The sequence below is a fragment of the Treponema sp. C6A8 genome (assembly GCF_000619925.1).
Classification (GTDB): Bacteria; Spirochaetota; Spirochaetia; order Treponematales; family Treponemataceae; genus Treponema_D.
Genome location: NZ_JHVB01000001.1, coordinates 519,043 through 634,385 on the forward strand (window position 1 = coordinate 519,043; position 115,343 = coordinate 634,385).

The following is a 115,343-nucleotide window of genomic DNA, read 5'->3' on the forward strand; positions in this document are numbered from 1 at the left end:
TCAGCAATACCAAAATCAGGGCAAAAATCATAAGGACACCAGGAATTGAACCGATAAAAGCAAAGAATCCTGTAGTCTGGAATGGGAAAATGATTTTTTCATAAATCAGATGATTTTCACCATAAAAAGTAAAGGTTCCGAATACAAATAAATCACGCAAAAGGAAGAACAAAAGCCCGATTAAACAGAAAAGTACAATATGAGTTCCGTTTGATTTCAATCTCTGCAAAAGGCTGAGTTCATCATTTTTTGAAAGAATATGAATCATAAAAAGAGAAAGCGGCGGAAGATAAAAAAGAATGCTCATAACAAGGGCCACTTCTGTTTGAAAGACAACAAAAATCTGACGGTAAATGATTGTAAAGGAAATCAAAAACATAAGAAGCAGCATAGTCTTTGTTTCTTTTATTTTTAAGAAACTTGTCAATGAATTAAACAAAGTTCCTGTAATTGTAAGCAAAAAAAGCTCCATACAGATTGTAAAGCCAAATACAAATCGTCCAGGAGTCGGAATAATTATAGAAAGAAAAGAAAGCAAATATAAATAGTTTGAATATTTTTTCATCACACTAACCTTTTACTTTTGTTTACCGCTTTTTAAGATATCAACAATCCTGTTTTTCCAATAATCAATCCTGAGGCTGTTATTAAAGTTCTTTATCTGCGCAGAAAAACGTCCGTGCAAACTTGAAATACCAACAAATTCAACATCATAATCTGAAGAAACAAGAAAAACTGCCGGAGTCGGGCCGTAAAATGTCTGAACGCGAAGAATAACAGCCTTATAAAGCTCGCCGTTTTTGCGGTTACGGGCTTCATAGCAGGCAAAATTCATTGAAAAAGGATTATCAATACGAACTGTATTTTCAAGAGTCCAGCTGTTAGGTTCATGCTCTTCAAGTACAGTTTCAACAAGCCCTCTGAGATTTATCTGCCAGGATTTTCTTGAAATTACAACAGAAAAAATTGTAAGAAAAAAGAAAACTGCAAAAAAGGCAGTAAGAATACCATATTTTATAAAAAAATCTTTATAAAACTTTTCGTCGTTCATAATTTCCTCTTCTATTTCCTACAATGAAAATATATTTATCTTCAATTTTTTTTCTACACGGGCATCTTCAATTGAACGCAAAAGAAGATTGAAGATATTGCAAATCAAAATTATATAGGCAGTTCCAATCGGCGAAGTACCAGCGCCGTTAACCAAAAATGCAATAATTCCCGCTAATATTCCAAAAAGTAACTTGGCATTTTTGGTGATAGGCACAGTTCCCGGATATTGGAACATAAAAGCAACAGCAAAGAGAGTTCCGCTGGAAAGAAGGGCCAGAATTACGTCACCTGTATTAAAAATGCCGCCGTAAACTACAGGTCCAAAGAGACGAACCAGAACTGCATAAACAAACATAAATAGCGCCGGAATAATTTCCATCATGTTGTTATCACAGAAGATAACGATTGTGGCAATAATATTTAAAAGATTAAATCTGAATGCCGGAATGGAAGAGTTTGTATCCCAGAGAAGAGAAATCAGGCCTTCAGGAACTGTTACCCTGAAAGGATACAGAATATATGTGTTCAAAAAGTTTGTAATTGAACTGTCAAAGCCATATACAGGGAAAGCCCCCTGAGTAATCAGGGAAACTGAAGGATTTTTTGAAATGATTAAATCCTGGGTAATCAAAAACTCCGGGAAATAATGCTTTCCGACAAACCAGGCAATTACGATTGCAAGAGCCGAAGGTGTAAGCCAGTTATTGCTGTGGCGGACAAAAATCTTATAAAGCAAAAGCAGAATCAAAGAGCACAAAAAGGCTGTAAAAAGCGGATAAGTTGAAGGAAGAAAAAATCCAATCAGAATGCTTTGAATAATAACTTCCGTATTTTTATAAAAGGCTTCTTTTGTAAGAATGTAATAGATTACAGATGCCAAAAGTCCGCCTGCAAAGGTAAAAGAAATTACCAGAACAGAGCCATAACTTTTTGTAAGTATCAGGGCAATAACCTGAATTATAAGCAGAATAGAATACTTATAAGTCATTGTTGTCATTGAGTTACAAAGATAGAAAAAGGGATTCAGTTCACTTGCCAGTTTATTCTTTTTACTTAAATCAAACATTGTAATCATCCCTCAGCATATTGATAATTTGTGTAAGCGGCAGGCGCGAAGGACAAGCCATATTACAGGTTCCGCAGTCCACGCACTTCGCAACCAGAGTTTTCAAAAGTTCTTCTACATCCTGGTTTTTACCGTTATTTTCAAGGCTATAAATATTAAAGTTTGTAACGTGATTGTAAATTACGTCAGGAAAAACATTCTGCTTGCAGACTGCCCTGCAGTTTCCGCAGTTAATACAGTCGTAAATCTTAGAATCACAAGTATTTTTTCCTGATACAATCGAAATTGATTTTACGTAACGGGTAATAGGCATATCAAGAGAAGCCGCATTTGAACCGCGGAGCCGTCCGTTAATAATAATCATTTTAGGAGTTTTTATCATTCCACCAATCTGAGAAATAATATCGCGGATTGTAGTTCCAATTTTAATGTTCAAAAAACATGAAGATTTCAGGCAGTTTCCAGAAACGTGAACAAGTCTGTTTATTGAAGGAATCTTCTTAGCAACACATTTATAAACTTCATACAAGGTTGATGCATCAATAAACAAATCCTTTTTAGTAAGAACTATGTCCGTATTTTTATTTGTCTTATTTCTCTTGGAAGCTTTTCCAGCCTTTACATTTTTATTAAAGGCATCAATAATTTTTGCCTCAAGACCAGCCGGATATTCATTTGAGTTTACATCCAGAAAATCAGTTGTTTCTGTCATCCATGGGTCAAAAAGAGTTTTTGGAGTAAGCTTTGAATTATAAATAAAAACAATATTGTTTCTTCCAAGCGCCTTTAAAAGATAGCCGCAGGCCTTCATCATTCTTTCAAAATAAAACTTGGTAAGAAGTCTGTCTGTGATGCAAGAAGGATCATCATCAAAAAGTCTTATAACAAGAGTCTGGCCGGAAAAATTATTAATCTGATTTCCCAGATTTACAGGCTTTTTTACATTAAAAGTATTGATGATTCCGCTGTCAAAAATATGTTCCTGAATTTCCTGAGCTGAAAGAGTATCAATAGGGCGTGAAGGAATCTGTCTTCCCAAAAAATCAAAACTGCCCTGAAGGCGAATTTTCACAGCCTTTTCTGTCTTTCCGTTAGGACACTGGCATTCTACAATTTCCTCTACAACACCAGGAATTGAAGCATGAACGCTAATTTTGCCAGGCTTATCAGAAGCCGCAATAATCTGTCCTTCTGTTACAAGCTCCCCAGTCCTTACAAGAGGATTACAAGAGGTATTATATTCCTGAGATAATGGAATTGTAACGTGGTGCGGCAAAAACGCATTTTGAGAACATGTATAATTTTTTAATTCATCAGCTTTTTCTGCAAAAAGTATCATTTGCCCCTTCCCCTGCTGTCTTTTTTAATAATACTGGAAATATAAATAAATAGTAATATAAAAAAGCAAATTAAAATCATTATTATGCTTAAGGTACTCATTGAATATGAATTAAGCGAAACATAACCGAAGGTTGAATCCTTTCCTTCGCTTTTGAGGATTCGCTCAACAGAGTTTCCGTAGAGATTGTCTATCTGATTATAGGAATTATTACAGAATGCCTCATCAAAAACAAAACTCTTAGTTTTTACTTCAATTTTCTGGTCAGATTCTTCGTAATAAGGAAATTCAATTTTTTGCGAAAGCTTAATGTCAGAAGAATCATTGCCCCCCGAAGAATTAAGGGAAACATAAGGAGAAGTCTGAATCTTCCAGTTCCACTTGTAATAGCCGTCAAACTGAGGAAGCTCAGAACTTAAAGCCCCGCTTTTTCCAGGCAGAGTAATCTTAGAGAGATGAGAGCCAGCAGAAGTTCTTGTTGTAACAAGGCTCACCATAAGGAACATAAAAACCGCAAGCACAGAAACCGGCAGAATCAAAAATGCCTTGTTAGAAAAATAATCAATTCTTTTGGCAGGAAGAATAAAAAGACTTTGAAAGTGAAGCTTGCTTATCCTGTATCTTTCAATTTCACTGTAAATGCAGAGAGCCGAAAAAACTCCGCCCACAAAGAAAAAGAAAAGCACCACAGTTAAAAGCGAAGAACAGATGATATTCAAAAGCACAACAGCCAGAAGCACAAGGAAAATCCTGCTCTGGCGGACAAGTTCAAAAACGCCCTGACGTTTCCACAAATTCGACATTACAAAAAAGAAAAGAAGCACAATGATTAAAGATGCCGCCACAGGGTAAAAAGGATTGCAGAGAGCAAAGCAAACCGAATACACAGCGCCGACAGCATAAACCACCTTATTCTTAGCAAAGCCCAGCAAAATGCCAGAGAAAACAAGCACAAAAAGAGGAATTAAAAATGGGTAGCTGGCATTTGAATCAATCCCAGAACTGATTTTCTGCTGATTTAAGGCCGCCACCGTTTTTTCAAGCTGAGCCTTATAAGATGAAGGAACATAATAAAGCTTATAGTTCTGAGATTTATCAAAAAAGAAAGCCTGCCGCTTGGTAAGATAAGAGTCCTTTGCAGAAAGACGCAGAAGCGAAGCTTCCGGAGAGTTTTCTTTTAAGACAAGAGGTACATACTGATTTGTGTAGCAGGCATATTTTTCAACCCCGTTTTCAGAAAGGGTCTTTTGTACGCTTTCTTCAGGAGCCCCCGCCGCAACATAAAGCACACTGTATTTTTTCCACAAACGGCCCTGAGGAACAGAGCGGAAGGTAAAAACCACAAGCAGAGAAAGAATAGAAGCTATGGTGTAAACAATTTTCAAACTTGTTTTCATTTTTAAATTACAGTCTGCTTTTAATCAAGAATTGAAAAAGCAAGTCCCACAAAGAATCCAAGAATACAGCCGCAGATTACTTCCATTGGAGTATGGCCAAGTACTTCCTTAAGCTGCGCATAAGATGCAATATATTTTTTATTCTGAAGTTCCCTTCCAAGTTCATTGATTTTCTTTGCCTGATTTCCGCTGGAACGTCTTACACCAAAAGCATCGCGGATAACGACAAAAAAGAACATCAATGAAAAAACAAAAATATCAGACTGAATGCCGTGGCGAACGCCGATTGAAACACAAAGCGAAGTAACAAGAGCCGAATGGCTTGAAGGCATGCCTCCAGTCTTCCAGATAAGGTTTTCAAAAAGGTTCAGGAGAGAGTTAATTCTTCCATAAATAAGATTAATTCCAGTTTTTATAAACTGGGCGATAAGCCAGCTGAAAATGCAGGAAAGAAAAACGGGATTATTAACAAAGCCAATTATCTGATCTATAAGAGCAGGAAGAGCAGTTGCGCCCTCTCCGGCAGTAAAATTCTGATTCATAAGATGTTATATTTTAACACGACATAGCAAAATTTACTACTGTATTTTTAGAAAAGTTGTTATTATGCTCTTATGGATTTTAAGACTTTTACGGCAGCAAAAAATGACGACGGCCGCAGGCTGGACAAAATCATCAGGATTTTTGCGCCAGAGCTTTCACTTTCGGAAGTCTATAAATATATTCGAAAAGGCCTCATCAAAATAAACGGGAAAAAGGCAAAAAATGACTCCCGCGTTATGGAAAATGACCTCATCCAGATTGCAGGCTTTATCTTAAATTCCAGTGAAACAGAAAAAGATGAAGGCGCCGCAAGCGGCGCGTCGCACAAGGCCCCGGCCCGCTTAAGAGTAATATTTGAAAACCAGCATCTTCTAATTATTGACAAAGCTTATGATGTCAGCGTCCACGGAAACGACAATTCCCTGGAAAAAGAAGTCAGCCAATATTACAAGAGCACGCGTCATGATGCTTCCCTTTCCTTCCGTCCGGGCCCCCTTCACAGGCTGGACAGAAAAACCACCGGCCTCCTCTGCTTTTCCATGAGCCTGCAGGGGGCAAGATGGTTTTCTGAAAACATTCAGACCCACGCAGTTCAGAAAAAATACGCCGCCCTGCTGGAAGGAAATCTAAGTCAAACAGAAAGCTGGTCTGATAAGCTTGAAAAAGAAGACGGCAACGATAAAGCCTTCCACACAGTAAAGGCGTCAGAAGAAGGAAAAATCGCCCTTACAACAGTAACCCCAATCGCCCACGGTGTTTTTAATAATAGAGAGGTTACATTAGCCGTAATGGACATTAAAACCGGGCGAACCCACCAGATCCGCTCGCAATCAGCCCTGCACGGACATCCGCTTTTGGGAGACACAGCCTACGGCGGAATGAAAATAAATAATGCGGAGAGAGATTTTTATTTACAAGCCTTCAGCCTAACCTTCCCCGAAAATCCAGTCGGGCTTTGTGAAGAAATAAAAATTCCACTATCCGAATCTTTTATATCAATTTTAAAACGATGTAACATCAATAACTTTGAGATTTAATTACTTTTGAAAATCAAAAATTGGAGTTATAATAAATTGATGGCTGATTTGATTAAAAATATTGCACAAAAATTTAAGCCTGTAATGGTATATGCTCTTGTTGGTGAAAGCGGAACGGGAAAAAGCTACCGCTCAAAAGGCCTTATGGAGCAGTACGGAATCAGAGCCATTATTGATGACGGCCTTTTAATCCAGGATGATAAAATTATTGCAGGCCGTTCTGCAAAAAGAGAAAAAACCTACATGGGCGCTGTCCGGGTTGCCCTTTTTGATGACAAGGAACACCGCGATTCAGTTGCAAAAATTCTTCGCAAAACTCACATTAAAAAAATTCTTCTGATTGGAACTTCAGAAAAGATGGTAACAAAAATTGCCATGCGCCTTCAGCTTCCTCAGCCTCAGAAAATCATTCATATTGAAGATATTTCCAGCGCAGAAGATATTGAAAAGGCACAGAAATCCCGCCATGTAGAGGGAAAACACGTTATTCCTGTTCCTTCCATTGAAGTAAAGCAGAAATACCCTACAATTTTTTCTAATTCCCTGCACGACTTGATTGGAAAAAGCAGTTTCCTTTTCAAAAATAAAAAGAACAAAGTCACAAAAATGATTGAAAAATCAATCGTTCAGCCGGAATTTTCTAAAAAAGGCCGCATTGAAATTTCAGAGGCTGCCCTTACCCAGATGACCATGCACTGCGTAAGCGAATGTTCTCCAGATGTAAAGGTAAAGAAAATCTCTGTAAAAAAAGATAACCGGGGCTACAAGCTTATTGTTACGATTGACGTTCCTTTCGGAACTCAGCTTACAGGCAAGGTTCACAAGCTTCAGCAGTATATTATCGATAAAATTGAATCATTTACGGGCATTCTTATTGAAGACGTAAACATCATCATCGATAAGATTTCCATGGAAAACCGGGAAAGCAAGCCAAAAACTTCAAATGATTTTGGAGTAAAGCTCAAGGCTCCTAAAAAATAATGCCGGCATAAAAACCGGCACTTTCTTACTTCTTAGGCTTTTTCTTACCCTTTGATTTTGTTTTAGGCTTTTCAGCAGCATTCTTTTCTTTGTCTTTCTTTTTAGGCTTATCTTTAGGACGCTCTTTTTCAGTCAGTTTGATTGTAACACCCTGAGCCTGCAGGGCGGCTTTAACGGCATATTCAAGTTCGCGGCGGACAGGATTCATAGGAAGTACAAAATTGCGGCACTCTGTCCAGGTTTTTGCATAAAGCTCACTGACAGAAGATTTTCCTTCCACCTCGCCGTTCCAGTCTGTAAGGCTTGCAACAAAATCCTGAATCATAAAGACCATTTTTTTGCCAAGGCGGGCATCGCTTTCAAGCTGATTAAGCTGATCCAGCATTTTGATGCTCTGCATGTATTTTCGCTCAAAAGCCCGGCTTTCATAAATAAGAGCAGTTGCCGAAGGCTGAAGATACATGTAAAGATCGCACTTTAAAGCTTCCGCAATAATTTCCGACGCATGAGAATTGTTCAAAATCTTGAGCATTTCCTCAGTAAGGCGTGACGGAGAAACCTGAGACAAAAGCGCTGAAGAAGCTATGATTTTACGACGCAGGCTTCGAGACATTTTTGCGTGGGTTGTTGCAGAATATTTAATTGCGCGAAGCATTCGCACTGGATCTTCTATAAAAATCTTATCAACCGGAATAACAGGACGAAGGACGTGCTTTTTGATATCCTTCATGCCGCCCACATAATCGATTACCTGTTCCTGAACCGGGTCATAGTAAAGTGCATTCAAAGTAAAGTCGCGGCGCTGTACATCTTCTTCAATTGTTCCAAAAGCATTACCGACAGAACCGTCGCAGATTGAACGGAAAGTACTTACTTCAAAGATTTTTTCACCAAATACAACGTGAACAAGACGGAAACGACGTCCGATTATGCGAGAATTTCTGAATATTTTCTTTATTTTTGATGGGGTCGCGTCCGTAACAATATCAAAATCTTTTGGTTTGTTACCAATTATCAAATCTCTGACGGCGCCGCCGACAATATAGGCGGTATAGTCTGCATCTCGCAGACGATTGATAATCTGAAGGGCGTCAGGATCGATATTGGCATGTGGTATAAGATGTTCTGATTTTGTGTAAACAACGGCTTTTTTTACAAGCTTCCCATTCTTATCAGTACCATAACGATATAACACGATGTGACTATATTATTTGAAAATGGTGTAAATTTCAATATAGCTCCCGGTAGCGCTTATTATGCTAATTTACTAATCCACTCAATCACATCTTTCTCAACGATGTCCTTGTCGTTCTCGTTGAAGATTTCGTGGCGGTCACCTTCGTAGGACTTGATTGAAAGATTTTTTACGCCGTTGGTCTTGTAAATATTGTAAAGCTTTTTGATAGTAGCGCCGTATGAACCAACAGGGTCTTCTGAACCGTAGATGAAGAAAATCGGAAGGTCATTTGAAATCTTCTTCATATTTGCAGGCTTGTGAATCTGCTTAAGGCCGTGAGTCATATCGTAGAAGAAGGAAGTAGTAAGAGGGATTCCGCACCATTTATCATCAGAATACATCTGAATATTCATCTCATTAGCAGAAAGCCAGTCAAATTCAGTTTTTTTATTCGAAATACGTTTGTTATATGAACCAAAAGAAGCATTTGAAAGGGCTTTTACGATTGAATCTCCGCCGCAAAGAGCTTTTACAATGGCAGTCATAAAACAACCACCGGTAACAAGAGCGCCCATAGGGCCTGCAGTTCCGCAGAGAATACAGCCGTCAATCAAAGTGCTGTATTTTTCGATAAAGCCCTGAGAAATAAATGAACCAAAAGAATGTCCAAGAAGAAATACTTTTTTTCCGGTAAATTCAGCTTTATCAGCTTCAATCATTTCATGCAAATCTTCTACAACGCGGTTAAAACCGTCTTTATCAGCAAGCTTTCCAAACTTACCCTTGCCTTTTTTTTCTGCATTTTCTGCAGTTCGGCCGTGACCGCGCATATCATAAGCTACAAGAGCAAAACCGCTTTCACAAAGAACAGAACCAAGTCTGTCGTATCTTAAAGAATGCTCAGCAAGTCCGTGATGAAGCTGAACAACTCCCTTTATATTTTCTGCCTCGTCTGGAATCCATTTTGTAACCCAAAGTTCACATCCGTCGCTCATCGATTTAAAATCGCTCTTAGTAGTCATACTTTCTCCAAAATGTTAAATTAAGATATGAATATTATAACAGATAAAATGGTTTTTGGTGGAAAAACTTTAACAAAAATCGACGGAAAAGCTGTCTTTATTCCATATACAATGCCGGGCGAAAGTCTGGAAATCAAAATCACAGAAGAAAAAAGAGATTATAATAACGCAGAAATTGTAAATATCATTAAGCCAAGCGAGCACCGTGTAAAGCCAGCCTGCCCTTATTACGAAAAATGCGGCGGCTGCAATATGATGCACATTGAACCAGGCTACCAGCGGGAACTTCGCAAGCAGATGCTGGCAGATATTTTCATGCAGAACGGCATCGATATTTCGGATAAAATCCAGATTGTTTACGACCGCGACACAAATTACCGCTGCCGTTTCCAGCTCAATGACGGCGGCCTCAGCCAGAAAAACGCAAACGTTATCATTCCGGTTGAAGAATGCATTTGCGCAGAGGCTCCGGTAAACGAATGGCTCAAAGAGACACCGGCAGCCCAAAGAGGCAAAGGCCGCTCTCACCTATTCGGCAGCTCTTTTATGATATCTAACGGCCAGAACAGTGGAAAACTGATAGTTGCTGACGAAGCTGATGACAGTAAGAAAAGCGGAATCGTGGTAAAAGGATCTTCAAAAAAGAAACTTAAGCTTAAAGAAAATAAATATTTCAGCGGAACAATGCTTTCTCCTCAGAATACGGTAACAGTCTGCATCGGCGGCAAAAACCTTAGCTTTGATGTCCGCGGCTTTTTCCAGTCAAACCTATTTGTTTTTGAAAAAGTTGTAAAATTGATTTGCGACACGCTCGGACAGGGAGAACGCGTACTTGATATGTATTCGGGCTGCGGCTCAATTTCAGCCTTTCTTGCAGACAAGTTCAGCCAGGTAGTGTTGGTTGAGCACAACCGCGATGCTCTTGTTTTTGCAGAACAGAATATGGCTGGCAAGAGCCACGTAAGCTACGGCCTCAGCGGCGCAAACTGGGTAAAAAACTGCGCTTCTACCTGCGGCGAATTTGATGCCTGCGTAATTGACCCGCCTCGCTCCGGCATGGAAAAAGAAGTCTGCGATTATCTTTGCAAAAGCGGAATTCCTCAAATCAGAAGCCTTTCCTGCGACCCGGCAACTCACGCCCGCGACTGCGCAAAACTTATTGCAGCCGGCTACTCTCTTGAGCAGATTTACCTTCTGGATTTTTATCCTAACACAAGTCACATAGAAAGCCTTGCTGTATTTGTAAAATGAAAAAACTCACCCTGCTGCTAGTTTTTCTGCTTTCCTCATTTCTTGCTTTTTCCCAGGGTGCGGCTACTTCTGAAGAACCCGCCATGCTCTGGCAGACAGTACTTTCCGGAAAAGTGCTGTCTGAACCTGCAAAATTTTCTTACGGCTTTTGCGTGATTACGGACGCAAGAAAAATCGACTGCCTCAATTACGAAGGAAAAAAGCTCTGGGAAAAGGATATTGAGCATCCAAGAGAATGCCAGATTTTCCCCCTCGATTATGAATTTCTTCTTCTTTCAGACAATTCAAAAAACACCGTAAGCCTTATCAATCCAAGCGGGCTAAAACTTTGGGAAGCTGAAATCACTTTTAAGCCAGAAAAGGCAGAAAGCGGTGATGACGGAAGGATTTTTGTTTATAACGAAAACCAGATTGCCTGCTACGGTATAAACGGAATTAAAAAATGGCAGAAATCTTCAGATACAAACCCAGCCCTTCTCAAGCTCAATCCTTTTGGAAATCTAAGCGGAGAAACTCGTGAAAAAACTGACTCAAATTCATCTTATCAGAATGAAGAAATTATAAGAAAGCATTTCCGCGATTATGCCTACGCCTTCTTTTATGACAAAAAACACGCCCTCATCTGTAAAAACAACTGGACTCTGGAATATTATTATTTTAATGAAGAGCAGAATGTAAGCGGCATTTCTTCCAAAAAAGCAAAAAGCGGTCCTAAATCTGCAAAGAGCCAGACTGCAGCCTTATACAATCTGAAGGACATAAATACTGATATAAGAAAGAATAAGCAGGTTACCAGCGAGGAACGCATGGAAGCTTTAAGGGCCGGAAACTACGCAGACCAGGAAATTCTTTTTTCTTCTGAACTGATGAATATTCTTGACGCCTACTCCGCAGACATAAATATTTCCCAGTTCGGCACCCAGATTGAATATTCGATTTACGAAGCAAACACTAAGGAATTTGGAATTATTTTGAGCCAGATTCCCCTGCTGGCAAGTTCAGACTACACAATTAAAATTGCCGACATTGTCGCCCACACAAAAAATACGGCAGTTCTGAAAAACGCCCTTAGGGAGTTCGGAAACTGCGCCTACGATCCTGACTATCTTGTTTTAACTGCAATTCAAAACCGGGCAAAAAACTTAAACAAGCGCAATGAAGATATAATCGTTTCCTTCTGCGACGCCGTCTACGAAATTTGCCGCTTCATGGGAAAAAACGCTTATAATACAAAAGGAAAGCAGATTCTTGCAGACTTTGTCTACGCATCAAATCCGGACCGGGTAAAAGCCTACGCCAGAAAAACCTTCGAGAAAATCAAAAATCTTCAGATGTAGAATTTTATTTACGGATATTTTTTTTGGTAGTAAAATTATTTAAATGGCATCGGGGCTAAAAAAAAGCAAATTCTTGCAAATAATTTTACTTTCGCTTTCAGTCGTAATATTTGCCTTTTCTATGATTGCATACAGATTATCTCTTACGCGAATTATGAAGAGTTTAACCTGGACTTCACTAGAAGAGACAACAAGTCTTTACACAGCCTTATTTGATTTAAAAATCCAGGAAAACTTTGACCTTCTTGAAGCCATCGCAGAAGGTTTTTCTTACATAGACACCACAAACGATAAGGCAACAACAGCCTTAATCCAGCATTTTTCCAATAAAACCGACTTTTCTACCCTTTATTTTGCAGATGAAGACGGCGAAACCTTTGGAAACGAGGGACAGAGTTTTGGAATTGTATCAAAAACCGATTATTTCAGACGCACGATGTTTTCCGGCACGAGAACAATTTCCAAAACCATTGAGTCAGATTCAAGACGGGTTCCTTCGTTTATTCTTTCCGTTCCGGTAATTAAGGATGAAAAAGTCTGCGGAATGGTCTGCGGAATATTGAATCTTTTGAAGCTGAACAATACACTTTCCGCCCATTTTCAGAATTCAAAGGGCTTTTACATGATTGTAGAAAGTAACGGCCACATCATCTTTACCAATGCTGAAAACAAAACTCAGTTCGGAAACAATTTCAATATCTTCTTAATTAAAAATAAATCATGTTCGGAATCCGAATTCATCAAATATTCCGAGGATTTAAGAAATCAAAGACATGGGCTGATGGAATACTATTCTCATAATGCAAGACGCTTCTGTTCCTATACGCCGCTAAATATGAACAACTGGTATCTCCTTACCATAGTTAAGACAGATGCCATCGATGCAAGAATTGCCCTTACCAAAAAGATTTCAACGACTCTTTCCTGCATCATGTCGGTTCTGCTTATTCTTTCTATCGTTCTCATATTTCTTGCAGAACGAAAAACTGCAATCGTTAAGACAAAGAACGAAGGCCTGACAAAGATTTATGACAGCAGTAAGTCTGTGGTTCTTGATATCAACCTTGTTGAAAAAAACATTTCCTACAGCGGAGATACTAATTTTGTTTTCGGACAAAACATTCAGCAGACAAATTATCAGGCTTTTGCCGAATTTACAAAAAACATTCATAAGGATGATAAGCACGTTATAAAAGAGCTGAAAAAAGCTGCATTTGAAAATTTTACCGAATACACAGCAGAATTCCGCCTTATGTGCTCCGATGGCGAATACAACTGGTTCAGGGTAAAAAATCTTCCGATTTTTGATGAAGATCATAAGCCTGTAAGAAGCCTTGCCTCCTTTACAAACGTAAATAAGCAGATGCTGAAAGAACAGGAACTCATGCACAAGGCTGAATACGATTCCCTTTCAGGACTTTTAAATAAGGGAAGTTTTGAAAATAAAGTAAGCGCTCATATTTCAAAAAATACAGAACAGACCTGCGCCCTTTTGATTATTGACCTGGACAATTTTAAGATGATTAATGATACCCTGGGTCATTCCATGGGGGATGCAGCAATCAGTGATACGGCAAAAAAGATTTCCCTGATTTTTTCAATTCAAGACTATCTTGGAAGAATCGGTGGCGATGAATTCTCGGCCTTTGTAATTTTTGATAAAAACATGCCGCTTAGCGAATGTATCATGCACTTAAACGAAAAGGTTTCTGACCTCTGCGAAATTCTGAACGAAATGTACTTTAATGAAGATAAATATGTAGAGATTTCTGCAAGTATCGGAATTTCTATATATCCGGAACACGGAACAAGTTACGAAGAACTTTTTGACCGCGCCGATAATGCCCTTTACAACGTAAAAAAAGGCGGCAAGAACAATTTTATAATTTGGAACAGCGATTTACAGCAGGGCTCAGAATCATCTTATTCAAGCCACAAGGGACTGGAAGAACTAATCTAGTCTGTGTAAGCGGGCCAGTCAGAGCCCGCTACCTTCTAATCGTCCGTAAGCTTTTTCCACTCTTTTCCGTCATATTCAAAAATCGAAGCCTGACAGTTTTTCTGTAAGCCTTTTCCCCAGAAGTGAGCCTTATCGTTTCCTTCAAGATAGCACATAATTCCTTTATTTAAGGCACCGTGGGCAACAATCATAACCCTGTTAAACTTCTGCCAGTCTTTTTCCAGAACCGACTGAATAAAATCTTTTGTACGAGCGCAAAGTTCTTCTATAGTTTCGCCTTTTGCAGGAGGAGTATATTTTTCAGGCTCTGTAAAGAAATAGTGAAATGGACTTTCAGGACAGTTCCAGTCTGCATAGTAAGCGCCTTCCATTTCGCCAAAGGAAAGCTCTCTAAGGCGTTTATCCCGGATAACAGGAATATTTTTATGGCCGCGGATAAGACAGGCTGTTTCATATGCACGGATTAAGGGAGATGAATAAATAACATCAAAATCAATATCATCAAGTTTTTTTCCAAGCTGACCGGCAGCTTCCCGCCCTGCTTCATTAAGTTCTATATCAGTATTTCCCTGAAGTTTTCCGGCAGCATTCCACACTGTTAAGCCATGCCGAATTAAGTACAATTCCATAAAAAACACTATATCAAGTTTTGATAAAAAAATCCTTATTTATAGAAGAAATAATTTTACAGATAAATTTTTCTCACCTATAATATACTTATTAATAAAGTTGCCATATTAAGCATACACAGGAGAATTACTATGACAAACTTTTTTACCAAGAGCATCAGCCGCCAGCTTTCAATTTCAATTGGTACTGTACTTCTTGTACTCCTAACCTTATGTGCAGTCTGTATCAGGCGGGCTGTAGATAATTCACTTCAACAGGTTTCAACAAAATACCTTGACATGACGGCAAGCCGCTACGGTGAAAGTACTGAAAAAATTCTTTCAAATGAATTCAGTATTGCAAAAACCCTTCAGGCTTCAATTGAAGGCTTTGAAGATATTCCTAAAAACAACCGCCGCGATTATATTAACAATCTTTTAAAACATACACTTGAACTTAATCCAGGTCTTGTAGACGCCTATTGTGTCTTTAAGGAAAATGCACTCGACGGTCGTGATGCCGAATTTACAAATTATGACGACACTTACGATGAAACAGGCCGCCTTATTCCATACTGGACTAACGACGGAAAGGAAATTGCCTGCTGTGCCCTTACAGATTATGAAGGAAGCTTCTGGTATGAAGAGCCTATGAAGGCTAACCGGGGCATTCTTATTGAACCAAACCTTTATGAAGTAGGCGGAAAAGAAATATGGGTTTGCGGTGTTGCCTTCCCAATTCACAACAAAAATAATCAGATTGTGGGAATGCTGGGCGTTGATATGTCGCTTGATGCCCTTTCTGCCCTTTTAAAAGATGCACAGATTTTCCAGTCTGGCTACCTTTCCCTTACTTCTCACACAGGAACTATCGCCGTTACTAAAGACGAAAGTCTTGAAGGCCAGCCTAACCCTGACTACACAGACAGTAAAACAGCTTCTATGTTTACACAGGCGGCAACAAATTTTACCCCCTTCGGCTATCCTGCAAAAGATAACGGAGTCAGCGTAATTAAAGTTTACAAACCTCTTACAGTAGAAGGCGCTAAGGAAGTCTGGTACCTTGGAGTAACAGTTCCTGACAATGAGGTTGGAGCTGCAGCTGCAAGAATCCGCGCTATAGTAATGATTATTTTTGCCTTCACCCTGATTATTGTAATCGGCCTTGCCTATCTGATTATCCGCCGCGTTGTAAAGGAAATGAACAAGGGTGTTGCCGCAATGAAAAACATTGCCCAGGGCGACGGTGACCTTACAGTCCGCATGAATGTAAAGAACCAGAATGAACTTGGCCAGATGTACACCTACTTCAACAAGACAATTGAAAAAATTCAGGATTCCATCCGCCAGGTAAAAGATGTTTCTGAACAGATGACCCATCACGGTCAGGAACTTGGCGACAACATGAATGATACAGCGGCTTCTGCCAACGAAATTACTTCAAATATTGAAAGTGTTAACCGCCAGGTTCAGATGCAGGGAACTAACGTACAGGATGCTGCAACTTCAATGCAGCGTATTAATTCCAGCGTAAATGACCTTATTGCAACAATTCAGTCTCAGAGTTCAAGTGTAATAGAATCTTCTTCTGCAATTGAAGAAATGGTTGCGAATATTCAGTCGGTAACTTCAATTTTAAATAAAAACAGCGGAACCATCAGTGAACTTGAAAAATCAACTGATGCGGGAAGAACTAACATCGATGGAACTGTACAGGCAACCCTTAAGATTCAGGAGCAGTCAAAGATTCTTCTTGAAGCCAGCAGTGTAATTCAGAATATTGCAAGCCAGACTAACCTTCTTGCCATGAATGCAGCTATTGAAGCGGCTCATGCCGGCGAAAGCGGAAAAGGTTTCAGCGTTGTTGCAGACGAAATTCGAAAGCTTGCAGAAGATTCAAACAATCAGGGTAAGAAAATTACTTCAAACCTTAAAGAAGTAAGCGAATCTATTGATCAGGTTGCTGAATCTGCAAAACATATGCAGGAAATTTTCAATCAGATTTATGAGTACATTCAGAAGGTATCTCAGCAGGAAACAACTATTCTCCACGCTATGCAGGAACAGTCAGAAGGCGGAAGCCAGGTTCTTACAGCAATGAAGCAGATTAATGATATTACCGTTCACGTAAAAGAAGGCGGTGATATCATGCAGAATGAAACCCAGCAGGCGGCAGAAAAGATGGACAACTTAAGCCGCCTGACAGAAGAAATTACCTGCAGTATGGAAGAAATGAGCATCGGTATTGAAAGCATTAACAAGTCGATGAATAATGTAAATGAACTGACTCATCAGAACAGCGAAAACCTTGAGAGTCTTGGAAACGCAGTAAGGAAATTTAAAGTATAAAAATTAAGGCGGCTTGTGGGCCGCCTTTTTTTGTTACTCAATAATCAGATTTTTCTTTTTAAGCTCGTCTAAAATCAGTTTTACAATCTCTTCCGGATTGTATTTTGATGTGTCTACAAAAAGGTCTACAAAGTCATACTGATTGTTATCGATATTATAGAGTTTTTTATAGCGGCGGCTGTCTTCGCTGTCGCGCATGGCTGTAAAGTTCTTTATTTCTTCAAGGTCCCCGCCCTCGCGCTCTAAAATACGTTTTGCACGAACCTCATCACTTGCAAAAAGATAAACTTTAAAATCAGCTTCCTTGAGCATCCAGATTGCAAGACGGCTGCCAAGCACGCAGTTTTCTGCCCGTGCCAGTTCAACCTGATGATTGTCTACATACTGATCGTAAGAATCATCTGTTTTTGCGTTTTCAATAACCTGAGCAAGTGTAAGTCCTTTTTCCGCTGCAAGCTGACGGAAAGTATAATTAATCAGTTTAATTTTTAATGCTTCTGCGAGCATGGTCGAAACTGTAGTATTTCCACAGCCAGATTTTCCGCTGATTGCAACTCGAAGTTCGTTTTTAATTTTATATGACATTACCTGCTCCTGTGTAAGGCTGCCGGTCAGAGCTCGCCCTGTTTAATAGCAAAATAAATTATATCGATTTCTACACAGAAAGCAAAGTTTCCGCATTAAATTTTCTGGTTTTCTTAACAAAAATATCAAGATTAGAACCAATGAAAGACATGATGTAAAAAGAAAGCAAAAGGCCGGAAAAAATACTTGCGGCAAATTCAATCAAAGGATTTGTTCCGTTAGAAACAAAACTCAAAAGAATACAGAATACAAGAAGGAAAAAGCCGCTGATTCCCCAGCTTGTAAAGGAAACCTTGATATAATCCTTCTGCTTCTGCATTGCAAGCTTTACAATTCTTGTAACCTCTTCTGAATCTGCATCAACCTTTTCCTTCAATTCCAGAGAAGCAATTTTTTCTGCCTTAGTAAGAAGCCTTACCTTTGCGCGGCACTCCTTACAGGTAAGAAGGTGCAAGGAAACAGATGGAGAAAGAAGCTGATTTTTGTCTGCCTCATAGAATTTTTCCATGATGTGACTGCAATTTTTTTTCATAATAGACCTCCAAGCTTTTCGCTTAGTATTTTTTTCGCTCTGAATATATTTGATTTTACGGTATTTAATGGAATACCAGTCATTTCCGAAATATCTTCCTGATTCATATCAAGATAGAAGAAAAGTCTTATGCAGACAGCGTAATTTTCAGGAAGGGTTTGAACAGCTTCGTTGATTGCTTCCCTTGTAAGGGATTTTATCTGTTCGTTTTCCGGAGTGTCGTAATAGGAAGGCAAAAAATCTTCCTGATCTTCATAAGAATCTGTAATTTTAAATGATTTTTTTTGATTTATTGCCGTTGTAAAGGCAATGCGGGTAATCCAGGTAGAAAAAAGACTCTTTCCCTTAAAACTGGAAAGATTTTTATATGCCTTAATAAAAACTTCCTGAACAAAGTCTTCTATATCAGTTATATCGTTAAAAAATTTTCGGCCGACAGCTTCAACCCGCTTTTTATTCATTGCAACAAGCTGGGAAAAAGCGTCGGCATTATTGTGAAGAGCCTGACGTACAAGAAATTTTTCTTTTTGAAGAAGCACTAAATTCTGTGCTTCCGTAAGTTTATTTTTCATTCTTCAGGAATTTATAAAAAATCAGAAAGACAATTCCAAAGGCAAATGGAATTAATCCTCCTAAAAGTCCCCATGAAAGTCCTTTGATTGCCCAGAACATCACAGAAAGCACAATTCCTACAGCTACAAGAGAAAGTCCGCTTAAATAAGTAAAAGCCTTCCAGTTGAATTCAAAAGGAGCGTAAGTTCCGTTTTTAATCTGCAGCTTTACTTCACGGTGATGCCACAAAAGTGCAAAGAAAATCAATACAAAAACAAGAACTAATCCTACAATCGGAATTATTGATACGATTACCTGTGCAGCAGGTGAAATATTATTCATCATAAAGACCTCTTTGTAGAATTAGACACCTACAGAGCAAAAAAAGTTGCATAATAGTAATATTACCAGTGAAAAAATGCTCCCGATGAGAACCGTGTCTTGCTCTGCCGAGAGCCTTCGACGCTTCGCTCTGTATGCATCTTACGCGTTGTATCGCACTTATCAGGCTCAATGCGCCGCAAGCCACGAACCTCATCTACGCATTTTTTCACAGTCTACCTTACTATGCAATGTTCTTTCCCTGTTCGCGGATATTCTCCAGCGAGTCTTTTGCTTCTACTACCATTGCGCCAACTTCTGCAAACTGGTTTTTGCTGCCGATTGTGTTGATTTCGCGGTTGGCTTCCTGGCAGAGGAAGTCCAGTTTTTTGCCGGGGTATGGATTGTTGCTAAGCTCGGCGCGCATTGCGGCTAAGTGACTGTGAAGGCGCACAATTTCTTCATTAATAGTATATTTTACAAGCATTGCGGCAGTTTCTGTCATAATGCGGTTCTGATCAGCCTGGTCACCCAAAAGCTCGTTGAACTTCTTTGTGATTGTTTCCTTAAAATAACCTTCCATTTTTGGCTGCCATTCCTTAAAGAAAGCGGCGCATTTTTCAAGCTTTGAAAGCTTTGCTTCAAGATCTGCCTTCATATTTGCGCCCTCGCGTTCAGTGTCTGCAATAAATTTTTTGAGGGAAGCGTCAAAAACAGGCTCTATCATTGATCGGTATTTATCTACGTCGTAAGATTTATTAGAGTTCAAAACTCCCGGCTGAGAAATCAAAAGGCTGAGAGGAATGTCTGAAGAATAGCCTGTAGCCTCGGCAACCTTTTTGATTGCATCAAGATATGATTTTGCAGCGCCCACGTCCGCAAGGATTTCTGCATCACTTTCAAGCTCTTTTACGCGGATAAAAACATCAACCTTACCGCGCACAATTTTTTCCGTAATTTTTGCGCGGAAGGAACTTTCCAGCTGATTCAAATATGGAGGAAGATTGACAGTCAAATCCAAAAAGCGCGAATTAACAGATTTTATTTCTACGCTGACTACCGCCTGCTCTGATGAAACTTCCTCGTAACCGTATCCAGTCATACTTACCATATTATTTCAAAATCTCCTTACCTAATTTCCAGTTGTCGCCGGCGCCCATTGTTACAAATACATAACCGTCAGGGTATTTTTCTTCCGGCGCCTTTTCCAGTTCAGAAAGCACAAAGTCCTTTGCGTCTAAAATTTCTTCAAAATAATGAACGCAAGGATGATTTTTCTGAGTTTCTTCAAAAAGCGTACGGCCTGTAATATTGAAGTCTGCAATATTTTCCCGCGCAGAAGCATAAATCTTATGAAGAATAACCTCGTCCGCGCTTTCAAAGCTTGCCGCAAATTCTTTAAGCAAAGCCTGAGTTCGCGAATAAGTGTGGCTCATAAAGTCTACAATCAGCTTTCTACCCTTGTAAAAATCACGGAAGCCCGCAAGAGTTGTCTTTACAGCCGTCGGATGATGACCGTAATCATCAATTACAATTACATCATTTCCTGATTTTGTCTTAAAACGACCTATAATTTCACTTCTACGTTTACCGCCTGTAAAATTTAACAGACCTTTTAATATATTTTCTGCATAATCCTTAGGATTTTTGCCGAAAGTTTTCAAAATCTGGCAGACAAGAGCCACAGCCGCAGCCGCATCCATTACCTCGTGACGGCCAGGCATCTTAAGGGCAAATTCTTTATCAAAAAGAGAAAGACTAAAATTATTGCGCTCGTTTTCAACCTTGCCAAAAGTAAGCTTATATTCGCCAGTCGCTTCAGTTCCGTAAGGAATAAGGTTCAAATCCGAACGAAGCTTTGATGCAATGCTTACAGTGTCGCAGGCTCCCTTATCATCAGCGCAATAAATTACATCGCCGCCTTCAGGCAACTTGCATAAGTAATCAACAAATGCCTGACGGATATCCTCGTAAGTCGGATAATAATCCTGATGGTCAGGCTCTACGCTTGTAAGGATGATTTTCTGCGGACAGAAGGACATAAAGTGTCGCTGATATTCGCAGGTTTCGGCAACAAAGATGTTACTGCACAAAGCGCCACTGCCTCCTGCGCCCGCGCCGGCATCCTTTACCAGAGGCGAAGTATAAGTACAGGTATTACCGAATGAATTGATAATCGAGCCGGCAAGAATTTGCGAAGGCAAATCAATTTCCTTAAGAATTGTTCCTGTAAGACCTGTAGTGGAAGTCTTTCCATGAACACCGCAGATACCGCAGGAATAAGCCCGGCTTGAATAAGAGCCCAGCGCTTGTGTGTACAAAAGGCATGGAATACCACGTTTTACCGCTTCAATCAAATCCGGATTTTTATCAAGCTTGTAGGCAGATGAATAAATTACATACTGAATGTCATCTGTAATATTTTCTGCCCCGAATGGAAGAGCCTTAAGCCCAAGTTTTTCTATAATTTCATCAGTATAAAAGCGCTCGCTGACGTCGCTTCCGGAAATTACAGCCCCCTTGTGAAAAAGAATTTCAACAAGAGCCGCCATTCCGGTTCCCTTTATACCGACAAAATGAATATGAACGCCCGAAAGATTTTCAGGCAGAGAAAGTTCTGAAGTAGACATATTTTCATTATAGCTTTTTACGCCCTTCTAGGCAATTTTGAAAGGAATAAAAAAAAAGGCAGGAAGCCAACGACTTCCCGCCTTACTAAGGATGTAAAAAAATATATTTTGAAGGGGATATTCCCCGACTATACCAGACTTAAATAAATCTGATCTGCAAGACCAAAACCTGCAGACTTTGTCATGGCTGTAGAATATTCGTCATACAGCATGTCTTCGTACATATTCTGGGCAAAATCGCCCTCATTAGTTTTGTGAACAGTCTTGCGCATTGCGCCAAGCATCTGTTTTACAAAGTAATTTTCAAGTTCAAGCGATTTTTCGTAAAGTTCGCTTGTTTTATCGATTGTTTTTGGCTGAACGTGTATATTAGCCTGATTTACTGCGGCACCTGTAGGTTTAGCGGCAGTCTGTGTGAAGCTTCCTGCAAAGCCGCTTGTCCAGTCGCCGTTCAAACGTCCGCGGGCTGTAACCTGGCTTGAAGAAACTGAAGCTTCTGATTTTTCTTCTCCGCCCCGGAGCTTTTCTACAAGTGCTGCAAAAGAATTACCGTCTGCTGTCTGCTTGGCAGAAGAAAGAGCTCCCTTGCCGTTTGTAATTGAACTATATGTATTAGAAACTAAACCTACATTCATAAAAAAACTCCTAACCGCAGGGTTTTAGGGGCTGCGCAAGCCCCTAGGCGAAGGGGTAGCGGAAGACAGCTTGCTGGCTGTAGCGAGGGGGAGACTTCCCCCTCCTTCCTAACACCTAGTACCTAGGACCTATCACCTCTTAAGATTTACTGCTGTACTAAGCATTGTGTCGCTTGTCTGCACGGCCTTTGAGTTGAACTCGTAAGCGCGCTGGGCAACAATCATCTGAACCATTTCGTTTACGACTGAAACGTTAGACATTTCAAGGAACTTGTGGCGAACATCACCAAAGCCTTCTGAACCCGGACGGCCTGGAATTGGCTGACCGCTGGCATTGCTTACCTTAAAGAGGTTGTCGCCTTCTGCCTTAAGACCAACAGCATTCGGGAAGCGGTAGAGCTCAAGCTGACCAACTTCTACAGGGTCATTGCCGCCGTTTACCTTAACGCTAACACGGCCTGTCTGAGTGATTGTCATAGTAGAAACATCGTAGCCTTCCGGCAGGATGATTTCAGGCATTACGCGAAGACCGTTATTTGTAACAAGCTGGCCCTGAGAGTCAACCTTAAATGAACCGTCGCGTGTGTAAGCATAACTTCCGTCATACTGCTGAACACGGAAAAATCCTTCTCCAACGATAGCGACGTCTGTATCAACGCCGGTATTCTGAAGGCTTCCCTGGTTCATAATGCGCTGGGTTGCTCCCACCTTTACACCGCAGCCCATCTGAACGCCAACTGGAGTTACTGTATCTTCTGTTGCAGGAGTTCCCGCAAGCTTTTTATTCTGATAAATCAAATCCTCAAACTCAACGCGCTGCTGTTTGTAGCCGGTTGTGTTTACGTTTGAAAGGTTGTGCGAAATTGCATCGATATTAGACTGCTGTCCGTTCATGCCAGTTGCTGCTGACCAAAGTGATCTTACCATTTACCCTACCTCCCAAACTTATTTATACTGGGCAAACTTTGTCCAAAGAGTCTGCATCATTGAATCTTCGCTCTGAATTGTCTTCTGGTTAGCTTCGTAAGCGCGGTTCACTTCAATCATCTGAACCATTTCGTTTACAACATTTACGTTAGAAGTTTCTGAGTAGCCCTGCAAAAACTGAGGACGCTCGTCGCCTTCTGCAATATGAGCAGGACCTGAAATTTCTGTGTCAATGTAAAGACTTGAACCCATTTTTTTAAGGTAGCGCTCGTTGTCAAAGCGGACAACCTTAAAGCGGTCAATTTCTTCCGAAGTTTCCTGACTGTAAAGAACGCCGTCCTGATTTACGGTGAATTTATCGTCTTCTACATATATAAAGCCCTTTTCGCCAAGAACAGGATAACCTTCCTTAGTTTCAAGAATGCCTTCTTTTCCGATAAAAAAATCTCCGTTACGGGTATAGCGCTCGCCGTAAGGAGTCTGAACAGCATAAAAGCCTTTTCCGCTCAAAGCTGTGTCTGTCTGAGTATTTGTATATTTGAAAGAGCCCTGCTCAAAGTCTGTGTAGTTTTCGTTAGTTTCTACACCAAGACCGATTTTTCCGATTACAGGAGCCGCATCAGCGCTGCCCGACCCGTTCGGAATCTCATAAACGCCGTCGTAATTTGTGCGGCGAAGCAAAAGCTCTGGAAATGACTTACTTACTGTAATGTCACGTTTGAATCCGGCAGTATCAACATTGGCCAGATTGTTAGATATGGTGTTCAGTCTGTTCTGCTGAGCATTCATTCCTGAAGCACCCGTGTACCAACCTCGGATCATAATTCCTCCAAAAAATATTTTTTACATCTATATTTTTTATCGGAATCTGAAAAATTTAGTTTATAGCTTAGAAGGAAATTTTTGCCTTCAAGGTGCCGCAGCTCAGCTTTTCGTAAGCGCCGTACTGGCCTTCCTTGCCGTCAATTCCTTTTAAGAAGAGGTCTACGATGGCACTGAGGGTAATGGCGTCACTGAAGCTGTAGGCACATTCAACTTCAGCCGTGCTTGAAAGCTCGTTTAAGTCCAAAGCGCCGGTAGCAGTAAAAGTCAAAGTGTCATTGATAAATGATTTTTCCAGGCTGAGGGTAAGCAGGTGCTCGTAAAGTTTTCTTTCAAGGTCACTGCTGTAATCGCAGATTACGTCTCCTACATACTGCGCGGTCACCGTCCAGCCCCCGCTGGGAGTCCAGTCAAAGCCCGCAAGTCCAACCACCTGATGGTGCTGTCTGCAGGAATCAAAAGGCTTTTCAGCAAACTGCTGATTTTTCTGATATTCCTTTCCGGTCTGAATGCTTCTTAGCGGAAAGTAAGCGCCTTCAAAGCGGAATACAAAGTTTCCGGCAGGAATAGCCGCGTCTGCGCCAAGCATTGCCATCCGCTTATACTGGCCGCCGACCGTAACACCGCTATCACTTATGGAATACGACATAAAAGGACTGTCATCCCAGCCGTAAAATCCGTAAAAAGACAAATCCAGAGCGCTCAAATATGTGCTGGCACGAAGGGCATACTCCCCGTTGTAAATTGCCCTGTCCGGCAAGTCAAAATCATCAAACTTCTTAGGCGCATTTACCGGAAGCCCCTCGTATGTATCCGGCAGGATGCACTTTCTAAGAGGATTGTTTTTTGCCAAAGGAAGCATGCTTGGAGTAAAAATCGGAATCCAGTAAGCGTCAAACTGAGCCTTGTCTGTAAGAAGAGAAAGGCGCACCGCATCAATTCCAAGGCGGGATTCCTTGTAGGTGCTGGCAATCATTTTTGAATCATCTTTAGGACAGAGAACATCAGCAACCTGAATGCCGTCTGCCTTCCCCCAGGCCGCAATCTGCCTTCCAACGCGGAGTGCAAACATATCTCCCCGCCAGTCCAAATAAGCTTCTTTGAGGCCAAGCGCAAAATGCCCGTTATCAGCCGCAAAGGCCGAATAACCGTTTGTAGACTGACTTCCGATTGCGTCAAAAATAACCTGGCCGTTCACGTAAGCCATGCTTTCGCCAAGGTAGGACTTCATCGTGCCGTCAAAAACCGTCAGCCCAGTAAGAAAGTCCCCTTTATTGTCACCGGCATTTGGCAGGCCGATACCAGCCTGAGTCGTAAGATTACCCGAAAAAGAAATTTCCTGAGCAAAAGACGGCATTACAAAGGCAAAAACGCCCGCAGCCACAAAAGTCAAAACATTACGCTTCATAAAGCACTCCTATTTTACCATCTCTCTTTCCAGCGCGCTTACAGTAAAATAGTTCACATCAATAGGAATATCAAACTTAATATTCTGCAGCTCATAAACAGTCTGGTGATTAGTCTGCACGTTTTTCATAGTCATTTTCTGAGTAGCCCAGTAACCGTTAATCTTTTCAATATTCTCGCAGACCAAAACCTTAAAGAGATTATTCTGGCGGTCATAATATTCAGCCTTCTGGGGCACATAAGTCTCTTTATTAACCCAGGTTACGCGGCGGCTGACCTTAGCCTTTTCATCCTTAGCCTTTGCTTCCAGAATCCAGCAGTTTACACCGTTCACAGCCTCTTCGCCCAAAAGAGCAAAAGTATCTTTAGAAAGACTTCTGTTACCTATGTCGTCATAAGAAAAGTCAGTACCCTGAAAGTCATCATCCTTGTTTGAGCCAGAAACGCGGCGAACCTTTTTCATTGCAGGAAGATAAAGCCAGCTGTCACTGTCTGTCGGAGAACCGTCCTCCTTGTCAGGATAGTCAAAAGAAAGATAGCTTACGCCCGCTACATCCTTTGGAGTTCTGAAAACCAGAACAGTTTTATCAGTCTTTCCCTCTTTCATTGCATAGGAAGCAATTTCGCGGGAACGTGTTTTACCAGTTTTATCGATTAAAGTAACGGCAATCGTGCAGGACGAAGTTTTTCCGGTAGGCAAATCGTGTTCAGCCTTTGCAATTTCATAAGCAGACTGAGAAAATCCATTGAAGCCGGCTGCTAAAAGCAGTAAAGAAAATACAGTTTTTTTGTTAATCATAACTAACTCCTTTTAATCCAATATACAACTATCACTTATTTTGTTCAACAAATCGCCCCGCGTTAACGGCACTGCAAGCCTGGGCAAGCAGCCCCGCCACCCCCAGGAGGCACTTCTACTCCCCACGCTCTTTCCCAAAGGGTTTTACCGCATACAAAAGCGCCGGCGTAATCGTGTAGTCAGCAAGTAAAGCGCTTGAAAGTCCCACAACCGTAAGCACGCCAATTACCACAAGAATGTGCATAGGGCTCAAAATATAAACGCCGAACATGGCGCACAAAATCAGCGTAGTAAGGAACATAGAAGCCCCAATCTCACGGAAGGAATCTTCCATAGCAGTTTTATAGGAACCGGACTTTTCAATTCCCATTTTCAGGTGAGTTGTAAGGTGAATGGTATCATCAACCGCAATACCCAGAATCATAGGCATAACCGCAACCGTACCAAAGTCCAGAGAGTACTTTAAGTAGCCCATAACGCCCCCTACCAGAATAACAGGCGCCACATTAGGAATCATGCCGATTAAACCAGTCCTTACACTCGAGAAGGCCAGAATCAGCATAATGGCAATAATCACAAAAGAAAAAGCAAAAGACTTAATGCCGCCGCTTACAATACGCGAACTCATTTCAGCATATTGAATCATATCGCCCAAAAGCGTGCACTTTGCATTCGGGAAAATCTCCTTCACCTTAGTCTTAATTGCCGCAACGTTTTCCAGCGCCTCCTTCTCTCCGTAGCGGACCATATCAACGTTTACGACGGTAATCTTAAAGTCATCATCCATAAAGTCCTTAAAATCATCGTGCATTTCAATAGAAGAAAGTTCCAGAAGCTGGGCCAGAACGTAATCATCCTCAGGCACCTTAAAGTATTCTTCGTCGCCCTCGTTCAAAGCCCGGTACATCTCCTTCAAAATGCTGGTAACAGAAGAAACACGGGCCTTACCGCCAGACCACTTAGTCAAAGAAAGCCCGCCGATAAAATCTTCCAGCTCCATAAGGGCATTCATATTATCAGGCTCCTTAAAGGCATCATCATCATCAAAAGCCAGCATAACAGTGTAGCTGTACTGGTTGCCAAGCTTAGCCGCAAGCATCTCCTTAAGAGTCTTAACGTAAGGCATCTTTTCGCCCGCAATCGAAGCAAAATCAACAAGCACCTGAATTTTGAAAAAGCCCGGAATAAAAGCCGCCATAATCAAAACAGAAAGAATAACAATAAGCTTTGTCTTTTTCTGAACCACATCAGCCCAGCGGGCAAACTTCATATCAATTTTAGTCGCGCCCTTTTCATGGTCAGCCGAAGGAGCCTTATCCTTACCAAAAGAAAGCAGAATAGGAATAAGAACCGCAATATAAACATAAACTGCAAGAACAACCAGAGCAGTAACGCGGCCCATCCATTCAAGCGGCTTCATTTTTACAAACATAAAGCTCACAAAGGAAGTCATCGTAGTCAAAACAGTAAACAAAACCGACCAGCCGCACTCTTCAACACAGGAAATTGCAGACTCCCGTCTCTTTCCCGTACGGCGGAAAAAGTGATTGAACATATTAATGTAGTGAACCGAATAGCCGACCGAAAGCGCCATACCAAGAATAATAGGCACCGTTACCAGAGTAGAATCCGCCTTTACCCCAAAATAAGACATAACGCCAAAAACAGAAGCAATAGCTCCAATAGTCGTAAAGCCCGGAACAATAACGCCAAAAGGATTTCGCAGGAAAACTGCAAGGAAAATCAGCATTACCACAAAGCCCAGAGCCACACGCTTGTAATATTCAGGAATATCGTAGCGGTCCTCATTGGCATCCTCATAAGGAGTACCCGTACCGTAAAGCTTGTAGCTGTCAGACTGGAAGTCAGCACCTTCTATAATATCAATAAATTTATAGCCGATTTCCAGCGGAATATCCTCGTCAGTACCATAAGGCAAAAGAGAAAGGAAAATCCAGGTCTCCTTCCCGTCATCACTAACCATGGAATTAATCAGGGCATTATTTTTTTCAGAGCCCCTCATAATGAAGTCCCGCTTTTTTGCAAGCTCAGCCGGATCAGAAGGAATGCCGTTTCCAAAAGGCTTTACAACCTCAAACCCCTCTTCGTTTCCAACCGGAATATCAACATTTATAATAGAAGTAAGCCTGTCAGCATAAGGAATTTCATCTTTAAGCCGGCTTCCAATCTTATCAATAACATGCAGAATGTCTTCAGAAAAGACCTCCCGCCCGTCCTGCATCACAAGAAGACAGCCCAGCCCGTTCAGGTTTCCAAAAATTTCTTCGTATTTTTTCTGATTGATTTTGATTTCGTCGTTACCGCCAAACCAGCCTTCGTCGCCCAGAGCAAAGGCAAAATCCTTAAGCCCGGCGCAGCAAAAAACGGTAACAGGCACAAAAACTGCAAGAAATACCCAGCGGAATTTAATCTGAGCCTCTCCAATTTTTCTAAAGAACGCGTTAAAAGTACTAACTTTCATCTGTAAGCCCCCGTTGAATTACCTTTAACTTTACAACGGTTTGTTGCAGATTACAACAATTATTTATTTCTTAGCCTGTTTAATCTTCTCTACTACACTCTGGATTTCTTTTACAAGAGTCGCAACTTCATCCAGATTCTTATCAAGAGACAGCTGATAAAATATCTGAGTTCCCTCTTTTACAGGCTTAATCAGTCCGCAGTCTTTAAGAACCTTCAGATGATGGGAAATAGCCGGGCGCGAAAGTTTTGATTTAGCAGAAAGATTTGTTACGTTAATTCCCTCTTCACCGCCGTCTGCAATATCAAGAATTAATTTTTGACGAACTTCATCACCAAGAGCAATAAAAAGCGGAGCACATGTATCAAAGAGAAGATGAATTCGATGTAATGCTTCTTTATCAATCATTTTCTACCTCTGCCTCCCTCTTCCTACATAATGTAGAGATAATTTTTTGTTTTGTCAAACAAAATTAAACATTTAAACGTTTAATCGTTTAATTTTTTAAACATTTTATCTAAAAATTTATTGACTTTAAATGCTTAGGCTAATATATTGTTATATACATATTGGTTTAATAAATTAAACGCTTAAGCCAAAACGTTAAAAACGTAAACAAAAAGGAGTTGGTTTCAAATGGACTTAAAAAAAGCTTTCTTCAAAAGACCATGGATAATCATTGCACTTACAGTAATCCTGACAGGTCTTTTCGGCTCTTTCATCATGACACTTGTTATTGATAACTCAATCAGACAGTTCATGCCACAGAAAGATGAATCTTACAAGCGCTTAAACGACACAGAAGATGTTTTCGGAAGTATGCTGGTAATCGGCGTCAGCGTTGCCGACAACAAGGGCGACATCCTTACACCGGAAAACATCGAAGTAATCCGCAAAATTACAGACCGTTGTATTGAAGTAAACGATGTAGAAGAGGTTGATTCCCTTACTCACATCGATTACGTTTGCAACCACGACGGTGCAATTTCTGCAACACAGCTCATTCCTGAAGAATACACAGGAAGCGCCCAGGACATTGCAGAACTTAAATCAAAGCTTTACGGCTGGGAAGACATGTACAACCGCGTAATCATCAGTGATGATGATTCGGCAACACAGATGCAGATTTCCATTAAAACATGGAGCGCAGAAGACCGCGCAAATGCCCGCAAAATCGCAAAGGAAAACGGCACAAAGGTTGTAACAGACGCAGACCGCCAGCAGGGAATCCTTAATCAGATTCGTACAATCGTAGCAGAAGAAACTGCAGACCACCCTAACCTTTCTTTCAAGGTTTACGGTGACCCTGTTGTTACAGAGCAGTCAAGAAAGTTCATGCTTTCAGACCTTATCAAACTCATTCCTCTTGTAACAATCGTTGTTCTTCTTTCTCTCTACTTCAGCTTTAAAACAGTAGACGGAACTTTGCTTCCATTAATCAACGTACTTGTTTCCACTATTATAACAGTTGGAATTATGGCAGTAACAGGCCGGGCATTCACCCTGGTTTCTTCGGTTATTCCGGTTGCATTGATTGCGGTAGGTTCAGCATACGGTATTCACGTTCTTACCCACTACTACGTTGAGCTCACAAATCAGTCTGGAGTAGAATTCACAAAAGAAACTTACGAAGCTGCAATTTATCACGGCCTTCGCGAAGTATTTAAGCCTGTTTTGCTTTCTGGCCTTACTACAGTAATCGGCTTTATCTCACTTGTAACAAGCCCTATTGAGCCTCTTCACGACTTTGCTATCTTTACAGCAATCGGTGTTGCCCTTTCTTTGATTCTTTCTCTTACTTTCGTTCCTGCAATGCTCTTCGCAAAATCTTACAAAAAGATTAATGAAAAGTTCGAAAAGCAGAACAAGAAAATCAATGAAATTGCTGATGAAGTTGTAAAATACAAGAAAATCCACGAGATTAAAAGACGTATCCAGCAGATGACAGGACGCGTTTCTACACAGTCAAGCGGAACTTCTTACAATATTTACAAGTTCTTCTGTGGCTCAAAACCACGTATGATTATTTTCTCACTTGTAATCGTAGTTTTCTCTGTAATCGGTCTTTCACTTCTTAAGATTGATACATCACTTGTAGGCTACTTCCCTGCAAAAACTCAGATGCGTCAGGACATTGATTACGTAAATGAAAACTTTGCAGGTTCAAACAGCGTTTACTTTACAATCAGCGGACAGAATCCTGGTGACATCAAAAACCCAGAGATTTTGAAGGCCGTAGATGACATGCAGAACTACCTTGCAGAAAAATACGACAACATCGGAAAAATCGTATCTTTCACAACTTTCATTAAACGCATCAACCAGGTTTGGTTCGCACCGGGAAGCTCTGTAGAAGCTGCAGACACATCAGTTGCCGCAGATACTTCAGACTTTGATTTTGATGCTGGCTTTGACTTTGGCGAAGATGACTTCAGCTTTGATGACGAATTCAGCTTTGACGAAGAAGAAGATTCAGCGCCAGCCGCAGCCCCTGTAGACTGGGTTGACCCTAACATCGAATACAACAGACTTTTGAACGGCGAAGTTACAGCCTTCGAAATGATTAAGATTTTGAACGACGCTTATACAGAAGCCGGCGGACAGGGAGCTCACTTTGAAGACATCCTCGACGTACTTGAACGCAAATTCAACTACGACGGTATGGCTTACTATGAAATCCCATATGATCCTGCAAAATACCCTGTAGCAACCCGTGAAGAACTTGCAGGCGTTGTAAACGGCTACCTTACACTTCTTTCAGGTTCACTTGACCGCTTCCTTGACAGTGATTTGAACCCACGTGTAATGCGCGTAACCTGCCAGCTGAGAAACTTCTCTACTATTGATACAGGTAAAATCATCAATGACGCCAAGGCTTATGCCGCAGAGCACTTCCCAGAAGGCTACACAATTGAAGCAACAGGTTCTGGAGAAATGGAATACACAATGACAAACCTTGTAGTATCAAGCCAGGTTTCTTCACTCTTGATTTCACTTTTGTCAGTATTCATCATCATCACAATTTCATTCGGTTCAGGATGGGCAGGACTTTTGGGAACAGTTCCACTTGCCTTCACTATCCTTTTGAACTACATGATTATGGGATTTGCCGGAATCAACCTTGACCTTGTAACAAGTATCATCGCTTCTGTAGCAGTCGGAGTTGGTATTGACTACACAATCCACTTCCTGTCAACTTACAAACAGGAACGCGCCCTCACAGATGACCTTGAAGCCGTTACAAAGACAACCTTCCTCAAGAGCGGTCACGGTATCATCACCAACGCTCTTGCCGTAGGACTTGGATTTATGGTTCTCTGCTGCTCAAAATTCCTTGTACTCCGCTACATCGGAATCCTGGTAGCAATCGTAATGTTCAGCTCAAGTATGCTTGCCATGACAATCATACCTGGTATTCTGAACATCTTCGATCCAAAATTTATACGTTCTAAAAAGGAAAATTAAATTTATGTAAGGAAAAATCAGCGCAAGGAAGTAAAACTTGTAGCAAAAACATTCTGCTTATAGCATGTCGCGTAAGCGACGTATATTATAGTTTCTTTGCTATAAGCAGCATGTAGTGCGATATCGCACGGTTTTGATACAAGTTTTGCGACCGGGAGCTAATTTCGGAACATAAACATATTTTGTATTTTAATTTATAGGAGATAAATATTTATGAAAAAGACACTTTTTGGCACATTCGCCGCACTCTTGCTTCTCAGCTCAGCAGTTTTCGCTGATGAAAAAGGCTACAAAATCATGAAAGACGTTGCAGATTTCAAAAAACCTGCATTCTCACAGGCACAGCTTTTCATTTCTTTGTACAACAAAGCTGGCGAAAAAGAAGAAGAATGGGGAGCAATCGAATACGGTAAAAACGAAAACGACCTGGCTTCAGTTGTAATGGATTTCAAGACAGGTTCTAAAAAAGGAACACGCTTCCTTCAGATTGAAAACGAAGGCAACAAGCCGGATGACAAATTCATCTATCTTCCAGAACTTAAATCTTCACGCCGCGTAAACTCAAGCGAAGGTACAAAATCATTCCTTGGTACAGACGCAACTTACGATGACCTTTCTACCCGCGATGTAGATGAAGACGAGCATACATATCTTAAAGACGAAACAAAAAACGGATATGACTGCTACAACATCAAAGAAGTTCCAAAAGATCCAAAATCAAGCCAGTACGCTTGGCGCCTTACATGGATTGACAAAAAAACAATGTACCCAATCTACACAGAAATGTACGACAAGAACGACGCTCTTGTAAAAACACTGACAGTAGAAAAGATTGAAAAACACGGTGACTATGATATTCCAATGACTAACACACTTGTAAACGTAAAAACAGGTCACAAAACAGTTATGGATATCCGCAAGGTTTTGGTAGATAACGAAATTGGCGGCGGAAAAGGCCTCCCAGCTTCAATCTTTACTCAGAACTTCCTTAACACAGGAAAATAGGTGCTAGGTGTTAGGTGCTAGGTTCCAGGGAAAAATCCTAGAACCTAAAACCTAGAACCTGGAACCTCATATGGGGCACTTAAATGAAAATCAGTAAAATTATAACATTGGCAGTTATTTCTGCCGCATTGACAACAGGCCTTGCAGCCCAGGAAGACTTCGATTTCGGATTCGATGATTTCGGCTCAGACAGCTCTTCTTCAGGAAGCGGCTCTTCCCTTCCGGTTGAATTCAGCGGAAAGCTTTCTCTTGACGTACGTGATTACCTTATGGCAGGCGATGTAGACGGAATCGGTGATACAAAAATCACTGCAACTCCAAACGCAAAGCTTGGAATTAATTACGACGGCGGAAAAGCCGGCGCAGACCTTCAGCTCAAAGTAAATGAGGACACAATCAAAAATCATCCTATTGATGTAATTGATGAACTCACACTTGCCGCATATCTTGGAAACTTTACCCTTACAGCCGGAAAAATGAAGGTAGTATGGGGAAAAGGTGATAAGCTGCACGTAATCGACAACTTCAACTCTGACGATTATTCAGACTTCATCATTCCTGATTACCTTGACCGCCGTATCTCTACACCAATGATTCGCGGTGTATACGCAGTGCCACTCAACAGCCGCGCAATCTCTAACGTTATGATTGAAGGTGTTTACACACCAATCATGCCGGTAGACCGCCTGGGAAGCGGAGTTTGGACACCTGCAAAATCTGCTGAATTGACATCAAGAGTAAAAAACACAGCTACTTCGAATATTAAAACATTAGTAGAAGCAAAAGCTGATGCTGCAAAAATTGCTGCTACAGCAACAGCATTAACAGCAGCAGGAGAGAACGATAAACTATCAGCTTATATCACTGCTAATCAAGCTACACTCGCTAAATACGGTTTAGGAACATATGCAACTGCCACAGAAGCTATTAAAAATTATGTTGCCGCTACCGAAACTGCCTACCTCCTCGCTTTGAACAACTCAAGCTCACTTGCAGACGGTGTTTATCCTGACACAAACAAATTTGAATATGGTCAGGGTGGTCTTCGCGTAACTGGTTCAATCGGACAGGTTGACCTTGGCGTAAGCTACTACTACGGACACTACAAACAGCCATCTGTAAACGCTTTGAAAATGACAAATTATGTTTCTGATTACCTTAAAACAGGTAAAGGCGATGACAAATTTCTTGCTTACGACCGCAAACAGACTTTCGGACTTGAATTCTCAACAATCTTGTGGAAATTCAACCTCCGCGGTGAAGCAGCATACAACCTTACAGACGACGTAGCCGGCGATGATCCATGGGTACACAACAACTCAATCCAGTGGCTGGGCGGCTTTGACATCGACCTTCCTTTCTGGGATGCAAACCTCAACGTTCAGGAAACAGGTACATACATTCTTAAAAATGGCGATATTGAAGATGGCCGTTACAAGTTGTACGACGTAGACTACTCTTCTACAGGTTACTCAAACAACAAGATTGTCGTAAACTTCACAACAAGCTTCCTCAACGGAAAGCTTGCTCCAGAAGTTACAGCACTCTACGGCTTTGAGCACAAAGACCTTGTAGTAATGCCAAAAGTAACAATCAAACCTGCATCAAGCTTCAAAATCATCGGTTCAGGACTTGCAATGTGGACCTATGATGAAACAGAAAGCGAGTTCGGCAGCTGGCACAAAAACAGCTTCGTTCAGCTCGGTGCTGAAGTTTCATTCTAAATTTGTCATTCCCGTGCCCGACACGAGAATCCATTCTTAAAATTGCCACAGACTCAGCTCTGTGGCTTTTTTTTCCCGCTCAAAAAAGCTTAAAATCACAATAAGAATTTTCTTGCTTTCCACTATATATATATATATACTGTTATTATTATAATGCATTTTTATCTAACAAATCGTTTTATAGAGGAAACATGAAAAAACTAAGTGCAATTTTATTATTCATATTTTTAACCTTCTTTGCATTTGCAGGCGAAAAATTTGAAAACATCGTAGGAGCAGGTCTTACACTTCCTGTATCTGTTACTAAATACAACTCTTCAAGTAATTCAAAAGACTATGATGGTAAAGACTTTACTCAAGCCGGTCTTGGAACCGACCTTTTCTGGGTTGGAATCATAAAGGATTGGGGACTTGCATTTAAGGCAGATTTTGTCATTGACGGCTACATCAAAAGCGAATATGACGACATTGAAATGGACACTGAAATGGGAAAAGTAAAAATTAGCAGCTTATTTGATAAAAAATTGGCCGGAGAAATTTCCCTTGATGCAGGAGCAGGTTACGCATTTATCCGTAACGACAAATTTACTCTTGCTGCATTCGGTGTCATTGGAGTAACGGCAACTGCAAATGAATATGAAGCTGCTCAGAATGGCAACACTGCTAAAATGAATTTTAAAGCAGCTTCTTTTGATTTTGGAGCAGATATTTTTGCCAATTACAAAATCATAAAAGGCTTTGGAGTTTTCGCAGATTTAGCATTCAAGGGAATGGCTGGCTCAACAACTATAAACGCTGAATTTGGTGATCCAACTGAAGGAACCATTAAAAATTCAACAAAAACGTCAACATTCGGTTTTAAATTTGCACCAACAATCGGAGCATCATTCTCATTCTAAAAAAACGCACCTTTGAAACAACACAAGGGAGGCTGAACTATGAAAAAAGCCCATAAGTACATTTTATTTATTCCACTAATTTTTCTATCAATTCTTACTGTAACAGTTACAGCATGTGCAAACGCAGCCGGAGGAGACAGCTCTTCAAGTCCCGCTGAACGCTCTATTCCAAAACAAAACTTTGCAGTTTACGATGTAAATTTTAATTCTATTAATTACACCCTTACGGCAAAAACAACCGCCCCAAACGGAACAACTCTTGCAGCGTCTGCAAACAATTATTCTACAACCGCTGTAGTTTCAAAAGGCGCAGCCACCTGGACCATGGACCAGTCTTTCAACGCATCAGTAAAAGGGGCAAAAGATTACACAATCACCTTCTCTGCCGAAGGCTACAATGAAACTACCGCAGAAGTGTTTTACCTGCCAAAGGTAAAATACGAAATCAGCGCCAAATCACAGGAAAAGATTTTTAACGGTTCCGGAGCTACCTACAACTACCCGGAACTAATCGTAAAAAATTACGACGAGTCAGACGTTACTGTTAACTGGTGGTTCAGAATTGCGGGCGGTAATTGTGACATAGAAGACTTCAGGGAATTTGTTGATGATGAAAACAACACCCTGGAAGAAGATGGTCAAAGCGCCTATCTTTATTACGAAGTATATCCTAATTCAATTTCAGATAATACACAGGGAAATTCTTTATATGAAAGCGACTGCATCGAATATAGCTGTATAAGGGAAGTTGGAATAGATTATGTAGAAATTGAAAATTTAAACTGCATACTTGAAGCAAAAACTTACACCGCAAATCCAAATACAGACAGCAGTGCAACAGCCGCAGGCGGTAAAGTCAGCTATCAATGGCAGAAATTTAACCAATTTATGTTTACTGATATCGCAGGAGCGACAGGCAAAACATACGAACTGCATGAACATGATGTAGGAGAACGTTTCCGTGTAATCGTCACACAAACCTGGCAGAGTTCAAATAAAGTCTTAGAACCAAAAACTTCTGAAGCAAAAACAGTTTCAGACTCTATAAAGTTTGATTCCCTTTATTACGATGGCTCTCTTCTTACAGGAGAAGCATTTGATACAATGAAGATAAAAGGTGAATTAACTACAGCATTTGGAACAAAGTATTTTCTTTCTAATTGCTCAATTAGTCCGCTTATTAAACTCACAGGACCTGTTATTATCTCGACAAACACTGCAAACGAATCTTTAAATAGTATGGACGTTTCTCAAAATGTAGATATAAAACTTACACATAGTTATCTTGAATCATACAGCACAAGTGTTTATGTAACAGTACAGCAAAGAATCGCAGAATCAGAACTTCCAGAACTTTCTACAGCAGTAAATAAAATTACTGACGGGCACGTAGATTTTACTTCAATTAATTACGACCTGGAATTTTCTAATGACAACAAACAGACATGGACAGAAATTCCAAAAGAAGAATTTACAGCAAATGCCGGGGATGTATTCTATTTCCGTAAAAAGGGATCCGGAATTGCAAATACACCAGGCTACATAAAGGCAAGCGAAGCTCTTCCTCTTACAGTTCAGACTAATAACGTAGGAAAGGTAATTACCGGTGGTTCTGCCATTGAAAGCTTAAAATACACAGATTTGAAAATTATCAAGAGTACAAAGAACGGAAACATAATAATTACACCATATATCAGCCACAGGCAGGATTACTATTACAAATATGGCATAAATTACGAAATTGACGGTAGAGCAGATTCTGATTCCTGGTGGGAAGGAAAAGGGATTTATAAAAATGACAATAACTGTCTGATAATAGAAAAAGATTCTCTGCTTACAAAAGGAGAAACTTATCAGATTAACTGTGTTCTTGAAGTCTACGTTGAAGGTGACAACGAAATTGAAGAAACAGAAAAAGATGTTATCCTCACATTAAACAGACAAATTTCAGTGACAATTCAATAAGGAGTAAGTTTATGAAGATAAAGAAGATTATATACATTTTAGCTGCCTCTCTTATTTTTGCAGGATGTTCAAACCTTATTGATGACAGTTCACTTCAATCTGCATCATCTCAGGTTTCAGGCAATCAGGAAAAAGCAGTTCTCAAAATCTCTATGGGTCAAAGCGGTGCCAGAACTGCCCTTCCTGACTTTTCAAAGAAAGACCTTGTTTACCTTACCCTGCGCTATGCAGAAAAATATGACTACGATACTTTAAACACCCCGGATGAAGTTTGCGCCGGAGACTGGTACAGCGAAGCAGAAATGAACGCCGCAACAATCAACTTTATGACAGGAACATACACCTTCAGATTATATGTAATGGCAAAAGGCGGAGCTGTATTCGGCGATGAACAGACCATAACAATCCAGAAAGGCGAAAATATCCTCACCTTCTCTCCTACCATGGAATATTTCCTTACAGACTATTCAGGAAAAGGAAACCTTTCTATAGATATGCGTTACAACACAAAAAATGTAGTAAAAGTTACAGCTGGACTTTACCAAAAAGACGGAAATTCAGTACCTGGCTTTAATGACATAGAACTTTCAGGAGAAGCTTCTGCCGCAGGATATGCTAAATATGAAATTACTAATGTACCGGCGGGAAACTACATTGCAATCTTTAAATTCTTTGCAGATGCAGAAAAAAAGCAGCTTTTAGGCACATACCGGGAATATACAACTATTGTAAATGGATTAACAAGTACTTCTGAATGTGTGGTAAACGCATTGGGAAACCTTTACAGCATTACCTACGAGCCTAACGGCGGAACTCTTACAGGAACTTGGCCTGGTTCATACACAAGACAGAGTGATGACATTATGTTACCTGCAATTGTGTCATCTACTAATAGTAATGGAATTTCTTTTACCGGCTATGATTTTGCAGGCTGGTACACAAATCCTGATTTTACAGGAACTGAAATGACCTTTATTCCAAAAGGAACTACAGGAAACCTTACTTTATATGCAAAATGGATTCCAAAAATTACAATCATGTACTCTCCGAATGGAGGAAGCATTAAAACAACAAGCCAGACTGACACTCCGGATACAAATGATTGCATTACCCTTAAAACACCTGCAGAACTTGGACTTAATCCACCAAAAACAGGAATAAAGTTTTTAGGATGGGGAATAACACCTTCGGTTAGTATTACAGAAATTAAGGCTGCGGAATATCACGAAGAAGCTTATAACTTTCAAGTATATAAAAGCACCCCTGATGGCAACACTGATGAAATTTCAAGAGACGAGTTTGTTATTTACGATAAAGATTCAAGCGGAACAATTAAAACAAGCGCAAAAATCAAAGTAGACAGCAATATTGTCCTTTACGCAATCTGGACTTTATCTGCAATTAATCCAGATCCAGACAATAAGAATGCGCAGGAATCTTTATTAGACTATGACGGAGACGGTCTTACAGACTGGGAAGAAGTTTATCAATACTTTACAGATCCTTTGTGTAAAGATACAGACGGAGACGGCTGGACAGATAAGCAGGAATTATCATTATACAACAAGGAAACAAAAACCTTCAGTCCTCTGATTGCAGACACTCCTTTTGTTGATGTAAAAATTGACGGAAAACCAGAAATTTACTATAACATTACGCTATCAAACGGTAACTCCAGCACAGAAATTCAAACTACATCAGAAGGAACTACAGGAAGCCGTTCAAGCACAAGCACAAACACAAAAACCTTTAATATGACACATGGCTGGAATGCCAGCACAACCCATAAATGGGGTAAAAAATGGACTGCTACTGATGGTGTATTTAACCAAACTGAAAAATCTTACGAAGGTGGATTTACTATCGGTTTTTCTGGCAGTTACTCATCTGGAGATACCTACACATTTGCAAGAAGTGATACAGAAGGCTGGTCAAAATCATGGCAGCACGGACATAACACATGCGAAACACATGGAAAAACAATTAATGGCGGTAAAGTAAAAATTCCTGTAAGGCTTTTTAATGATACACAAATAGGCTACACAATAAAAAGCATAACCATAGCAATAAATAAAGTGCCTTATGGAAAAAAGAACTTAAAAGTTCCGCTTGGAAGCTATTCTACAAATTCACCTATGACACTCCGTCCTAACTCTAAGAGCGGTCTGTATAATATTACAATTGACCTTACAACAGGAGAACTTGAGGAGCTTTTAAAATATTCAAATACAATTATTGTAGAAATTTCAGGCTTTCAAATCACAACCTTTAAGGACAGTCAGAGCGGTAACAACGACTTTACAGAGGCCCTTACGGAAACCCGTGCCCGTACAGCCGCTGTATATATAGACTGCGGGTCAGGCAGCAGAAGAAAGGCAAAAACCTATAATATTGCTGTAAAAAATAAATTTAACCCTGATGCAGCTTCAATAGATGATCAGTATGAACCTGTAAAATTACTGGACATTTTTGATGAAATTCTTGAACTTGAAAAGGACTCTCCTTTTGGTTATGAACTTACTGCAAATCAAAAGCAATTAAAATCTCTTTATGGAATAACTAACGGAAGCAGTCCAAAACAAGGTTCCTGGTATATTGAACATAACTATATAAAAAACGGAATATTAAAAAAGGCCCGTTATGCTTATTATGGCCCGGATGGAATTGTAAATACAGAATGGGATATTAACAATATTGTTGTAAATGCAGGTGATGAATTAAACATCTACTTTGATGTTGATATGGATGAAGATGGTGTACCTCTTAATTCTGAACTTATTCACGGTTCAAGTGACTTCAAAAAAGATACAGATGGTGATACCCTCACCGATTATGAAGAAATATACGGCTGGTATAAAGATGGTGTTCATAAAGAAACCTATCGAAATGAAATTCTGGATTATGGAGAAGATGAGGACAATAGGGTTTATACAAATCCTGTCCTGGCAGATACAGATGGTGATGATTTGCCAGACTGGTCATCAGAAGGTCGAAAAGATATAGATCCTATTTTCCCGGTACAAAGAAACAATAGAAAAATAGACATAACAAAAGAATTCTGGAGCACAAGTCTGACTGGAACAAAAAATAAACTTTTACTTGATGCAGATGGAAGCGAGAATGAAAATAGTCCTAAAAAACTGGCTAAAGCTATTGTAACAGACATGGATAAAATCTTCCTTGATATAACACCAAAAAATGAATTTGCAAAGATTCAATATGAAAAGGAAGTAAAAAATAAGGATGGAAACAAAGAAAAAGTATGGTCGGATTTAAAAGCGGATACAGAAATCCCTCTTGTTATCGGTAAAAATGAAATAAAACTCAGATGTTTTGTTACTAATTATAAAGCACAATCTGAAAGTGAAAATTTATATACTTACTGGACTGTTGACGTTAAGTCTACCTTTAAACCCTTCTCAAACTTTAAGGCACAAGCGGTAAGCTATGGAGACGGAGAGGTAAACATTACCTGGAACGCTTATTCAGATACACGTACCGGTGGTGAATATGGAGGCTATGTCCTTTTCGGCAAAAAATCCGACGTAGAACCTAAAGACCTTGATACCTACATAACAATGGGAGCCCTTACGACTGCAGAAACGTCTACCTCCAGTCTGGAAGGTAAAGATGAATTTTTTGTAAAACTAAAGCCGGCTCAGCTTTTAACGGGAAATTCATTAAAGCTGCATCTTGAGCCCCAAAAAAAATACTGGATCTATCTATACGCTTATACCGGAGCCGATAGTGCAGATAACTACATTAAGACACTTCTTGGAAGCGACAGTTTTACAACAGAAAGAAAGAGAACTGCTGTACTCTGTTTCTATGCCCATTATGTTAAGGATATAGCAGATGACGACGGAGGCTGTGACCCGCAATACTACTGGAATTTCTCAAACAGTCCTTCAAACATGGATTTTAGTGAATTAGACCTTGCTAGTAATAAAACACAAGATTTTGATACAAACGACCATGACGATGCCTTGTATTACACATTCGGAGGTAAAACTCAATTTATTGACGCTTACTCACCGCAACCTGAAAAATTTTCTGACAGCACTAAAAAAATAATGGGTATATTTTCTCGCGACAGCAAAGAAAAACAGCAATTTACAATATCCTGGCACGCCTATGAAAAAGACCCTGGAAGTGCAGATGATGACCTTGGCTATGTAACAGCTGTATTTACATATTATCCTGACGAAGACAACTGGGGTGTTGTTGCCCGTTCAATAGGAGGAAAAGGTTGTGGTGTAATTTGGTGGGCAAAAGGAAGAGTCATAGAGAGAGGTGAAAGGTCTTCTGGTGAATCTTGGGATATATTTAATCCAGACTATGGTTCAATAACCCTTCACTGGGACTGGTCATGGGATGTTGAATCATTAGATGATGCTAAAAAAAGCAGTAAGTAATTCCCTTACTTAAACACCCTTCACACAGATGAAAATAATCTGTGTCCATCTGTGTGAATCTGCGGCTATTTTTTTAGTTTACGGTAAACGAAATCCTTTGCCTTTTGGGGGATTCGGACGTATAATTTAATTATTAACAAATAATAAAAACGTAAACATTTTAAGGAGACTTCTATGGCTGAAACTTACGAAGAGCCACGCGTGCTGGCTATAATTTTGGGAGGAGGAAAAGGAACCCGTCTTTACCCTCTCACAAAGGAACGCTCTAAACCTGCCGTTTCTTTTGGCGGAAAATACCGAATTGTAGATATTCCAATTTCTAACTGTATTAACTCAGGCTATAAGAAGATTTACCTTCTTACCCAGTTCAATTCAGCCTCGCTGCACTTACACATTTCAAATTCCTACAATTTTGACCGCTTTTCTAACGGTTTCGTAGAGATTCTTGCCGCTGAGCAGACTCTTGAACATTCAGGCTGGTATGAAGGAACTGCAGACGCCGTTCGCAAAAACTTCATCCACTTTAAGACACAGAAGCCAACTCATTACATAATCCTTTCCGGTGACCAGCTTTACAAGATGGACTTAAAGGCATTTATGAATGCCCACATCAAATCTGGCGCAAACATCACTATTGCCGCAACTGCCGTAAACCGTCAGGATGCAACAGGCTTTGGTATCATGAAGATTGATAACGAAAACAATATCAAGGAATTCATGGAAAAACCAAAGGCAGATTTGAACATTGACGCATGGAAGATTCCAAAAGAAGCCCGTGATCCAGGTCTCCCTGAAGAAAAAGAATACCTTGCTTCTATGGGTATCTACATTTTTGATGCTCAGACAATGGAAGACATGCTGGGCGGCGAAAACGAGCGCTACACAGACTTTGGTAAGGAAATCATTCCTCTTGCAATCGGCAAGAAAAAGATCTGTTCTTACACCTTCGACGGCTACTGGGAAGACATCGGAACTATCCGCAGCTTCTATGATGCAAACATCGAGCTTACATCTGACCAGCCACGCTTCAACTTCTACAGTGAAGTAAAGCCAATTTATACTCACCCACGTAATCTTCCTCCTTCAAAAATCAACAAGGCCGAAATTGACCACACTTTGACTTCAGAAGGATGTATTATTTCTAACAGTACCCTTAAAAACAGCGTAATTGGTGTTCGTTCTATAATCAATGAAGGCTGTGAGCTGGACGGCGTAATCATGATGGGTGCCGACTACTACGACACAAGAGAAGACTGCGCAGCATACAAAAAGGCAAAAACCCCTCTTACAGGAATCGGAAAGAACTGTAAGATTGCCCGCACAATCATCGATAAGAACGCAAGAATCGGTGATAACTGCAAAATCGGCGTTTCAAAGAAGAAATATGAAGACGGCGACCACGGCAGCTTCTACAGCGCAGACGGAATTATCGTTATCCGTAAGGGCGCAGTAATTCCAAGCGGCACTGAAATCTAAGGAATAGAAAAATAATTCCGATAATGAAGACGATAGCTTAGGCTGTCGTCTTTTTTTTTGACACGGATGAACGCAGATGAGCACGGATGGGACACGGATATTATATATATTTTATATCCGTGAAAATCCGTGTGTATCCGTGCTATCCGTGTCTAAAAACTTTTTTATGCATATTTATGCAATTTTTATGCATAAATAAATTAAAACCACTATACAAGACTTTAAAACTGTCTACTTTATACAAAATTACATACTTACAGGCTGTATTAATTTTTATACACACTACCCATTAGTACTTTCAGGCAAAAAAAATACTGTATTATATATTATTCAAGTCTAATATATAATACAGCATAATATTTTATACACTTACTATCTTTCGATTTTATTCTTCGTCTTCGGTTTCTCCTAATTTTCGGTGTAAGGTCTTACGGCCGATGCCTAAAATATCTGCCGTTTTACTCTTATTTCCGTCATTAAAGGCAAGATTTTCTTTAATAATTATAAGCTCGGCTTCTTCCATCGGCATGCCGATTGGAATTGTAATTACCTTTTCATCGCTCTTTTCGCGCACGCTGGCAGGCAAATCATCAATTTTAATTTCATCTCCGGTGCACATAACAACGGCGCTTTCTACGCAGTTTTTGAGCTCGCGGATATTTCCAGGCCAGCTGTATTTGAGCATTGCGGCCTTAGCCCGGTTGTCAAAGCCCTTAATGTTCTTTTCGTTTTCAATGTTGAACTCACGCAAAAAAGAATGCATCAAAAGAGGTATGTCATCCTTGCGCTCGCGAAGACTTGGCATTTCAATTCGCACAACGTTGAGGCGGTAATACAAATCTTCTCGGAATTTTCCGTTTTTAACTTCTTCTTCAAGATTGCGGTTAGTCGCAGCAACAACCCGCACATCCACGCTGATAGTTTCAGTGCCGCCTACCCGTTCAAATTTCTTCTCCTGCAAGGCCCGCAAAAGCTTAACCTGAGTCGCCTGATTGATTTCGCCGATTTCATCCAGGAACAAGGTTCCGCCGTCTGCAAGTTCAAAGCGTCCCTTACTCATGGAATCTGCCCCTGTGTAAGCGCCCTTTTCGTGACCAAAAAGTTCGCTCTCCAAAAGTGTCTCACTGAGGGCTGCACAGTGTACCGAAATAAAAGGTTTGTCTTTACGCGGCGACTGATTGTGAATTGCATGAGCCACAAGCTCCTTACCGACACCGCTTTCACCTGTAATCAGGACGCTGGCTTTGGCAGGCGCCGCTTTCTGTATCATGGTTCTTACGTGGTTCAGCTCCGACGATTTTCCAATCATCTCATCAGGACTGTCAGCCTTATTCAGCCGCGCCAAAAGTTCCTTGTTCTGGTTGGCAAGCTCTTTACCGCGAAGGGCATTTTTTACAATCAGATTTAAGTGGTCAAGATCAAGCGGCTTTGTCAAAAAATCATAAGCACCTGATTTTATTGCCTTGGTTGCATCTTCAATGCTTCCGTGCCCCGTCAAAACGATAATGGGGATTCCAGGATTTTCTGTCGTAACACGGCGAACAACTTCTTCACCGCTGATGCCGTCCATGCGAAGGTCAGTAATTACAAGGTCAATTCCGCCTTTGGCAATAAGGGCAAGACCTTCCTTTCCGCTGGCAGCTTTTTTTACCTCGTAGCCTTCAAGCTCAAAATTATCGGCAAGTCCGTTACGGATATTTTCTTCATCATCTATTGTAAGAATAGTAAACATGTTGCCTCCTGTGTAAGGCGGCCGGTCAGAGCCGCCGGTGTTTTATAGCAAAGCGTTAAAAAAAATTGCGATGCAGCAATTTTTTAGCTTTACTTACCTGTAAGGCGACCGGTCAGAGCCGCCGGCCTTTTATTTCAAAAGTTTTGTGTTGTCCTGTGGCAGCGGGAATGTAAGGGTAAAGACAGTTCCCCTTCCTTCTTTGGATTCCACCTGAATCTCGCCTGAAAATTCCTTTACGATTTTGTAAACCATTGTCATTCCAAGTCCGGTTCCGTTTGCCTTGGTAGTAAAGTATGGCTCAAAAATACGGCTTACAGTCTGGGAATCCATTCCGATTCCGTTATCACTGATTTTAATTACGTATTTTATGCCGTTTGTATTGCATTCAATCTTAAAAAGTCCCTTAAAGGCTGAATCATCATCAGATTTTCGCTCAATATTGCATTCAGGGAATTTTGATTTTATTGCCGCAAGAGCATTCTGAGAAAGGTTCATTATTACTTCACGCAGAAGTTTTTCATCAACCATAATTCGCTGGCTGGAATTAGAAACAACTTCTACGCCGACATTAAAGCGGTTGAACTCTGCCTTAAAAAAGTCTGCAATGTTTTTTATCAGAACTGCCGGGTCTTTTAACTGCAAAGTGGCATTTACAGGGCGCACGGCAAACAAAAAGTCCATCACAAGACGGTTCAAATGCTCAATTTCTTCGTTTACAACGTCAATGTGGTCTTCTACAAACTTTTTGGCAGGCAATACATCATTATTAGCCCTGGCCTTTTCCAGTGCCTTCTGCACCAGCTGAATGTGAATGGAAATTGCCCCAAGCGGATTTTTAATGTCGTGGGCCATTCCGGCAGCAAGGTTTGTGAGGTTTGCCATGTTTTCCATGCGGTGGGCAAGCACATCCTGATTTTTTTTGTCCGTCACGTCACGAATAAGGATTACCCGGCCGCATAAATCACAGTTTTTAACCAGAGGATTTATCTGAATGTTCAAAAAACGCACGTTTCCGGCTTCATTTACCACAGAAAAGTCTTCTGAAGAGTTGGTTGTACCCTTTTGAGCGCAGTTTTTGATAAAATCTGCAATATCTGCGTCATCTATAAGCTCCCATAAAGGTACTGTGCCGGGATTTGTGTCATCCAGGTGGGCTGAAAAGTTCAGCTGATTTTCTGATACCCTGTTAGACTGCAAAAGTCTGTAATCTTTATCTACAATTATGATTCCAGCCGAAAGAGATTCCATAATAGAATCATAATTTTCAATTTCACTTGCCATATCGCCCAAAAGCGACGCAAGCTGTTCCTTAGAGAACTTATCAATTTTTTGAGTAACTCGTTTTACATAACCGCGCATTTGAAAATATTTCCGCCTCTTGCATTTAATGCCGCAAGGTCACGAAGAAGAATTTCCAGCGCCCCCTGCGGAGTCTGATTATAAAGAGTGATGTTATCCCAGGTATTTCTTAGTAATTTTGTAGTTTCAAAGGCTGCTTCTGCCCCTTCCGGAGTGTTTTTCATCGGACGCTGACGCAGCATAATGTTTTCCAAAAAGATTTTTAACTCTACGCGGGGGTTAAAGTTTCCGCATTTCTTTACAATTTCAGCAATAGAAGGAAGCTGACGGTTCGCAACAGAATCAAAAAGAAGATCTGACTGACCCTTAATGTCCTCCGGCTTTACAGGAAGGAAGGTCAAAAGATACTGGTTTATGCTTCCGCTAAAGCTTTCATTATGGAAAACACGGGTAATTACGTCTTTCTGCTCTGTAACGCTGCGGTCTTTAAAGTTGTATGTTCTTACGCGTGAAAGAATTGTCTGCATGATTGCATTGCGTTTTGAAGTTAAAAGAATAAAAACAACGTCAGCAGGCGGCTCTTCAAGAATTTTCAAGAGGGCGTTACGAACACTGGACTGCATTCTGTCTGCATTTTCTATGATAATTGTCTTTTTGCCCTCTTCACTCTTGATATGAGCCCAGGCTTCCATATTGCGAATCTGACTTACCGGAATTGAATCGTAAAGATAGTCTGTTTCCAGATCCAGGGACTTCTTTTCAAGCCCGTCGCAGATTTTTTCAAGCTCTTCAAAGTCTGGAAGCTCTCGCGGGAAGTCCAGTTTTTCAAGATTTTCGTTAATATCCTGAATTACAGCGCCAATTTTATTAAGGTTTTTATCACCCTGCCACAAAATATCGCTGAAGCGGAGTGTTAGCTTACGGATACTTCTCAAAAAAAGATAGCGGGCCGCATTCAAAAAGGTCGCATTTGAGTTGACAGCATTTAAAAAGGTCTTTTTAGAAGCAGAAATCTCAAGGAAGCAGTCACGTGGTCCCAGTAATAGGATATTTGTACAGGTAAGAGCCTTGTGCTGCAGGCAGGAAGGACATGTACAGTCAAAACGGCGGTTTCCGCTTGCATGACAGGAAAGGATTCTGGCTGTTTCCAAAGCGGCAGTTAACTTTCCGCTGGCTTCCGAGCCTGAAAAGAGAACAGCACCCGGCAGGCGGTTATTTTTAATATCAGAAATTAAATCTTTTGAAACACTCTGATTTACAAGATTTTCGTACATTATACTGCTCCTCCATTTTTTTGAAGAAGTGGCGATGCAAGGACTTCTCCCATAAGATGGGCAAAGAAACTATCGTTAAGAAGATTTCCAATATCCACAAAGGGTTGATTTCTAAGCACAAAAATAATAAGGCATACGATTGCAAAACCTTCTGCAAGGCCGAACAAAAGTCCAAGGCCTCGGTCAAGGCTTTTTAATAGTGTAACCTGGAAGATTTTCTGTAAAATCATTTCGCAGATTTTTACAAGAAGAAAAACCGTAACAAAAACAATTAAAAAACCAAGGATATTGCAGGCAATAGGACTGTTGATTTTTGTAAGAAGAGCCGCAGCAACTTTTTTATAGAAGAAGGCGCCAGCTATAATTCCAAGTACCCAGGCAGCTTTTCCAAAAACTTCAGCCAGAAAGCCCTTACAGAAGGCAACAAGCCCGAAAATCACAATCAAAATGCAGAAAAAATAATCAACCGGCACAAATGTCATTTTGTTTCCTCATATATAATTTCGGCAATTTTCTGCGCAGGCTTTTGCTTTCCGCAAAGTTTTTTCAATTCTTCTTCAAAACCCTGGCGGACAGACTGATCCAGCATTTTTGTAAGTTCTGTCTTCATATTTTCAGAAGTCGCGTCATCTCCAATCAAAACAAGGGCAGAATGATTTTCTTCAAAGAATTTTGCGTTGTCTACCTGGTCACCACGGGTTCCACTTCCGCACAAAGGAATCAAGAGCATCGGCTTATATAAAACGGCCGCTTCCCAGATTGAATTGGCGCCGGCGCGGGAAAGAACTACGTCCGCTGCCGCTACCACATCAGGCATTTCCTGATAGATAAACTGATAAGGCTTGTAAGAGTCGCCGTATTTTTCTTTAAGCTCCCCTTCCCGGTTCTGGTCATTATTCAAAAGACCTGTCTGATGAACCACGGTAAAGCGTTCGCAAAGCCAGTCCAAATTGTCAAATACAAGATTATTTATCTGGCGGGCTCCGGAAGAGCCTCCCAAAACCAGAAGAAGAGGCTTAGCGCTTGACTGGATGCCTAAAAATCGCCTGCCCTGCAGGCCATCAGCTTTATAAAATACCGGGCGAACAGGGTTTCCGCTTACGATTACCCGCTCTTTATCAGCATCAGAAAGTCTGTTTTTGGTCTCTTCATAAGAAACAAACATCTTTTTTGCAGATTTGAAGTTTATTCTGTTGGCAAGACCCAGAGTAAAATCACATTCGTGAGTATAAACCGGAATGTGCAGGAGACGCGCTGCAATGCAAGGAGGCACGCTTACAAATCCACCCTTAGAAAAAAGCACGCAGGGACGGTTCTTTTTAAGAATAAAATATGCCGAAACAAAGCCCGCAAAAATCCTGAATAAATCAGAAAAGTTTTTAAGTGAAAAATAACGGCGCAGTTTGCCCGAAGGAATGCCGTAAAACTTTTCTACAGAAGGCTTTCCGCCCTCTCCTACAGCTGACTGCACAATTTTTTTGTCCATTCCCTTAGAACAGCCAAGCCAGATTATAGAAAGCTCTTTTTGATTATTTTCCGCAATTTTTTTTATTTCATCGGCAACAGCAAGCCCCGGGTAAATATGTCCGCCGGTTCCGCCGCCAGTAAAAGCCACAAGATTTTTATTCAATTTCATACAATATATATTACATTTTATTTTTGAAAATCTAAAGTACCATATTATAATAAAAAAATAGGAAAAATTTAAGAAATATCTTAAATTTAATATTTACAAATCTTAAGATATAATTTATTATAACATGCGGTTATTAGTATAACAAAAAGATATTATATAAAAGGGGGCAGTCTATGACAAAAGAAAAACTTGTATGTGAATCAATCGATAAGGCTCTGGCACAGTGCTTTAATCCAGAAGTATCTAGCGAAGAGTACAACAAGTATCTTTTTAAGATTGAAGGCAAATTTGTAGATCTGGTAAAGAAAAACAAAATGTCTTACAACGAATTTGCCCAGACCGATGATATTCTTATACGCATGAAGAATAAAAAGGTCGAAAGACTCGCAAGATTAGCTTCGAAATAAACCTTATCTCACTTATCTAAAACCTTTCAATCCTCTTTTTTAAACTCACTGATATATTATTTATTTTTTACTATTTCTTCTGCGAATAAACTGAACGCAAATCAAAAGGACAATCATCAGCATTCCAACCAGGTCTGTAAAAGAATGAGATTCTATACAGAGTAAGCCTGCAAACATAAAGCAAAGACGCTCAAGAGCTGACATTGTTTTCTTTACAGATTTTGAAACCTTAAGATTGTTAAAGAAGCCTGTTTTTGTAAAAGCATAGCCTTCAAGGGCAACACTCAAAGCAAACATTCCAACAATTGCAGTAAGGGCAATTCTAAGAATTGAAAGAGTATCAGCGCCAATCATAAGCATTGCAGGATTGTAGATGAACATATAAGGAACGATAAAGGCTCCGATTGCAAGCTTTGTAGCATTTACCGCGGTACGCATAGGCTTGGCCTTGGCTATGGCCGCTCCCGCAATTGCCGCAAGGGCTACAGGAGGCGTAACATCAGCGATGATACCAAAGTAGAAGGCAAACATATGAGCAGGCAAAAGCTGTTCAGGAGTTGGAGCGCTGCCACCGTAAAGACAGTGAACGATTGCAGTTGCAGTAATAGTTGAAGTAATCAGATAGTTTGCAGTTGTTGGGGCACCCATACCAAGGATGATTGAAGAAATCATTGTAAGAAGAAGAGTGATGAAAAGCTTTCCGTGAGCAAGGGCAACAAGGCCGGCACCAAGCTTGAGTCCGAGTCCTGTAAGTGTTACAACACCAATGATGATTCCAGCCATACCACAGGCAATTGCTACACTGATAATACCTCTGGCAGCGGCGCAAAGAACGTCAATAAAGTCATGCAGAGTAAAGCGTGGTTTGGTTCCTTTAGCAACATCAACAAAAGAAGCAACAATTGCAATTATGATAATAGAAAGAATTCCCATAAGAGCCGAATAAGTTGCTGTTTTTCCAGAACAAAGGAAGAAAATGATTACCAGAAGAGGCAAAATCATATATCCGCGGGTCAGGAACAAAGGAAGGAATCTTGGGATTTCGTTCTTTGGAAGGCCTTTTAAGCCGCGTTTATGAGCTTCAAGATGAACCATGATGAAGATTCCGGCAAAATATAGCATGGCAGGAATAATGGCAGCCTTTACAACTGTGATGTAAGGTACCCCTACACTTTCTGCCATAAGGAAGGCGGCGGCTCCCATGATAGGAGGCATAAGCTGACCGCCAGTTGAAGCAGCAGCTTCTACAGCGCCTGCAAATTCTCCGCGGTAGCCAAGTTTTTTCATCATAGGGATTGTAAATGAACCAGAGCCTACAGTATTTGAAACAGAACTTCCGGAAACAGTTCCCAGCAAGGCAGAAGAAAGAACTGCTACTTTTGCAGGACCACCACTTGCGCTGCCCGCAATTGCGTTACAGGCATCAATAAAGAACTGACCGATTCCTGTTTTTTCCAGGAAGGCGCCAAAAAGAATAAAGAGGAAAATAAAGGTAGAACAAGCCCCGATTGGAGTTCCAATAATTCCTTCTGTTGTGTAGTAAAGATGGCTTACAACGCGAGGAAGTTTGTAGCCTCGGTGATTCAAAAATCCCGGAAGATACTTTCCAATAAAAGCGTAAAGGATGAAACAGCCGGCAATAATCATAATAGGAAGACCTACGATTCGGCGGCAGCTTTCAAAAAGGATAATGATACCGATAGCGCCAATTACAATATCAAGCGGTGTATATGCGCCGGCTCTGCGGACAATCTGTTCAAAATTGATGATGTAGTAGCACCAGCAGCCAGCCCCCATAAAGGCAAGTAGTATGTCATACCATGGAAGAGTATTTTTTACCATTTTTTTAGAGGCCGGGAAAAGCAAAAATGCAAGGAACTGAACAAAGGCCAGGTGGGAGGCACGTACAATCTGAGTAGGAATTGTTCCCTTTAAAGTTGCTATAAGCTGGAATCCACAGAAGACAATGGAAATAAGAACCGTGATGTACTGTCGCCAGCACTTATGTTCACGGTAAGCCTGCTCCCTGTCGAGATTCTTCATAAGTTTTTTCATTTCGTCTTCGTTGGTCGTCGGAAGCAAATTCTCAATATCCATCTATAGGACTCCTTGTGGAAATAATTTTTAAAATTGAAAGCCTTTTTACTTCAAAAACAAGGCTTGTCTGAGGTTCAAAAAAATCCTTCAAAAAGAATTCAGTATCGCCAACTGTCACAGAATGCTCTGCAATCACGCCCACTGCCATTACAAGACTGGGAAGTTTTCTGCCCAGGTTTTCTATAATATATCCATCTTCTGTAACGAAGAATTCTGCGCCCTCACTTTCATAAGGCTCAGGAATCCCGGCTCCGTAAGAAACAAAGCGGGTTTTATAAAGCTCAAGCTCCCCAGAATCAAGGATGCGGTAAAAATCATGTACCCGGCCTTTGTTTACGGAATGGGTGTAATTTACAGAAAAGCCGTCTTTCACAGCCTTTACAGTATAAATTCTTTCTGAATGATTCTTTCGGTTTGAAATTGACAGTGCCCTTACCACCGGCAGATTTACTGCCAGAAGAATAAGGGGCACTGTAAAAAACAAAAGTTTTTTCATATAAGGGATTTACCCTTAGTTCAAAACGCCGATTTCTTTAAAGTATTTTGCAGCACCAGGATGGAATGGAACTGAAATTCCAGTTACTGCAGAAGCTGCTGTAACTTCCTTTCCTTTTGCGTGCGCAGCGCCAAGCTCATCAAGGTTTTCAAAAAGAGCCTTAGTCATGGCATAAACAGTGTTTTCATCAAGATTTGCATTTACAGCAAGAGTTGCCTTGATTGCAAGAGCCTGAACATCAACATCAGTTCCCTTGTAAGTTCCAGCAGGAATTACAGTTTTTGTATAGAAACCATATTTAGCGCAGATAGCGTCTGCTTTTTCATTACTTACAGGAATAAGAACAAGACCAGCTGTGAAAGCAAGTTCCTGCAAAGCAGAGTTAGGAACACCGGCAGTTACAAAACAAGCATCCAGAGTTCCGTTCTGAAGACCTTCTGCAGATTCCTTAAATGAAAGGTTGTTCTTTTTGATTTCAGAGAAAGAAATTCCATGAGCGTCAAGAATCTGTTTTGCGTTGAATTCAACACCAGAGCCAGCATCACCTACAGATACACGTTTTCCGCGCAAATCATCAATAGAATCAATTCCGCTGGCAGCAGAAGCAGCAATCTGAACAACTTCAGGATACAAAGTACCAATTGAAGCAAGATTTGCAAGTTTGTTGCCTTCAAACATGTCAGTTCCGTTGTATGCGTAGTCCATTACGTCATTCTGAACTGTTGCAAATTCAGCATCACCTTTAGAAATAAGGCGAAGGTTTTCAGCAGATGCACCGGTAGCCTGAGCAGTTACATTCATGTTTTCAATTTTTGTGTTCCAGATGTTGGCAATAGCGCCGCCAAAAGGATAGTATGTACCTGAAGTACCACCAGTAGCAAGAATGTAATTCTTTTTTTCATTACAACCAGAAAGGGCAATCAATCCTGCCAGAACGGCAGCAAGAACAGAAAGTTTTTTCATGTAGGACCTCTTTTTTTAATCTCTGGAAACACATTATATAATATAATTTTTTTTGTTTCTATTATTCTATGTTATAATTTGACAGGAGAAAAATTTAAAATAAAAGTGCCGGGCAACACTGTAAAAGTCTCCATGTAAGAGTCCGTAACTTACCAGCTAACACTGTGTAAGTTACCAGGTAATACTGTATAAATAAAAAAGACTTCTGATTACTCAGAAGTCTTTTTTATAATTATTCCTTATGGAAAGGTTTTAGTATTTCTGCAATCTTTTCTTTTTTGAAAAGTGTTGCGTACTGGTAGGCACTCATACCCATGCTGTCCTTTACGTCCGGGTCACTGCCGTTTTCTACAAGAAGTTTACAGATTTTTACACGGTCTGCACCAACGGCAAGGACAAGATTTGACTGACCTTCCTTGCTGATTGTGTTCAAATCGGCACCTTTTTTGATAAGGTATTCTGTAAGTTTTTCGTTACCTCGCCATACAGCATCCATAACTGCAGTGTAACCGCGGTCTGTAGAAGATGCGTTAATGTCTGCGCCAAGATTAATGAGACGCTCTGCAAAAGGTTCATTGTCATTACGGATTGCAATGTTCAAAAGAGGAGTTCCAAGATCATCGCGGGCATTAACGTCAATTCCTGCCGCAATAAAGTCTTCAAAAATTTCTTCCTTGTCCTTTGCAATATAAGTTGCGCAGCAGTCTGCTGTAAAAGGAATACCGCGGTCAAGCAGTTTGTTGATTGCAATACGCTTTTTAGTCTTCTGTGCAAAATCTTCAAAATGAGTTTTTGTATATTTTGCAACTTCAGCCGCATCCTTTACTTTCTTTACAAATTCGTCTTTGTAAATTGAATTATTATAAACAAAATCAGAATCTGTATAGACTTCAACCTTTTCTGCGCATAGATTACCGGCAACAGTTCCCACAATAAATGCCTGTTCGCCGCTTAAATCTTTATTGCCGCCTTTGTAAATAAAGCAGGCAGCAATCTCTTTGTAATCACTTTTTAATTTCTGTAAATTTTCAATGCTGTAGCCAGGATTTAAGAATACAAAATCCTCGTCACACTCTCTAAGCACTGAACCAAGCTCATCAAAACTGTCTGTCGAATCAGAAATCAATAACCACTTCATATTCATTAATTGTAATGGTGGTCTGTGATTTTTTCAAATGAATTATTTAAAATAATATTAATATTTGTTATTTTTGTAAAAAATTACAAAATATTTTTAAAAATATTTAAAAATAGCCTTTTGACCTATTGACGCAAATCATCGTTTTGTATAATATATAAAACATCAACGCCGCAGTAGCTCAGTTGGTAGAGCGCCGGACTGAAAATCCGTATGTCGTTGGTTCGATTCCAACCTGTGGCACGCAAAGCTTCTGGTCATCCAGAAGCTTTTTTTTTGTTTAAATATATATGTTATATAGATTTAGGCTGAAATAGTTTATATGAATTAATCTGCTGAAATAATACCTCTTTATGATTAATTTGGATTGTTTCCCAGATGGATATTCAATCGACACAAAAATCGACACAAGAATCGTAATGTGATTCTGATGGTCTTTTTGTGTGGTTACAAGTCATTAACGACTTTTTTATCCTGGGGGACTTTATGAAACCATTTTATCTTACAAAGAATCCGCAAGGTTATTACCGCGCAGTTTTTTACAGTCAGGAAAACGGCACTTTTTCCTGTTCGAAAAGTACGCACTCTAAGGACAAAACCGAAGCTCTTCTTATTGCTGCAGAATGGTACAAGAACGGAACTCCTGAAGGTTATATTAACAGTCGTAAATCTCCCGATTCCAACAAGTCTAATTCCGGCTTAAATCTTTCAAACATTGTAAACCGTCTTACGCTTGAAGAAGCAACTCTTTTAACTTCGCTCATTTCCCAGAAATTTGGTATTACTACAAGTCTCCCTCAAAATCCTGTAATTGTTTCAACTCCTGTCATTGTTCCGGCACAGACTGTTGCGCCGGGGGTTTCACCTACTCCTGTAGTGGCACCTGTTGCAGAAAGTGCTGAAACGCCTAAGAAGAAATTCATTGTTCACAAGAAAAACAAACTTGTTACATCTGGTATGATTCCGGAGGAAATGGCTCAAAAAGTTTATGAGCCACTGAATCCTGAATGCACTATGAATCTTTGTGAGTTCCTTCGTAATTTCTGGACACCTTCAAAGTCGGAGTATATTCAGAATAAGCGGGCTCATAAAAAGTCGATTGGTGACTATCACTGTAAGGAAATGGCAAACATGGTGAACCGTTACTGGCTGCCATACTTTGGTGATGAGTTCACTGTTGGACAATTGACTGAACAGTACCTTGAAGATTTTCTTCAGGAACTTGCTGAGTTCCGTCATCTTAAAGGTGCGACTATTAACCACGCCAGAACTTGTGGAGCAACGGCTCTTAAGTGGCTTAAGAATAAGGGACTCATCAGATCTAATCCTATGGCAAACGTTGAAGCATTCAGTAAATCTGACTCTGTTCCTCGCGGTATTCCTGATGAAAAGGAAATCCGTGCGCTTTATGAACTGGACTGGGATTCTGAGGTTATGTACCTGGCATTTAATCTGTCTGCTTTCAGTGGTCTTCGCCCTGGTGAGATAAGCGGTCTTCAGCTTTGCGATATTGATGCCCAGAAGGATATTATTACTATCCGCCACAGCTGGCACAGAACAGGCTTCTTGAAATCTACAAAGACAAACCTTATCCGTAAGGTGCCGGTTGCACACAAGATTATTCTGCGTTTGATTAGTCTTGCAAAGTCTAGTCCGGTTGCTTCTGAAAACTCATTTGTATTCTGGTCTAAGGCTAATGACTATAAGCCTTTCCTTCCACAGTATTATGATGATGGTTTCTTTGAGGCTCTTCACAGAATCGGCGTAAGCGAACAGGAACGACGAGAAAGAAACATTGACTTTTACAGTCTGCGTCACTTCTGTGCTACATACCTTGCAAATATGACTGATATGCGTAATGTTCAGGCTGTTCTTGGTCATACAACGCCAGCTATGACACAGCATTATGCAAACCATATGACTGATGAGCACTTTAATGCTATCCGTGAGATATTCGAACAGAGCCGTATTTCTATTATTGCGGCTTAATGTCTCCCAAAGGTTAGTAAATATTTCCTAAAGGTTGGACTTTTTTTCCTAAAGGTTAGACTTTTTCTCCCAAAGGTTATCCTCGTTTGGCTTTAATATAACTCCCGAAAACGAAAAGTTACGGGAGTTTTTTTATGGGCGAAGAAACAGCAGCAGCAAGATTTAATTCAAACATTATGAATATGGATATGGCAGCGGCTTATCTTACTATCAGCAAAGCGACACTTTATATGCTTGTTAAGGCGAAGATGATTCCTTATGCACCTGTAGGAAAGCGGATTTTGTTCCGCCGGGATGATTTATACAATTGGGTTGGAAGCAAGGTTGTTGACCCGGTTTATAACATTTTAGGAGATGAAGAAGAAGATGAATTGCCAGATTAATGAGGAAGTAGCAGACGAAATCAGAGATATGTATCTGGATTTTATGAACAAGGATGAGTTTGGTGAGTTTTGGGTAAAACTTACAGTAAATCTTGGTGTACCAGTAAAAATGACAGAAAGCAAGCGGAGAAATATAACCCGCTATAAATCGGAGAAGATAATTCAAAAGAAACAGGAGGGGAAATAATTTGGGAGGACAAGTTGCTGACTTACCAACCGGCAATCTTGGTGAACACGCAGAGCCTAAATGCTGGGAGACTCGGTTACCAGAAGAGAGTCCGAAGGCATTTAAGGCTTTCTGCCTGTTCAGGAACATGGGCTACAAAAGAAGTATCAAGGCTTGTCTTGAACTGAACGACGTAGACCCAAAAAAGTACGGCTCTTGGAGTCGTTATGCTCGTCTTTTTAACTGGAAAGAAAGAGCTGCTAAATACGATGAGTATGTAGCAAAAGAAATTGAGAAAGAACTTATTGCAGAGCGTGTTGAAAGAAAGCGGCGCCAGATGGAAATGCTGAATGATTTTGATGGACTTGTTGCCAAGCGCATTAAGACATTGAATCCTGATGATTTGGATGCTGACGGTGCTATGGATTTACTTGAACGTTCTGCAAAGCTTGATTCATTCATTACGGGAGCTGATAAAGAAGCAGCAAAACCTGTACAGAATGAACTTGCTATCAGCTTTGTAGACAGCTTTAAGGGAGTTTGATGGCTGAACTTTTTACACCTACTGAGGTACAGAAAAAGGCTCTTGAACTTCTGAAAAGTTCTGCAAAGCACGTTCTTTTATTTGGGGGAAGCCGTTCGGGAAAAACTACTGTTCTTGTAATGGCTTTGATATACAGGGCTGTTGCCTACCCGGGCAGTCGTCATCTTATCTGTCGATATCGTGCGAAAGATGCCAGAAGCTCTGTATTACACGAGACTTTGATACCCTGGCTCAATAAGACAATCGGAGCCAAGCGGTACAAAGCCAATGTACACGACGGTTTGATTACCTTGTGGAACAAATCTGAAATATGGATTGGAGGACTTGGAGACCGGGAACAGGTAGACAAGATTCTTGGTCACGAATATGTAACGATTTACTTTAATGAAGTGAGTCAGATTTCTTATTCTGCTATTACTACTGCTTATAGCCGTCTGGCTATGAAAGTAAAAGGATGCAAGAATAAGTTTTTTTACGACTGCAACCCGTGTTCGCCTATGCATTGGGCTTACAAAGTGTTCATCAGAAAGATTGAGCCTCGTACTGATGAAAAACTGAACAAGCCTGAATTGTACGCCAGTGCAATTCTGAATCCGATGGATAATGCCGCGAACCTGGACGAGGACTACATTTCTGACATTCTGGATAATATGCCGGAAAAACAGAAAGCCAGGTTCCGAGACGGACTGTGGGTTAAGCCGGAAGGAAGCGTTTACGAAAGATTCGACGAAGAAATGATTCTTGATGAACTTCCTAAAAAATTTGACAGAATCACTGGCGGGCAGGATTTTGGCCTGCACATCGCTGCAGTGAAAATCGGGTGGATTGGTGAATGTGTTTATGTTATCGCCGATTATGGTGGATTCAACATTACGACAAGAACGAGCGTTGAGAATCAGACCGCCAATGGCTGGTACAAGGAAAGTTTTGTAACTTACTGCGACCCTGCCGGAGGTGAACGTATTCAGGAAGTGCCCGGAGGAGTTAAAGCCAACAACAGCGTGGATGCTGGAATCGATTATATTTGTGCAAAGATGGAGCGTAAGCAGTTCTTTGTCTACAGAAAATGTACAGGTGTCTTAGGTGAAATCTGGGATTACATGAGGGACGAGAACAATCAGATTGTGAAAGTAAATGACCATTATATGGACGCTATGCGTTATGCAATCTTCAGCGCCGTAACAAGTGGCATTGTAATGGCCTAAATTCGTAGATATGTATAGTAAAAACGAAAAAAATGTTTGAAAAAGTAAAAAATATTTTTTGAAACATTGCCGGATTTACCCATATCGCGACCATATTATATATAGAAATTGAGAGGCACAAATGCTTAAACCTTTCTTTTCGCTCGGGAAAAAACAGACTTCAAAAAAACTAAGCAGTTTTTCTGAAGCTTGCGGAAATGATGATTTTTCTACCCGGGAAAAAAAGACCTGCTCTGACCCTTACTTACAGCATGCGTGGGTTTCGGTCTGCATAGACATTCTGACAAGAAATGTTGCAAGAGCAGAATATGAAGTTAGTAAAAACGGGAAAGTTTTGAATGACCATCCGGTTTCAAAACTCTTCCGCTATCCGAACAGCCAGCTGAGCCGTTTTGATTTGTGGAAACAGACTTGTGCATGGTGGAGTTTAGACGGTGAAGCCTTCTGGTGGTTTGGAGATGACTACAGTTGCGGAGTTCCGAAAGAATTGTTCATTCTTAATCCGCGAAGAATGCAGCATGTAGTTGAAAACGGCAAAGTTATTAAGTGGGTCTACACTGATGAACATAGTGGAAGGCCAACAATAATTCTGCCTGATGAAATTATTCATTTTAAGGACTGGAATCCCTGGAATGAATACAGAGGCGTTAGTCCTCTTGTTAGTCTGGGTCTTGAAGTTGAACAGGATTTGCTTGCAGCAAGACAGAACACGGGATTATTAAAAGAAGGAGGTGTACCGAAGGGGCTTTTGAAAACTGACCAGGTACTTACTGAAAACGAAGCAGAAATGCTTGCGCGAACCTGGGATAAAAAATATGGACACGGTATGAAAAACCGTGTGGCTGTATTAGGAAAAGGTACAGAATATCAACCGCTGACATTCAGCCCGGATGTGCTGAAACTCTACGATATGAAAAAATGGAACTTGTACACGATACTTGCCAAGTATGGGATTCCACCCCGTATTGCAAATATTCAGGATTCCAAAAGTTCATTGAGTGGAACTGATACTGACAGTCAGCAGAGAGCATTCTGGAACTTTACACTGATACCGTTACTGAAGAATTTTGAACAGATTCTGGAAGTACAATTTTATAGAAGGTTTAATTTAGAGTTTACCGGCTCGTTCAATCTTGAGATGATACCGGAGTTGCAGGAAAGCGAAGATGCACAGAGCAACCGTGACATAGCAGAGATTAATGCAGGCCTGAAAACAATAAATGATGTACTTCGTTCCAGAGGTGAAAAGGAAAAACCATGGGGCGATAAATGGTACAGACAATCTTCTCTAGTTTGCGAAAACTGACAAAAAAATTTATCTAAAAACAAAAGGAAAAAAACTGTGATTAAAAAAATTATAGTCGCCTGTTGCGACGAAGAAGTGAGAGAAATCGTCCTTAATGGATTGGAGAACTATAAGGGCAATCAGCAGGTCCTGGTTTGTAAAACAGACGCAGAACTTTATGAAATGATTAAATACGAACCTAACGTAGCAATCATATTTGACAAGTTTTTTCTTGGCTATGTAATTACTTACCAGCTATTACGTTTAAAAGCTATTAACAGTTCAATCAACACCTACTTCGTAGAAAAAGGAGAAGGTTCACTATATTTTGGACTGAGAGTTTATGAGCTTGGAACGGGAGGTTTTATTCCAGACATTGAGAATAAAGAAGTATTTAAGCAGTTTGCATCAAAGATTTCTGCCGGACTAAAACAGTACCCGGATGAAATTCTGGATACAATCAGCGACGGCGACTATATTTTTGACAAAAAGTGTTTTACCGAAGTTACCGCCAAAGAAATGGAAATCGGAATGTATATGGGTATGGGAAAGTCACAGAAGGAAATCAGCTTCCTGACAGGAATGTCACCAAAAGCTGTTTCTTTACATACCTACAGATTGAAACGCAAAATCGGCTACAAAATGCCGACCGATTACGAAAAGCTGAACCGACAGTGCTTCAAGAATATGATTAAGGGGTGAACTTGCTAGTAAAAGTTGACGGTGTGGAAAACAAGGAACTTTCGAACAAGTTTTGTTTTTACAAGTTCCTTAAGGAAAACACAAAAGGCGGAGTTATTACTCCGCAGATTGAAGTTTTCAAAAGCATAGACGTACAAAAGGACAATTACCATTGGGTAATGAGCACTTTTGATACCGACCGTGATTTTGAGAAAGTAGATCCAAACGGCTGGAACCTCAAAAACTATTTGAATAACCCGGTCGTTTTGTGGAGCCATGATTATTCAATACCACCAATCGGCTATGCAAAAAACTTAGAGACAAAAACAATACTGGAGGGAGATGTAGTTTTTAATGATAAGGAATACGACGAGTTTGGCTGGAGTATAGGACAGAGAGTAAAAGCCGGTGTACTTAGATGTGGTTCTGTCGGATTCATAGCCAAAGAAGTCGAGTTCCTTGAAAACAAAGATAAGGACTGTGATTTGATTTTCAGACAGCAGGAATTATTGGAGTTTTCTATCTGTTGTGTACCGGCAAATCCATTTGCCATTACACAGCCGCAAAAGAAGCTTCAGATAGAGAGAGTTATTCAGGATGAAGAGCTTTCTTATTTTGAAAAGCTTAAGCTGGGCTTGGCACGAGCTTAGAAGTGCAAAAAAAATGCGGAAAACCTAAATGTGGGAGGTTTTCCGCTTAGGGAATAAACAAGACAAAATAGAAAGGAGCTTGCCTTGTCTGAATTAATTATAAACTTGCAGCACCAAATTGACAACATGAAAAAACAGTTGCCAACAGCTGCCGCAACAGAACAAGATTTCAAAAATTACTTTGCAGAACGCGACAACATTCTTGAAGGAATGCTTAAAGCTGTAAGCGAAGAAAGAAACGTAACAACTACAGAATTGCAGGATATGAAAGATGCAATCAAAGAATTCAGAAGCCTTATGAAAAACCAGGCTACAAATATGACACAGCTTACAATGAGAGACATTAAAGTTAATCTTGGTAAAGCATTGTATGCTGCCTGGAACAAAGACCATAGAACTCTTGGCGAATTGCAATTCACACCAAACTTGCGTAATGAAAAATGGAACAATCCGAAAGACTTCACCTGGAATGCAGAAAAAGGATTTGTTCCTACAAAGTCAGTTCTTGGCGAGCCTCTTGGAAATATGGCAACCAATGACCAGTATCTTATCAATCCGATGTACGAAACTGCCATTATGGAAGAAGCCGCAGAAAAGTCTGTAATGATGAATCTTGTTACACACCGCCTTATGACATCACCAAGCATTTACCTGAATGAACGTGATAAAGGCGGAATTGAACTAAAATGGCTTACATCTTACGGACAGAAAATTGAAGCAACAAAATCAAATGTTCCTACAAGAGTTGAGCTCAAAGCTTATACTCTGGCTGGTTATGTTTCTTGGTTTGATGAATTCAGCGATGATACCTACTACGAAATTGGAGACCTTTTCATCAAAGATATGACAGAAGCCTATGCCATTGAATTTGACCGTCAGTGTCTTATTGCAGATGATGATCCTTTTACAGGTGCAATTAATGCAGCAAAAGCACAGGTACACACAATCAAATCTACAGATGAAAGTAAACTTACATACCTGGATTTCCGCGCTGCAGAATTGAAAATCCCTGCAGAAGAAAGAAGAAACTGTAAATGGTTTATGAATGAAACTGTTTTGAACCATGTTGCTAACATCCAGGATGCAAACGGTAACCCAATCTGGCGAAAGCCGGGAGACGGAATGCCTTCAAGAATTGACGGCTACGAAGTTATTGAAAGTCGTCTTCTTCCACAGCTTTCTGAACTTAAGGCTGATACTCCAATTGCAATCTTTATGAATCCAAAACGAATTATCCACGGCGACAGAAAAGGAATTGAAATTAAACGTTTTGATGACACAACTGAAAGTCTTGAATATGGCGAACAGTTTATGCGTTTCCGAAAACGTGACGGATTCTTAGTAACTCGTGAACAGGCGAATATTGAGATTTTGAAGACTGCAAAGAGTGCTTAAGGGGCTCTAAAAAAAAGGTTCCTTTTTTTTGGATGTTTCTGGGGGCTGGAAACAGCCCCCTACTTTGAAGGGAGAAATTGATTGAAACTTTTTACTTTTGAACAGCTGAGTCAGATTTTGGAATTAAGAGACACAGACAGAATGATTGATGAAATGATTTTTGATTCTGCTTATGCCTTTATTGAAAAATATACTGGGCTTTGTTTCGAAGAAAAGAACTATCAGGAATTGCAGACTGTCCGGGATTCTAAGGTGTTTTTGAAGCAGCCTTTTATTACAGAGGTTGCTGATATTACAGATATGAATACAAAAGTAAAAGTTGATTATTGTGTTGTTGACCATAAACCTTCTGTTATTCATTTGCTTACTTCTAAATGTGATGCTCACGTTTTATTTATAAATTACAATGCCGGATTTACTGCAGAAACTTTTCCGGCTGAACTTAAAGAAGCAATAATCAAGTTATTCATCATTAAGAAGAATGACTTTTTGAATAAATTGGGAAATCAGGAAAATGAGGATTTCGTTTTGCCTGATGATATTAAATCTGTATGCAATATATATAGAAGGAAATCGCTCTAATGCAGACCTTTGAATCGATATTCAACAAATTACAAGAACTGTTCATTGAGTGCCTTCCTGAATATATACGCAAAATAAATGAAGCTCATAATGATGGAATTATCCTTAAAGCTTTTGAAAACAAGAACCTTTTGGATAACTGTAATAAAGTGCCGTCTTTTCTGTTCTGTATGGAAGAAGCCAATTATGAAGAAAAAGACAGAATCCTTGAAAACACGGTATTTGAAGTAAGTTTCAAGCTTACGTTACAGCCTCATAATGGGAACAAGCTTATTGAGTTCTGGCGTTACGTTGAAGCTGTTTCAAAAATGCTTAATGAAGCTGAAGCGGATGCCTGGAACTCGATTACTTTAGGAAAAGAAAAACAAAACACAATCTACTTAAGAATTGTGGCATAGGAGAAATTAAAATGAATTACGATAAGAAACTTGCAAGACTTGTAAAAGATGTTAATAACCCAAAGAACTATAAAAAGATTCTTGATCTTCTTGGTAAAGCTTACCAGGCTGAATACCAGTTTAAGGACTTCAGCAAGAAAGATATTGATTACATCTGTGGTGAAATTCTTGGCTTTTATGATGCTGTAAAAACTTCTGCTGATGAAAAGAGAATGATTAACTGGTACAACAAGTGCTACTTTATTGTGAGTGATAAAAACTGTGTACTGTTTGAAACTATGTCTTTAAGAACTGCCGTTGAATTTTACATCCGGGGAACTGTAATGCTGCTTGCGACTAAAGTAAAAAATGCATTTAGTCTGGACAAGTTTGTTTTTGCTGAAAACATTGAAAATTGTATGTATTTAATTCGTGGTGCTGGTAAGACTGCTCGTTTTTGTAATGTTGAATGGCATCAGCTGGATGATTTGAAGTCTGCGGGATATGAAGAAGTTTTGAAAGAAAGCTATTAATAGATGTTTACTTATTTCTAAAATATTACTTCATCATCATTCATATCTTTTAATTCTGTTTTATTTCTTACCTCGAATGGAAAGCCGTTATACCCCGGATACTCTACGGGGGTCTGCTGGACTTTTTTTTCGAGGGGCTCATCTATTCCTCCTAATTCTTTAAGAACCACATCTGCGTAATTTTTCCATTGTGGCATAGGCAATAATGATTTTGCAAGTTTTACTTCTTTTATTGCATTTTCAGTATCTTTAAGAGCTTGATAAGTTTCCCCCAATCTTAAATGTACCATGCCATCATAGGGGTATTTTTTTAGTAAATCATTAAAATAGACCGTATCCTGTTCTTCGATTGAAAATTTTTTTGCCATATCAGCTCTTTTCATAATATCACGAAAATTACTCATTATTACCTCGAATAAATATCATAAATTATTCTTACTTAGTTTATTGGTATTACAAAATCATTTTTTCCATCAAGACTCCATTGGACCTGAAAAGCAACACCATCAATTTGGTCTAACATAATAAAATTAAAAGAATTACGTGTTGGATATAATGTATAACGCCCAACTTTTCTTTCTAATTCACACGTGGTTGTAATGTCTAGTAAACTCAATGGACTTTCATGACGATGTTCTTCGCCATCAATGGAAAATTGTACACACCAGATTTTCCCAGTCATAGTATCTAATTTTAGATAAACCCAGGTGTTAACAGTTGGAAATAAACGATAACGGGCATTAGGATTTTGAGAGTAATATGGTAATGGGTCATTTGCAAAAAGATGGGAAAAACAAAGTATAAATAACACTAGAAAAATTGATAACCTTTTTTTCATAAAGAAATCTCCTAAAAGTAATTATAAGTGCTTTTTTGTATTAATCCAAATAAAATTATTTCAAGTGTATTTGTTGATAATGATGTTAAAGTAACTTATACTGTAACGATTTGAATTATTCAAATGGACGGCTTGGGGATATAAGGAGTTTTTATGTTTAAATTTGTAAATGCTAAAACTGTAAAGCCGTACAAAAATTACTGTTCTGATATTCTTAACCAATTAAAGAATATTCTGCAAAACAAATACGGCATTGATTGTGATTTTTATCTGATAGGAAGCGGAGCAAAAAACCTTGTAACACAAAATGAACAAGAGTCGTATGACTTAGATTACAATTGTGTTATTTATTCTATCCCAGGGAATAACAGTCTAAATTCAACAGAATCTTTGAAATGGTTAAAAGATACAATACGAATTGAATTAAATACACTTCTTGGTGATTCATTTTTTAGAGATGCACAAGATTCAAAATCTGTTTTGACAGCCAGATTATTCTTTAAAAATGACCCAAATAAAATTGAGTTTAGTTTTGATGTTGCTATATTAGCCAAGAATAAAAATGGAAATTATTGTAGGTTAATCCACGAAAAGGCTTTCAATATAAGTAGATTCTATTGGAATGAGGTACCTTCTTCACACTATGTATGTGAAAAAGCTGAAGCATTAAAAAATGAGGGCTATTGGCAGAATGTCAGAGAAAAATACATTCAATTAAAGAATATGTATCTGGAACGTAACGACTATGACCATCCATCTTTTATAGTTTATGTTGAAGCAATCAATCATTGTTATCAAAAATATATACAAAACTAATTTAAGCTATAGAAACAGATAACTTTTTCTCCCAAAAGTTAGCAGTTATTTCCCAAAGGTTGGACTTTTTCTCCTAAAGGTTAGACTTTTTCTCCCAAAGGTTAATAGGTTTACGCCGTATTATTACGGCATGACGATTCAGGGAAAGAGCTGCACACTGACTGCGGCAAGAGACGGTTACTATTATCCATTACCATACAGCGAGGAAACTGTAAGACTCGCGTCGAAAGGCTACGCTCTTCCCGGCGTTATTGGTGAAAGGAACAGAGAGAAACTCGTAATTTCTGGAAAGACGATTCAAGGGTGCTTTGTCACAATGCTTGAATACCAGATTGTTTTACCTCTGTTCCTTTTGCTTTTTTGTCCTGACGAAAGATTTGATCTGCTTGCTGACAGATTGGCAAGTAAGCTTATATATAAAAATCTTGGCACTAAAAGTTTTGAACTTCGTGCTGAAAACAAAAAATCCTTCTACCTGAAACTTGATGTAAACAACAATGATGATTCATACGTGACTGACTGGAACATTACTACCCCCTCTATGAAATGGGAGCCTTCCCGTATTTACACTTATGACGGCCACAAGGTAATTGCTGACAGAGTGACACTTCCACTTGTTTACGCTTTTGAATTAACAGGCAGCTTTACTGAAAAATCAAAGTTTCAGATTACTCTTCATTTTCCATTAAGTAAGGAACACTTTCCGACACAGAAGAAGATTGAAAAGCTTACGATTCAGATAGATGCAGAAGATGGAATCAGTCTTGATATTTATGACCTTGAACCGGTCGCAGATATGACTGACATTAACTGCGCTGATACTGTGCTTTGCTTTCAGAAGTACAACATTACTGGTGTGGTAGTTCTGAACATCCATAACCAGAATACAAAAACAACGGTGGTACTTTAATGAAGTTTTATGAATTGCCACCGGCTGTTGAAAGCGCAGTAAGAAATACAGATATCCGCCCTTATGTTAGAGTCCTTTTTGAATTAAAGGACAGTGATGTATTTATAGACAATGCTGACATTCTTGAGTTTGTTGCAACATCTTACAAAAGCGTTGAAGGTGGTATTGTAAACTGCGGTGAACTTACTCTTGATAACAAAAGCGGTAAATACGACGTTGAGAAAAACGAAGAACTTACAACTGGGCTTGGAGTTCAAATCTGGTATTGCTTTGGAGATAACAACAACACTTTTTTACGCTTCCACCTTTTTGTAGATGATAACGGCTTTCAAAATCAGGAAACAGGATTCCTTAATAAAACTACTAAGGTACGCCTGATTGATTTGAGTAAGAAACTTGATGATGCCAAGCTTCAGAAAAACTGGACTGAGGCAGAGACTCTTATTCATTGTAACGTATGCGATAAGACACAGCCGGAAAAATCCCTGGTACATCGTATTGCTGCACGTGGCGGAATTAAAACAAATGAAATCAACTGCGGAAAACTTCCGTTTGATGTTCCTTATGTTCTTGTTGAAGGCTCTGCCTGGAAAGAACTTTGTGCACTGGCTAAGGCATACAACGCAATTGTGGAATGCGGTAAAGATTTGACTTTGAGTTTTATTGAATCGCCTTACGATATAGAGAACATTTATATAGAAGAAAGTGATTACTTTTTGATTGAAAAAGACATTACCCATTACAGATTTTTTAATAACTACGAATCTTATGCAAACAATGTACGCCTTAAATATACCCGTTATGTGCAGACAGAAAAACAGGAGCTGTGGACTTATTCAGATGGCCCTGTGTGGTATGACGAGGAAATGAAAGCCTATTATCCATTTTCTGATGATTCAAGAAAGATTGTAAAGGATAAGGACTATGAGGCTATTTACACTGCAAAGAACATAGACGGAAAAACAAGAAACGTTGTATTTGCAGACCAGCTGAGCACTGAAGAAGATTTTATAAATGATATGGAAGTTACAGGAAACGAAAAGCCTGTAGTAATCCAGTATGACACTAAGAAATATAAAGACCGGGCAATCATTCAGCTTGGTAGAAATAATCAGCTTATTGGCTTAAAGAAAGCTACTATTTCTGGGCGCGCAATCATCAGCGAAAACAACTACAGCGTTTTTGTAAAGGATGATTCTGAAATTGAAAAGCACGGACAGATTGTAAGAAACGTTACATCAAAATATCTGAGTGATGACAGTTTTGAAAACGAGCCATTCTGCCAGCGGCGTGCTAAAGACCTTTTAGCAGATTGCATAAACACAAAAGGCTGCTACTACCTTACTACCTATATACCTATGATTGCCGCCCGTGTGGGTGCTTTTATGGATATAAGGCTTAGTAAAAACGGAAAGATTAAGAAAGTAAGAATTGAGGAGCTTACTTTCAGATACAAAAAAGAAGAGGCTTTTAGCTCGGAAATCTGGGTTAAGAGGGTTTAGAAAATGGAGGAAAAAACTATTAACGAGAATGAAGTTTTAGTAAATGCAATGAACAAGTTGACAGTAGAGCTTAGTTCATTCAGGGCTGAAATGCAGGAGTTTAAGAAGACTGCTGAGAAGAAACTTGAAGCGCTGGATAAAAGACAGCTGATGTGTCAGGTAAATCCGGGAAGCTGTGCAAATGCAAGAAAACTTGAAGAGCACATTAAGGCTGACAACGGACGCTTTGGGAAGATTACAGGAATTATCGGCTGTGTAATTGCCTGTTTTAATTTTGCTGTTTTGTTTATTAAGGGAGTTAAAAACTAGATGGACGAGAGAGAAAAAGAAAAAGTTCAGTTCCGGCTGATGCTTGAAAGCGAAAAGGAAATTGTAAAGAAGCTTAGCGAAAGCGAAAAGTACAAGTATTTTCTTGGCCGTATGCAGTTTCTGAAATACACAAGCGGTAAAGAAAACCTTTTGGAAGCAGATTGTTCGGGCTCAGTATGCCTGGCACTTCTGCTTGCTACAGGCTGCAGCATCCGGGTGACTGCGGATAGTCTTTACAGGAAGTTCTTCACTGTAAAGAACCCTGAAAAGGATGACATCAAGGCAGCTTTCTTTATTACCAACTATGACAGGAAACTGAACGGCCGTCTTTACCGCGAAGGAGAATGCGCCCACGTTGCAGGTCTTTGCGGAATTGATGTTGTGCTTAATTGTGTTGAGCCTCATTCAGTTCTTAGAAGCCTAAGCGATATGAGGCCTTTTTACAATGCTATGGATTATTCGGTTGTAGTAAGAGGTTTGAACCGGGAGGCACTTCAGAAAGCAAGTGATGAAGGAAACCAGCTTTTTGGAGCTGACTATGAGTTTGAACAGATTTGTAATGCAATAAATGGAGAGAGATGATGATTGGCTATAGATTCAAAAGACTTATTGAAAAGCTTGTTTCGTTCAAGTTTGTAATGTTTGTAATTGCAACTATTTTAAGGTGCTTTAACCTTATCGGCTGTGCTGAATGGCTGACAGTTGCTCTGGTTGTAATTATGGGGCGCGAAGCTCAAAAGATTCTTCAGAGGTAGATATGGCTAAGGTATGGGAAACTGTAAAGAAATGCTTTGAAATTACCGGAATTGTTCTGAGTGCAATTCTTTTAGGAAGTCTTGTTGCAGAGAAAAAACGTGAAGAAAAGGAGATTGATTTATTTGAAACAGAAAGGATTAACCAACTTGCGGCAAAGAAACGAGAAGAAGCTCTTATGCGTATTGAGCGTGCTGATGCTCGCAAGCTTGCAGAAAGTTACAGCGGAGTGTGTGACGCAATCTGTGATGGTAAAGAGCGATTCAGAAACAGATGCAAGGATTGAAAAGATTATGGAGATTGCAGAAGAAGAAATTGAAAGAACTGCACAAGAAGCTGTAAAGGCTGCCCTTTTAGAGGTGGGAGGTGAAATGGCTTATAAGGAAGAGATGATAAATCAGCTTGAGAAAGCAAACGCAGATTTGAAGTTTGAAAACCTTAAGCTGAATAAGGAAATTAGCAGTAAAAAGAAAAACTTCTTTTATGGAACTGTGACCGGTACGGTGATTGGAGTTGTTACCAGCAGTTTGATATTTGGAATTGTAAACGGAGTAATCAGATAATGAAAGATAAAAAAAGAATTAAAGGAATGGTGAGCGTTACTGTACGTGACGAAAAAGGAAACATTAAGTGTTACAGAAGAGGCATCTTCAGAAAAATGTTCGGACTTCCAGCAAAGAAGATGAGCTTTAAGCACCATAACACTATAACAACCCAGGGAGATGGGCTCATTGCAAACTGGATGCTGGGAACTCCTACTATTACCAAGGTGGATGGTACTAACGGTTATATGGTTGTGGGTACCGGATGGACTGGAAGCAGTACAAAAGCAAACACATCTGTAAATACTAAAACAGGAGACTACAAGAAACTTGATTCAGGATTTCCAAAGACAAAGGCTGCATTTGGAAACGAAGGACAGAATGTTGTACTTTACAGAGCAAGCTTTGCGGCAGGTTCTCTTAATTCAAACGGCATTAATGAAGTTGCTCTTATGAATGGAAATTCTTCTGCAGCGAAATGTCTTGCTTATGCACAAATTACACCGGCAGTAAATGTAACGGCTTCTGATACGCTTCAGATTGACTGGCAGATTACAGTCTGCGGGAGCTGATAATGGGAACCTGTATTCTTGGGAATAATAAAAATCCTGCTTTACCATGTTATGCACCAGACTGGTATGCTTATTGGGAGGAAGATGACGACGGGAATGAATATAAAGTTGAATGCGACTGCGAAGTCTTTATTGAACATTCCTGTTTAGGCTTTTTTGATACTGTAGCTAAAAACTCAAAAACAACAAGTGTATCTTTTAATTTTTATTATCTGGCACCGACAAGCCCCGGATGGGAAGATTCTTATGATATAGAATATAGTACCTACATACCAGTTGTGTTTAACTGTGATCAAAACGGGAAACTCCTTGAATTACTAAACCAGACTTATCCTTATGTTGCTGTAGAAGGAACAGCAAACGGCTGGAAAAGAACAGAGTTTACACTAAAAAGAAAACTAAAAAAAGGTGAAAGCATTTATTACGGCTTTTATTCTGCTTACTGTGGAATTGCCTTTTCACAATATAAAGGAACAAGCCGAAAGATTGGAGAAGTTTTTCCAAGTAATCACTCCTGGACATTCGAAACAAATGTTAATGAACTTACTAATCCGAATTTTATAGGAACACAGAAATGGTATTTAACTAAAATCGATGCCTGTTTTTACCTAGAATATGAGTTCGAGCTTGAAAAGTTCGATTACAAGGTAACGGCTGGAAGTTCTGCAAACACTAAAGATGCACTAAAAAGAGTTTTAGGTAACAAGAGATTTTGCCAGTCAGAAACAAATACAACAGATATTCATAACAGGATTTGTCATTATAAACGACTTAATAACAGCAATTCCAGGCTTTTGGAAAATGTTAAAAGAAGCTGGGAAAGTTACAGAAATAATATAGAAAGTATTTCCTTTATTGCTCTTCCTTTTGCCAGCCGCATTTTCTATAGAACTGTAAAAACAATTATGAGCTTTTGGGACTGGTTGCGAGGGAAAATCAGAGAAGCAAATAACGTAGTTACTTTTTATTGTCCTATTACCTTAGAAATTGAAATGGAGTGCCGTATATGAAACGTATATACAAAGCTAATACAAAACTCAGAGTTATCGTAAATACAAAATGCAATCTTACTGGCTGTATAAATGCAAAACTTCGATGTGCTAAGCCAGATGGTAGTTTTACTGAATTTGAAGCCGGAATTAAGGACTATGAAAACGGAGTTCTTTTTTATGATGTTCAGAGCCAAGATGACTTTGACCAGGCTGGCTGGTGGATTTTGTGGCCGGAAGTTTTCTTTGATGATGACAGTATGACTTTTGGCGAGTCTGTGAAATTTTTTGTGCACGAGGCAGGAAGCTTATGACAAGTGATGATTATGAAGCAATTGAGTATTACCGCGAGGCAAAGGCTTTTGTAAAAGAGATTGATGAGGATGTGGAGCTTTATAAAAAAATCAGAATGATAAATGCGGTAAAGCCAAACCAAAAAGCTGATAACTTTACTGCTTACTGGACGCTTGAGAAATATGAAGACTTTCCACATTCTCTTATTTTTTTATACGAGAAAAAGAATGAGATTGTGGAAAGCATTGTAATGAACTGTGGCGGAATTGCTGACAGTTTTGAGGCTTTGCAGCTGCGCCTTATTAAGTATTACGACGTCTTAAAAGAACACGAAAAAATTGAATAGGAATTAAAAATGAAAAAGAAAAGAAACGACCCGCCACTAGAACCACACGTAAGAAGAGCCATTGAAGAACTGAGCCGGGATTTGAGGGCTAACAAGTTTGTTGAAGGCGAAAAACAGTTTACTGACATTACAAACCGCGATTATTTTCTTAAGGCCTTTGGAGATAGAATCCGCTACTGTAATACGCTGAATAAGTTTCTTATCTGGAACGGTACCTGTTGGGAAGTTGATAATATGGGACGCGTTGAAGAAGACTGTGTAGACTTTGTACATCAGATGTACCGAGGCTTACGTTTTATTACTGACAGGAATTTGCAGGCAGCCTTTGAAAAGCACCTTTTGAAAAGTGAAAGCTACAGAAGGATTATTGCATTGATTGGTCTTTTGAAGATGAGCCGGGATATTAAAGTCAGCAGTGATATGATGGACCGTGATAATTATATATTCAACGTTGAAGGTACAACATTAAATCTTGCTGAAGGAAAAGGTATGAAGCCTCAGCCGTCTCATTTAATCAGTAAGAAAAGTAAATTTATTTATGACCGCGAAGCAAAGTGCCCGACCTGGGATATGTTTTTAATGCAGATTTTTAATAACGATATGGATCTGATTCACTTTGTGCAGAAGGCCATGGGCTACTCTCTTAGCGGTGATGTGAGCGAACAGTGTCTTTTTATTCTATGGGGAACCGGTGCAAACGGCAAATCTACATTTCTCAATGTTTTGCAAAACCTCTTTGGTGATTATGCATGTTCGACAGGTACAGAAACTTTTATGAAAAAGACTTCTGAACAGAGTAACGACCTGGCAAGACTAAAGGGAGCAAGACTTGTTACAACAAGTGAAGCTGAACAGGGAAAACCTTTGAGCGAAAGTCTTATCAAACAGATTACCGGTGAAGATGCCATTACGGCACGATTTTTGTACGGGGAGTTTTTCAGCTTTACACCGACTTTCAAAATCTTTATGGCAACAAACCATAAGCCACGCATTAAAGGTGCGGACAATGGTATTTGGCGACGAATTAAAATGATTCCTTTTACTGTAACAATTCCACCTGAAAGACGAGATAAGAAGCTTTGTGAAAAACTTATGGCGGAAAATTCCGGTATTTTGAACTGGCTTATTAAGGGCTATGAGTTGTGGAAAAAAGAAGGACTCAGCGAAGAACCGGCAGCCGTAAGGGATGCTAATGCTGAATACAGATTTGATATGGATAGTGTGGGAACATTTGTTGCTGACTGTCTTGAAATTGACGCAAGCATGAAATGGCGGCTTAACAATACTCTTCTATATAATACATATTTGAAATGGTGTACGAAGAACAATGAGCGGGCAAACAGTCAGAAGTGGCTTAGTATGCGTATGCAGGAAAAAGGTTTTAAGAGAATGGTAACGAACAGTCAGCGAGTATGGGTGGGCCTTGTGCTGAGGGAGGAATGGAGATGTTAGAATTAGGGTATAAAATTAAAATATTTTATACCCTAAAAACAACACTTAATTTAAGTTATTTTATGACTTATGTCTCCAGTCTTACACAATCATCAGAAATATACTCTGAAACATTTTTTATAATTGACGGTAAACCAGGTGGAGTTATATTTTTACCAGATTCCTCTTTCTTATGACATTCATAATTTAGATTTAACAGAAATTCAAGAATATCATCATCATCTTTTATTCCGTAAGCTAATTTTACAGCATTATCTAATTTATTCTGAATTTCAGAAACAGGATTATTTGGGGTAGATTCTATAAGTTTATACAAATCTCGAAGTGAAAAATTATTTTTTTCCATGATTTCATTTCGCTTGATTCTTAATTCACAAGAAAGTTTTGCAATTTGTCTTATATCTTTTTCTTTGGGATTTTGAGGCCAAGGAAATGAATCAAAAACTGTATCAGATGTATAACGAGGATCTCCTTTCAGAGATGAACATCTCGCATTAAACCAAAGCCAGTGTATAGTGGAAGAAAAAATACCAAAAGAATAATCATCTTCTAATGGAAAAACTACTAACGCATCATTTGGATGTATCTCAGATGAAATAAACTCAAAGATAGGTCTTTTCGTTACACGAGAACAAACAATATAACGTTTTTTACTTTCAAGAATATTCATCACTTCATTTCTAGGTCTGAAAAATTGCCACCAAGATTTATATGCATTTTCATGATCATGGTTTACTTTTGCATTAGGATTTTTCTTTAACGTCTCTTCATTTTTTCTTTTTTCTTCTTCGGCTTTCGCATTTTTTTCTGGCTTTACCTTTTCTTCAATAATTGTGAAAAGCTCTTTAAATGTGGATGCTGCAAAAATATCTTGCTTTCTAAAATCTATTACATATCTATCCGGTTGAGATTTTTTTGCACCAACAAGTCTGTCGCCTATTAAAAATGGAAACAGAACTTCTTTATTCTTAGGATTTTTATCCAGTAATTCTTTTGCTTTATCTAAATCTTTGATAAGGAAAAATTCATTACCATGTGTCTGACCTTGATAACAAAAACCCTCAGATTGATTTGTTTTTAACGCAAATGCAGTCTTTACATCACAACTAGATTTTAAGGCAGAACTAATATTTGTAGGATTTTCATGTTCAAAAGGAGAATCTTTAGAATCACCTTTTTGTGTAGTAAGGGTTTTATTTCCTTTATAGTTATCTTTAATCCAGTTAACTATTGATACATGAACAACAGCATCACCTGACCAGACTTGAGTACTAACTGCGTCAAAAATAGTGCCACCGTTATCAACAATATAATCAAGACCACCAACTCGAGAATCATTTTGTCTTATAGTATTTGTTCCAACTAAACCTGCGCGTTGTCCCTTTTTCATCAGTTCATGTGCTTTTCTGAACCAAAAAACACAATAATCTGCTCTTCTCGGAACATCAGGAAAGTTTTGACGGACTTCTTCTATGTATGCATTGTCCATTTCAGCTTTCATTTTATTTTTGCTCTGATAAGGTGGATTTCCAATTACTACATCGAATTCAGGCCAATCTGTCAATAAAGCATCCTGACAAAGAATATTATTATCCATATTATCCAGCGGAAGACTGGAATCTATTTCAAATAAAGTGTCACCATACCAATGTTTATGCCATTTATCTGCCCCGATTTCTTTTGCAAGCATCATAGTTACTTTAGCAAGCTCTACTGCTACAGGTTGAATCTCTATACCAAAAAATTGTGTTGTTGAAATAACACTAAAAGGATAAAGCTTAAGAATGGATTTTTTTGAATTCTTTTTAACTAACAGTTCAGAGATTTTATCTAAAATATCAAGTTCTATTTGCTTTAATGCAAGATACGCAACAAATAAAAAATTACCACTACCACAAGCCGGATCCAAAACTTTATAAGTTTTTAATTCCTTGATTAACTTATCCAAAGCTTCGACAGTTTTTGCTTTTTCAAGTTTTTCTTTCCATGGTCTAACAATACAAGGATTAACTATCTTTTGAATATCAAGCTCGCTTGTAAAATGTGCTCCATATTCATGTCTTTGTGCAGCATTCATTGTACCTTCAAATAAAGAACCAAAAATTGCAGGGTTTACAGAAGTCCAATCTACTTCACATGCCTTTTCGAGTAACCGTAAGCTAGTGAAATCCAGTTGAAGGGGCTCAACTTTCTTAAAAAGGCCACCATTAAAATACGGAACATTTTTATATTTTCCGCCTTCTGCTTGTGTTTTACTTGACATCTGTCTAAACAGACCACCAAGTTCATCATATGTATTTTCTTTTCCTGATACACAATTCTTTACTAAAGTTGTGAATAAGCCATTTGGTAAAAGTCCAAAATCTTCACTAAACATAGATAGAACACATTGAAGTAAAAACCTTTGAACTTTTAAAGGGGGTTCTTTTTTATCAAAAACTTCGTATTTATATATCTCACCAATTGTTCTTGCAACATCTTTAGAAATCTTTTCAATATTGTTATGGAAATTAGGTTCTCTGCCATCTGGATACATAAAATTGAAAGCTGATTTACGTGATTTTAAATCATCTATAGAAATTATATCTGCTAAAGAAAGATAATCATAAATAATAAATACATCAAAATTACAAAGAATTATATAACGAGGTTTTTGGGCCTTTGGGCCAATAACAACAGAAGGATTCATTTCAATCCAGTAATTTTTTACTTGCTCAAAATGCTTTTCAAGATTTTTTTCTGCTCGTTTTTTCATTTCTATTAAAACACCAGGTTGTCCTAATGGCGCGAAAAGACAATCAGCGAATTTAGTTGTATCATCAGAAAATTTTATTCTTGATTCAAAAGTACCTCCAGCGGTAACGACATCCTCATAACCAAATATTTGAAAAAAATGATTAAGAAAAGTTTGAGCTTCACCTTTTTCATCACCTTTTAATGTCTTTGCAAATTTAATAAATTCTTCTGCTGATTTCATTACTTCCTCTTATTTACAATCTAATTGTAACTGTCTTTTACTTATTATTATATTTTTAAAATTTTTTATCAATTTTTTCATTAATTTCTTCAATCTGTTTAGCCAGGGTTTCCAGAGTTACTTCAGATTTTTCATCTGAATCTTCATCAATTTCTTTGCGGCTGTCATTTACAGCATCTACGATTACTCCGACGATAACGTTCATAATAATTGAAGCTTCAAAGAAATTGTATGATACAAAATAAATCCATGCCCAGGAGAATCTGGCAATAATCACGGATGAATTAATACTTGTTAAACCAAAGAGAGAAAAGAAAGCAAGTTTGAGACTGCCAAAATAATCTGGAAAATCGATACTAAAAATACTTGTGCCTATAATCGCATAAACGTAGGCAAAAATTAGTAATAGCGAAAAGGTCCATAGTACACTCGGGAAGGCTTTTATAATTGCCTTTACCATAACTCTTAAACTTGTAATGCCGTTTATGAGTTTTAAGGTTTTCATTACTCGGAGAGATTTTAAGCCTTTTATGAACTTAATTGATTTGAAAACACGGAAAACTCGGAATACAGCAAAAAATGGAAGAGAACCTATTGTTGAAACTAATACAATGAATAAATCAAAAATATTCCATTTGTTCATATGGAAAAATTTTTCACCATCTTCATCAGTCCGAATTTCACCAAAGAATTCACGATTATAGGCAATAGCTTTTATAATAAGTTCAAAAACAAAAATATATAGACAAATCTGGTCTAACCAGAATAATAAATGAGAATATTTTTCTTCAATTGATGGGGATGTTTCTAATCCTAAAATAACTGTATTGATTATTACAACCAGAAGCATAAAATATTCAAAGAGAGTATCAGCTTCTCCATCTACATAATATTTAAGTCTTTCACAGAAATTTTTGTCTTCGTCTTTTATCATTTTTATATTCCCTAATTTTATTTCTTTAATTTATTTATTTCTTCTTCAAGATATTCAACGCCTGACAATGCCGGAATATTTGCATCTTTTAATGCTTTAAGATTTACCTTATATTGCTCTGGAAAATTCAGGAACTCTTTTGCCATTCTTCTTATACCAGCAGGGCATAAATATGCTGGTGAATGGCGACCATTTATTCCTAAAGAAGGAATTGAAGCATCAAATAAAGGTTCATTTACTGTAACTCCAAATAATTGCTTAACTACGTCATTTGAAAGTTGAATAAAATAAGGGATTCTTACAACTTTATAACCACAACTTTCATAGATTTTCTGATTCTTTTCATCTTTTTCTATAGTATCTGGATTTTCATAATGTGGGAGACCATCAAATTCAACAATTAATTTTAAGCTTTCACTACGATAATCAGGTCTTATACTGTATTTTTGCCCATTATGTTCACCGAAGGACTTATTATGAATCCAATCATGAGTATTAGGAAAAATAACTTCCAGATATTCATTTAACCCTGTCCTTATTAAACCTGTATCTTTATCTTTCCCTGCTTTTATTGCTAACTCAGTTGTTTCTCTAATAAAACCCCATGTTTTACCCATATTTTTTTTTACTCCCAAAAAAATGAATTAAAGGGAGCATACAACAGTACACTCCCATAGATTTTACATATAGAAATGATAACCGGTCGGGCTTTTATGGCAAGAGCCACCTGTTGCGGAACCTGAAGAATGACCACAATAACGGCACACATAAGAACCTGAATGTTCGCCTATGTAATAATGGTAGCCAGAAGCTGTTTTGTTACAGCTGCCGCCAGTTGCAGAACTTGATTTGTGTCCACAGCCAGAACAAATGTAACCATCATCACATTCTTCCATATAATCATGTGAACCTGTTTCGCTTTTTGAACAACTTCCTCTTGTTGCAGAGCTTGATTTATGACCACAGCACCTACAAATATAACCCATAAAATCCTCCTAATGTTTTTTATTAGTATATATATTATAAACCCGTTTTATTTGTTATGCATAATACTTCTAAATTAATTTCAATGTAAAAAAAATATCTTCAATATGATTCAGATATTATTTTTTGTTTATTGATTATTTACTCACATACTCTTTTAATCTTTTCTATTTCTTCATTAGATAGGCTGCATTTGTATCTACTTTCAACAAGAGCAGGCTCATCAGTGACCGTCATAGCAAGAAGAGTGTTGTCATATGGATTTTCGAAAAATATAGTTTTTTGTTTCTGTAAATCACCAGAAAACGTACAGTAAATATTACAGGGAAGATTATACTTTGGGACGTCTTTAGGACGGATGATTGTATAAGGTGATTTATTTTTCATATTCTGAATAATCCACTCCAAACTCTTTGCGGAAAGTCATAATGAGACTTTTGTCTTTTCTTGCTGCAATAACGTATTTTTCATTACATTCATCACAACACCTGTGAATTTCGCCAGCTTCTTTATAATAGATTGGCCAGGTAGAATTGCCATCTCCATCAAAAACTTTATTGCAAAAGCAACAGAAGTTTTTTCCTTCGTCAGGACGGAGAATCTCGAAATCATTTATATCACAATCTTCTTTATCATTATTAAATGAATCTTGTAATTCCTCTTTAAGCTTAGCAAGATCTTTTACAGCTTCTTCATAGCTCATATCATCCATATCAATGTAGTATTTTTTTGAAGGAAGAACTGTATTAGAATTCCATTTATATTGATTATAGCTATAAACAATGCGATATTTTGGAATGTGACTATCTGGATTTACTTTCAATTTAAGTGCAGCATGAAATGTTGGTGAATCAATTATTCCTTCTGCATGAAGTAAAATTATTCCTTTATTTATTCTTACAAATTTCCTAATTGTTTCAATTTCTTCATCAGACAAAGAACATTTTTTACGCTCCTCTAAAATACGAGGAATGCTATCAATTGTCATACTGAAATACTCTTTAGTTTTCGGATCACAAAAACGAATTACATTTTCGTAAGCAATAACGCAGGCCCAGCTGTCAAATTTGAGATAAGGAACTTTTCCCCAACTTGTTGAACAGCCACACAATACTTTACAAGGAAGTTTTAATTCTGGGATGTCTTCTGGATGAATTGTTGTTGAAAAGAAACCAAAAATTTCATAATAAAACAAGTCTTCCATTACTGTATAAAAGTGGTTAAGGAGTTCTTCAAAGTCAGAATAATATGATAATTTTTTGATAACATAATTTTTATATTTTAATTTTATTTGACAAATCTTAATAGTATTAAAACAATCTACTATAGCCATACTGTTAAATTCATCAATAATTGCAAAAGAATCAAAATCATCCTTTAGAATCTTTGAAAAGGAGTAATATTTTTCTGGTGAAATCTTGTTACCACAAATTCTATCTGTAAAATCTATTAATGCTCTATTAAAACTTTTTGCTTCATCATCAATTTCTTTCTTTGATTTTATTAGTTGGTGAATAATATGGACTTGAGTATGTACCAGGACTCTTTCTCCAAAGTACTTTTCTGCATGTTGTATGCCACTTGTTAAATACTCTTCTTCGATACTATGATGCCCCTTAATTAAAATACTGTTTGTTATTTTGCATTCTTTGTAACAAAACAATTTATCAAATGAATCTTTAAAATGAAATAATTCATCATCTCTAGCAAAAATACCGAAGGTATGGAGTTTTTGTTCTTCTGAAATCGATTCATATTTTTCCATTTTACGGAAATCAGATAATACAGCTTCTGAAAGAATGATTGGATTACCAGTTGTTCTGTCTTTTAATTTTGGAATTTCTATAGATGGATACAGACAGGGATTTATTACAAGTTTGTCGATTAAATCTTCATACTGTAAAACATAAAAAGCCCCTAGAGAAGCTCCGATTAACAGTTCTATATTATTTTCTTTGCAGTATGCTTTAATAAGCTGCTGTGTTTTTGAAATATCAGTATGCAAATGTGGAAATGGAATTGAATGAATGTTCCAGTTCCTGAGAGTTTTATTTAATGTTTCAAAAGTTCCGCCTTTTGGATTTCCCATAAAGCCGTGAATATATAATGCGTTTCTTTTCATTTCAAACTCCTTATTTTAAAAGATAATTGCAAAATACTTCTAAAGAGCCTTTACCTTGCATCAAAGCTTGGGCGGCTTTTAGAAGTTCGAAGTTTTCAACATCTTCTTTCAATTCTGCATATTCCAATGTTAAAAGGCTTGGATGATAGTGTTGGAAACATAATTGTTTTTTGTTGTTATAGGATGGTTCTAAAGCTTCGACTCGGCAGCTAATATCTGTTGTATCAAGATAAAAGCCTTTTTTCATAAGATTCTTTCTGAATTTGATTCCTTTTTTATAATCTGTTTCATTTTTACAGCTTGCAAAAATTGCAATTTTGTCGTCCCCAATTGTATGTACAAAATCACCATTTCTGAATGGATAAGGAACCTCAATAAATGCGTTTGTAAAATGCTCTTTATGAAACCATTCAACTTTTTTTGCATCTTTTGTACGAATACATTCTTTAAGCTGGTTATGAAACTCATTGTATGCAGCATCATCTTTTATAGTTTCATCTATTTGATTTAAGAAAGAAAGCTTTTCCTCATTAGAAAGTTTTGGGTTTTGATATATGAGTACCGCCTGTTCGAAAGGGCTAAAGATTCGATTTTCTTTTTTGCATTGAGTAATAATATCTTTTGAGGCGATAAGTTTTTCTAATGGAATGTTTAATTCTTTCATAACTCAATTCTCCTGTTTAGGTTTACTATTCGCTAAAATAGCAGTCATAAATTTTCCTATTAGCATATTATATAAACGAAATGCAACTGTTACTTTTTTAGCTTCGATTTTATTTAATGTATCGATTTTACTTAGAGAGTACGTCTCTGCAGCGAACCGAGATTTCTCTTTAATTTTGTGTAATACATTTTTATCTAGTGTAAAGAAGTTTTGTTTATATATTTCTGTAATCAAGGCTATAAATCTTTTTGCAATAGTTTTAAAAGATTTATAGTTCTCATTTATAGAATTACTTTCGTTATTTGTAAGTAATGGCCCATTTACAGGTACAAGCAAAAATGGGAAAAATAATGCATTAAGTTTTTCATCCATATCTAAGAAAGTTTCAAATAATGATTTAATAATTGTATTTTTAAATATAATGCCAGAAGTCTTTGGGACCCTATATTCTTCTATTGTATTAAGAGTTTTTGAATCAATAATACGAACAGAGTACAAGGTTTCGCCTTCAAAATTAGCACCATTTAATTCTTCGAATAACTCTTCATAAACTTCTTTTGCAGAATAAGATAGAAGATTTTTAAGAGTTGTACTGTTCATTATTAGCCATTGTTTTTTCCAGTTATTACTATCAGATTCATAAATAATAAATTTTTCAAAACGAGACCGGATTACATCAAGAGAAAATGAACTGCTGTCGAATCTTAATTTGTTATAGTCCATAGTTTTATCCTATTATTTTTGAACCTGCATTTTATTTACCCAAGATTTTACAGCATAAAATAAAAACCTTGATGATATATAAAGACAACTGATTTGAATTAGAACAAAAAAAACTGCAACACCATAGTATGTACTGAAATAAAAACACTTTTCTTTAAATTGTTTTATTAAAATAAATGTTATTGAAGCAAAAATACAAATTATATCAGTAATAATTAAAGGTGAAGATAGTTTGTCATACATATCTAGCCAGTTCATAGAATCATTTAATCTTTCTTTGCAAGCTTCAGTTTCTTTTTGAGTAAATTTTCCTTTTTTACAATTAACATCTAAGGAATAATGTACTCCCGGCCAAGATGCATGCATATATTTAAATGGCAGACGAGCAAAATAACACCGAAACTTTTTACAAAGAAACCAGATGTTTATAAAATAAACCAAAGTAAGAATAACAAAACATATTAGAATATATTTAGCTTCAGTTATTAAAACAGTATTTGACCATAAAGGTACAGAATTACAAAAAGAAATTACGAGAAGCAATAGAAATTGCGAAATATAAACTGTGAGGACTTCCGTCCTTATTAGTTTATTCATAATTATCACCTCAATTATTCGATATCCAGTCTAAATAAAGTTCTTATTTTCTGAGCAACAGCCTTATCTTTCTTTGCAGGTTTTACATATTTTCTATAACAGCGTTTGCAGCACTGTGCATATTGAAAATAAATATCATTCCATCTGTTGATGATTGGTTCGCATGAAAGCCCGTTATATGTGAACACTTTTTTGCAGAAAAGGCAGGTTGTTTCTCTTTTACGAAAATTAAAAATATGTCCTAAAGGACCTTTAGCATATGAATCAAAATATTCAGTAAAGAAAGGATTTTCTATTTTTACAAAACTATTTGTGCATTCATCTTGTGGATCTGCACACAGATGGATAACACCGCCCCAGGAGAAACCATTATTTTCTGCATAATGGTAAGCTTCATCAAAACTCTCTGCATAGCCGAGATATTTCCAATTATTTTCCTTTATCTGACTTCTATATGCATATTTTGACTGCCATTTCTTAATTTTTTTATTTAGAAGAAAACCCAATGAATATGGTAAATAAGAATCGTGAGACGCTAAGGCATATATCTTGAATTGAAGTGGATATCTTAAATAATAAAGAAGCCAATAGAACTGTTTTATTTTTTCTTCTTTTTCACTACATACTTCGCTATTTTTAATTGCATAAACAGAATCAATTGCTTTTCCAGCACAGAGTTTTACTAATCTGGAATTTTCTTCTGCCTCAGCATTTTCTTTGCCAGCGTATGAAATTGGATTATCATTGTTCATTTCTTCGATAAATGGTAAATCCTGAAGCTTATATTCTGAAATAAGTTTTTTGTAATTTTCTATTTGGCTTGATACTTCTGTAAATAAATCTTCTATATTATTTGATTTATTACAAGCTTCTATAAAACGCTTAAGCTTAATGAGGCATACTTCAATTTCTTGATTAATAACTTTAAGTGTTATTTTATAATTTTTACCCATTATTATACCTCCCTTAAGATTTATGCAGCATTTGAAACAATATTTGAAACTTCTTTAATTCCCATATCAATAAGTTTCTGGATTTTATCATCCTGATTTGCTGGAAGTTTCTTAAAATTTTTTAATTCTTTTAGATATTCTTTTGCAGATTTAGCAATATTATTTATTGTTCGTTCGTCATTTACATCTTCTTCTGAAACTTTTAATGCATCATCCAGCTTAAAATAGGCATCTTTTAACAATTCCAATTCTTTCCAGTTTTCGTTAACAGAAGAACAAAATTGGTCTAGCATCATAATGTTCAAATAAATTGTGAAAGAGTTTAATGTTGTAAGATAAACTTTTATAGCATTGCTGCCATTCTTTTTATTATTCATAATGACCTCCTTAAAACTGGTTATCTATAACCAATATATATTATAAATTAACAGTTGTCAAATATTTCGGTTATAAATAACTAAATTGAAAGGATAAAATTTACTCAATAGACTCACTAAAAGAAAAGTCATTCTTATCGAAAACCAATGGTTGATGTCTGCTATAGAAGGAGTCTTCGCATAAAGCCTTAATTTCAAACCTATCAATTTTTCCATCAGGATTTATTTCTGTTCTTTGTAAAAGTAATTGTGTATTTGAATAAAGTCTTAAAAACTCAGATTTCTGTTCTAAGTTTTTTTCTTTTTCAGCATTATCAACTACATAGAATAAGATTATTGAAATATTTAATTCTATTGCTAAAGCCCTAAGCTTTTTTGCAATTACTTGTTGTCGTTCTCGTTTTGTACCAATTTCACAATCTAGAGGAATAGAATTTAGATTATCAATGAATACTACTTTTAGATTTTGCAGGGAAGTTGTAATACGAATATCATTACATAATTCTGTGAACGACTTTGAATGAAACATAGAAGTAACAAATGAAGCATCAGATATTAAATTGCAGGATTTCCTTAAAAGATCCAATTCATAAGTTTTTATCATACCTCTTGCAAGTTTATACGGGGATTTACAAGAGGATAAAGCAAGTAGACGAAGTCCTACTATTTTTGAACTGACAGTGTCAGAAAAATAGCCACAAGGAACCATATTACTTATTGCAATATTATAAAGTAATTGTAACGCAAAAGCTCTATAAGCAAATTGATATGCACAGATGGATGTTAAACTTCCAGGCTTCAAACCTGTTGTAGCACTATCTAATACGGAAAAGCCAGTCCTTATTCCTGAGATACCAAGAGGATTTTCCATATTTTCTAATATAAACCCCATTGCTTCTTCAGCGAATTCTTTTGATGTTTTGTAATTCAAATTAAGCATAATTTCTACCCCCCAATATCATATTCAACGTACGGAATGAACCAAAAACCTGTGTTTTCTGTGTTTTCTGTGTTTTCTGTGTTTTCTGATTTTTCAGTATTATTAATTAATACTTTTAAGTCAGTTTTAAAATTTCCTTTTACAATACCAGTTTCTCTTGTATTTATATTAAAAACGGCATCTCCAGGATTAAAAAAATGATTAATTGTCAATCGCTGCCGCCAATGGCGAAGTCTGTTTTGTAAATTTATTTGATTTTTAAAATCAAAATATTCGAAATATTCTTCATATGGATCATTATCAAGCCATAATAATTTGCCTGTCATATCATAATTGCCCTCAATGATGTATTCATATTCTTTTGGGTCTATATAATGTCTTCTTATTATAAAATTTGAACTATCAAGATTATTTTCTTGAGCAATTTTTAAAATTTTATCTATTGATGAGGAACATATTTCTGAATTGCTTGTACTATAAAAAATCCGTGGCCCAGACTTTATAAATTCGTAATATAAGTTAATTTCCTTATTTATCTCGTCTCTTATAAACGGTATTAAATCAGAATCTTCATATATATCGCGACATTCATATTTAAGAATTTCCAAATACTTTATTCTATCCTCCATAGATAAAGTGACATTTAAAAGTATTAAATCTGCAAGTAAAAAATGAGAAAGTTTTTCTGATGTAGGTAGCATTTGCCAGGCTCGAACAACAGAGGATGGAAAAGCTGCTACTAATAAAGAACGATAATTTTCATTCATTAACGTACCATCCTATATTTCGTTCTCTGGACCATTTTTTAATCATTATTTCCATATGAGGAGATAAAGGTTTATTACAAATACCTAATGCCTGCACAATAGTTCCAAGCATTGTATTAATTTCAATACAAGCACGATAAACACCGTTTTCTTTTACTCCAACGATAAGACTTTTTCTTGATAATGCTTTTTGTCTATATGCAAGTCCAACGCAGTTATGCATTTTTGTACCCAGGTCATATAAAGCATTTGTATCGACCGGGAGAATAAACTCATAATTTGTATTTTGGTTGTCTTTTAAAACTGCATTTAATATTTTATCTTTATCCAAATACGGAATAACTTCATTATTAACAGGGGCTTTGTATGTCTTAGGAAATGCCTCTACAAGAGCATCGTGTATTTCACGTGAGAAACATTCTTTTTTTATTCTTTTTTTTAATGTATCTGGAATAGCTGTGCCTCTGGAATAATACATCTGAGCTGCATCAAAAAAAGTATGATACCCATCTTTCATTGCTTTCATAAGTTTGTTCATTGTCAGTTTTTCGCTTTGAATTGTTAGACTTTCTGTGCACCAGCGGTTTATAATTGTTACAGCGTCATTTGCAAAATCATTACGAAAGTAAAAAAACGAGCTATAGACAGTTCTATCTACCACAACTATTCGTTTAGTTTTATTGTCATATTTAATATTCTGAAAATATGTATTACAAAGTTCCGTATCTTCAAGAAATGGAGTTATAACATTTACATCTGAAAATCCCCAGTATTTCAGAACCCCATAAATAGGAAGAGCAAGAGGATTATTGTCAAAAATTCGACGCATACGTTTAAAAGGTTTTATATGAATGTAATTACAAACTTCCTGATATGGATTTAAATTCTTCCTATCTATTATGGAATTATATTCTGTACCAAGAAAATTTTGTAAGTCTGCAAGCTGCGGACAAGCTGGACAGATTACAAAATCATTTAAAGCATCTATACCTGTTTTTTGAGAAGAATTCTTTATTTTTATTCCGAGAAGTTTTTCTGCATATTTTGATAAATATTCCTGAATATCATTTGTAACTGAAGCAGGAAAATCAATTGAATAATTTTCCAGCCATTCATCAGATTCATAAGGAACTATAGAACCTGTTTTCATACAAAGGTTCAAGATTTTGTACGCATAATTATACCTTCGTGCAGTACCATCAAGCCAAGTATAAATAAAATCTGCACGAATCTTAACAGAGTTACGCGTAAAAATTGGAATTACTTCTATTTTTGAAAGAGTCCATTTATTTATGGGTACTAAAGGACTTTGAAGTGGAATTCCGCATTGAAAATATATTTTTCCAATACTGTTTTTATTACAGGTTTCCCATTGTTTATGTGTAGGACACCAGGCTTTATTTTGTTGTAATGAAAAAGGTATAAAAAGAGGAAAGAATATATCGTCTTTTGAGCAATTCCATTTCTGGCTTTTATAATTATATGTATAATACATACTTTCCTCCCTTCATAAAATCTTAAACAATCAGCAGAAGGTGGACACCCTTCTGCTGATTACTAATCAAACTAAATGTTGATTAGTTAGGTTCATACTTCTTGCAATTGTTTGAAGAAGTTCCATCCTTGTCTGGGTCCTGACCGCACTTACTTGAATTTGTAAGACTGCCAGCATCATGGCAACGGTGTGGTGAACTTGAGTTTTTTACATACTCATAGTTCGCACAGGTTGGACATAAATGACAAGGTAAATTCTTTGCACTTGGCATAATTTGTGCCTCCTATAAAAAACTATTTTTTAAGCTTTACGACGTAAAGCCTTTAATAAAATTACTCGTCGATTCGTATAAATAAACCACTGGTAATATATGATTGAAATACCTGATAAAAACCATCATATCTAGGAGGATAAATACCAGTAAGTATTAATTGTTTATTCTGTATTTTACTTCTAACAATATTTCGAACCAGTTCTTCTTGAATAGATTCTTTATAAGCAAAGTCTTCTAAGCCATCTATTATGATACAATCTTGTTCCCAAAGCTCTTCCTTAAAATTATTAAACTTAAGTTCCTTGATTGAAGAAATAAATGAATCATAAAATTCATATCCATTAAAATATTTAATTTTTTTATTTGGATAATTTAACGAATAAGATTCGATAAACTGATTAATCAGATATGTTTTTCCTGAACCACTTTTTCCATATATATAAATTGGATTGTATTTTGCATTATTTAATATTGCAGCATCCAATGCTTTCTCTGCAAATTTATGGCCTTCGGTGAACAAATAACCATTGGAAGTAGAGCCTCGATTATTCTTTACAATTTTAAATTGTTTTAGTTCATTTTCTCTATTTTCTAATAAAATGATTAAGTCGCATATACTTTCTAAAACACCACAGCCTCGAATACAACTGAGCGAAAGCTCGTCAGCCTCATATGCGGATCCAATTGGTAAAGTAAATACTATTACAATATTTAACTCTTTTGCTAATTTTTTGAGTTTCATTAATGTTTTATAATACTGGTCATACATAGGCTTCTTATTATTGTTAGGAAAAAGAAGTCTGATGTAATCTATGAAAATTATTTGAATTTCGTTTTGTTTAGATATTTTGTGAACTATTGATATTAATTTATCCGTTTCAATTTTACTGTCATCAAAAATTGATAATTTAAGAGAATTATATTTCTGTTCAGAATCTTTTAAATCTAACTTATTATCCAAAACTTTTGATAATGGTTCTTTAGATATGCAGGATAAAATCTTTGCAGACAATAGTTTTTTTTCTGTTTGTAATGAGAAAAATAATCCTGTTTTATCTTCGCAAATATTTTTTGCAAGTTCACAGAGAAAAGTGGTTTTGCCACATCCAGGTCTTGCGCCAATCATTATTAATTCCGAAGGATAAAAACCTTTAATTAATGTATCTATTTGTTCAATACCAGTTGGGATAAATTTAAGTTCCATAAATACCTCCAATTATTTGATTTTCAAAATCTCATCTGAGATATTTAAACCTTCAGTAATACAGCTTTGAATTTTGCCTGTATTAACTTCTGGTAATTTACTGAAGGCTAAAAGTTTTTCCTTATAAGTTCTTGTTATTCTATTAATACTAGATTTATTAATATCACCTTTAGTTGCTTTATGAAGTAAATCAGAAAGCTTATGTAATAAACCATGTAATTCATCTAATTCTGGCCAATCTTCTTTTATTTCATGACAATATTCATAAATAAAGAGCATATTGAAATTAATATGTACACCAGCATCACCATAGCGTGTATGTTTTAATACATGGTCAATTCTTTTCTGTAGTTCTTTATTTACCATATACTAACCCCAAAAGATTCCTTTTATGCAGTAAAACCGATTTTGTGTTCACTTTCGCCGTTTTCTTTATTCCACTGCTTTTTCTTTTCCTGTTGAAGTTTTTTTAGTTCTTCGAGAATATAGTCTGAATTAACATCATCTGGGTTCATAAAACGGATGCGGCTTGAAAGTGCACCGAAATCGCCTGGGGTTACACTTTCCATATCTTCAAGACTTTCAATCTGGTTGTTTGAAAGATGATATGCCGGGAAGTAACGGTCTGCCATAATTTTAATTCCTTCAAACTTCATTGGTTTGAATTCTATCATCATATGGAAACGACGCTGCATTGCTGGATCCATAATATTGCGCAAATTCGTTGTACAGATGAGGATTCCTGAGAATTCTTCCATTTGAGTAAGAAACTCATTTACTTGTGAACGTTCCCAGCTGCGCTGTGCCTGGTCTCTGTCATAGAAGAATGTATCTGCTTCGTCAAACAGAAGAATTGAATCTGAATTTTCAGCTTCCATAAAAGCGTCACGTATGTTCTGTTCGCTTCCACCAACATATTTATCAAGGATATCACTTGCACGTTTGAGAATTATAGGTTTACCGAGCTGTTCTGCAATATAACGGGCAAGTTCTGTTTTTCCTGTGCCGGAAAGTCCATAGAAAAGCATACGGATTCCACTTTCTGTTCCTTTATTCTTTTCCGCAAACTTTGCAGCATTTTGAACCATTTCAACTACCTTCAAAGGATTCATACTTGCATTTAATACTTTTGGATCATATTCTGCTTTAACAGTTTCACGCATTTTTGTTTTCCCATTCAAAAGAAGCGCATTTTCTTTCATTACAATTTCTGCCTTTCTAAGAAGTTCTGAAGTAGAAGTGTAATTTATGCTTTCGATAGTTTTGCCAAGATTATCTACACTAGAACCACTTAGGTGATATTTATCAAGCATCTGCAAAAGTTCAATTTTTATATCATCTTCAAGAGACATTTGTGAAAGTTTGGATTCTGCAATAGAACGGAGAGTAGATGCTGGCATTGAATCAAACTTGATACTGAATGTAAATCGACGGCGAGTAGATTCATCAATCTGATCCTGGTGGTTAATTATATAAATAACTTTATCTTTATTATTTTCAAGCATCTTGTTTACAGTACCTTTTGTAATTGTTGGTGTTATCATTCCAAAAAGGCCGCGTTCAAGTGTTTTTAATATAGTATCAGCTTCATCCACAACAAAAACAGAATCTTTCCATTCCATTGAAAGTAGACAGGCAAGACGACCAAGCATATTTCGATTGCAATCAACTTCTTTTTCATTTTTGAAAATATAAATTTTCTGATTAGTTTCTTTTCCAATGGCTTTAGCAAGTTCAGTCTTACCAGCCCCTGGCTTACCATAAAAAAGAATTGAAACAGGATTCTTTCCTTTGAGTAAATCAATTGAAATTTCGATTGATTCAGCTTTCACAGAGAATGAATTGAGATTGTAAGCATTTGAACAATCTAAAGGTTTTACTAAGTCTGAAAAATAAGGATAGATAGACTGTTCAATGATACATTCATCAAGAGAAGTGTCATACTCCCCATCATTGTCTACAAAACCAAATGTTTTAATTTTTCCATCATTCCGTAGAATTGCCTTGTATTCACTATAGGAAACACCAATAATAGTTGAGATACATTTTCCGGCAGCTTTTGTATCATCAAATTCGTCTTCAAAAAAATTACGGAAAGATCTATTTGCTTCAAGACGGCTTTTGAAAAGAATATAACGAGCTTCTTCTTCTGAAAGATTTACCTGTTTAACAAGAAACTGGGTTTTTGAAATATCATATACAAGTTTTTTTTGTTCATTTGTTAAGGTGATTTCATTTTTTAATTCCAGGTTTTCATCATCTGAAAAAATAACTGCATTGATGATTGATGAAAATACAGGGGCTTCAGTAACAAAAATAATACGGAAAATATTTACAAGATTTTCTGTAATTGCCACACGAGAAGGCATTTTGCGGTCAACTCTTCTATCCTGTTCGTAATAATAATGAATTTCTGAATCACTGAATGACATATTATCATCTACGGGAGCCTTTTTATAAGGAATCAAAAGGTTCTTTTTTTCGAGGTTTTGTAATTCAGTTTTTAAAACTCCAGCAAGACGTTTTGTTTTTCCTATTTTTTCACAGGTAGTAATGAAACTAACAATTACATCATCATATTGTTCTATGAGCTTATAATTGGAAACATTTTCGAACATATTGGAATAATAAAAGCAGAGTGAATATGCTTCGGCTATATTCTGTGCTTTTAGGGTTGAATTATTTTTTGCTGAACGGCGAGATTTTAAAACTGAACCAAGTGTATATGCCATAGACAACTCCTTTTAATGTATTATAAGGTTATATATAACTACATAAAGCGGTTATGTATAACTAATATATAATACACAAAAGTTGATTTGTCAAGTAAAACGGTTATAAATAACTAAATAATTAAAAAAAAGAAAAAAATTGCCTGCCGGATAAGGCAGGCTTATATTTATTTTGATATCATCTTATCAAACAGCATCTTTCGATTTCGATTTTGTAGCATATATTTTGTTAGAAGTTCAATTCTTTTACGATCTTCTTCTTCATATTCTTTTACAAACTTTTCCTGGCATTTTTGTACCTCATCTGTAAATGGAACTGTAATACGTTCGAGATTCTTTACAGGGAGAGTAGGAATCGTGTTCTTGATATAAGCATTATCTAAACGTTCAAAACCTAATTGGCTTTCAAGAAAAGCTCGAATATATAATGGACTTATATTTTCTTTACAACGTAGGATATAAAAGTTTTGAGAGACTATAATCTTTTTATCTTCAAGATTTTTAGCTAGGGCAAATTTGGGTTCGCCCATTTTTGTAAGGACTATATCATTCTCTTTTAATAAATATTTGTATTCACGGTCTTCTATATTTTTTAGAAAATCCATTTCATTGTTGATGTAATTGTTTTCGATATTGGCGATTCTGAGATATTGAATACCTGTATTTTCAGAAACTGTACGCTCCTTGATTTCAGACGGGGAAATTGAAGCGCCCCTGTTTATTTCTAGAAGTTGAGATATAGGTATTTCAATTAAATCAGCCATAATTATAAAATACAATAATAGTAAATTCTTGTCAATGTTTTTAGTTATTTATAACCATTAACTATTTTACTCCCGGTACCTTTCCAATATCCGTCGTAACGCACGGGCTCAAAAACTCCCGTTTCATCTGCCAGCCGTCTTTTGTCCAGGACTTTGCAAGTGTAATTGAGCGGCGGCCATAGGCAGTGGTTATATCGTCTACGGCTTTCATCAGGTTTTCTTTTTTAATATCTTCTTCCGGGTCTATAAAAAGCCAGAACTGATTCTGTGTCGACTGTAAATCTAAGAGCGTAATCAGGACAACTTTATAAGCGTAGCCCTGACGGTAGATGTGTGGGAGAACGGCTTTTGCGGCTCTTACAATGTCAGGGATATATGATGTATGTCTGAAGAGCTGGGCTATTCTTGAATTGGTGTACTGGTCATCGAGATTTTCGGAATAATAGTTGCAGGTAGAAATTGTGACCTGCACAGCCCTGCATTCGGAATGCTGCTGGCGGAGGCGTTCTACGGCAAGTTCTGTGTATTCAACTATGGCACATTCTAAAGTTTCCATATCATAGACTTTCTTTGAAAACTGACGGCTTGAAGTAATTACATCTTTCTTTTCTCTTTCAATTTTATCTATACAGCGGATGCCGTTAAGCTCCTGAACTGTTGCAAAGCCCTGTACTGTAAGAAGCCTTTTTGCATCGCAAAGGGGCATGTGCTTTAGCATAAGGGCATTCTTTATTCCGTGAAAGAAAAGTTTTTCTGCGCGTTTGTGTCCTATTCCCCATATTGTTTCCAGGTCTGTACATTCAAGAAGAGCATCTATTTCCGGCGGATTATAGACAAACACACCGCCGTGTTCCTTAGCTTTCTTGTTGTAGAGTTTTGCAAGGGTTTTAGTAGGTGCTGCACCAACACAGATAGGGATGCCGACTTCCTTTGCAATACGTCGTTTGAGGTCGTGGCCGATTTCGTAATACTCTTTTATGGACCAGTTGCATTTATCAAAAAAGAGGAAGCTTTCGTCTATTGAGTATTCCTCAATATCCGGAGCGTATTCAAGATATATGGATGTGATGCGTCGGCTTATGTCTGCATAAAGGGTGTAATTGCTGGAAAAGATAGTAACGCCTTTTTGTTCACATTCCCTGCGAACTTTGAAAAAGGGGTCTCCGCGTTTTATGCCGCAGGCTTTGGCTTCTTTGTTTGCGGCAATAATAATTCCGTCATTGTTTGAAAGAACTGCAACAGGCTTGTTACGTAAATCGGGGCGGTAGATTTGTTCACAGGATGCGTAAAAAGAGTTGGCGTCTGCGTGTAAAATCATAATTCTTTTACCGTATGAATTACGTGTGTTACGGCTCCTGTGATGATTGTATCTTCTGTGGTTTTCCTGATTTTATAAACTCTTCCTAAAACAAAATGTCCTTCTGATTCGTAGACTACAAGGCTGTTGGGAGTGATTCTTTTGGCTCGGTCTATAATAAGGATGTCACCGTTATAGATTCCCATATTGATATAGTTTGAGCTTTCGATTTTCATTACGACTGTTGCGGACGGATGCTTGATGAGAATGCTGTTAAAGTCTATGCCTTTCTGTTCATAGCCCTGAGCGGGACTTGGGAAACCTGTAATCATAATAATAATGATAATTCTACTGTAACTGATTGTCAAGTTATGTAATCAAATGATTACACTATTAAATCAAATGATGTGTACAAAATATATGAACAATGTTATTATAAAAATATGGAAGCTGATATTTTCTGGGAAAAGGTAAACAAAAAACTTCTTAGCATTGATAAAACAAAAGAATGGCTGTGTGATAAAGTCGGAATTAATTATGGTTCGATGCGTAATAAAATTCATATGGGCCGTATGCCAAGCTTTGATGAAGCTATGAAGATAATAAAAGCACTTGGTTTTACAATGGAAGGCTTTGAAGCATACCCAGAAGCTGCACAAACCGACACTCTGACAATACCAGTTTACGAGCAGGCTTATTCAGCTGGTAAAGGACAGTTTGTTCCTGAAGATGCAGAAGTTATTGAATATATTGCAGTACCAGCAGATTTGAAACATTATGCAGATAAACTTATGGCGGCATATGTTCGTGGTGATTCAATGGAGCCTACACTGTATGATGGAGACCGAATTATTTTTGATAATATGGGCTTTGACGGTGATGACGGTATTTATGCGATTATCTTTAATGGTTCGGGATTTGTAAAAAGATTACAGCGTGGTAATGGATATGTGAAGATTATTTCTGATAACAAAGCTTATGAGCCAATGGAAGAGCCAGGCGAAAGTGATAACTTTAGTGTTGTTGGAAAAGTCAGATATGTTTTGCATAAGATGTAAAAGCCACACTTGACGATTTTATTATATAGGTATAACATAATGTTATTATAAAAGACCTCCTTTTTTATATTATTTTAATTGCCAGACCCTTATTAATACGTTGTATTGATAAGGGATTTTTTTTCCCCGTGCACCGATTTTTTTGACTTCAAAACAAATTGGTTTATAATTTGAATATACAAAAATTTAATCATTATATAAGCATATCTCTTGGCCTTTTTTAATTCAGGTTCGTATTAATTAAAAAGGAGAAAACTTATGGAAGCTAACAAAGAGAAAAATGAATTATCTGCAAAAGAGCTTGAATCAGTTTCTGGTGGTTTTGAAGAACAATTAGAAGGTATTCCAATGAAGGAACTAATTAGTACACCTTTGGAAGCTGCTGCTAAAGCTGCAGAACAACTCAAAAGCAGTCTAAAAGACAGAAAACCTGTAGAGTTTGGCCAGCAATAAACAATTCCTACTTTTTATTTTTTATTATTTTTTGTCATTTCCCCCGTGCCCCCATTGTGTGCAAGCTACACTTGTGTGCTGAAAAAATAGGAAGCTTTGTCGGATTTTGTTAGAAAGAAAAATTGTCTGCGACAGATAAGTGTAGTTTACGACAGTTAAATGACGCATTTTTCACAAATGTGTACTTTCTATTAAATATGATTATATATGATTAAGTATGAAAGAATACTATAGAGTTATCTTTATATATATATTTTTTCTTTAGCTACACTTTCTTAAAGAAAAAAGAATATATATAGAAAACATATAAAATATATTTGTTAACTTTAACTGTAGTATGTGTTGTTTTTGCTATGTGTACTTTAAATAATTTTTACTGCGGATGAATTTATTTTGCCCTCGCGCACGCGCCCCCCGCGATTTTAAGAAAATTTTTGCGTGGGTTTTGATTATCGATTTGAAAATCTCAATCGGTTTGGAATCGACTTCATCAGGATTATCAGCAAGAAACTAACAATTGGTAGAGGTGGCGCAAGTCCTTCTAACTGCTTTTCTTTCTGCGCCACCAGGTCTGAGTGCACCGCCTTGTGCGGTGTGCGAAGGACTGCCAGCCGCGCACGGATGCGCGGCTGTGCCGATTGAGTGCCGCCCGCGCTGGGCGGTGCGAATGAGGCAAACTCTGACACATACATACAGATTTCTTTTTATCGCCATTGGTAGATTAAACTCCACCCCCAAAACTTGCAGGACAGCTGTAATGCTGAGCAAAAGGGTGCCCCCTTGCCCCCCAAGAGCGGTTCAATAACATACCTTATTTTTTACGAAGGGGGAAAAGGGGGATGCCCCGCGGCGGGGGGAAAGGGGGAACGCTTTTGCGTGCCTGCAAGTTTTGGGGGTGGGCTCGCGGAAGTTGCACATCCATTTTTAAGAGAAACCTGTGCGCGAACTAACTACGCTTAAAGGCGATTACATACAGATAACCCGGACAACCGTTTGTTTGATTTTGCACTAAAGACTGCCTTTTACGGTTTAGCCTGACTTACTTTTCTACAATCTGGGAAAACATTTGATTTTAGATTTGAGTGAGCGGAACGCTACAGCTAAGCTGGTGCGTGAAGCGATATGACTTAATGCGATATTTCATAATTACACAAAAGGCAACCTTGCGAGCTTTCCAGTAAATGCAAACACGGTGTGACGAACGGACTGAACGGAACCGCGCGGAATGAAGTTGACGAACGGAATGCGTCTAGAACATGTAGTGAGGAAACGCAATGCAGTGCGGTGAAGTAAAGGACGTGAGGAGCACGGTGTTTGTTCCTTTTGGGAAGAAGACGCTTGGAGAACTGCGGGAACTGAGGGAGCGGAAAGTCTGCCTTCTGCAAGGTGGAACGCGAGTGCTATTCGAGGTGGCGGAGTTTTGGGTGGTGGATGCGTTGCGTGGGAAGCGCGGAAAAGGCAGTCTTGGAGCGAGCGACCTTTGGAAGATTAGATTGTATCGAACTCCGGTCACGAAATCCGTATGTCGGTATATTTTTCGGAATAGTAGTCCGTACGTCCGCTGTTCCGGATTTTTTATATCGAATCGATAATCAACACAAAAATCGACACAAAACACAATGAACATATTAGTAAATAATACTAAATATTGACAAATTCACTTTGTAGACTTACAATAATCTTATAATGACTTGTGAACTAGCAAGACCACAGGCATATGATTTTTTCTGAAAATCCGTATGTCGTTAGTTCGATTCTAACCTGTGGCACGAAAAAGGTTTCTGGTAACGGAAACCTTTTTTTTGTTTAAAACCTTATTTTACAAGGATTTAGCAAAGCCATTTTATCAATTAAGCAGGGTTTTCGACTACCTTTATTGGATAATACTGGACGATTAAAAACCGGTTTTTTGACGCTGTAGTAATTGATTGTGCAAAAACTGTGCAGGGCTTTTGTATTATTTTGTTTAATAGTGAATATTTGTATAACAAGTACATAAAAAAGCCCTGCCGGACTGATGGATTGTCCGACAGGGCTTAAGTTTTTTTTATATTCACTCAGGCAGCCCCCCCGCTGCCCTTAACTAGCTACTTAGCGTTTAAGTGAAAGTACAGTTTCAAGCAGAGTATCTGCTGTCTGAATTGTCTTACTGTTAGCCTGGAAGCCGCGCTGTGTTACGATCATGTCTGTCATCTGTTCAGAAAGGTCAACGTTTGACATTTCCAAAGCGCCAGCCATCAAAGTACCTTTTCCGGCAACTCCAGATTCACCAATGCGGGCCATACCAGAGTTGTTAGACTCTACGTAAGTGTTGTCTCCGGCTTTTTCAAGACCGCGCTCGTTGGCAAATGTTGCAAGAGCAATCTGTCCGATTGTGCGGTTCGTACCGTTTGAATATACACCTGTGATTGTTCCGCTTGAGTCAATCTTGAAGTTATCAAGATAACCCATTGTGTAACCGTCCTGGTAATAAGCCTTTGTTGTTGACTTACTTGCTGACTGTGTAATTGTATCCTTGAAGCTTCCGATTGTTCCAAGGTTGATGCTCATTGTCTGGCGGTAAGGATTTCCGTCTGCATCCGGATTTGAATCGCTTACAGCAAAGCTTGCCTGAATTACAACCTGTCCTTCAGGATTTGTAACGTTACCGGCGCTGTCTGTAACTCCCTGCAAAGCACCAAAGTTATCAAAGCTTACGACAAATGTATTTTCCATGCCGTCAGTTGTTCCAAGACCTACGCGAGTATTTGTGAACTCTGCGTTATCAGGGTCAATATTTACAACTGCATTCCACTGGTTAGAAGTTCCAGGAACACGTGTAAAGCTTACAGAAAGCATGTGCTTGTTTCCAAAGCTGTCATAGATTTCCTGTTCTGTTCCCCAGGTTCCTTTAAGAATATCGTCTGCGCTTGCCCCCTCTGCAATTTCAGGAGTGTTTTTGTTCAAGTTGCAAGCAAAGTTTACGTTAGTTGTTTCGCGTGCAGGATCTTTTGAACCTACAGGAATGATAAGGTCTGTTGGAGTTGCGGCTGTAGAAACGATGTCCTGTCCGTTTACTTCCTGTGCCATCCATCCCTGAACACGCATACCGTTTGCTGGGTTTACCAGAGTTCCGTCGCGGTCAAGACCAAAAGAACCGTTACGGGTGTAGAAGCTTTCTTCGCCGCTCTTCATTACAAAGAAGCCGCTTCCCTGAATTGCAAGGTCAGTGCTTACACCTGTTGACTGAAGGTTACCCTGATTAAAAATATTATCAATAGAAGCTACAGTCATACCAAGTCCGACTTCCTTAGGGTTTACACCACCTAGTTCATCAGTTGGTTTTGCAGCTCCGCTCATCTGCTGGCTGATCATATCCTGAAAGTTAACGCGGCCGCGTTTGAAACCGCTTGTGTTAACGTTGGAAATGTTGTTACCGATTACGTCCATTCTTGTCTGGTGATTCTGAAGTCCTGAAACTCCAGAATAAAGTGATCTCATCATATGCTTAAACCTTCCTTCCTACCCGATTAGTTGGCGTAAATCGCCTTGATTTTATCCATGCTGTAATACATGCCGTTCACCATCACCTGTGGATTTTCCCCTCGAGTTGCCCCTTCCACAATTCCCTGAACGGTTGTATCACCTATATCCAGTTCTACTGTTTTTCCTAAAGTGCCAGCTGCTTCCTGTGAATTAAGGAAGTCTGCCATTTTAGAAAATGAAGTACTCATGTTAGTCATCTGTTCCAAAGAACTGAACTGAGCCATCTGGGAGATAAACTGTGTATCTTCCATTGGGCTGGTAGGATCCTGATTTGAAAGCTGTGTGATAAGCAGTTTCAAAAAGTCATCTTTTCCAAGTTCGTTGGACGTTTTTCTTCCCTCATGAACGAGGGTTTTGTTGTAAGTGTTTACTGCGTTGTCTACCGCAGTTCTTTCACTTGCACTTAGTTGTGTATTCAGCAGTTCCATCATCTACCTCTTACTTCTAATTTCGGAATTTACGCAACAATGTTTACAGAATTCTTTCCAAAATTTGATTCAAAATTCACAAAGTCTTCTGCACTTTCTGCATCACCAAAAACTTCTACGCCGCCAGTTGAATAGGTTCTTTTTCCCCAGAGATCGTTTCCGTCATTCTGAGCAAACTGTTCGCCGTTTCCAAACTGACCGTTCTGTCCGCCGCTATAAGAAACATCAAAACTTGCATTTTCAAAGCCGCTTTTAATAAAAGCTTCACGCAAAGTTTCTGCGTTATCCTTAAAAACCTGCATTGCTTCTTTTGTTGCAACAGCAATGTGGCCCTGTACAGTCTTTCCGTCCAGACTGAGCTGGATTTTTACGTTGCCAAGGTCATCCGGATGCAGAACAAGATTAATTGTTCCCTGATTATTGTCTTTAAGAACGATATTTCCGGCTTTTACAAACTCAGGTACGTTTGCCTGAATCTGATTATTAAGCATCTGCTGGAAATTTGAGTTCTGGGCCCCAGCGCTCTGATTATTAAGGCTTAAAATATCTGCCTGAGCATCAGTCTGGGCATATTCCATTGTGATTGTTGCAGTATTTTCACCGGTAAACTTGAGTTCTGTCTTAAGAGATTTTTCATCTTTTGCATCTTTTACAAGAGCTTCAAAATCAACTTTTTCAGACTTTGTTCTAAGGTCTTCTACTGTGATTTTTCCTTCTTTATCAAATTTTGAAAGGTTTTTCTTTGACTGAAAGTCGTCTTCAAAATTAAACTTAAGGTCTTCTTCAGTAACAGGAGAATTTAAATATTCCAGCTGGCTCTGACTAATCTGACCTTCTGTATTAAGAAAGTCTGCCTGAGGGATTTCAAAATCTTCATCATTTTTTAAGCTGACTTGATTTTTGATTTCCTGATTTTCAAAATTATTTACAAACTGGCTGAAGTCATCTGCATTCTGCAAAAGCTCATCAATGCGGCTTGTGTGTAAATCTTTTTGAATTTTATCTTCATCTGAAGGCTTCTTTACAAGATTTTTAGTCTTTGTTTCAGATTTTTTCTGTAACTGGCTTTCTTTTTCATCTTTTACAGAAAGTTTTTTTTCTGTTTTTTCAGAAGATTCAGCAAAATCTTTTACGATGACTTTTTCTTCCTTTTCAGAACTTTCTTCTTGCTGTACATTTTCGCTGACTTTTGGATTTTCTTTTTCTGCTTCAGACGCTGCTGATACATTTTCAGGCTTTTCTTCAGAAAGGACCGGCTTTTCGTTCATATTATTCTGAACGCCAGCTTCCGGAGCCTTTTCTTTAGTCTGAAATGAGGCAACTAAATCAGAAAATGATGTGTCAGGAGTTTTTTGTAAATTTAGACTTGGATTTTTTGTAAGCTGAAGAGTTTCAACCTGAGGCTGGACTCCGGCAAAATCCATAAATTGTAATGCCATGTGCACTCCTTTTTTTATAAACGAAGCGCATAGCCGGATTTTTAGTATGTTCTAGTTCAATGATTCAGGCTTATTAATCATCTTGCGCTGTATTTCTGCAGCCCGCTCAGATGGCATTAAGCTAAGCCAGTAAGAACCCATTGAAGAAGTGCCGTTTGCTTTTGCAAGTTCTTCTACCTTGCGAAGAACGTCAATAACTGTCTGATCGTCCATTGCAACAAGAATGTCAACTGCATTTTTTGGCGCCATACCGTTCAAATTGGTGGCAATCTGCTCTACGTTTACATTCTTATCATCGTATTTTTTTACAGCCAGGTTAAATGTTTTTTCTCGCTCTTCCTGATTTTTTTCACGCTCAGAAAGTTCCTGGGCGGTCTGTTCAAGCTGAGTTTCTTTTACTGTGATGTCTGCTTCGCGTTTATCAAGGGTTTCTGCCTGCAATAAAAGTGATTCCTGGATTTTTGCAAGGCGGTCTTCATCAAGATTGGCAACAAGGGGGCGTGACTGTGTGGCAGTCAGCGAGGTCTGGGGAGTTTTTCCCATTACTTTATAGAGAGGAGCAAATGTCTTTTTAACAGAAATTACATCAAGATAATCAAGCCATAATCCTCCACCAATCAGCAGAATCAAAATGATTATGATTAAAACAAATGATTTTCCTAAACTTTTTGCAAAAGACATTTTCTCTCCTGTGTAAGCGGCCCGGTCAGAGGCCGCGGTGTTTTATAGCAAAGCGTTAAAAAAAATTGCGATGCAGCAATTTTTTAGCTTTACCACTTGAACTAATCTATAAGTCCTGAAATAGCAGCACCCAAAGTGATGTCGTTATCACAAGCTACGATTTTCCAGTACAAACCAAGATTCTTTGTAAGGATTTCGTCAAGGTAAGCATTAACGCGCTCTTTAATCATGTGTGTTTTGTGGAATGTTGTTCCGTCACACAAGATACATACAGGGCGACTTGCATTTTTACCTTCACCAGTCTTGATTACGCAGGCTGTAAGAATAGCTGCTGCATAGCGTGCAGAACGTTCTACAATTGCGTCAAGAATCTGGAATACTCTGTCGTAATCCTCTTCATTTCCATTTTCGGCAAGAATTGCACCCAAAGTTGAGCCTGAATTGCGTGGATTATGAAGATACTGATCAAGTTCAATCAATGTAAGAGATGGCAATGCCTTGATTTTTGCTGCAACTTTGTCAGAGAACAAGCCGTCATCACTTGCAGCCTGCAATGCAAACCAGGAAACTGGTCCAAGATAAGCGCCTGAACAGAGTTTTTCCAAAAGGAAGCTGCCAGGTTTTACAGTTGTTTTATCAAATGCCTTATCAAATTCACTCTGGTTTACGTTAGTAACCTTTCCGCTTTCGCAAACGATAATCTGCTTTTTGATTCCGCATTTTTCGCAAGCTGGCTGAACATAAGCAGCGTTCATACCTGTTCCAAGAATGAATCCGATATATGAAGAAAAGTTTTCTACGTTATCTGTAAGAGAAGCGCCTGCAAGCAAAGCTGCTACAGTGTCGTTACAGAGTGTAATGCGTTTAATGTCGTTCCAGCCGTGCTCTTTAAGGACAGCTTTAAGGCTTTCACCAATTTTTGCGCCAACTACTTCAGGAGCCTTTACTTCCTTAGAGAAACCAAGAAGGATTCCGTCTCCGTCTTCTGTAATAGTCATAGGATAAGAGAAACAGAAACCAATTCTGTCTGCCTTATTCTTAAGGTGTTCAAGATTTACAGCAAACTGTTCAAAGAAGTCTTTGCGTGAAAGTTCCTTTTCAACACCAGGCATCTTTGTTTTTTCCATTTCAGAAATAGAAGGTACGCCTTCGTTATCAAAAGTAACAAGACAAGAACGGAAGTTAGTTCCACCGGCATCAATTACAATTACAGATTTTCCTTTTGCAGAAGATGAAGGAGGATTTGAGAAAGTTTTAATCATATCCTCATCTGCTTTTTTACCCTGAAGGCCGTTAGACATATCATCCAAAATAGCCTGTGCAACAGAAAGCACATCCACGTGGTTTACAAAATTGTGGCGTGCAAGAAAAGAACTTACAGTCTTATTCATTTTCATATCCTTAATTTTTAGATGAAAAAATTATAACACAATAATAAAATTATTTCACTAGATTTTCTTGTGTGTCAAAAAATGAATAATAAAAGTTGATAAAAAAGCTGGAATTACTGATTCTGAGGTGTACAAATCATGCGGTAAAACCAGTTCTGAAGTTCAATTACTCTGGCAGAAACCGCATTTTCTACTATTTTTTTTACAAACTTCATTTTTAATGGAGAAAATTTTGTCTGAATAAGAACATAGAGGTTTGCCCCCTCTTCAGTTTCTTCAAGAAAAACAAAAATGCAGGCTTCGTTCTTTTTAATTCCCTGTAAGAAAATATTATCAGGAGTCTTATTTAATACAGCCATTACACTGTAAATAGTAGTTTTTTCAACATGTTCATCTACGTCAACTTTTAAATAGAGTCCGCCGGCAGCCTTGTCCTTTACATATAATTCGTGTTCAATTTCGTCGTAAGATGATTTTTTGAAGATTGGCTTAAGTTTACCTGTGTGCCCGTCTGTATAGCATACGCCAGAACATTCTTTATCAAGCCCGCCCATCTGATCAAGCTTATTTAATACTTCCTTGCATGGGTAGCCTTTCATTTCTTCACGGGGAATAAACATTACAGACTGAAAACAGTAGCTTGAAGGGAAAATTGTTTTTAATTGATTTGAATATAAGTCAGTATAATCTGTCTGTGGAAAAAGAGAATAATCCCTGTCGTAAGTGTGCTTACTATCTCTTACTGCGGCATGAAGATTTAAAGTAGAAATGTATAAGAATAGGATTATCAGTAACTTTTTCATAATAGCTTAAAAAAAAACGTATGGTTCATGAGTCCATACGTTTTTACTCCCAAATTGATATTAAATATTATTTAAAATCCTTTGGTCTTCTTTCAACACGTTTGCATTTCTGGCATTCTGCAATATTCTTAAGTCTGCCATTTTCAATCATTGTTTTCATTATGATTTCGCCACCGCAATCTGGACAAGCGAATTTTTGTGTTGCAACAGTTGTACGAGAGTTCTTACTAGCTCCAGCCATTTAATTGCCTCCAATCGAATATTCGTGATTATTAATTTTATTGAATATCAGTATTTAAGTCAATAACAAGATGACCCATTTTTACATATTCATACCAAACTTTTTAACAAGTTTTTCCTGAAGGAACTTGTATTCATCCTGCTTCATGCCAAGCTTGATAGCAGCATCAAGATCATTCATGGAATTTTCATATTCATTTACTTCATAATATGCAAGGGCGCGTCTGAAATGAGTATGAGCCTGGAATTCATTAATTTCAAGAGAAGTTGTAAAGCATTTAATTGCTTCCTTGTACTTTTTCTGAATAGCAAGAACGATTCCCTTGTAATAATGAGTTCTGAATGCCTTAGGATCATTTTCTATGCTCTCATCAAAATCTTCAAGGGCAGATTCAAAATTATTCATAGAAAAATATGCCATACCGCGGTGCTTTCTGATAACAGAAATAATTGACTTCTGACTTGAAGGAACTGCTTCCAGAATTTTGGAATAAATATTGATAGCTTCTTCGAGGTTGCCTTCATTATGAGCATGAATGGCCCGCAAAAGCATATCATCAATAGTTCCCTGAACAAAAGGAGAAACGCGGTTAATAGTTTCAGGAGCCGCAGATTTTGGTTTTTCATCCAGAAGATTATCTGCCATTGAGTAGAAAGAATGGCGGCGCTCTTCAACTTCTTTCTGAAGCTTTTTCTGATAGTCGCGGATTTCCTGGAAAGTAATATCTGCAAGTGACAGAGAAGCATTGATTGCTGCAAGCTTACGGCGGAGCGGCATATCAAAAGGAGAAAATTCTGTCTTATAAATAAGTTCGTGTTCTACTTCTGCCCATGCATCCTGCAAAATTGTACGAATCTGAATTTCACAGACAAGTTCCCCTTCCAAAGGCATCAGCTTTTCAAAACGCTCGTCTTTTTCAGGCAGGCATTCATCAGGGATTTTTACAAGCACGTGAATAGATTCATAGCCGAATTCACTTACCTTCTTTTCATCACCTTTTATTTCAACTTCCCTGATTTCAAAAATATCTTTTATCTGGGAAATTGCAAGGTTAATATCTTCCAGAAATGCGCAAATCAGTCTGATACCCAGCATATCTGTAAGACAGATAATTGAATTTACAGCCGTAATTTTATCTGCTTCTTTTCTAAGCACCTTTTTGTAGTAGCTTTCAAAACGTTTAATTCGCCACTTATAAGTTGGCTGGGCGCTTAAAGAGATTTTTTCCTGCAAAATGGTAAGTATATTCTGCAAGATCTTTGCAAAGTATTCAGAATATGCTTCGTAATTTTCCCGGATTGTTGCTTTTGACAGATAGTTATTATTCATAATTTCTTAGTATGGCAAAAAAAAACGCTGTTGAATATTTCATTCAACAGCGTCTTCATTCATTTAATTCTCATGGATTACTGAACTTCAGAACCAGAGTTTCCGCCGTCGTTAGTAAGACTTGAAGTAAACTCTTCTTCTGCAGCAAGCTTAGCCTTTTCAAGATAGCGGTTAACCTGTTTTTCACCGAATCTTGACATTTCAGCATTCTGTCTTGACTTCTCTTTCTTTGTTACGATACCCCAAAGGTCTTCATCAGCGATGTCGCGGTCAGTTGTAAGAAGAGCCTTGTCGTAGATGATTTTTACATCTTTGAAGTAACCGATAAAGTCACCGCCTTCCTGACGAGCATCACGTGTGATCTGGAAACCTGTGAACTTTACAAATGGAAGTCCACGTGGGTAGATTGGATATACACGAATCTCACGGCTACGGATTTCTGTGATGTACTGAGGGTTGTTCCAGCGGAGTTCTTTCCATCCGTCAAAACCAAGGTATCCCATAAAGTAGCGGCGTTCTACATTGTCGTTATCTTTAAGAAGTACATACAATCCGTGCGGATGGTTCATACCCATTGTTGTTACCTGAATTGATTTGATTGTTCCAACGTTCTTTACAACACCGTAACCATCTTCGAAAAGAGTTTTTCCACTTGCCTTTTCTTCATCAGTTGGTTCCTGTGGGTTACCTTCGTCATCGCGCTGAGCCAAAGGTTCATATGCTGGAATCTCAAAAGCAGGAATTACTTTTGCATTCGAGTTTGCGTTCCATGAAGGGAATACAACACGAACACCCATTACATTCTTACCTGCAAAAGGTACATCAGCACTCTCTTTTACAGGAGCTGAAACAACTTTAGAATCAGCCAAAGCTAAAACTGATTTAGCTGACGAGTTCAATGTAACTTCCCATTCTGGCAATGCAAGTGATGTTCTCATAAGATCTTTCTGATCGTTAGTGAATGTCGCACCAGCACTTACAGAATAGTCCATAGCAGTATGCTTGTTCTGAGTGTTATTGCCATTTTGGTCAGCACAGCAATCAGCCTCAAGCAAAGTAAAATCGATGAGCATGCTTTCTTCAGCAAAAGCAGCGCCACCAACGAGCAGCATAGCAGCTGCGAATAAACACAAAGTCTTCTTCATACCTGGAAGCTCCTTTAATATACTTTTCGATGTAGCCTTGTATAAAATTATTATCATACAAGATATTAATTTTGTCAACTTTTTAAGTTTTCAAAAATGTTAATTTTTTAATCTTCGTAGGCAATTTTTCCGTCTACAAAAACCTCTATTTTCCAAATTCCGAAAAAGTTTTTATGAATATTCTTTTTCAGAAGACTGATACCGTCTTTTATATCAATTACACCGTATCCCGACTGCAGGAGTTCAGCAGATAAATCAAGATATAATGTACCTTTACGTACAAAACATGAATTGACTTTTGTGCCTCTTGCAAAAAGAAGTTTTGTTCTTTCTACACCCGAGCCAAGAAGAAGTTCATCCAAAAAAAGATTCAAATCTCCCTGTACAGGATTGTTTGGCAGGTAACGGTATTCAACTACATATTTTCCTTCATCAACTGAAGGGAAAATAAAAAGTCTACGGCTTTTATGATTTGAAATCAGAAATAAAAGAAGCGAAAGCGAAAACAAAAAAAACGCAAGGCTTAAAATTAATATTCTGACATAGCGAATTTTTCTAGTATTATCCATATTATTTTATAGCAGTAAATCCTTCTGAACGTTCAAAATGCGTAATAAACGCACTAAGGCCATTATATATTCCTAAAGTTGCTTTTTTCAAGTATTTGTCATCATTCATTAAAAGAGCTTCCTTTTCATTTGAAACAAAACCAAGCTCTACAAGAACTGCCGGCATATTTGAATTTTTTACTACAAACCACTCTTCCGCGCGGATTCCGCGGGCTGTAGATTCTTTTCCAATCTGAGCCTGAAGTCCGTCCATAATGAATTTTGCAATCATAATGCTTTCTGTTGTGAATTCTTCTTCTGTCATTGAGTTTAAAATCGGGAAAAGTGCGTTTTCATCAGATGCGATTGAGCTTTTGTCGATTACAGTACGGCGGTAATTTGGAGAAAGATACCATACTTCATAACCTGATGAAGATTTATTAAGAGATGAATTTACGTGGATAGAAATAAAAAGAACAGCTTCGTTTTCCTTTACTTTTACGCTGTTTGCAATTTCTGTGCGCTCTCCAAGTGAAATAAACAGATCAGAACTACGGGTAAGTACAATTTTTTTGTCTGGATAAGCTGTCTTCAAACGGTCATAAAGCATTTTTCCAACCTTAAGGTTGATGTCTTTTTCGCGGATTGTAACGCTTTTTCCGCCGATTTTATAAGTTTTAAGGGCGCCTGGGTCTTTTCCGCCGTGGCCCGGATCAATAAGGATTGCGCCGACCTTAAATGGAGTTTCTGTTTTCTGGCTGAAAAAAGTTTCTGCATCGCTTAGGAATTTCTGAGAAACCATAATCTGATTGTTTGCAATTTCAGGAGCATCTGTAAGCTGAAGGTAAAGACTGTCCAGAACTACAATGCCCTCTCCGTTACGGAAGCTTAGCTGATGTCCGGCTTTTTCAATCATTCCTGTTTCAGAAAGGGAATCCCAGTAAACAGTCATTCCTTTATTTTTTGCAGACTCTAAAAGAGAAAGAGTATTAGCGGCAAAAAGCTTTGCAGAGGCTAAAAGAGCGAAAATTGTAATTAATTTTGTTTTTAACTTCATATTTTTTCCTATTTTTGTGAATCTGAAACATATACGGCAGCCTGAAGACCGCCGCGCATTAAGGCTGACCAGAACTTTCTGGCCTCAATAGCCGGGTGTTTTTTACGCAAAATATCAAACTTTTCTGCTGTCTGAGAAATTGTATTGTAATTCCAGTCTATAAGGGCGCCGTATTTTTCTAGCAGGAAGGCCGGAATAAGGGATTTTACGCTCTGCTTTTCCGGGATCTGACCGGTAATTTCTGCAAGTTCATCTTCGGAAAGTTTTGCAAAAGCTGATGGCGGGAAGCCCTCTTCGTCAGGAAGACAAGTTCCATTCAGGAAATTTTCTGTTTCTGCGTTATCTGGTTCCAGGGTGATGAATACGTTGGAAGCGGCGTCTTCCGAAGCAGAAATTGCAATATCCCGGCTGTGACTTACAGCAATTACGTTTCCGCATTTTTCTACGTTGTTTCTTGGGAAATCGACGCTTCCGCCAAGACTTACAGTTGCGCGTGGAAGAATATCCCGCACTGCCTGGTCGGTATATTCCTTTATTTCTTCAATATATTGTACTTTTCCAGGAATAGAAATCCAGGCTCTTTCTGCGCTTGTTCGTGTGCAAGGGATTTCAAAAAGCTCGTAAGGCTTTGTAAGTTTTGTTTTTCCGGCATTAAAATCAACAGTCTTTCTGCGGGAAAGTATATCTGCAGGTTCTTCTCCGGCTGCGATTAAAAGAGCTTCTTTTGTAAGATTTAAATCTGAAGCATAAGGATAGGTCCATCCCGACATATAACCGCCAGAAAGACGGCCTGCAATCTCACCTATCATTGCGCCATTTTTAGTAAATTTAATGTCTGCTTTGGCAGCACCGCAAGTAAGGCCAAGGGCTTTTGCGCCGCAGGCAAAAATTGAAATAAGTTCGTCGTGAACTTCATTGGAAAGGACAGCAGGCATTGTATGACCGACTTCTATAAAATAAGGAGGATACTTTATATGACGAACGGCAAAACCTGTTACAGTAAAGGTGCCATTGTAAACTAAAGCATCAATAGAATATTCCTCTCCTTCCATATATTCTTCAAGAATTGCGTTTCCAGAACGGGAAGCTTTGATAGCGGCAGAAAGAGAAGATTCAAACTCCCCTTTTGAGCGAATCATACGGCAGCCGCGGGCCCCCATGTTATCTACAGGTTTTACAACGAGAGGGAAAAGAAGTTTTTTTTCTTTATAAGAAATGCCGTCATCAAAAAGCTGAAGGTCTTTTTTTGAGTCAGAATTAATGTTGAAAAAATCTGGAGAAGGAACTGACGCTTTAGAAAAACATTCCCTCATTCGAGTTTTTATGCTTGCGTTTTGAGCCGCCTCAAAAGAATGAGAAGCAAGTCCTAATTTTTCACAGACATAAGAAACTGAAGCAGAAAAATCTGTGCCGGCGGTAAATACCGCAGAAAGTCCGACTGTATTTTTTAATTTTTCGGCATAGGCAAGAATTTCTTCGCGGGCCTTTAAATCAATCTTACAGAATTCATCAGCTAAAGGAACTGCAACAGCCTTAGGATCTGCATCAATTACGTAAGTTTTATAGCCAAGTTCCCTGGCGCTTAAAATGGCAGGCTTTTGCATAAGGCCTGCGCCCAAAATCAATATATTTTTCATTTTCCCTAAATCCACCCTGATTCTTATATTCTACTTTTTCCGGCAATAGATTTCAAATGTATCGCCAAGTTTCAGCTTGCGGCTCTTAAAATCTGTAAGACGCCATAAAAGGCTGCCGGGTTTTGCTCCAGATTTTTTGATTTTTGCAAAACGCTCCGGATGATGACCGGTTGAAACAACCTTTACAACTTCAAATCCATATTTTTTAAGGATTTTTGCAGCCCTGGACGGTTCCCAGATTGTAAAATGATCTGCAGGACTGTTTTTGAAAAATGCCCCTGAATCAGTTTTTATGGAAACACCTTCGCCAGACGGAGTTGAAAAAGCAAAAATTCCGCCTTTTTTGGTAATTTCGCTCACTTTTTTTAATACAAAATCAAGATTATTAAAATGCTCGATAACGTACCACATGGTAACTATATCAAACTGAGAAATCCCGAACTCTTCTGCAATTTCAATCTGAGGAAACTGGGAAACAGTTGCAGGGAATTTCAATTCACGCTGAACATATTGAACAGCATCTACGCTGATATCAGTTCCAAAAGTATTGAGCCCGTGTTCGCTTGCGGCCTGCATAAAAGGCCCGTAGGCGCAGCCGATATCAAAGCAGTTTTTTTCTTTCAGGTTGCCTAAAAAAAGCATATTAATTACAGAAAGACGGCGTTTTCCCTGTTCTTTGATTGAATCAAAATCTTCCTGATAAGTTTTTCCGTACTGCTTTTTGTAATCTTCAAAGAAATATGATTTTGAATAATCGCTCTGACCGTCAGAAGAAAAGGACATATAAAGCATTCCGCAGGTCTGGCAGCGGCGGTAAGTGCGGCTGATATTTCTGGAAATTACCTTATCCGGGATAGCAGGAGCCTTCTGACAAACTGGACAGTTATAATGCTCCCCGCGGGAAAGCACTTTCAGGAATTCTCCAAGATTTTTTTCTTTAATATCAGTATTTTGGAACTTAGGATAAATATTTTTTGACTTCCATGCATCTTCGATTGATTTTTCAGAAATCTTTGAATCTGCAACATAGGCAAAGTTATATTTCTGGGCAAGATTTTTATGAAGCCTTGTAGTTGGAAGTAAAATTACGGCGCAGCCCGCAGACATGGCCTCAAAGGCAGTTAGGCCGTAGTGAGTGATAACCAAATCGTATTGAAAAAGCTGTTCTTTAAGATTTGGAACCGGCTTAATGATTTCAAGATTATTTACGCCCTCTGTATCAGGCGATGCAGATTTTTCTCCGCTGATGATTGCAGTGATTTTTGCATCTGAAAAATATTTTGCAGCAGAAATAGCCGCAGAAGTAGTCAGACCGGAAGGATCTTCTCCGCCAAGGCTGACTAAAACTTTTTTTACAAGGTTTCCAGCCAGGCCTTCTCTTTTATTCTGAGGCTTTTCCATAAAATCACTTTCAATAAGATTTGCCTCACGGTCAAGATTATATGAAGGAATAATATCCAGAAGGTAATCGCAGTAAGAAGTAAAATCAGAACCTTCATCAATGGAAATTAAAGCCCGGTTAGTCTTGATTCCTTCAAGCTGAGCCTGAGTCAGCTCAAAAGAATCTGTAACGATTACAGGACAATAAGTTTCATCCGGGAGAAAATCAATTATCTGAAAATCCTGCAAGCCCTGAGCCTTATACTGATTAACAAGGCTGTCAGTCTCTTCAAGAGTCTTATCGTGAGGAATATAGACAAAATAGTGATTTTTACTTGCCGCAGAAAGACAGCGGTGCAAGTGTCCTGTTCCGTGCCCTTTTGTAACGGAAGGAACTAAAACTACAGGAAATTTTACAAGGTCGCTGCAGGCCGCATGAACAATTTCTTCTGTTGAAAAAGGACCTTGTGACTTAAGGCTATTTACAATCTGGCAGGCCCGCAGAAAATCAGACGGAGTATCGATTGTTGTACGTAATTTAGGAAAATAAAAACGATTAGGAGCCTTAATAAATTCACACTTAAAGGTTTCCTTGTGATTGTAAAGTGCCGGCCCCACGTGCTCGTGGTCGTAAGGCTCTGAAGTAGGGCCTTCTGCTTTTAAAAGGGAGTCGGCATTAAAAATCTCAACTCCGCTTCCGTGTGGAAGTCCTGTCCAGGTAAGGTAATCACACTTCATTCCAGACTGATTTCTGTATTCAAAATCCTTTACAGACTCTTCAGCGGCTTCGTAAAACAAGAAAGGATTGTCAGCAGTTGCCCGTATTACGGTTTTACAGTCGATTGTGCGGAGTAAATCGCAGAAACGCTTTAATACATCATTCAAATCGCCTTTAAAGCATTCAAAATTATTCTGCTCGCAGATAGGCTTTATAGAATCGTAGGAATCAAAATCAGTTGCAACAAAATAGCGGTCTGCATTTACCTTTCTCATGGACTGAAGCACCCAGGCAAGGACAGGCTTCCCGCCCAGCATTTTAAGGGCTTTTTGAGGGAGTCTTGTGGATGAAAGGCGGCACTGAACTATAACTACCCTGTTTGTTTTCATAGGCTGCTCCAGTTTTCAATAAATTGAGTTAAATCCATCTTGAATTTGTATTTATTGCGCTCAACCCACTTTCTTGCATCATTAAACTGACGGCGCGCTTCAAGTAATCCGCAGGAAGAATGATTTTTAAATCCAAAGAAAGAAAGACGGCTTACATAAGCTGAATCATTCTTATATTTTGGAAGTTCATTTTTCAAATGATAGCGAAGGTAATCAAGATTTATTTCTTTTTCAACAAGAGGAATTTCATCGATATAAGAAAAATGAAGCATTGTTGTAAGGCGGGTCTGTTCGCCCCAGAGCCAGGAACGAAGGCCTAAATCAAGATTCTGCCAGTAAGGATTCTGAATTGTATAATCAAAACCGCCAAGATTTATAAACTTCTTTCTGTTATAAAGGGCAACAAAATCAAAAGGAAAGATTGTCTTAATGCCGTCAGTAACCGAGGCAATTCCTTCCACCGTAAAATGCTTTTTTTCAACCGAAGGAATAAATTGAACCGGAATACTGTTTTTGCCTGAATCTATAAGGCGGGGAACAACGCAGTAATAATTATCTTTAATAAGGCGTTCTGCCAGGTTTGGAAGGATGATTCCAGAAGGAATATAAAGATTATCCCTCAAAACAAGGACGTAATCTGCATCAACTTCACTCATGGCAAGGTTGATAAGCTCGCCGTCATTTGCCTTTTCAAGAGGAACTATAAACTTAATTGAGGGATATTTTTTTGCAACATCATCAATTGCAAAGTTCTTTGGGTCGTGTTCAACAGAAACTATAGAACGGAAGTTGCATTTCAAAAGGTTATCAAAAACATTTACCTTAAAATGACTTCCGCTTGAGTTCAAAAGAACTACAGAAATATTGAGGGTAGATTCCGAATTATTCTGATAGCCGCCGATTACAGTACGGTTTATTTCGTGTTCATTAAAAGTTAAAGGTATAGTATTCATCGCAAGCCCTGCAAATTTCACAATATTTCTTATTTATATGATCCAAAATCATCTGGTCTGATTTTTTCCAGATTTCTTCCAAAGACAGTTCAAAAACATTTCCAAGGTTATCTCCGCCGTGAGCCGCCATATTAGGACAGGCATAAACAGAACCATCAGCAAGAATTGTCATATCGCGGCGCAAATGCCAGCAGACATTACGTTCAACAGGACTCAGGTCGGCTGGTTTACAGGCCGGTAAAAGCCCCGAAAAATCGTTATATTTCTGGATTATGCAGTTTCCGCCGCTTGAATTTGTTTTTTCATTCCAGAAGCGGAAAAAGGCTTCCAGTTCTTCTTCGTTATGATTTGTGCGGGTAAACTGAGGATAAACCATTCCGGGAAATGCCCCGCAAAGTTTTTGGACAGCAGCCAGCGCCTTAGAAAAATCTGCCTCTGAGCCGCCATTCATTTTGGCGTAAACAGGGGCGCTTACGGCGTCAAGGCTCACAGCAAACATCAGCTTCTGATATCCGTTTGTGCTTTCTGCCGCTTTTTCATAAAGGGATTTCAAGCCGGCAATGACATCATCTGTCAAAGAAAGCGCAGAAGTTTCTATAAATAAAGAAAGTCCTTCGTATTTGAAAACTTCTCCTGCAATTTTCAAAAAGTCCTCATGCAAAAGAGGCTCTCCCGCAAAAGATAGGTTCAAAACTGCATTTTCCGAAAAATCACTGATTTTTTTGCAAAGGCTGGCAAAGTTTTCGAAACTCATCTTATCGCCGGCAGCAGGAAATTTAGGCTCGTAAAGAGGCTTTGTATCTCGCTGACCTGTAATCTGAATATTATAAAAGCCCGGCACAGTCTTAAGCGCGCTTACATTTTCTGAAGCGATTTTTGAAAGCTCTTCTGCATCAGCATCAGAAAGTCCGCCGTCAGTAAGAAGTCCTGCCTTGTCTGCAGCCTGGTAAAGCGCCTTACACTGCAAAAACTCGTCCTTATTTCCGCAGGCAAACTTAAGTCTTAAAAGGCGCCAGTCATTTTCAGAAAGTTCAGATTCCACCTCAAAACTGTTTATGTCAGTCTTCAAAAGATTCCAGATAGTCTCGCGGCAGACAGTCTTTGCCCCCTCTTCCGCCTGAGAAGTACGGGCCAGCTCTGCAAGGATTCCCAGTGCCCCGCAATCAATTACTTCCGGCGCAAAGCCATAAGGGAAACCGTCTGCAAAAGTATATTCACACTTATATTCAACATGGCTTGTAATAATTTTTTTTGTAAGTGCCGCGTTCAAAAAAGGCAAATCCGCGTAAGAGTAAATGACAAAGTCGGCATTCTTTTCTTTTGCAAGCTGATGAATTTTTGCCAGCAGCTGGCTTCCTGTTTTACAGCCGCCCTTTTTCACAAAAACCAAACCTACTGTATCAATGCCGGCTGGCAAAAATTGTGCCTTCTCAAAAAAGGCAGCGCACAATTCCCGCCCGCTTTTTTCGCCGAATGCTTTTTCTTCCTGATATTTATTTTCTTCGTCAAACAGAACAACTAATGCTTTCATAACTACCCGTTTAAAAAAATACTATTACTCTCCTAAAGTATCGGAATCTCATTGATAAAGTTAATAAAATTGATTAAATTCACCTCATGTACACTTCCATGCAGCCTGCATTTGTAAATGCAAACGGAGAAGAACAAGTTTTTTCGGTTTCGCAGATAAACTCTCTCATTTCAGAAATCCTTCAGCAGACTTTCCTAAACATTACGATAGAAGGAGAAATTTCCAATTACAAGCCCAGTGCTGCGGGGCACATTTACTTTACTTTAAAGGATGAAACTTCAGCTATCAGCGCGGTAATGTTCCGCGGGGCTGCTTACAAACTAGGCTTCCGTCCTAAAGACGGCGATAAAGTCCGCTGCACGGGAAGTATTTCGGTTTATTCTCCGCGGGGAACCTACCAGATTATCGTAAATAAAATGGAAATGGCAGGAAGCGGAAACATTCTTCAGCTTCTTGAAGAACGCAAAAAAAAGCTTGCCGCAGAAGGCTTATTCGACGAGGCCCGTAAAAAGCCTCTGCCATTTTTCCCGCGTACAATAGGAGTTGTTACAAGCCCTACAGGGGCTGCAATCCGGGATATTCTGCAGATTACAAAAAGACGAAATCCAGCAGTTAATGTAATTATACTGCCCGCAATTGTTCAGGGAGCTGAAGCAGCGCAAACAATCGTAAAAATGATTGAAATTGCAAACTTTTACCAGCTCTGCGATCTTCTTATTGTAGGACGAGGCGGCGGTTCTCTTGAAGACCTGTTGCCTTTCAGTGAAGAAAGCGTAGTAAGAGCCGTAGCAGCATCCCGTATTCCGACTATAAGCGCCGTGGGCCACGAGATAGACTGGGCACTCTGCGATTATGCCGCCGACAAACGCGCAGCCACACCAAGCGCCGCTGCCGAACTTGCAGTTCCCCTTATGGCA

111 protein-coding genes and 1 tRNA gene (2 of these 112 only partly in view) are annotated in these 115,343 nt (G+C 38.4%); 43 read left to right on the forward strand and 69 right to left on the reverse strand.

Annotated features, from left to right (window positions below; all coding sequences use genetic code 11):
• The 6 genes in view from T530_RS14565 to T530_RS0102355 are tightly spaced (at most 20 nt apart) and all read right to left on the reverse strand, a layout consistent with a single transcriptional unit that may run on beyond the window.
• Positions 1–565: the 5' portion of a hypothetical protein gene (locus tag T530_RS14565; protein WP_051537764.1), read on the reverse strand. Its footprint begins 62 nt before the window's first position; 565 of the gene's 627 nt are visible here — the first part of the coding sequence; the start codon lies at positions 563–565; its stop codon lies beyond the left edge, outside the window.
• 12 nt (positions 566–577) lie between these two features.
• A complete protein-coding gene (locus T530_RS0102335; protein ID WP_027727624.1) occupies positions 578–1,051 on the reverse strand; it encodes a hypothetical protein in 474 nt (157 codons plus the stop codon).
• Between the two features lie 18 nt (positions 1,052–1,069).
• Positions 1,070–2,119 carry an RnfABCDGE type electron transport complex subunit D gene (locus T530_RS0102340; RefSeq protein WP_027727625.1) on the reverse strand — a complete coding sequence of 350 codons (1,050 nt, stop codon included), beginning with the start codon at positions 2,117–2,119 and terminating at the stop codon, positions 1,070–1,072.
• On the reverse strand, positions 2,112–3,458 hold the full coding sequence (locus T530_RS0102345) for a 4Fe-4S dicluster domain-containing protein (protein ID WP_027727626.1): 1,347 nt from the start codon (positions 3,456–3,458) through the stop codon (positions 2,112–2,114). Before T530_RS0102345 ends, T530_RS0102340 begins: the two co-directional genes overlap by 8 nt.
• On the reverse strand, positions 3,455–4,855 hold the full coding sequence (locus tag T530_RS0102350) for a hypothetical protein (protein WP_027727627.1): 1,401 nt from the start codon (positions 4,853–4,855) through the stop codon (positions 3,455–3,457). The genes T530_RS0102345 and T530_RS0102350 overlap by 4 nt, the downstream gene beginning before the upstream one ends.
• Before the next feature lie 20 nt (positions 4,856–4,875).
• A complete protein-coding gene (locus tag T530_RS0102355; protein WP_081773647.1) occupies positions 4,876–5,397 on the reverse strand; it encodes a divergent PAP2 family protein in 522 nt (173 codons plus the stop codon).
• 72 nt (positions 5,398–5,469) lie between these two features.
• Here T530_RS0102355 and T530_RS0102360 point away from each other — a divergent pair, with 72 nt between their 5' ends.
• Together T530_RS0102360 and T530_RS13320 are read left to right on the forward strand one after the other, a co-directional pair.
• Positions 5,470–6,435 (forward strand): RluA family pseudouridine synthase, encoded by a 966-nt coding sequence (locus T530_RS0102360; RefSeq protein ID WP_027727629.1) that lies wholly within the window; start codon positions 5,470–5,472, stop codon positions 6,433–6,435.
• A gap of 39 nt (positions 6,436–6,474) precedes the next feature.
• Positions 6,475–7,416 carry a peptide ABC transporter ATPase gene (locus T530_RS13320; RefSeq protein WP_038073289.1) on the forward strand — a complete coding sequence of 314 codons (942 nt, stop codon included), beginning with the start codon at positions 6,475–6,477 and terminating at the stop codon, positions 7,414–7,416.
• 25 nt (positions 7,417–7,441) lie between these two features.
• Here the strand turns inward: T530_RS13320 and pcnB are convergent, their stop codons facing one another.
• Positions 7,442–8,611: a polynucleotide adenylyltransferase PcnB gene (gene pcnB / locus T530_RS0102370; RefSeq protein ID WP_027727630.1), complete on the reverse strand. Its 1,170-nt coding sequence runs from the start codon at positions 8,609–8,611 to the stop codon at positions 7,442–7,444.
• A 59-nt stretch (positions 8,612–8,670) separates the two neighbouring features.
• Positions 8,671–9,615 (reverse strand): alpha/beta fold hydrolase, encoded by a 945-nt coding sequence (locus T530_RS0102375; protein WP_038073292.1) that lies wholly within the window; start codon positions 9,613–9,615, stop codon positions 8,671–8,673.
• Positions 9,616–9,642: 27 nt separating this feature from the next.
• Here T530_RS0102375 and T530_RS0102380 point away from each other — a divergent pair, with 27 nt between their 5' ends.
• The 3 genes from T530_RS0102380 (at position 9,643) to T530_RS0102390 (ending at position 14,163) form a co-directional block, all read left to right on the forward strand.
• Positions 9,643–10,866: a class I SAM-dependent RNA methyltransferase gene (locus T530_RS0102380; protein ID WP_027727632.1), complete on the forward strand. Its 1,224-nt coding sequence runs from the start codon at positions 9,643–9,645 to the stop codon at positions 10,864–10,866.
• The gene (locus T530_RS0102385) at positions 10,863–12,203 is read left to right on the forward strand and encodes a hypothetical protein (RefSeq protein WP_027727633.1); all 1,341 of its coding nucleotides are present in this window, start codon (positions 10,863–10,865) and stop codon (positions 12,201–12,203) included. Before T530_RS0102380 ends, T530_RS0102385 begins: the two co-directional genes overlap by 4 nt.
• A 121-nt stretch (positions 12,204–12,324) precedes the next feature.
• Entirely contained in the window at positions 12,325–14,163 is a 1,839-nt protein-coding gene (locus tag T530_RS0102390; protein ID WP_197018226.1) for a diguanylate cyclase domain-containing protein, read from the forward strand.
• Between the two features lie 35 nt (positions 14,164–14,198).
• Here T530_RS0102390 and T530_RS0102395 read toward each other — a convergent pair whose 3' ends face one another.
• Entirely contained in the window at positions 14,199–14,792 is a 594-nt protein-coding gene (locus tag T530_RS0102395; RefSeq protein WP_027727635.1) for a histidine phosphatase family protein, read from the reverse strand.
• Between the two features lie 132 nt (positions 14,793–14,924).
• Here T530_RS0102395 and T530_RS0102400 point away from each other — a divergent pair, with 132 nt between their 5' ends.
• Positions 14,925–17,120 (forward strand): methyl-accepting chemotaxis protein, encoded by a 2,196-nt coding sequence (locus tag T530_RS0102400; RefSeq protein WP_027727636.1) that lies wholly within the window; start codon positions 14,925–14,927, stop codon positions 17,118–17,120.
• A 33-nt stretch (positions 17,121–17,153) separates the two neighbouring features.
• Here T530_RS0102400 and cmk read toward each other — a convergent pair whose 3' ends face one another.
• From cmk to T530_RS0102465, 13 genes are all read right to left on the reverse strand, one after another.
• Entirely contained in the window at positions 17,154–17,705 is a 552-nt protein-coding gene (gene cmk, locus T530_RS0102405; RefSeq protein ID WP_027727637.1) for a (d)CMP kinase, read from the reverse strand.
• A gap of 70 nt (positions 17,706–17,775) precedes the next feature.
• The gene (locus T530_RS0102410; protein WP_027727638.1) at positions 17,776–18,237 is read right to left on the reverse strand and encodes a hypothetical protein; all 462 of its coding nucleotides are present in this window, start codon (positions 18,235–18,237) and stop codon (positions 17,776–17,778) included.
• The gene (locus T530_RS0102415) at positions 18,234–18,809 is read right to left on the reverse strand and encodes an RNA polymerase sigma factor (RefSeq protein ID WP_027727639.1); all 576 of its coding nucleotides are present in this window, start codon (positions 18,807–18,809) and stop codon (positions 18,234–18,236) included. Before T530_RS0102415 ends, T530_RS0102410 begins: the two co-directional genes overlap by 4 nt.
• Entirely contained in the window at positions 18,799–19,134 is a 336-nt protein-coding gene (locus tag T530_RS0102420) for a hypothetical protein (RefSeq protein ID WP_027727640.1), read from the reverse strand. Before T530_RS0102420 ends, T530_RS0102415 begins: the two co-directional genes overlap by 11 nt.
• A 220-nt stretch (positions 19,135–19,354) precedes the next feature.
• A complete protein-coding gene (locus T530_RS0102425) occupies positions 19,355–20,221 on the reverse strand; it encodes a YicC/YloC family endoribonuclease (protein ID WP_027727641.1) in 867 nt (288 codons plus the stop codon).
• Position 20,222: 1 nt separating this feature from the next.
• Entirely contained in the window at positions 20,223–21,740 is a 1,518-nt protein-coding gene (gene murC, locus T530_RS0102430) for a UDP-N-acetylmuramate--L-alanine ligase (RefSeq protein ID WP_027727642.1), read from the reverse strand.
• 128 nt (positions 21,741–21,868) lie between these two features.
• A complete protein-coding gene (locus T530_RS0102435; RefSeq protein ID WP_027727643.1) occupies positions 21,869–22,375 on the reverse strand; it encodes a rod-binding protein in 507 nt (168 codons plus the stop codon).
• Between the two features lie 132 nt (positions 22,376–22,507).
• Positions 22,508–23,302 carry a flagellar basal-body rod protein FlgG gene (flgG, locus tag T530_RS0102440; RefSeq protein WP_027727644.1) on the reverse strand — a complete coding sequence of 265 codons (795 nt, stop codon included), beginning with the start codon at positions 23,300–23,302 and terminating at the stop codon, positions 22,508–22,510.
• Positions 23,303–23,320: 18 nt separating this feature from the next.
• Positions 23,321–24,124 (reverse strand): flagellar basal-body rod protein FlgF, encoded by an 804-nt coding sequence (flgF, locus tag T530_RS0102445; protein WP_027727645.1) that lies wholly within the window; start codon positions 24,122–24,124, stop codon positions 23,321–23,323.
• 67 nt (positions 24,125–24,191) lie between these two features.
• Entirely contained in the window at positions 24,192–25,532 is a 1,341-nt protein-coding gene (locus T530_RS0102450) for a DUF1302 family protein (protein WP_027727646.1), read from the reverse strand.
• Between the two features lie 9 nt (positions 25,533–25,541).
• Positions 25,542–26,330 carry an outer membrane lipoprotein-sorting protein gene (locus T530_RS0102455; protein ID WP_027727647.1) on the reverse strand — a complete coding sequence of 263 codons (789 nt, stop codon included), beginning with the start codon at positions 26,328–26,330 and terminating at the stop codon, positions 25,542–25,544.
• A 115-nt stretch (positions 26,331–26,445) separates the two neighbouring features.
• Positions 26,446–28,812 carry an RND family transporter gene (locus T530_RS0102460; RefSeq protein WP_027727648.1) on the reverse strand — a complete coding sequence of 789 codons (2,367 nt, stop codon included), beginning with the start codon at positions 28,810–28,812 and terminating at the stop codon, positions 26,446–26,448.
• 63 nt (positions 28,813–28,875) lie between these two features.
• Complete coding sequence (locus T530_RS0102465; RefSeq protein WP_027727649.1) at positions 28,876–29,220, reverse strand: helix-turn-helix transcriptional regulator; 345 nt, start codon at positions 29,218–29,220, stop codon at positions 28,876–28,878.
• 228 nt (positions 29,221–29,448) lie between these two features.
• Between T530_RS0102465 and T530_RS0102470 the strand changes: the two genes are divergently transcribed.
• The 7 genes from T530_RS0102470 to T530_RS0102500 all read left to right on the forward strand — a co-directional run bounded on the left by T530_RS0102470 (position 29,449) and on the right by T530_RS0102500 (position 43,761).
• Entirely contained in the window at positions 29,449–32,277 is a 2,829-nt protein-coding gene (locus T530_RS0102470) for an RND family transporter (protein ID WP_027727650.1), read from the forward strand.
• A 213-nt stretch (positions 32,278–32,490) separates the two neighbouring features.
• A complete protein-coding gene (locus T530_RS0102475; protein ID WP_027727651.1) occupies positions 32,491–33,282 on the forward strand; it encodes an outer membrane lipoprotein-sorting protein in 792 nt (263 codons plus the stop codon).
• A gap of 83 nt (positions 33,283–33,365) precedes the next feature.
• Positions 33,366–35,006, forward strand: a complete 1,641-nt coding sequence (locus tag T530_RS14570) for a hypothetical protein (RefSeq protein WP_027727652.1) — start codon at positions 33,366–33,368, stop codon at positions 35,004–35,006.
• A gap of 191 nt (positions 35,007–35,197) precedes the next feature.
• Positions 35,198–35,905: a hypothetical protein gene (locus tag T530_RS0102485; RefSeq protein WP_027727653.1), complete on the forward strand. Its 708-nt coding sequence runs from the start codon at positions 35,198–35,200 to the stop codon at positions 35,903–35,905.
• Positions 35,906–35,944: 39 nt separating this feature from the next.
• Positions 35,945–37,870 carry a hypothetical protein gene (locus tag T530_RS0102490; protein ID WP_027727654.1) on the forward strand — a complete coding sequence of 642 codons (1,926 nt, stop codon included), beginning with the start codon at positions 35,945–35,947 and terminating at the stop codon, positions 37,868–37,870.
• A gap of 11 nt (positions 37,871–37,881) precedes the next feature.
• Complete coding sequence (locus T530_RS0102495; RefSeq protein WP_027727655.1) at positions 37,882–42,285, forward strand: InlB B-repeat-containing protein; 4,404 nt, start codon at positions 37,882–37,884, stop codon at positions 42,283–42,285.
• Positions 42,286–42,459: 174 nt separating this feature from the next.
• Entirely contained in the window at positions 42,460–43,761 is a 1,302-nt protein-coding gene (locus T530_RS0102500) for a glucose-1-phosphate adenylyltransferase (protein WP_027727656.1), read from the forward strand.
• 385 nt (positions 43,762–44,146) lie between these two features.
• Here T530_RS0102500 and T530_RS0102505 read toward each other — a convergent pair whose 3' ends face one another.
• The 5 genes from T530_RS0102505 to T530_RS0102525 all read right to left on the reverse strand — a co-directional run bounded on the left by T530_RS0102505 (position 44,147) and on the right by T530_RS0102525 (position 49,702).
• Positions 44,147–45,493: a sigma-54 dependent transcriptional regulator gene (locus T530_RS0102505; protein WP_027727657.1), complete on the reverse strand. Its 1,347-nt coding sequence runs from the start codon at positions 45,491–45,493 to the stop codon at positions 44,147–44,149.
• A gap of 129 nt (positions 45,494–45,622) precedes the next feature.
• Entirely contained in the window at positions 45,623–46,852 is a 1,230-nt protein-coding gene (locus T530_RS0102510) for a nitrogen regulation protein NR(II) (protein WP_027727658.1), read from the reverse strand.
• Positions 46,837–48,066 (reverse strand): hypothetical protein, encoded by a 1,230-nt coding sequence (locus tag T530_RS0102515; RefSeq protein WP_027727659.1) that lies wholly within the window; start codon positions 48,064–48,066, stop codon positions 46,837–46,839. Before T530_RS0102515 ends, T530_RS0102510 begins: the two co-directional genes overlap by 16 nt.
• Positions 48,066–48,548: a CvpA family protein gene (locus T530_RS0102520; protein WP_027727660.1), complete on the reverse strand. Its 483-nt coding sequence runs from the start codon at positions 48,546–48,548 to the stop codon at positions 48,066–48,068. The genes T530_RS0102515 and T530_RS0102520 overlap by 1 nt, the downstream gene beginning before the upstream one ends.
• A complete protein-coding gene (locus T530_RS0102525) occupies positions 48,545–49,702 on the reverse strand; it encodes a glycosyltransferase (RefSeq protein ID WP_027727661.1) in 1,158 nt (385 codons plus the stop codon). Before T530_RS0102525 ends, T530_RS0102520 begins: the two co-directional genes overlap by 4 nt.
• 173 nt (positions 49,703–49,875) lie before the next feature.
• Here T530_RS0102525 and T530_RS0102530 point away from each other — a divergent pair, with 173 nt between their 5' ends.
• Positions 49,876–50,109: a hypothetical protein gene (locus T530_RS0102530; protein ID WP_027727662.1), complete on the forward strand. Its 234-nt coding sequence runs from the start codon at positions 49,876–49,878 to the stop codon at positions 50,107–50,109.
• A gap of 60 nt (positions 50,110–50,169) precedes the next feature.
• On the opposite strand, the gene T530_RS0102535 is transcribed toward T530_RS0102530, so the two are convergent.
• The 4 genes from T530_RS0102535 to T530_RS14575 all read right to left on the reverse strand — a co-directional run bounded on the left by T530_RS0102535 (position 50,170) and on the right by T530_RS14575 (position 54,803).
• Entirely contained in the window at positions 50,170–52,206 is a 2,037-nt protein-coding gene (locus T530_RS0102535) for a TRAP transporter permease (protein ID WP_027727663.1), read from the reverse strand.
• Complete coding sequence (locus T530_RS0102540) at positions 52,196–52,702, reverse strand: DUF1850 domain-containing protein (RefSeq protein ID WP_038073297.1); 507 nt, start codon at positions 52,700–52,702, stop codon at positions 52,196–52,198. The genes T530_RS0102535 and T530_RS0102540 overlap by 11 nt, the downstream gene beginning before the upstream one ends.
• Before the next feature lie 15 nt (positions 52,703–52,717).
• Positions 52,718–53,665 carry a TAXI family TRAP transporter solute-binding subunit gene (locus tag T530_RS0102545; RefSeq protein WP_027727665.1) on the reverse strand — a complete coding sequence of 316 codons (948 nt, stop codon included), beginning with the start codon at positions 53,663–53,665 and terminating at the stop codon, positions 52,718–52,720.
• Between the two features lie 232 nt (positions 53,666–53,897).
• Complete coding sequence (locus T530_RS14575; protein ID WP_197018227.1) at positions 53,898–54,803, reverse strand: ankyrin repeat domain-containing protein; 906 nt, start codon at positions 54,801–54,803, stop codon at positions 53,898–53,900.
• Between the two features lie 170 nt (positions 54,804–54,973).
• Here T530_RS14575 and T530_RS0102555 point away from each other — a divergent pair.
• From T530_RS0102555 to T530_RS0102615, 13 genes are all read left to right on the forward strand, one after another.
• Positions 54,974–55,046 (forward strand) — tRNA-Phe (locus T530_RS0102555).
• A gap of 243 nt (positions 55,047–55,289) precedes the next feature.
• Entirely contained in the window at positions 55,290–56,792 is a 1,503-nt protein-coding gene (locus T530_RS0102560; RefSeq protein WP_027727666.1) for a site-specific integrase, read from the forward strand.
• 134 nt (positions 56,793–56,926) lie between these two features.
• Positions 56,927–57,175: an excisionase family DNA-binding protein gene (locus T530_RS0102565; protein ID WP_027727667.1), complete on the forward strand. Its 249-nt coding sequence runs from the start codon at positions 56,927–56,929 to the stop codon at positions 57,173–57,175.
• Positions 57,159–57,362 (forward strand): hypothetical protein, encoded by a 204-nt coding sequence (locus T530_RS0102570; RefSeq protein WP_027727668.1) that lies wholly within the window; start codon positions 57,159–57,161, stop codon positions 57,360–57,362. The genes T530_RS0102565 and T530_RS0102570 overlap by 17 nt, the downstream gene beginning before the upstream one ends.
• Position 57,363: 1 nt before the next feature.
• The gene (locus tag T530_RS13335; RefSeq protein WP_027727669.1) at positions 57,364–57,885 is read left to right on the forward strand and encodes a hypothetical protein; all 522 of its coding nucleotides are present in this window, start codon (positions 57,364–57,366) and stop codon (positions 57,883–57,885) included.
• The gene (locus T530_RS0102580; protein ID WP_027727670.1) at positions 57,885–59,090 is read left to right on the forward strand and encodes a phage terminase large subunit; all 1,206 of its coding nucleotides are present in this window, start codon (positions 57,885–57,887) and stop codon (positions 59,088–59,090) included. Before T530_RS13335 ends, T530_RS0102580 begins: the two co-directional genes overlap by 1 nt.
• Before the next feature lie 121 nt (positions 59,091–59,211).
• Entirely contained in the window at positions 59,212–60,396 is a 1,185-nt protein-coding gene (locus tag T530_RS0102585) for a phage portal protein (protein ID WP_027727671.1), read from the forward strand.
• 36 nt (positions 60,397–60,432) lie between these two features.
• Complete coding sequence (locus T530_RS0102590) at positions 60,433–61,077, forward strand: hypothetical protein (protein ID WP_027727672.1); 645 nt, start codon at positions 60,433–60,435, stop codon at positions 61,075–61,077.
• Positions 61,074–61,706 (forward strand): HK97 family phage prohead protease, encoded by a 633-nt coding sequence (locus T530_RS14580; protein ID WP_156011495.1) that lies wholly within the window; start codon positions 61,074–61,076, stop codon positions 61,704–61,706. The genes T530_RS0102590 and T530_RS14580 overlap by 4 nt, the downstream gene beginning before the upstream one ends.
• A 126-nt stretch (positions 61,707–61,832) precedes the next feature.
• Positions 61,833–63,101, forward strand: a complete 1,269-nt coding sequence (locus T530_RS0102600) for a phage major capsid protein (protein ID WP_156011496.1) — start codon at positions 61,833–61,835, stop codon at positions 63,099–63,101.
• 81 nt (positions 63,102–63,182) lie between these two features.
• Positions 63,183–63,683 carry a hypothetical protein gene (locus T530_RS0102605; RefSeq protein ID WP_027727674.1) on the forward strand — a complete coding sequence of 167 codons (501 nt, stop codon included), beginning with the start codon at positions 63,183–63,185 and terminating at the stop codon, positions 63,681–63,683.
• Complete coding sequence (locus T530_RS0102610; RefSeq protein WP_027727675.1) at positions 63,683–64,081, forward strand: hypothetical protein; 399 nt, start codon at positions 63,683–63,685, stop codon at positions 64,079–64,081. The genes T530_RS0102605 and T530_RS0102610 overlap by 1 nt, the downstream gene beginning before the upstream one ends.
• 11 nt (positions 64,082–64,092) lie before the next feature.
• Positions 64,093–64,593: a hypothetical protein gene (locus T530_RS0102615; protein WP_027727676.1), complete on the forward strand. Its 501-nt coding sequence runs from the start codon at positions 64,093–64,095 to the stop codon at positions 64,591–64,593.
• A gap of 17 nt (positions 64,594–64,610) precedes the next feature.
• Here T530_RS0102615 and T530_RS0102620 read toward each other — a convergent pair whose 3' ends face one another.
• Positions 64,611–64,961 (reverse strand): M48 family metallopeptidase, encoded by a 351-nt coding sequence (locus tag T530_RS0102620; RefSeq protein WP_156011498.1) that lies wholly within the window; start codon positions 64,959–64,961, stop codon positions 64,611–64,613.
• A 71-nt stretch (positions 64,962–65,032) separates the two neighbouring features.
• Complete coding sequence (locus T530_RS0102625) at positions 65,033–65,431, reverse strand: hypothetical protein (RefSeq protein ID WP_027727678.1); 399 nt, start codon at positions 65,429–65,431, stop codon at positions 65,033–65,035.
• 153 nt (positions 65,432–65,584) lie between these two features.
• On the opposite strand from T530_RS0102625, the gene T530_RS0102630 reads away from it, so the two are divergent.
• The 13 genes from T530_RS0102630 (at position 65,585) to T530_RS0102690 (ending at position 73,916) form a co-directional block, all read left to right on the forward strand.
• A complete protein-coding gene (locus T530_RS0102630) occupies positions 65,585–66,247 on the forward strand; it encodes a hypothetical protein (RefSeq protein ID WP_027727679.1) in 663 nt (220 codons plus the stop codon).
• A gap of 130 nt (positions 66,248–66,377) precedes the next feature.
• Entirely contained in the window at positions 66,378–67,157 is a 780-nt protein-coding gene (locus tag T530_RS13345) for a hypothetical protein (RefSeq protein WP_038073304.1), read from the forward strand.
• Complete coding sequence (locus T530_RS0102640; protein ID WP_027727681.1) at positions 67,157–68,659, forward strand: hypothetical protein; 1,503 nt, start codon at positions 67,157–67,159, stop codon at positions 68,657–68,659. Before T530_RS13345 ends, T530_RS0102640 begins: the two co-directional genes overlap by 1 nt.
• Before the next feature lie 3 nt (positions 68,660–68,662).
• Positions 68,663–68,968 carry a hypothetical protein gene (locus T530_RS0102645; RefSeq protein ID WP_027727682.1) on the forward strand — a complete coding sequence of 102 codons (306 nt, stop codon included), beginning with the start codon at positions 68,663–68,665 and terminating at the stop codon, positions 68,966–68,968.
• Positions 68,969–69,550 carry a hypothetical protein gene (locus T530_RS13350; RefSeq protein ID WP_051537769.1) on the forward strand — a complete coding sequence of 194 codons (582 nt, stop codon included), beginning with the start codon at positions 68,969–68,971 and terminating at the stop codon, positions 69,548–69,550.
• Complete coding sequence (locus T530_RS15075) at positions 69,547–69,723, forward strand: hypothetical protein (protein WP_156011500.1); 177 nt, start codon at positions 69,547–69,549, stop codon at positions 69,721–69,723. Before T530_RS13350 ends, T530_RS15075 begins: the two co-directional genes overlap by 4 nt.
• 2 nt (positions 69,724–69,725) lie before the next feature.
• Complete coding sequence (locus T530_RS0102660; protein WP_027727683.1) at positions 69,726–70,007, forward strand: hypothetical protein; 282 nt, start codon at positions 69,726–69,728, stop codon at positions 70,005–70,007.
• Complete coding sequence (locus tag T530_RS0102665; protein ID WP_027727684.1) at positions 69,970–70,284, forward strand: hypothetical protein; 315 nt, start codon at positions 69,970–69,972, stop codon at positions 70,282–70,284. Before T530_RS0102660 ends, T530_RS0102665 begins: the two co-directional genes overlap by 38 nt.
• Complete coding sequence (locus tag T530_RS0102670; protein WP_027727685.1) at positions 70,284–70,835, forward strand: hypothetical protein; 552 nt, start codon at positions 70,284–70,286, stop codon at positions 70,833–70,835. The genes T530_RS0102665 and T530_RS0102670 overlap by 1 nt, the downstream gene beginning before the upstream one ends.
• A gap of 2 nt (positions 70,836–70,837) precedes the next feature.
• The gene (locus tag T530_RS0102675; RefSeq protein WP_027727686.1) at positions 70,838–71,845 is read left to right on the forward strand and encodes a hypothetical protein; all 1,008 of its coding nucleotides are present in this window, start codon (positions 70,838–70,840) and stop codon (positions 71,843–71,845) included.
• Positions 71,842–72,138: a hypothetical protein gene (locus T530_RS0102680; protein WP_027727687.1), complete on the forward strand. Its 297-nt coding sequence runs from the start codon at positions 71,842–71,844 to the stop codon at positions 72,136–72,138. Before T530_RS0102675 ends, T530_RS0102680 begins: the two co-directional genes overlap by 4 nt.
• Positions 72,135–72,464: a hypothetical protein gene (locus T530_RS0102685; protein ID WP_027727688.1), complete on the forward strand. Its 330-nt coding sequence runs from the start codon at positions 72,135–72,137 to the stop codon at positions 72,462–72,464. Before T530_RS0102680 ends, T530_RS0102685 begins: the two co-directional genes overlap by 4 nt.
• A gap of 9 nt (positions 72,465–72,473) precedes the next feature.
• Positions 72,474–73,916, forward strand: coding sequence for a phage/plasmid primase, P4 family (locus tag T530_RS0102690; protein WP_027727689.1), 1,443 nt, complete (start codon positions 72,474–72,476; stop codon positions 73,914–73,916).
• Between the two features lie 67 nt (positions 73,917–73,983).
• On the opposite strand, the gene T530_RS0102695 is transcribed toward T530_RS0102690, so the two are convergent.
• From T530_RS0102695 to T530_RS13355, 21 genes are all read right to left on the reverse strand, one after another.
• Positions 73,984–76,893 carry a DNA methyltransferase gene (locus T530_RS0102695; RefSeq protein WP_027727690.1) on the reverse strand — a complete coding sequence of 970 codons (2,910 nt, stop codon included), beginning with the start codon at positions 76,891–76,893 and terminating at the stop codon, positions 73,984–73,986.
• A gap of 55 nt (positions 76,894–76,948) precedes the next feature.
• The gene (locus tag T530_RS0102700; RefSeq protein ID WP_027727691.1) at positions 76,949–77,827 is read right to left on the reverse strand and encodes an ion transporter; all 879 of its coding nucleotides are present in this window, start codon (positions 77,825–77,827) and stop codon (positions 76,949–76,951) included.
• Positions 77,828–77,844: 17 nt separating this feature from the next.
• Positions 77,845–78,444, reverse strand: coding sequence for a DUF559 domain-containing protein (locus T530_RS0102705; RefSeq protein WP_038073310.1), 600 nt, complete (start codon positions 78,442–78,444; stop codon positions 77,845–77,847).
• 63 nt (positions 78,445–78,507) lie between these two features.
• Entirely contained in the window at positions 78,508–78,813 is a 306-nt protein-coding gene (locus tag T530_RS15080; protein WP_156011502.1) for a hypothetical protein, read from the reverse strand.
• A gap of 139 nt (positions 78,814–78,952) precedes the next feature.
• Positions 78,953–79,198 (reverse strand): hypothetical protein, encoded by a 246-nt coding sequence (locus tag T530_RS0102715; protein WP_027727693.1) that lies wholly within the window; start codon positions 79,196–79,198, stop codon positions 78,953–78,955.
• On the reverse strand, positions 79,188–80,933 hold the full coding sequence (locus T530_RS0102720) for a YqiA/YcfP family alpha/beta fold hydrolase (RefSeq protein ID WP_027727694.1): 1,746 nt from the start codon (positions 80,931–80,933) through the stop codon (positions 79,188–79,190). The genes T530_RS0102715 and T530_RS0102720 overlap by 11 nt, the downstream gene beginning before the upstream one ends.
• A 10-nt stretch (positions 80,934–80,943) precedes the next feature.
• Positions 80,944–81,597, reverse strand: a complete 654-nt coding sequence (locus T530_RS0102725) for a hypothetical protein (RefSeq protein WP_027727695.1) — start codon at positions 81,595–81,597, stop codon at positions 80,944–80,946.
• 3 nt (positions 81,598–81,600) lie between these two features.
• Positions 81,601–82,320 carry a hypothetical protein gene (locus tag T530_RS0102730; protein WP_027727696.1) on the reverse strand — a complete coding sequence of 240 codons (720 nt, stop codon included), beginning with the start codon at positions 82,318–82,320 and terminating at the stop codon, positions 81,601–81,603.
• Positions 82,321–82,332: 12 nt separating this feature from the next.
• A complete protein-coding gene (locus T530_RS0102735; RefSeq protein WP_027727697.1) occupies positions 82,333–82,917 on the reverse strand; it encodes a hypothetical protein in 585 nt (194 codons plus the stop codon).
• 14 nt (positions 82,918–82,931) lie between these two features.
• Entirely contained in the window at positions 82,932–83,870 is a 939-nt protein-coding gene (locus T530_RS0102740; protein WP_027727698.1) for a hypothetical protein, read from the reverse strand.
• Positions 83,871–83,890: 20 nt separating this feature from the next.
• Entirely contained in the window at positions 83,891–84,247 is a 357-nt protein-coding gene (locus tag T530_RS0102745; RefSeq protein ID WP_027727699.1) for a hypothetical protein, read from the reverse strand.
• Between the two features lie 100 nt (positions 84,248–84,347).
• Entirely contained in the window at positions 84,348–85,187 is an 840-nt protein-coding gene (locus T530_RS0102750) for a DnaB-like helicase C-terminal domain-containing protein (RefSeq protein WP_027727700.1), read from the reverse strand.
• A 5-nt stretch (positions 85,188–85,192) separates the two neighbouring features.
• The gene (locus T530_RS0102755; protein WP_027727701.1) at positions 85,193–85,954 is read right to left on the reverse strand and encodes a hypothetical protein; all 762 of its coding nucleotides are present in this window, start codon (positions 85,952–85,954) and stop codon (positions 85,193–85,195) included.
• Positions 85,947–87,449: a PcfJ domain-containing protein gene (locus T530_RS0102760; protein ID WP_027727702.1), complete on the reverse strand. Its 1,503-nt coding sequence runs from the start codon at positions 87,447–87,449 to the stop codon at positions 85,947–85,949. The genes T530_RS0102755 and T530_RS0102760 overlap by 8 nt, the downstream gene beginning before the upstream one ends.
• 82 nt (positions 87,450–87,531) lie before the next feature.
• The gene (locus T530_RS15085; protein ID WP_156011504.1) at positions 87,532–87,720 is read right to left on the reverse strand and encodes a hypothetical protein; all 189 of its coding nucleotides are present in this window, start codon (positions 87,718–87,720) and stop codon (positions 87,532–87,534) included.
• A 61-nt stretch (positions 87,721–87,781) separates the two neighbouring features.
• Positions 87,782–88,927, reverse strand: coding sequence for a DnaB-like helicase C-terminal domain-containing protein (locus T530_RS0102765; protein WP_027727703.1), 1,146 nt, complete (start codon positions 88,925–88,927; stop codon positions 87,782–87,784).
• Positions 88,928–88,939: 12 nt separating this feature from the next.
• Positions 88,940–89,293, reverse strand: coding sequence for a hypothetical protein (locus T530_RS0102770; RefSeq protein ID WP_027727704.1), 354 nt, complete (start codon positions 89,291–89,293; stop codon positions 88,940–88,942).
• A gap of 23 nt (positions 89,294–89,316) precedes the next feature.
• A complete protein-coding gene (locus tag T530_RS0102775) occupies positions 89,317–91,659 on the reverse strand; it encodes an AAA family ATPase (RefSeq protein ID WP_027727705.1) in 2,343 nt (780 codons plus the stop codon).
• 167 nt (positions 91,660–91,826) lie between these two features.
• On the reverse strand, positions 91,827–92,423 hold the full coding sequence (locus T530_RS0102780; RefSeq protein WP_027727706.1) for a hypothetical protein: 597 nt from the start codon (positions 92,421–92,423) through the stop codon (positions 91,827–91,829).
• 61 nt (positions 92,424–92,484) lie between these two features.
• Complete coding sequence (locus tag T530_RS0102785; RefSeq protein WP_038073313.1) at positions 92,485–93,741, reverse strand: Y-family DNA polymerase; 1,257 nt, start codon at positions 93,739–93,741, stop codon at positions 92,485–92,487.
• A complete protein-coding gene (locus T530_RS13355) occupies positions 93,738–94,052 on the reverse strand; it encodes a S24 family peptidase (RefSeq protein WP_051537771.1) in 315 nt (104 codons plus the stop codon). Before T530_RS13355 ends, T530_RS0102785 begins: the two co-directional genes overlap by 4 nt.
• A gap of 111 nt (positions 94,053–94,163) precedes the next feature.
• Here T530_RS13355 and T530_RS0102795 point away from each other — a divergent pair, with 111 nt between their 5' ends.
• On the forward strand, positions 94,164–94,778 hold the full coding sequence (locus T530_RS0102795; protein WP_027727708.1) for a S24 family peptidase: 615 nt from the start codon (positions 94,164–94,166) through the stop codon (positions 94,776–94,778).
• Between the two features lie 258 nt (positions 94,779–95,036).
• On the forward strand, positions 95,037–95,231 hold the full coding sequence (locus tag T530_RS0102800; RefSeq protein WP_027727709.1) for a bacteriocin: 195 nt from the start codon (positions 95,037–95,039) through the stop codon (positions 95,229–95,231).
• A 2,091-nt stretch (positions 95,232–97,322) separates the two neighbouring features.
• On the opposite strand, the gene flgE is transcribed toward T530_RS0102800, so the two are convergent.
• The 15 genes from flgE to T530_RS0102880 form a co-directional block, all read right to left on the reverse strand.
• Positions 97,323–98,714, reverse strand: coding sequence for a flagellar hook protein FlgE (flgE, locus tag T530_RS0102810; RefSeq protein ID WP_027727711.1), 1,392 nt, complete (start codon positions 98,712–98,714; stop codon positions 97,323–97,325).
• 26 nt (positions 98,715–98,740) lie between these two features.
• Complete coding sequence (gene flgD, locus T530_RS0102815; protein WP_027727712.1) at positions 98,741–99,184, reverse strand: flagellar hook assembly protein FlgD; 444 nt, start codon at positions 99,182–99,184, stop codon at positions 98,741–98,743.
• Positions 99,185–99,213: 29 nt separating this feature from the next.
• Positions 99,214–100,623, reverse strand: a complete 1,410-nt coding sequence (locus T530_RS14585) for a flagellar hook-length control protein FliK (protein ID WP_156011506.1) — start codon at positions 100,621–100,623, stop codon at positions 99,214–99,216.
• Positions 100,624–100,674: 51 nt separating this feature from the next.
• Positions 100,675–101,304, reverse strand: a complete 630-nt coding sequence (locus tag T530_RS0102825) for a periplasmic-type flagellar collar protein FlbB (RefSeq protein ID WP_027727714.1) — start codon at positions 101,302–101,304, stop codon at positions 100,675–100,677.
• A gap of 101 nt (positions 101,305–101,405) precedes the next feature.
• Entirely contained in the window at positions 101,406–102,701 is a 1,296-nt protein-coding gene (locus tag T530_RS0102830) for a hexokinase (protein WP_038073316.1), read from the reverse strand.
• Positions 102,702–102,808: 107 nt separating this feature from the next.
• Complete coding sequence (locus T530_RS0102835) at positions 102,809–103,498, reverse strand: hypothetical protein (RefSeq protein WP_027727716.1); 690 nt, start codon at positions 103,496–103,498, stop codon at positions 102,809–102,811.
• Between the two features lie 67 nt (positions 103,499–103,565).
• Positions 103,566–103,739 (reverse strand): hypothetical protein, encoded by a 174-nt coding sequence (locus T530_RS15090; protein WP_009106403.1) that lies wholly within the window; start codon positions 103,737–103,739, stop codon positions 103,566–103,568.
• Between the two features lie 81 nt (positions 103,740–103,820).
• The gene (locus T530_RS0102845; RefSeq protein WP_027727717.1) at positions 103,821–105,068 is read right to left on the reverse strand and encodes a tetratricopeptide repeat protein; all 1,248 of its coding nucleotides are present in this window, start codon (positions 105,066–105,068) and stop codon (positions 103,821–103,823) included.
• Positions 105,069–105,145: 77 nt separating this feature from the next.
• Positions 105,146–106,213 carry a flagellar filament outer layer protein FlaA gene (locus T530_RS0102850; protein WP_027727718.1) on the reverse strand — a complete coding sequence of 356 codons (1,068 nt, stop codon included), beginning with the start codon at positions 106,211–106,213 and terminating at the stop codon, positions 105,146–105,148.
• A 107-nt stretch (positions 106,214–106,320) separates the two neighbouring features.
• A complete protein-coding gene (locus tag T530_RS14590) occupies positions 106,321–106,782 on the reverse strand; it encodes a GerMN domain-containing protein (RefSeq protein ID WP_051537773.1) in 462 nt (153 codons plus the stop codon).
• 1 nt (position 106,783) lies between these two features.
• On the reverse strand, positions 106,784–107,818 hold the full coding sequence (locus T530_RS0102860) for an N-acetylmuramoyl-L-alanine amidase (protein ID WP_051537775.1): 1,035 nt from the start codon (positions 107,816–107,818) through the stop codon (positions 106,784–106,786).
• A gap of 8 nt (positions 107,819–107,826) precedes the next feature.
• Positions 107,827–109,455 (reverse strand): ATP-grasp domain-containing protein, encoded by a 1,629-nt coding sequence (locus tag T530_RS0102865; RefSeq protein WP_038073319.1) that lies wholly within the window; start codon positions 109,453–109,455, stop codon positions 107,827–107,829.
• Positions 109,456–109,485: 30 nt separating this feature from the next.
• Positions 109,486–111,942: a cytidylyltransferase domain-containing protein gene (locus T530_RS0102870; protein ID WP_038073322.1), complete on the reverse strand. Its 2,457-nt coding sequence runs from the start codon at positions 111,940–111,942 to the stop codon at positions 109,486–109,488.
• Positions 111,939–112,895, reverse strand: coding sequence for a hypothetical protein (locus tag T530_RS0102875; RefSeq protein ID WP_027727722.1), 957 nt, complete (start codon positions 112,893–112,895; stop codon positions 111,939–111,941). Before T530_RS0102875 ends, T530_RS0102870 begins: the two co-directional genes overlap by 4 nt.
• Positions 112,870–114,426, reverse strand: coding sequence for a spiro-SPASM protein (locus T530_RS0102880; protein ID WP_027727723.1), 1,557 nt, complete (start codon positions 114,424–114,426; stop codon positions 112,870–112,872). Before T530_RS0102880 ends, T530_RS0102875 begins: the two co-directional genes overlap by 26 nt.
• A gap of 86 nt (positions 114,427–114,512) precedes the next feature.
• Between T530_RS0102880 and xseA the strand changes: the two genes are divergently transcribed.
• Positions 114,513–115,343, forward strand: the 5' portion of a protein-coding gene (xseA, locus tag T530_RS0102885) for an exodeoxyribonuclease VII large subunit (RefSeq protein ID WP_051537777.1). Its footprint extends 405 nt past the window's final position; only the first 831 of its 1,236 coding nucleotides appear in the window; the start codon lies at positions 114,513–114,515; its stop codon lies off the right edge, out of view.

Bases quoted from the DNA above. Each gene is read 5' to 3' on its own strand.
- murC (WP_027727642.1), bottom strand. From the start codon at position 21,740: ATGTCTACTTCAGAACTTTCTCTGCCTGAAAATCTTTCGGGCGTTCAT.
- T530_RS0102435 (WP_027727643.1), bottom strand. From the start codon at position 22,375: ATGAATGTAGGTTTAGTTTCTAATACATATAGTTCAATTACAAACGGC.
- cmk (WP_027727637.1), bottom strand. From the start codon at position 17,705: ATGTCATATAAAATTAAAAACGAACTTCGAGTTGCAATCAGCGGAAAA.
- T530_RS15090 (WP_009106403.1), bottom strand. From the start codon at position 103,739: ATGGCTGGAGCTAGTAAGAACTCTCGTACAACTGTTGCAACACAAAAA.
- T530_RS0102600 (WP_156011496.1), top strand. From the start codon at position 61,833: ATGAAAAAACAGTTGCCAACAGCTGCCGCAACAGAACAAGATTTCAAA.
- T530_RS14585 (WP_156011506.1), bottom strand. From the start codon at position 100,623: ATGGCATTACAATTTATGGATTTTGCCGGAGTCCAGCCTCAGGTTGAA.
- T530_RS0102615 (WP_027727676.1), top strand. From the start codon at position 64,093: ATGAATTACGATAAGAAACTTGCAAGACTTGTAAAAGATGTTAATAAC.
- T530_RS0102725 (WP_027727695.1), bottom strand. From the start codon at position 81,597: ATGAAAGAATTAAACATTCCATTAGAAAAACTTATCGCCTCAAAAGAT.
- T530_RS0102770 (WP_027727704.1), bottom strand. From the start codon at position 89,293: ATGGTAAATAAAGAACTACAGAAAAGAATTGACCATGTATTAAAACAT.
- T530_RS0102665 (WP_027727684.1), top strand. From the start codon at position 69,970: ATGGTAAAGAGCGATTCAGAAACAGATGCAAGGATTGAAAAGATTATG.
- T530_RS13320 (WP_038073289.1), top strand. From the start codon at position 6,475: ATGGCTGATTTGATTAAAAATATTGCACAAAAATTTAAGCCTGTAATG.
- T530_RS0102705 (WP_038073310.1), bottom strand. From the start codon at position 78,444: ATGGGTAAAACATGGGGTTTTATTAGAGAAACAACTGAGTTAGCAATA.
- T530_RS0102660 (WP_027727683.1), top strand. From the start codon at position 69,726: ATGGCTAAGGTATGGGAAACTGTAAAGAAATGCTTTGAAATTACCGGA.
- T530_RS0102800 (WP_027727709.1), top strand. From the start codon at position 95,037: ATGGAAGCTAACAAAGAGAAAAATGAATTATCTGCAAAAGAGCTTGAA.
- T530_RS0102345 (WP_027727626.1), bottom strand. From the start codon at position 3,458: ATGATACTTTTTGCAGAAAAAGCTGATGAATTAAAAAATTATACATGT.
- T530_RS0102755 (WP_027727701.1), bottom strand. From the start codon at position 85,954: ATGAATGAAAATTATCGTTCTTTATTAGTAGCAGCTTTTCCATCCTCT.
- T530_RS0102785 (WP_038073313.1), bottom strand. From the start codon at position 93,741: ATGATTTTACACGCAGACGCCAACTCTTTTTACGCATCCTGTGAACAA.
- T530_RS0102335 (WP_027727624.1), bottom strand. From the start codon at position 1,051: ATGAACGACGAAAAGTTTTATAAAGATTTTTTTATAAAATATGGTATT.
- T530_RS0102870 (WP_038073322.1), bottom strand. From the start codon at position 111,942: ATGAAAACAAACAGGGTAGTTATAGTTCAGTGCCGCCTTTCATCCACA.
- T530_RS0102455 (WP_027727647.1), bottom strand. From the start codon at position 26,330: ATGATTAACAAAAAAACTGTATTTTCTTTACTGCTTTTAGCAGCCGGC.
- T530_RS0102780 (WP_027727706.1), bottom strand. From the start codon at position 92,423: ATGGCTGATTTAATTGAAATACCTATATCTCAACTTCTAGAAATAAAC.
- T530_RS0102720 (WP_027727694.1), bottom strand. From the start codon at position 80,933: ATGAAAAGAAACGCATTATATATTCACGGCTTTATGGGAAATCCAAAA.
- T530_RS0102610 (WP_027727675.1), top strand. From the start codon at position 63,683: ATGCAGACCTTTGAATCGATATTCAACAAATTACAAGAACTGTTCATT.
- T530_RS0102865 (WP_038073319.1), bottom strand. From the start codon at position 109,455: ATGAAAAATATATTGATTTTGGGCGCAGGCCTTATGCAAAAGCCTGCC.
- T530_RS0102690 (WP_027727689.1), top strand. From the start codon at position 72,474: ATGAAAAAGAAAAGAAACGACCCGCCACTAGAACCACACGTAAGAAGA.
- T530_RS0102875 (WP_027727722.1), bottom strand. From the start codon at position 112,895: ATGAATACTATACCTTTAACTTTTAATGAACACGAAATAAACCGTACT.
- T530_RS0102530 (WP_027727662.1), top strand. From the start codon at position 49,876: ATGACAAAAGAAAAACTTGTATGTGAATCAATCGATAAGGCTCTGGCA.
- T530_RS0102515 (WP_027727659.1), bottom strand. From the start codon at position 48,066: ATGTACGAAAATCTTGTAAATCAGAGTGTTTCAAAAGATTTAATTTCT.
- T530_RS13345 (WP_038073304.1), top strand. From the start codon at position 66,378: ATGACGATTCAGGGAAAGAGCTGCACACTGACTGCGGCAAGAGACGGT.
- T530_RS0102765 (WP_027727703.1), bottom strand. From the start codon at position 88,927: ATGGAACTTAAATTTATCCCAACTGGTATTGAACAAATAGATACATTA.
- T530_RS0102695 (WP_027727690.1), bottom strand. From the start codon at position 76,893: ATGAAATCAGCAGAAGAATTTATTAAATTTGCAAAGACATTAAAAGGT.
- T530_RS0102385 (WP_027727633.1), top strand. From the start codon at position 10,863: ATGAAAAAACTCACCCTGCTGCTAGTTTTTCTGCTTTCCTCATTTCTT.
- T530_RS0102675 (WP_027727686.1), top strand. From the start codon at position 70,838: ATGGGAACCTGTATTCTTGGGAATAATAAAAATCCTGCTTTACCATGT.
- T530_RS0102880 (WP_027727723.1), bottom strand. From the start codon at position 114,426: ATGAAAGCATTAGTTGTTCTGTTTGACGAAGAAAATAAATATCAGGAA.
- T530_RS0102490 (WP_027727654.1), top strand. From the start codon at position 35,945: ATGAAAAAAGCCCATAAGTACATTTTATTTATTCCACTAATTTTTCTA.
- T530_RS0102535 (WP_027727663.1), bottom strand. From the start codon at position 52,206: ATGGATATTGAGAATTTGCTTCCGACGACCAACGAAGACGAAATGAAA.
- T530_RS13355 (WP_051537771.1), bottom strand. From the start codon at position 94,052: ATGATTACAGGTTTCCCAAGTCCCGCTCAGGGCTATGAACAGAAAGGC.
- T530_RS0102730 (WP_027727696.1), bottom strand. From the start codon at position 82,320: ATGGACTATAACAAATTAAGATTCGACAGCAGTTCATTTTCTCTTGAT.
- T530_RS0102640 (WP_027727681.1), top strand. From the start codon at position 67,157: ATGAAGTTTTATGAATTGCCACCGGCTGTTGAAAGCGCAGTAAGAAAT.
- T530_RS15075 (WP_156011500.1), top strand. From the start codon at position 69,547: ATGATGATTGGCTATAGATTCAAAAGACTTATTGAAAAGCTTGTTTCG.
- T530_RS0102715 (WP_027727693.1), bottom strand. From the start codon at position 79,198: ATGAAAAATAAATCACCTTATACAATCATCCGTCCTAAAGACGTCCCA.
- T530_RS0102570 (WP_027727668.1), top strand. From the start codon at position 57,159: ATGAATTGCCAGATTAATGAGGAAGTAGCAGACGAAATCAGAGATATG.
- T530_RS0102400 (WP_027727636.1), top strand. From the start codon at position 14,925: ATGACAAACTTTTTTACCAAGAGCATCAGCCGCCAGCTTTCAATTTCA.
- T530_RS0102860 (WP_051537775.1), bottom strand. From the start codon at position 107,818: ATGAAGTTAAAAACAAAATTAATTACAATTTTCGCTCTTTTAGCCTCT.
- T530_RS0102355 (WP_081773647.1), bottom strand. From the start codon at position 5,397: ATGAATCAGAATTTTACTGCCGGAGAGGGCGCAACTGCTCTTCCTGCT.
- flgG (WP_027727644.1), bottom strand. From the start codon at position 23,302: ATGGTAAGATCACTTTGGTCAGCAGCAACTGGCATGAACGGACAGCAG.
- T530_RS0102580 (WP_027727670.1), top strand. From the start codon at position 57,885: ATGGCTGAACTTTTTACACCTACTGAGGTACAGAAAAAGGCTCTTGAA.
- T530_RS0102395 (WP_027727635.1), bottom strand. From the start codon at position 14,792: ATGGAATTGTACTTAATTCGGCATGGCTTAACAGTGTGGAATGCTGCC.
- T530_RS0102845 (WP_027727717.1), bottom strand. From the start codon at position 105,068: ATGAATAATAACTATCTGTCAAAAGCAACAATCCGGGAAAATTACGAA.
- T530_RS0102740 (WP_027727698.1), bottom strand. From the start codon at position 83,870: ATGGGTAAAAATTATAAAATAACACTTAAAGTTATTAATCAAGAAATT.
- T530_RS0102775 (WP_027727705.1), bottom strand. From the start codon at position 91,659: ATGGCATATACACTTGGTTCAGTTTTAAAATCTCGCCGTTCAGCAAAA.
- T530_RS0102425 (WP_027727641.1), bottom strand. From the start codon at position 20,221: ATGGTAAGTATGACTGGATACGGTTACGAGGAAGTTTCATCAGAGCAG.
- T530_RS0102540 (WP_038073297.1), bottom strand. From the start codon at position 52,702: ATGAAAAAACTTTTGTTTTTTACAGTGCCCCTTATTCTTCTGGCAGTA.
- T530_RS0102495 (WP_027727655.1), top strand. From the start codon at position 37,882: ATGAAGATAAAGAAGATTATATACATTTTAGCTGCCTCTCTTATTTTT.
- T530_RS0102340 (WP_027727625.1), bottom strand. From the start codon at position 2,119: ATGTTTGATTTAAGTAAAAAGAATAAACTGGCAAGTGAACTGAATCCC.
- T530_RS0102465 (WP_027727649.1), bottom strand. From the start codon at position 29,220: ATGATTGATAAAGAAGCATTACATCGAATTCATCTTCTCTTTGATACA.
- T530_RS0102450 (WP_027727646.1), bottom strand. From the start codon at position 25,532: ATGAAGCGTAATGTTTTGACTTTTGTGGCTGCGGGCGTTTTTGCCTTT.
- T530_RS0102750 (WP_027727700.1), bottom strand. From the start codon at position 85,187: ATGCTTAATTTGAATTACAAAACATCAAAAGAATTCGCTGAAGAAGCA.
- T530_RS13350 (WP_051537769.1), top strand. From the start codon at position 68,969: ATGGACGAGAGAGAAAAAGAAAAAGTTCAGTTCCGGCTGATGCTTGAA.
- T530_RS0102510 (WP_027727658.1), bottom strand. From the start codon at position 46,852: ATGCGCGGTTATGTAAAACGAGTTACTCAAAAAATTGATAAGTTCTCT.
- T530_RS15085 (WP_156011504.1), bottom strand. From the start codon at position 87,720: ATGCCAAGTGCAAAGAATTTACCTTGTCATTTATGTCCAACCTGTGCG.
- T530_RS0102685 (WP_027727688.1), top strand. From the start codon at position 72,135: ATGACAAGTGATGATTATGAAGCAATTGAGTATTACCGCGAGGCAAAG.
- T530_RS0102410 (WP_027727638.1), bottom strand. From the start codon at position 18,237: ATGAAAAAAAATTGCAGTCACATCATGGAAAAATTCTATGAGGCAGAC.
- T530_RS0102700 (WP_027727691.1), bottom strand. From the start codon at position 77,827: ATGATAAAAGACGAAGACAAAAATTTCTGTGAAAGACTTAAATATTAT.
- T530_RS0102560 (WP_027727666.1), top strand. From the start codon at position 55,290: ATGAAACCATTTTATCTTACAAAGAATCCGCAAGGTTATTACCGCGCA.
- T530_RS0102470 (WP_027727650.1), top strand. From the start codon at position 29,449: ATGGACTTAAAAAAAGCTTTCTTCAAAAGACCATGGATAATCATTGCA.
- T530_RS15080 (WP_156011502.1), bottom strand. From the start codon at position 78,813: ATGGGTTATATTTGTAGGTGCTGTGGTCATAAATCAAGCTCTGCAACA.
- T530_RS0102745 (WP_027727699.1), bottom strand. From the start codon at position 84,247: ATGAATAATAAAAAGAATGGCAGCAATGCTATAAAAGTTTATCTTACA.
- T530_RS0102545 (WP_027727665.1), bottom strand. From the start codon at position 53,665: ATGAAAAAACTTTCTGTTCTTGCTGCCGTTCTGGCAGGATTGATTGCC.
- T530_RS0102625 (WP_027727678.1), bottom strand. From the start codon at position 65,431: ATGAAAAAAAGGTTATCAATTTTTCTAGTGTTATTTATACTTTGTTTT.
- T530_RS14590 (WP_051537773.1), bottom strand. From the start codon at position 106,782: ATGGATAATACTAGAAAAATTCGCTATGTCAGAATATTAATTTTAAGC.
- flgF (WP_027727645.1), bottom strand. From the start codon at position 24,124: ATGATCCGAGGTTGGTACACGGGTGCTTCAGGAATGAATGCTCAGCAG.
- T530_RS0102830 (WP_038073316.1), bottom strand. From the start codon at position 102,701: ATGAAAATGAATAAGACTGTAAGTTCTTTTCTTGCACGCCACAATTTT.
- T530_RS0102760 (WP_027727702.1), bottom strand. From the start codon at position 87,449: ATGTATTATACATATAATTATAAAAGCCAGAAATGGAATTGCTCAAAA.
- T530_RS14575 (WP_197018227.1), bottom strand. From the start codon at position 54,803: ATGAAGTGGTTATTGATTTCTGATTCGACAGACAGTTTTGATGAGCTT.
- T530_RS0102420 (WP_027727640.1), bottom strand. From the start codon at position 19,134: ATGATGAATAATATTTCACCTGCTGCACAGGTAATCGTATCAATAATT.
- T530_RS0102835 (WP_027727716.1), bottom strand. From the start codon at position 103,498: ATGAAAAAGTTACTGATAATCCTATTCTTATACATTTCTACTTTAAAT.
- T530_RS0102375 (WP_038073292.1), bottom strand. From the start codon at position 9,615: ATGACTACTAAGAGCGATTTTAAATCGATGAGCGACGGATGTGAACTT.
- T530_RS0102485 (WP_027727653.1), top strand. From the start codon at position 35,198: ATGAAAAAACTAAGTGCAATTTTATTATTCATATTTTTAACCTTCTTT.
- T530_RS14570 (WP_027727652.1), top strand. From the start codon at position 33,366: ATGAAAATCAGTAAAATTATAACATTGGCAGTTATTTCTGCCGCATTG.
- T530_RS0102735 (WP_027727697.1), bottom strand. From the start codon at position 82,917: ATGAATAAACTAATAAGGACGGAAGTCCTCACAGTTTATATTTCGCAA.
- T530_RS0102505 (WP_027727657.1), bottom strand. From the start codon at position 45,493: ATGTTTACTATTCTTACAATAGATGATGAAGAAAATATCCGTAACGGA.
- T530_RS0102565 (WP_027727667.1), top strand. From the start codon at position 56,927: ATGGGCGAAGAAACAGCAGCAGCAAGATTTAATTCAAACATTATGAAT.
- flgE (WP_027727711.1), bottom strand. From the start codon at position 98,714: ATGATGAGATCACTTTATTCTGGAGTTTCAGGACTTCAGAATCACCAG.
- T530_RS0102390 (WP_197018226.1), top strand. From the start codon at position 12,325: ATGATTGCATACAGATTATCTCTTACGCGAATTATGAAGAGTTTAACC.
- T530_RS0102500 (WP_027727656.1), top strand. From the start codon at position 42,460: ATGGCTGAAACTTACGAAGAGCCACGCGTGCTGGCTATAATTTTGGGA.
- T530_RS0102525 (WP_027727661.1), bottom strand. From the start codon at position 49,702: ATGAAATTGAATAAAAATCTTGTGGCTTTTACTGGCGGCGGAACCGGC.
- T530_RS0102630 (WP_027727679.1), top strand. From the start codon at position 65,585: ATGTTTAAATTTGTAAATGCTAAAACTGTAAAGCCGTACAAAAATTAC.
- T530_RS0102585 (WP_027727671.1), top strand. From the start codon at position 59,212: ATGCTTAAACCTTTCTTTTCGCTCGGGAAAAAACAGACTTCAAAAAAA.
- T530_RS0102795 (WP_027727708.1), top strand. From the start codon at position 94,164: ATGGAAGCTGATATTTTCTGGGAAAAGGTAAACAAAAAACTTCTTAGC.
- T530_RS0102670 (WP_027727685.1), top strand. From the start codon at position 70,284: ATGAAAGATAAAAAAAGAATTAAAGGAATGGTGAGCGTTACTGTACGT.
- T530_RS0102415 (WP_027727639.1), bottom strand. From the start codon at position 18,809: ATGAAAAATAAACTTACGGAAGCACAGAATTTAGTGCTTCTTCAAAAA.
- T530_RS0102460 (WP_027727648.1), bottom strand. From the start codon at position 28,812: ATGAAAGTTAGTACTTTTAACGCGTTCTTTAGAAAAATTGGAGAGGCT.
- T530_RS0102475 (WP_027727651.1), top strand. From the start codon at position 32,491: ATGAAAAAGACACTTTTTGGCACATTCGCCGCACTCTTGCTTCTCAGC.
- T530_RS0102350 (WP_027727627.1), bottom strand. From the start codon at position 4,855: ATGAAAACAAGTTTGAAAATTGTTTACACCATAGCTTCTATTCTTTCT.
- T530_RS0102825 (WP_027727714.1), bottom strand. From the start codon at position 101,304: ATGTCTTTTGCAAAAAGTTTAGGAAAATCATTTGTTTTAATCATAATC.
- flgD (WP_027727712.1), bottom strand. From the start codon at position 99,184: ATGGAACTGCTGAATACACAACTAAGTGCAAGTGAAAGAACTGCGGTA.
- T530_RS0102380 (WP_027727632.1), top strand. From the start codon at position 9,643: ATGAATATTATAACAGATAAAATGGTTTTTGGTGGAAAAACTTTAACA.
- T530_RS0102645 (WP_027727682.1), top strand. From the start codon at position 68,663: ATGGAGGAAAAAACTATTAACGAGAATGAAGTTTTAGTAAATGCAATG.
- T530_RS0102850 (WP_027727718.1), bottom strand. From the start codon at position 106,213: ATGAAGAAGACTTTGTGTTTATTCGCAGCTGCTATGCTGCTCGTTGGT.
- T530_RS0102620 (WP_156011498.1), bottom strand. From the start codon at position 64,961: ATGGCAAAAAAATTTTCAATCGAAGAACAGGATACGGTCTATTTTAAT.
- T530_RS0102520 (WP_027727660.1), bottom strand. From the start codon at position 48,548: ATGACATTTGTGCCGGTTGATTATTTTTTCTGCATTTTGATTGTGATT.
- T530_RS0102680 (WP_027727687.1), top strand. From the start codon at position 71,842: ATGAAACGTATATACAAAGCTAATACAAAACTCAGAGTTATCGTAAAT.
- T530_RS0102360 (WP_027727629.1), top strand. From the start codon at position 5,470: ATGGATTTTAAGACTTTTACGGCAGCAAAAAATGACGACGGCCGCAGG.